Raw genomic sequence first — 110,884 nt, 5'->3', positions numbered from 1 at the left:
GGCACCAACCAGCAGTGGCAGCTCGTGCGCGTCGACGGCGGGGGCAACCCGACCACGCCGCCGCCCACCACGCCGCCGCCGGGCGGCACGTGTGATCTGCCGTCGTCGTACCGGTGGTCGTCGACCGGCGCGTTGGCGCAGCCCAAGTCGGGCTGGGTGTCGCTCAAGGACTTCACCGTCGCCCCGTACAACGGCCGGCAGTTGGTCTACGCGACCACCCACGACTTCGGCTCGTCGTGGGGTTCGATGAACTTCGGCTTGTTCACCAACTGGTCGGACATGGCCTCGGCCAGTCAGAACACGATGAACAGCGGCACCGTCGCGCCGACCCTGTTCTACTTCGCGCCCCGCAACATCTGGGTCCTGGCCTACCAGTGGGGCGGCGCCGCGTTCTCCTACCGCACCTCCACCGACCCGACCAACCCCAACGGCTGGTCCGCGGCGCAGACCCTGTTCACCGGCAGCATCTCCGGCTCGGGCACCGGCCCCATCGACCAGACCCTCATCGCCGACAGCACCACCATGTACCTGTTCTTCGCCGGCGACAACGGCAAGATCTACCGCGCCAGCATGCCGATCGGTAACTTCCCCGGCAACTTCGGCAGCACCTACACCACCATCATGAGCGACTCCACGAACAACCTGTTCGAAGCCGTGCAGGTCTACAAGCTCCAAAACCAGAACCGCTACCTCATGCTCGTCGAGGCCATCGGCTCGCAGGGCCGCTACTTCCGCTCCTTCACCGCCACCAGCCTCGGCGGCACCTGGACCCCCCAGGCCGCCACCGAGAGCAACCCCTTCGCCGGCAAAGCCAACAGCGGCGCCACCTGGACCAACGACATCAGCCACGGCGAGCTGATCCGCACCAGCGCCGACCAGACCTTCACCGTCGACCCCTGCAACCTGCAACTGCTCTACCAGGGCCGATCTCCGTCCTCCAACGGTGTCGACTACGGCCTGCTGCCGTACCGACCGGGCCTGCTCACCCTGCAACGCTGACCCTGCACCACCCCACGACCCGGGGCGGGTTCGGCACCACGCCGAACCCGCCCCGCGTCACGTGCCAGGGCCGTCCGTCCGTGCCAGGGTGGGTCATGCCACTGAACGCACACCATCTGCGAACATCGGTCGCCGTTTCCGACATCGCGCGGGCCGTCGAGTTCTACGAGGGCAAGCTGGGGCTGGTACCGCTGTGGTCCGCGCCCAGCGCCACCATCGCCGACGGTAGCCGCATCTACGCCTCCGGTGGCGGTCCCGCCCTCAACGTGTACCAGTCGGTCACCGCCGGGAAGACCCCTGCGACGCTGGCGACGTGGTACGTCGACGACATCGACGAGATCGTCGACGAGCTGTCCTCGTCCGGCGTCGAGTTCGCCCGCTACGAGCAGATCGAACACGACCGGAAGGGGATCACCGAGCGGGCCGGCGGTGGTCGTATCGCGTGGTTCCAGGACCCGGACGGCAACACCTTCGCCATCGAAGCGGACGTCTGACCGCTGGGTGCCGCCGCGCGGGAACGGGCCCGGCTGAACTCTGACGGGCCGGAACACGGCGAGACTTCTTCAACCGTGCCGCGTTGTCCCGGGGCCGGCCGCTCCGGCCATCTTCCGTGATGGAATTCGGTCCCCGTGTCGATCTCGGCCGCTCGATGTTCGTCGAACCAGTGACAGCACCGGCGGTCGAGTAGGGAGATCGATGGACATGCGCAGCAGCCTGTGGGGCCTGATATCCGCGCGTGCGAGCATCCTCCGCCTCATGCCCAGAGCGGGCTTCGGTCTCCTCGGCGCGCTCCTCCTGCTCAACCTGTTCCTCGCCGCACTGCCGATCGCGTTCGTCGTCACGTCCAGTGTGGTGTTGGGCAAGGTGCCGGGGGCCGTGGACGGCGGTCTCGACTCGACGGCGTGGCGGGAGCTGGTGCCGGTCTTCGCGGCAGCGGCCGGCATCTTCGTGTTGCAGCAGGTGTTGGCGCCGGCCCAGCTCTCGCTGGGTGAGCTGCTGGCGCGGCGGATCGACGGCACCGTGGTGGACGACGTGATGCGGGCGTCGACGCGCAGCACCGGGGTCGGGCCGATGGAGGACCAGTCGGTCCTCGCCGACCTGCGCTACGCCGCCCGCGAGCTGGAGCACGGCCTGCAGATGTGGGGGCCGGGCAGCGCCTGCGCCGGCACTCTCGCCCTGATCGCGCGGTACGGCCAACTGGTCGGTTTTACGGCCATCATCGGCGTCGTCTACTCCTGGTGGGCGGCAGTGGCGGTGGCCGTGACAGTCCTGTGGTTCCGCAACGTGCAGCGCGGCGGGCTGCGGCGCTACGCCCACGCCCGGTTCAGCCTCATGCCCCAGCAGAACAAGGTGGAGTACGTCCGCAACCTGGCCGTGCAGCCGCCGGCGGGCAAGGAGATCCGGGTCTTCGGGCTGGCGAACTGGATGGACGGCGAGATGCGGGCGTCCTACCGCGCATGGTTCGCGCCGCTGTGGGCGGCGCGGCGGCGGGTCTACCTGTGGCCCGGCGTGTGGTCCACCGGGTTCAGCCTGCTCGCCTGCGGGGCGATCTTCGCGACGATCGGCGCCACCGCGATCAACACGCTCACGCTCACCGAGTTCGTCCTGATCATGCAGGCGGCGCTTGGTGCCATCCGGCTGTCGGTGTTCTACCCGGAGGCCGACCTGGAGACCGCGATCGGCACCGAGACCCACCGGGCGGTGCGACGGTTCGCCGACCACATCGACAGGCACACAGTGCTGGAGCCGGCCGGCTCCGGGAGCCCGGCGCCCGAGCCGGTCAGTGAGATCCACTTCGATGACGTGTCGTTCCACTATCCGGGTCAGGACCTGCCAGTGCTCGACGGACTGGACCTGCGAATCCCCGTCGGCAGCTGCACCGCGATCGTCGGGCTCAACGGCGCGGGCAAGACGACGCTGGTGAAGCTGCTTGCACGACTCTACGAGCCCGACCGCGGGGCCGTACGTCTCGACGGCGTCGACATCCGCACGTTCGAGCTGTCGCAGTGGCGGGCCCGGCTGGCCGTGATCTTCCAGGACTACCTGCGCTACGAGTTCTCCGCCGCGGACAACGTGGCGTTCGGCGCGGTGGGCTCGGCTGACGATCGGGACGGCGTCCGGGAGGCCGTGGCGGCGATGGGCCTGACCGAGGTGGTGAACTCGCTGCCCCGCGGCCTGGACACGCCGCTGGCCACACATGTCACCGGCGGGGCCGAGCTGTCGGGCGGTCAGTGGCAGCGGCTGGCGCTGGCGCGGGCCCTGTTCGCGCTGCGGCACGGCGCGTCGGTCGTGGTGCTCGACGAACCGACAGCGAGCCTCGACGTACGCGCCGAGGCGCAGTTCTTCGATCAGTTCGCGGGGCTCACCCAGGGCGCCACCACGCTGCTGATCTCCCATCGTTTCTCGACGGTGCGGCATGCCGACAAGATCGTGGTGCTGCACGACGGCCGGGTCAGCGAGGAGGGCTCGCACGACGAGTTGCTGGCCCGCAACGGGCGCTACGCCGAGCTGTTCAGGTTGCAGGCCAACCGCTTCGCCGACAACAGCGACCCGGACCGGGACGAGGTGCTGCTGTGAGCGAGATGTTCGCAGGCGTCAGCAGGCTGCTGTCCGCGGCGTGGCGGATCGACGCGCGCAAGACGGTGGTCGCCACCTTCCTCATGCTGGCCCTTGCCGCGTCGGCGGCCCTGCTCGCCGTAGCGCTCGGCGCGATGACCGACGCGGTCATCGGCGGGGACGCGACCGAGGCCGCCGTGTGGGGCGGGGTGGTGGCCCTGCTCGCCATCCTGGCGCAGTCCTCCGGCCAGTTCGCCATGGTCGCGTACTTCGAGCTGTCCGAACTCATCGAGCTGGACCTGCACCGGGAGCTGCTGGCGGTCTCCAACGGATCTGCGGGGATCGGCCATCACGAGCGCCCGGAGCAGGCCGACGAGCTCACCGTCCTGGTCCAGGACAGCGGGCAGTTCCGCAGCAGCATGGAGTCGCTGTTCCAGGCGGCGACGATGGTGCTGTCGGTCGTCCTGGGCGCGGCGATCCTGGCGTGGCAGAGCCCGTTGCTGTTGTTGCTCCCGGTGGCCGCTGCCGTGCCGTTGTTCACCGGCCGGCTGGCCGAGAGCGCCCTGGAGCGGGCCAAGACGGCGGTCGCCGAGCCGACCCGTGTCGCGCTCAACCTCTTCCAGGCCACGACCAGCGCCCGCTACGCCGGCGAGCTGCGGGTGTTCGGCGTGGAGAAGGAACTACGGCAGCGGTACGCGAGCTTGTGGCGAACCGCCACCCGTGGTCTCTACGGCGCTCACCTGAAGGCCATGGCGCTACGGGCGGCGGGTCAGGTCGTCTTCGGTCTCGCGTACGTCGGAGCGGTGTTGCTCGTCGTCCGTAACGCGATAGCCGGGCAGCAGAGCGTCGGCGAGGTGGTCCTGGTCATCGTGCTGGCCACCCAGGTCAACCAGCAGGTGACCGGCGCCGTAACGCAGTTGCAGCAACTGCAACGCCTCGCCAACACCTATCTGCGGCTGGATCGGCTGCGCGACGCGGTCGCCGGCGCCGGGTCCCTGGCCGACCAGCCCGTCCCGGACCGGCTGGTCACCGGGATCGCCTTCGAGAACGTGAGCTTCAGCTACCCGAGCGCCGATCGGCCGTCGCTGCGTGACGTCAACCTGACGTTGGCCGCCGGCAGCACGGTGGCGATCGTCGGTGAGAACGGCGCCGGCAAGACGACACTCGTCAAGCTGCTGTGTGGCTTCTACCAGCCCACGGCCGGCCGGATCCTCATCGACGGTGTCGACCTTCGACGGCTGCCCGTCGACAGGTGGCGTGAGCGGATGGCCGCAGGCTTCCAGGACTTCGTGCGGTACGAGATCCGGGCGCTCGAGGCGATAGGTGTCGGTGACGTGGCGCGGGTGTCGGACGAGGCCGCGGTCAACGAGGCGTTGGTGAAGGCCCACTCCACCGACGTCATGCGTGCCCTGCCGGACGGCTTGTCCACCCAGCTCGGCACGTCGTACGCCGAGGGCACCGAGCTGTCCGGCGGCCAGTGGCAGAAGCTCGCCCTGGGTCGGGCGCTCATGCGCGACAACCCGATGCTGCTGCTGCTCGACGAACCCACGTCGGCCCTCGATCCGCAGGCCGAACACGAGCTGTTCGAGCGCTACGCGGAACACGCGAGGCGTACCAGCGCGCAGACCGGCGCCGTCACGGTGTTGATCTCGCACCGCTTCTCCACGGCACGGATGGCAGACAAGATCATCGTGGTCGGCGACGGGCAACTGCTCGAGGTCGGAGACCACGACACCCTGATGCGCGCCGGCGGCTCCTACGCCGAGATGTTCGCCATCCAGGCCAAGGCATACCGCTGACACGACCACGCGAGGAGAGAACCATGGGCCACCGGATCCGGGTATCCGTCATCATCGCGACCTACAACTCGGCCGACCTGCTGGCCGACACACTGCGCTACCTCGTCCGGCAGACCATCCCCACCAACGAGTTCGAGGTGATCGTCGGCGACGACGGGTCGAGCGACAACACCGCCGAGGTGGTGCGGTCCTTCGCCGACAAACTCCAGGTCAAGTACGTCTTCCAGGAGGACCGGGGATTCCGGGCCGCCGCCGCGCGCAACGCCGCGGCCCGGCTCGCCGCCGGCGCGCTGCTCATCACTCTCGACACCGGCTCGATGGTGGGTCCGGATTTCCTCGCCGCGCACCTGGCCGCCCACGAGGGCGGCGAGTCGCGGCGGGCGGTGATCGGCCTCAGCTACGGCTACAACCCCGAGGTGCCGACGGCGCGGGTGGACGAGCTTCTCGCGCAGATGCTCCCGGAGACGGCTGTGGAGCGGTTCCGCGACCTTCCCGAATTCCAGGACGTCCGCCAGTCCTACTTGACCGACTGCGAGATGGACCTGAGCAGGAGGTTGGTGGCCTGGCAGGCCTTCTGGACGTTGAACGCGTCGGTGCGGACCGACGACTTCCGCCGGGTCGGTGGCTTCGAGGAGAAGTTCGAGGGCTGGGGCGGCGAGGACATGGAGCTGGCGCTTCGGCTGCTGCGCGCCGGCCTGACGATCGAGGTCGCGCCGGAGGCATGGGTGGTGGTGGCGCCGCACGAGCGCGACCACAAGGCCAACTTCGACGCGCTCTTCGTGAACATGCGGATGTTCCTGAGCAAGTTCCCGGAGCCGATTGTCGAGATGGGCCTGGGCGTGATGATCGACAAGGGGGAGTTCTGGCACTGGGAGCAGACGTACCGTGAGCTTCTCGACTGGCAGCAGCAGGCCGGCGGCCTGAGCGTCGCCGACGAGATAGCCAAGGCCCTGGCGGACGTGCCGGACGATGAGTCGGTAGCCATCGTCGGATGCGGCGCCGAGCTGCCCGCGACGCTTACCAGCGCGGTCCTCGTCGACTTCGATGACCAGCTCCTCGACCGTGCCGTGCGGTCGGGGGACCACAGCGGCTACCACGCCGTCGGGCTGCACACGCTGCTGGCCGACGACAGCGTCGACACGGTCATCATCACCTCCCGGATGGCCGGCCTCTGGGGCACCTGGAGTGCGGAGATCCTGGCCGAGGCCGACCGGATCGGCAGGCGCACCATCTCGTACGCCGGCCCGGCGACCTCGTGAACACGTAGGCCACTTCGAACGGCTGAACCGACCATGCGAAGGAGAACCATGGGCCACCGGCGGCGGGCATCCGTCATCATCGCGACCTACAACTCAGCTGACCTGCTGTCGGAGACCCTCCGGCAGCTCGCCCGGCAGACGATTCCCACCGACGACTTCGAGGTGATCGTCGGCGATGACGGGTCCACCGATCACACCGCGGAGGTGGTGCGGTCCTACGCCGACCTGTTGCACATCAAGTACTTCCACCAGGAGGACCGGGGGTTCCGGGTCGCGTCCGCCCGGAACGGCGCGGCCCGGATGGCGGTCGGCGCACTGCTGGTCATCCTCGACACCGGCTCGATGGTGGGTCCGGATTTCCTCGCCGCGCACCTGGCCGCCCACGGGGGCGGCGAGTCGCGGCGGGCCGTGGTGGGGCCCAGCTACGGCTACAACCCCGACGTGCCGATGGTGGGGGTGGACGAACTTCTCGCCCAGCTGCCGCCCGAGCTGGTGGTGGAGCGCTACCGCCACCTACCGGAGTTCCAGGACGTCCGTCAGCCCTACTTCGTCGGCTGCGACATGGACCTGAGGAAACGGTCGATTCCCTGGCAGGCCTTCTGGACCGGAAACTGTTCGATCCGGATGGACGACTTCCGCCGGGTCGGCGCGTTCGAGGAACGATTCCAGGGCTGGGGCGGCGAGGACATGGAGCTGGGATTCCGGCTGCACCGCGCCGGCCTGACGATCGAGCTCGCGACGGAGGCGTGGGCGGTCGTCGCGCCGCACGACCGCGACCACAAGGCCAACTTCGACGAGCTGTTCGCCAACATGCGGTTGTTCCTGAGCAAGTTCCCCGAGCCCGCTGTCGAGATGGGTCTGGCCGTGATGGTGGAGAAGGGGGAGTTCTGGCAGTGGGAGCCGATGTACCTGGAGCTCCTCGACTGGCAGCAGCGGGCGCGGGGTCTGAGCGTCTCCGACGAGATCGCCGACGCCCTGATGGACGTGCCCGACGGTGAGGCGGTCACCATCATCGGGTGCGGCGGCGAGCTGCCCGCGTCGCTGACCGGCGCGACAGTCGTCGACTTCGATCACGAACTCCTCGAACGCGCCGTGCGCTCGGGTGACCACAGCGGCTACCACGCTCTCGGGCTGGCGACGACGCTGAGCGACGACAGCGCCGGCACTGTCGTCATCACCTCCCGGATGGCGGGCCTCTGGGCCACCTGGGGCCCAGAGATCCTGGCCGAGGCCGGCCGGATCGGCCGGCGGACGATCTCGTACGCCAGCCCGGTCACCTCGCCCGCACATTCGCCGGAAATCCACTTCGAAGGGAGAGCCGCATGACAACCCTTGTCGTGTCACCGCATCTCGATGACGCGGTGCTGTCCTACGGCGGCCACCTCGTCCAGTTGGCCGACGCCGGCGAACACGTCGTCGTCTACACGGTGTTCGCCGGCAGTCCCACGCCGCCGTACTCACCGATCGCGACCACCTTCCACGACCAGTGGGCGATCGTCGGTGATCCCGTGGCGGCGCGGCGCGACGAGAACGACGCGGCCCTCGCCGCGCTCGGCATTGACCCGCCGTACCTGTGCGGCCCGTTCCTCGACTCGATCTACCGCAGGAACGCGCAGGGCGGATGGGTGATCGACGACGAGAACCCGATGGACCACCACGCCGACGACGAGGACGACCTGGTCGCCGCCGTAGCCGCCGACATCGAGCGGGTGATCGGGGAGTTCTCGGCCGACCGGGTCGTCACGTGCGCGGCCGTCGGCAATCACGTCGACCACCGGCGTACCCGCGACTCCGTCCTCGCCGCGGTGGCCAGGACGGGCTCACCGCTGTCGCTCTGGGACGACTTCCCCTACCTCGCGTGGCCGGGGGTCAACGTGATGCCGCCGCTGCCGGCGGGCGTGCGGGTGGCGGAGCCGGTGGCCGTCGCGGTCAGTGACACCGACTGGGCTCGCAAGCTCCGCGCGGTAGGTGCCTACGCGAGCCAGATCGCGATGCTGGAGAGCGGTGGCCAGACCATGAGCGAGCAGTACGCCGACGACTGCGCGAACCGCCGCGGCCAGTACGGGGTCGACGGATTCTACGAGACCGTCCGAGAGGTGCTGGCGGTCACAGATTCCGCTCCACTTCGGTCAAGCGCTCGCTGAGGAACGCGCGCTCGACGTCGTTGTCGGTGAGGGTCAGCGCCTCCTCGTACGCCGTCCGGGCCTGCGACCACCGCCCCAGTTGGCGGAGGAAGTCGGCCCGGGCGGCACTGAGGTAGCCGTACGTGGCCAGGGCCGGGTCGGCGAGCAGGGGGTTCAGCGCGTCGAGCCCGGCCCGGGGGCCGTCGCGCAGCCCGACCGCGACGGCACGGTTGAGATCGACCACGGGCGAGGGCCAGAGCCGGAACAGGGCGTCGTAGAGCCGCACGATCTGGGCCCAGTCGGTCTCCCTCCAGCTCGGTGCCTCGGCGTGCACTGCGGCTATCGCGGCCTCCAGGGCGTACCGCGTGGGGGGCCGCCGGCGTAGCGCGTCGGCCACCAACGACCGGCCCTCGGCGATGAGCTGCCGGTCCCAGCGCGAGCGATCCTGCTCCGACAGCAGCACCAGGCGCCCGTCCGCGGACATGCGGGTGTCCTGGCGCGAGGCGTTGAGTAGCAGCAGCGCGAGAAGCGCGCTGATCTCGGCGTTGGTCGGCATGAGCAGATGCAGCATGCGGGCCAGGCTGATCGCGCTCTCCACCAGATCCTGCCGAACCAACTGGGCGCCCAGCGGTGCCGTGTGCCCGGTGGTGAAGATCAGGTGGACGACCTCGAGGACGGCGCTGACCCGCTCCTCGAGCTGGTCCGGGCCGGGCACGCGGTATGGAATGCGGGCCGCCGCGATCTTCTTCTTGGCCCGGGTGATCCGGGCTGCCATGGTCGCCGGCTGCACCAGGAACGCGCGCGCCACCTCGGGGGTGGAGAGCCCGCAGACCAGGCGCAGCGTCAGGGCGACCTGCGCCTCCCGGGCCAGGGCGGGGTGCGAGCAGGTGAAGATGAGGCGCAGCCGGTCGTCGACCAGGCCGTCCTCGGGCCCGGGAGTGGTCTCGTCGGCGACGAGCAGCGGCATCTTGCGACGGAACACGGACTCGCGGCGCAGGACGTCGCGGGCCCGGTTGCGCGCGATGGTGGTCAACCAGGCGCCCGGTCGATCGGGGACGCCGGTCTCCGTCCAGGTCTCCAGGGCCTGTGCGAACGCGTCCTGCGTGCACTCCTCGGCGAGGTCGAGGTCGCGGGTCAGATGGGCCGTGGTGCTGAACACCTGGGCCCAGTCGCGGCGGTGCGCCTGGGCGACCGCCGCGACGACCTCGTCTTTCGTCCGTGGATCGGCCACGTCAGCCGTGGTCGACCACCGGGCGGATCTCCACACCACTGTGCGAAGCGTGCACCTCGGGTAGCAGCGTCGCCATCGACAGAACCTCGTCCAGGTCGGTCGCCTCGATCAGGTAGTAGCCGCCGAGTGCTTCCTTGGTCTCCAGGAACGGACCGTCGGTCGTCTGGATCTGACCTGCCGGGTCCGAGCGCAGCGTGGTGGCCGTGGCCGTCAGCTCCAGCTGCTGGCCGTCGATGATCTGCGTGCCGGCCTTGGCGGCGAACGCCTCGTGCGCCGCGTCGTGCGCCTTCCACTGCTCGTCGGTCATCGCGTCCCACTGCTGGGGGTCGCCGTAGATGAGGATCATGTACTTGGCCATGTCTCAGGTCCTGTCGTGTGCCGGCCCCCACGGTGGTGGCCTCTACATTACGACGGGTCGCGCGGGCGGTAGATCGACAGCAGCGCCGAAAATCTGGGTCGCGCCTACCGGGGTTCAGTCCATCGCGTGTGCGAGCAGGCGGTCCAGGGGCTCGAGGTCGAACGGGGTGTCCAGGCCGAGGATGACGTGGGTGGCGCCGGCCTTGAGGTAGGCGTCGACCTCGTCCACCTCAGCCGTCTCGATCATCGTGGTGCGCTCGATCTCGGCGGGGTCGCGGCCCTGCTCGGCGCACCAGCGGTCGAGGACTGCGCTCTTGTGGGCGAAGCGCTCGGCCGAACCGAAGTCGTTCCACATGTCCGCGTACCGGGCCACGATGCGCAGGGTCACCTTCTCGCCGCCACCGCCGATCAGCAGCGGCACCCGTGCCGCCGTCGGGACCAGCGCCGCGAGGCGGGACCGCACGGTCCGCACGCCGTCCTCCAGCGCCCGCAGCCGCTCGCCGGCGCTGCCGAACCGGTAGCCGAACTCGGTGTAGTCCCGCTCGAACCAGCCGGCGCCCAGACCCAGGATCACGCGACCGTCGCTGATCTGGTCGACGGTGCCCGCCATGGCCGCGAGCAGGTCGGGGTTGCGGTAGCTGTTGCACGTCACGAGCGAGCCGAACCGGACGCGCCGGGTGTCGGCGGCGAGCGCGGCCAGCGTGGTCCAGCACTCGTAGTTCGCGCCGTCCGGGTCGCCGTAGAGCGGATAGAAGTGGTCCCAGGTCCAGACGGTGTCCACACCGAGCTCCTCCGCCGCACGCCAACCCTCGCGTAGCTGGGCCATCTCGCAGTGCTGTGGCTTGAAGAGCACCCCGACCTTGAATCGAGCCATGACCGTCTCCTCTGGATTTACGCGTTATCGAGTCGAGGATGCCCGCCACGACCCCGCAAAACCTCTTCAAAATTGCTGTTCCGACGCCATGAAGGCACACGCGGAGTGGATTTCCGCGCTCGGCAATTGAGAAGAAATATGGAGCCGGGGAGGTCATTAGGTTCAGCGGCAGATTCCGCTCTTCGCACCACCGGATTCCTGCCCGGTGCCGTGCACCGAACCATGGAGGCCCGCGATGGGTAAATGCCCGATCATGCTCGATCCTGAGGGACGTGACATTCATGCCGAGGCTGCCCGGATCCGCGCCGAGGGCCCGGTCACCCTCGTCGAGGTTCCCGGCGGCTACCACGCCTGGTGCGTCACGACGTACGACATTGGCAAGAAGCTGCTCGCCGGTGACCAGCTCTCCAAGAACGCGAAGGAGGACTGGCCCCCGTTCGTGCGCGGCGAGGTGCCGCACGACTGGGAGCTCATCACCTGGGTGGCGATGGACAACCTGACCGTCCGGGACGGCGCCGACCACGACCGGCTGCGCAAGCTGGTGTCGCACGCCTTCACGCCGCGCGAGGTCGAGAAGGCCCGCCCCCGCGTCGAGTCGATCGTGCAGCGGCTGCTGGACGACATGGAGGCCAGCACCCGACCGGGTGAGACCGTCGACATCAAGGGCCAGTTCACGTACGCGCTGACCGCCACACTCATCTGCGACCTCTTCGGCGTGCCGGAGGAGGTGCGGGAGGAGGCGCTCAAGGGCACCAAGCAGAACAGCCTGACCAACCACACCGGCGAGATGGCGGCGGCGAACCTCGACCAGTGGCACGACGCCATGTCCAAGCTCGCCGCCCGCCGCCGTCAGGACCCGGGGGACGACCTCACCAGCGTCCTGATCGCCGCCACCGAGGACGGCGAGACGCTCTCCAACGAGGAGCTCATCGGGAGCCTGCACGTCCTGCTCGGCGCGGGCTCGGAGACGTTGAGCAACGTGCTGGCCCACTGCATCATCGACCTGAGCACCCACCGCGACCAGCTGGAGCTGATCCGCACCGGGCAGTACACCTGGATGGACGCCTTCGACGAGGCCGTCCGCAAGGACGCCGCCGTCGCCCAGCTGCCCTTCCGCTACGCGAAGGAGGACATCGACGTCGCCGGCGTCCACATCGCCAAGGGCGACCTGGTCCTGATCGCGTACGCCGGGATCGGCCGGGACCCGGCGCTGCACGGCGACACCGCCAACGACTTCGACATCACCCGGGCGGACAAGACGAACCTGTCCTTCGGGCACGGCGAGCACTACTGCCTGGGACGGCCGCTGGCCACGATGCAGTCGATGGTGGCCCTGCCGGCCCTCTTCGAGCGCTTTCCCGACCTGACCCTGGCCGTGCCGCGCGAGGAACTGCCTCCGCAGGGCTCGTTCATCATGAACGGCTACGACCGGGTGCCGATGTACCTCACCGCCGCGGTCCCCGCGGTCGCCTGAGCCCCGTGCCGACCGTCATGGCGGTGGCCACCACGATGGTGGCCACCGCCATGCGTACGTCTGGTGCTCCGAAGCGGTTTCGCGGGCTCAGGGCAGTCGCGCCAGGCCGGCGCCGGTCAGCAGGTGCACGGTGCCGGACGGGTCCGGGTCGCCGCCGAGCCGCAGGAAGGCCGCACCCGCCGCCTCCGGCGTCAGCACCGGACGCATGGGCTCGACGAACGTCTCGGGCGGGACGCCGGCGCGCTCGGCGTACGCGTCGACAGCCGCCCGACCGAGGCCGGTCTCGGGAGTGAGCTGCGGCAGCACCGTGTGGAACGTGATGCCCAGCCCGGCGCGGGTGGCCTCCTGGGCCGCGTAGTCGGCCAGGAAGCGTACGGTCGCCTTGCCTCCGGCGTAGCCGCCGCTGAGCACGGAGCCCTTCAGCGCGGCGCCGCTGCTGGTCACGATGACCCGGCTGCCGGGCGCCAGGGGCTGGCGCAACACCTGCCGCAGCCAGAGGAACGCGATGCGCACGTCGGTGTTCCAGGGGGTGGAGAACGTCTCCCAGGTCTGCTCGGCCAGCGGCAGCAGCTCGGGTGCGGCGCCGGCCACCAGGGCGAGGACGTCCGGCGGGTTCCGGCGGAGCACGTCGAGACTGGCCGGGTCGGTGGCGTCCGCGTCGACCAGGCTCAGGGCGCCGTGCGCGTCGGCCAGGGCGGCCAGCGGTGCGGTGTCCCGCGACAGGGCGGTCACCGTCGCGCCCGCCCCCAGGAACGCCTCGGTCACCCCGCGGCCGAGGCCACGGCTCGCGCCGACCACGAGCACCTTCCGATCGGACCAGTAACTCATCTCGCCCACCATTCATGATGCCGTCGGTCAATTGGTCACCGTAAAGCTACGATCCTGGTCGAGCCCGATCTTCTTTCAGAATGCGCGGTTCCGCACGACGCTCTGATTTGTCTTTTCCGGCCGGCGCCCAGGGGTTAACGTGACTTCCTGAATTCCCGGCAACGACCTTCAGCGCTTCATGCAGCCGCCCATTTGCGCCATCCGCTTCCCGGCGGGGGTGCGATGGGGCCGTACCAGGAGGAGACCCCGTGCAGACAACCGAGACGTCACACCGAACCGATCTGACGAAGAGGGCGGCCGACATCGTCCCGGTGCTCCGGAAGAATTCGTTGTGGCAGGAGGAGAACCGCCGGCTCGCCGACGAGAGCGTCGAGGCGATGACGGCTGCCGGAATCTTCCGGATGCGTACCGCGGCGCGTTTCGGCGGGTACGAGGCGGACGCCCACACGCTGCTGGACGTCGGCATCGAGTTGGGTCGCGGCGACGGCGCCGCGGCGTTCGACGTCGCCGCCTGGTGGATCACCTCGTGGAACGTCGGCCTGTTCCCGGACGAGGTGCAGGACGAGATCTTCGCGGACCCGGACGCCCGGATCAGTGGGACGCTGGCGCTCAACGGCACCGGCGTCCCCAAGGACGGCGGCATCGTGGTCAACGGTGAGTGGGCGTTCAACAGTGGCGCCGCGCACAGCGGGTGGAAGCTGCTCTCCACTCTGCTCATCCCGTCCGACGGCGAGCCCGAGCCGGTGATGGCCGTGGTGCCGATGAGCGCGTTGCGCATCGTGGACGACTGGCACGTCTCCGCGCTGTCCGGCACCGGCAGCGTCCGGGCCGTCGCGGAGGATGTCTTCGTGCCCGGCGCCAACGTCATGCGGATCGCCGCGTTCACCGCCGGCGAGTACGCGTCCGAGCGCAACCGGGACCTGCCGATGTTCCAGTCGCCGCTGGTCGCGGCGGTAGCGGCGTCGACCTCCGGCAAGATGATCGGCATGGCTCGTGCCGCCCAGGAGCAGTTCTACGCCCGGATCAACGAGCGGCCCATCTCCAACACCAACTACGAGCGTCAGGCGGACGCGCCGATCACGCACCTGCAGGCGGCCGACGCCGCCCTCAAGATCGACGAAGCCGAGGGGCACGCGCGCAGGCTCGCCACGCTGGTGGACGAGCGCGGTCTGACCCGGGAGCCGTGGACGATCCGCGATCGCGCGTACGCCCGCGCCGTGGCCGGTCGTGTGCCGCAGCTGACCGCCGAGGCTGTCGACATCCTGGCCGGCGCCTGTGGCGCGTCGTCCATCTACACGAGCGAGCCGATCCAGCGGATCCGGCGCGACGTCCGCGCGGTCACCCTGCACGCCCTGCATCTGCCGACGACCACCATGGAGCTCTACGGCCGGGTGCTGTGCGGCCTGGAGCCCAACACGTTCTTCATCTGACCGCTCCACCAGCTCGCGGATGTCCACCGATACGTCGGTGGGCATCCGCGCGCCTGTATCCGGGTGCTTCCGGCCTGGCCGCCGGCACTTCTCGGACGTTGCGCCCTGCCGACCCGGCGCACGCTGGAAGACGCCAGGACCGCGTGGAGCCGGCCACGATGGTCATCAGTTGCCATCAATGGACAACCGACGGAAGTGGGTAGCAGATGACCACCAACACGACGGCTCCGGTCCTGGACGGATCGGACCAGGCGGCGATCGGCGCGGTCTCGGCCCGGATGGTGAAGGCCTGGGCGGCACACGACGCCGACGCCTTTGCCGACCTGTTCGTCGAGGACGGCACGCTCATCCTGCCGGGCGTGTACGTCAAGGGCCGCACGGCCATTCGCGACTACATGGCGGACGCCTACCAGGGCGTGTACGCCGGCACGACAGTCACCGGGAAGCCGATCGAGCTCAAGCCCCTCGGGCCCGGCGCGGTCGCGCTGGTGACCGTCGGCGGGGTGATCGCGGCCGGCAGCACCGAACTGGCCGCTGCGGACGCCATCCGGGCCTCGTGGATCCTCGTCAAGCGGGACGACGACTGGGTGCTCTCGGTCTACCAGAACTGCCCGCGTGACCCAGCCTGAGTAGCCAGTTCCGAGGGCCGGCCATCTGGCCGGCCCTCACGCGTCAGCGGCGGCGGCACAGGCACAGTCACTGTGCTCTGCCGCGGCTGACCGCGTCGGGTGATCGGGCGGGCGCCGGCCCCCTCGCGGCCCGTCCCGGTCTGGTCGACCCGTGCGCCTCAGCTTCGGGGTGTCAGGAGCGCTCAACGTCGTCGGCCGTGCCCTGGTTGGCCGGCACGAGGCCGAATCGCCGGGACAGGTGATGCTGCTGCCCGAGCTGGCGCATCGCCGCGAACGCCTGGTGCAGCAGAACGTTGCGGGCGAGGGCCTCGATGCGCGCCGTGCGGTCGTTCTCGATCCGACTTACCTCGTGCCGGGCGAGCCGGTCAGCCGCCTCTCGGTAGACGTCGAGAAAGTCCGGATCGCAGTCGCAGCCCAGGCGCCGCATCGCGGCGAGCGCGAGGGTGAGGTGTGAGCGGGCGGCGGCGTCCGGGTCGATCTCCCAGCCGGACGCCTCGATGATGCGGTTCGCGTCGACCCGGGCGAGCTCGAGGCTCTCGTCCTCCTCGACGGCGGTGTCCTTGCCCGCCATCGACACCTGGTTGAGCACCTCGAACAGCTCGATCGACGACAGGTGCTCCTCCTCGGCGGCGATCAGGAGCCGTCGCACCGACGTGAGGTCGAGTTCACCGATGGAGGTGAATATCTTGATCAGCCGAAGGCGTCGCAGGTGATTCTTGTTGTAAAGTGCCTGGTTGCGCCCCGTGGGTTCGCCGGGTGGGAGCAGGCGCTCGCGCAGGTAGAACTTGATCGTCCCGACCGGCACCCCGGACTGCCGGCTCAGGTCAGATATTCGCATCGTGGCTCCCCGTGATCAACGTTTCAGGCCCATGGATCGCGACGCTCGGCGAGCTGTGGCTGCGCCGCGGAAATAACGCGGTCGTTGCGGCGTCGCTGCCGGCGGAGGTCGTCGTGGCTGTCCTGGGCTGGTGCGGACCGAGAAGCACGGGTGATCCGCTCCTTCCGAGCGTGGTGCCGGATGCGCAATCGAGATGGCTGATGGTCGCGCCGTCCGATAGGAGACTAGGAGACTCGGAGATACTTCGGCAACCCTTAATTGCCACACAAACACTGTTAGTAACCAAAGGCGGCCAGCCAATCACGTCCGTCACAGGCCGTGAACGGATGAGGGCGACCGCGTCCGCGAGCCACGCCCGTTGTCGCGGTTGACTGCACAAATAGAACTGTCCACCATGAAAGCCCTGCCTGCGGCACGTAACTGAGGGTTCATCGGCATGCTGATCACGTTTCCGGCTTGTGTCGTCGGCGGGTATCGTCGGGGAAGTTGACCGATGGCGGCAGGGGCCGGACCGGCCTGCTGGCAGCCGGCCAGCGTCCGTCACCGCCAGCTGCCGAAGACCGACCGCGTGCGCTGCGAGCAGTGCCAATGATGATCAGTTCCAGTCATCCGTCGGCGGATCGCGGCCGGCTGGGCAGGTCTGGGCCGCCTCGGTCGCAGCGTGTGCATGTATCGGCGATAGACGCTATCTATATCCAGTAGCGCCAATATCTGCCGCTTCTTCACGATTGCGTCGCACGCTCACCCAGGGTTGATTGCCGACGTGCTGTCGGTTAGTGTTGCCATAAGTCGAGAGATCATCGGCGTCAATGACCGCACTGTTCCGGCTTTTATATTCAATTGTCAGGTAGGCGCGCAGATATCTGACTGCCACGAGTTGAATAGTTCAGCGGAACAGCACCTGGGGGAGTGTCATGAAAGACGTTTCTGAGCAAGCGGTGCTGCGCGCAGTCGCGGCGATGCACGACCGCATGGGTGAACAGTTAACTGTCGATGACATGGCTCGCGCCGCAATGTTCAGTAAATTCCACTTCACTCGCATCTTCCGGCGGGTGACCGGTGTGTCGCCGGCCCGCTTCCTCTCGGCGCTGCGCCTCCAGCGGGCGAAGGACCTGCTCATCACCACCTCGATGAACGTCGCCGACATCAGCGTCCGCGTGGGGTACAACAGCGTCGGTACGTTCAGTTGGCGGTTCAGCCGTAGCGTCGGTATGTCGCCCACTGCGTTCCGTCGACATGCCGGCTACACGCAGTCTATCCACCCGCACTTTGAGTGGCGCTCCGGGCGATCGCCGAGCGGCCAAGTGTCATGCCAGGTCCGTCTCGCCGAGGAGCATGACCATCCGCTTATTTTCGTCGGTCTGTTCAGCGGCCGTATTCCGGAGGGACGGCCGGCGCGGTGCGCCGTTCTGCAGCAACCCGGCTCGGTCCACTTCGACGCGGTTCCTCTGGGCTCCTGGTACCTGTTGGCCCAGGCGGTGTCCGCCGGTGCGGACGGTGCCGAGCAGCGCGCCGACGTGGCCGATCGTGCCGTGTCGGTGGCGACGTACGGTCCGATCACCGTCCGTGCCGACTCGAAGGTCACCGCGAGCATGGTGCTGCGGCGTAGCAGTGCACTGGATCCGCCGGTGCTGCTCGCCCTGCTCGACGCGCGCAAGTACGCGCTGAGTCAGGCCCAGCACGGCGGTACTGCCGCGGTGCGGGGCCGGGTGGGCGCGGCCGCCTGAGGGCGTCGCCCCGCGGGGCGGGAGGCCACCAGGCTCGGCGGTGGATGCTCCGATGCGCGAGGCGCGCGGGCACCGGCGGGCCGACAGACGGCGAGAGCAATCGGCGAATCTGACGCGGGAGGTTCTGATGGTCGCGAGACGGGTTGCTTCCTCGGTCGCTCAGAAGCACGTCAGATTCCTCACCGTCGTGCCCGCCGCGACGGCGCGCGGACTCGTCGCGGCGGTGTATCGCCAGGTCGCCGAGGAATTCCAGATCGTGGTGCCGCCGGCGTTGTTGCACTCGCCGTCCGACGACGTCCTGGCGGCCTACTGGGCCCTCACCCGGGAGCCGCTGTTGCCGGCCGGCGCGGTGGACCGCGCGGTCAAGGAAGCGGTCGCGGCCACGGTGTCGGTGGCCAACACCTGTCCCTACTGTGCCGATCTGCACGTGGCGGGCCTCTTCGAACTCTCCGACGAGCGCGATGCCGAGGCGATCGCTGCGGATCGGCCGGACGAGATCGCCGACATCCGCGTACGACGCGTCGTGGAGTGGGCGCGCGGCGCACACCGTGCCGACGGTCCGCCGCTGCCATCGGACGTGTCCGAAGTGGAGCGCGCGGAGCTGGTCGGGGTAGTGGTGGGCTTCCACTACCTGAGCCGCGTGGTCAACGTCTTTCTCGCCAACTCGCTGCTGCCACAGGGTCTCGGCCCGCGCGCGCGGCGCCGGCTCAATCAGGGGCTCGGCCGGGTGCTCCGGCCGACCCTGCGAGGACAGCACGTCGCCGGCCGCGCCACCCGCCTGCTCGACGCCGCGCCGCCGACCTCGGACGTCGGCTGGGCCTCGGGCAGCCCGCGCATCGCAGACGCGGTGGCGCGCTCCTACCGGGTCTTCGAGGTCGCCGGGCAGCGCTCGCTCGACCCCGAGGTCCGCAGCCTCGTGCTGACCCGGCTCGACGAGTGGGCCGGGGAGGATGCCGGCCTCAGTACCCGCTGGTGCGAGGAGCTGATCGAGCCGCTGACCGCACCGCAGCGGGCGGCGGCACGCCTCGCGCTGCTGACCGCGTTCGCCTCCTACCGGGTGGGCCCCGAGGTCGTCGAGGACTTCCGCTGCCATCACCCGGCGGACGCCACGCTTGTCGACGTGGCCGCCTGGGCCAGCTTCGCCGCAGCCCGTCGGATCGGTGTCCGGCAGAGCGCACACGAGGAGAAGAACGGCGGGCGTCCCCGGCGTGACAATGGCGCTGTCGTGCCTCACGAGTCGTGAAAGGCGCGGACGAAGAGCCAACGCCGGTGAGAACCAGTGTCGTTTCTCGTTGGCCCCGTGCTGCGGCGATGCGGCGCGTGAATCGAACCCCCCGGAATAGGAGAACCGAATGGCGGTCGCACCGGTTCGCACACTCAACCAGGCCCATCACCGGGCAGCGCTCGGCGGATTCCTGGTGATCACGCTCGCGCACTGGGCCGAGCACCTGGTGCAGGCGTACCAGATCTGGGTGCTCGGTTGGGCCCGTCCCCAGGCCCGCGGCGTGCTCGGGCAGTTCCTCCCGTGGCTGGTGACCTCGGAATGGATGCACTACGGGTACGCGCTGGTCATGTTGGTCGGCCTGTTCCTGCTCCGCCCCGGCTTCGTCGGCCGGGCCCGGACCTGGTGGACTGTCGCCCTGGCGATCCAGTTCTGGCACCACATCGAGCACTTCCTGCTGCTGTTGCAGGCGCAGACGCACCACAACTTCTTCGGCGCGGCGGTGCCGACCAGCGTCCTGCAACTGATCTATCCGCGGGTCGAACTGCACCTGTTCTACAACTCGGTCGTGTTCCTGCCGATGATCATCGGAATGTATCTGCACCTGCGCCCGAACGATCGGGAACTGGAGCAGACGCACTGCAACTGCGTGCAGACGCAGGCGCACCCGAGCGTCGTAGCGGCCTGACGGTGTCCCGTCGGACCCGCCTGCTCATCGCCGCCGTGCTGGTCCTGCTGCCACTGGGTTGGCTCGTCGCGGTCACCTACCGCGCTCCGGCGGTACGCCTCATGGGCAGCTCGCCCGCTGACGCGCAGAGCCTGACGACGGCACCGGGCGAGGCACGACTGAACCTGTCGGCGGCTGCCGACCCCGCGCTGTCACACCTCTCGGTGGTCGACAGCGCGGGGCGGCGGGTGGACTCCGGTGCGGTGACAGCCGGGCCGGGCGACGTCCTGCGCGTGCCCGTCCGGATCCCGGCCAACGGCACCTACACGGTCGTGTACCACGTCATCGGCGTCGCCGGCGGGCAGACCAGCGGCGTCATCCGCTTCGCCGTCGGCACCCAGGCGTCCGGCGCCGCGCCCGCCGACATCCACGCGGCGCACGAGCACGGCGTCGACCCGCTCAGCGCGGTACTTCTTTTGCTCAACTTCGCCACTGTCGTCGTCCTGGCGGTCCTGCTCGTCCGCCGACCAGCGCCGCGCCGCGTACCTCCGCGGTAGCGCCGCCGTCGACGAGCCGCATGGCGAAGGCCCCGGATGCCGAGACATCCGGGGCCTTCGTCGTGCGGTTCAGCTCCGCAGGGTCGCCACGAACGAGCGCAGGTCACCGACCAGCAGGTCCGGCTGCTCCATGGCGGCGAAGTGGCCACCCCGCTCGAACTCGGTCCACTGGACGATGTTCGTGAAGCCCCGCTCGGCGAAGCGCCGGACGGGCTGCCCGGGGTCGCGGGGGAAGATCGCCACGCCCAGGGGCACCGGCAGGGGCGGCGGGGGCGGCGGGGGAGTCTTGGCGATGGGCAGCAGCTCGGCATTGTCGTAGTAGAAGTGGGCAGACGACGCGCCGGCGCCGGTCAGCCAGTACAGCATCACGTTGGTGAGGATCCGGTCGCGGTCGATCGCCTCTTCGGGGGCCTTGGTCGAGTCACTCCACTCGTGCAGCTTCTCGACGATCCAGGCGAGCTGGCCCACCGGCGAGTCGTTCAGGGCGTACGCCAGCGTCTGCGGTCGGGTGGCCTGGATCTTCATGTACCCGGACTGGTCGTCGACGTAGTTCATCAACAGCCCCAGCCGGCCCCCCTCGACCTCGGTCAGCCCGGCCAGGTCGGCGGGGTCGCCCGAGGGCGGCGTCGGCAGGAAGTTCACGTGCGCGCCGATGACGTGCTCGTGGTCGAGGCCCGCCAACACCAGGCTGATCCAGGCGCCGAAGTCGCCGCCCTGGACGACGTACCGCTCGTAGCCCAGGCCGGCCATCAGCTCAGCCCAGGCGGCGGCGACCCGCGGCATGGTCCAGCCCGGACCGCTGGGGGGCCCGGAGAACCCGAAGCCCGGAATGGTGGGAATGACCAGGTGGCAGGCGGTCGCGGGGTCGCCGCCGTGGGCGCGCGGATCGGTGAGCGGCCCGATGATGTCGGTGAACTCGGCGAACGAACCGGGCCATCCGTGCGTGATGATCATGGGAGTGGCGTCCGGCTCGGGGGAGCGCACGTGCAGAAAGTGCACTGTGGTGCCGCCGACCTCGGTGGTGAACTGCGGAAAGGAGTTGAGCCGGGTCTCGGCGGCACGCCAGTCGTAGCCGGTTCGCCAGTACTCCACCAATTCGCGCAGGTAGGTCGCCGGCACGCCCCGGCTCCAGTCCTCGGCGGGCGAGTCGGCAGGCCAGCGCGTGTCGGCGAGACGGCGGCGCAGGTCGTCCACGTCGGCCTGCGGAATGTCGATCCGGAACGGTTTCATGCGGCAATCCTCACTCGATGAGGGAACGGAACGCTATTCCTCGCGACAAGGAACATCGCGGCGGCGTCCGCGGACCATGTTAGCGATGTGAAGGTACGCCGGAAAGGTTTGTGGAATCCCTTTCCGGACTGAGCATTCTGGAAGAAGAAATGATGCATCCGGTCGATACGATAACTGGAAAGAATTGATTCTTATCCCAATCCAGGAGGCTGACGATAATGGGCGTTCCGCCGATTGCGCATGCGGTGGTCCTCGGCGGCAGCGTCGCCGGATCACTGGCGGCCCGGGTCTTGTCCCCGGCCTGCGAGCGGGTCACCGTCGTTGACCGCGACGATCTCTTCGGGCCGGTGGAGCCCCGCCAGGCGGCGCCGCAGGGTCACCACATCCACGCTCTGCTCGCCCGCGGCCAGCAGATCCTGGATGAGCTGTTCCCGGGTTTCACCGACGAACTGGTGGCCGGTGGGGTGCCGATCGGCGACTTCGGCACCAGTCTCAGCTGGTACTTCAACGGCCAGATGATCCGTAAGGCCGAGACCGGGCTGGTCTGTGTCGCGAGTGGACGGCCACTGCTCGAGTCGCGCGTACGCGCCCGGGTCCGGGCCCTGGGCAACGTCACCTATCGGGACCACACCGACATCGTGGGCCTGGTCGCGTCGCCAGACCGGCAGCGGATAGTCGGCGTCCGCGTGCAGGGGCGGGAGCTGGGCGCACCCGAGGAAGTCCTCGACGCGGACCTGGTCGTCGACACCACCGGGCGCGGCTCGCGGACGCCGCTCTGGCTGGAGGAGCTGGGCTACCAGCGGGTGCCGGAAGAGCGGGTCAAGATGGACCTGACATACACCACGATGGACTTTCACGGCCCGCTGTCGTTCGACCCGATCGGCGAGGACATCGCCCTGCTCCCGGTCGCCACCCCGGCGCAGCCGCGCGGCGCGATCTTCGCCCGGATGCCCGACCGGTACGCCATCTCGCTGACCGGCATCCTGGGCGACCGGCCGCCGACCGACCACGAGGGCTTCCTGTCCTATGTGCAGTCCCTGCCCGTACCGGAGATCTACAAGGCGGTCCGCGACGCCGAACCGATGGGACCGGCGGCCACTTTCCGGTTCCCGGCGAGCATCCGCCGACGCTACGAGCGGCTGGCGCGGACGCCGGATGGGCTGATCGTCCTCGGTGACGCCGCGTGCGTCTTCAACCCCGTCTACGGCCAGGGCATGACGGTGGCGGCGATGTCCGCCCGATTGCTCGGTGAACACGTGCTTTCCGGTCCGCCCGCGCCGCGGGCCTTCTTCCGGGACCTGTCCCGGCTCATCGACGCGCCCTGGGACATGTCGGCCGGAGCCGACCTCGGCTTCCCCGGTGTCGTGGGCCGACGGACGGCAAAGGTACGGATGGGCAATCTGTACATCCCCCGCCTGCAGGCGGCAGCGGCTCACGACGGCGTGCTGACGACTGCCTTCCTGCGCTCCGCCGGCCTGGTCGACCCGCCGCAGGCGCTCATGCGCCCCGCAATCATCTCCCGCGTGCTGCGCTCGCGGCGCTGACCCGCTCCAGTCATCGAGACCGCCAACGCCCTGCTGGGCGGACGCCGGCAGGTCGCCCCAGCCGAATCCGCGACAGTTCCCCGGCACTGACCGAGCATCCGGACGCCATCGAACCGAGAGGCAGAACCGTGACCGAACAGCAGATTCCCAAGGTGATCGCCGACCTGACGGCCGACGGCGAGGATCTCGACCGCCTGGTCAGCGACCTCGACGCGGCCGCGTGGGCGCTGCCGACCCCCGCGCCCGGCTGGACCGTCGCCCACCAGGTCGCCCACCTCGCGGCCACCTTCCGCATGGCCGGACTCGCGGCGGCCGACCCCGACCGGTTCGTCGCCATGACCGGGCGGCTGGGCGCCGACTTCAACGCCAACGTGACAGCGGCACTGTCCGGCTACCTCGCCGAGGAGCCCGCCGAGTTGTTGCGGCGGTGGCGGGAGGAGCGGGCGTGGGCCGAGAAGGCGCTGGGCGCCCTGCCGATGAACCAGCTCGTCCCGTGGTTGGTGCGTCCGCTGCCGGCGGCGGTGCTGGCCATGGCCGGGATGATGGAACTCTTCGCCCACGGTCAGGACATCGCCGACGCCCTCGGCGTCCGGCGCACGTTCACCGACCGGATCGGGCAGATCGTGGGGTTCGCGGTCCGGACCTGGGACTTCGGTTACCAGGCGCGCGGGCTCGAAACCCCGGACGTCGAGTTCCGCTTCGAGATCACCGCACCGTCCGGCGCCCTGTGGGAGTTCGGCCCGGCGGAGTCGCCGGAGCGCGTCACCGGGCCCGCGGAGGACTTCTGCCTGCTGGTCACCCGCCGCCGGCACCGCGACGATCTCGCGGTACGTGCGCAGGGGGACATCGCCACGCACTGGTTGGAGATCGCCCAGGCCTATCGGGGCCCCGCCGGCCCGGGCCGGGAGCCGGGTCAGTTCGCGGATCGGGCCAACTGAGCTGAGCGTCGTCGCCGGGTGGACACACCCGGCGACGACGCCGGTCCCATCCCGGGCGTGCGGGACCACGTCGAAAGCCCAGCGCAGGGCCGGAAATCGACCGGGCACGCTCGGAGACGCGCGGCTCACCGAACCCGGTGAGGATGAAATCGCCGCGGTGACCGCCGCCGTGGCCCCGAACGAAGGGTGGCCGGTATGTCCAGAGTGTTGGGTTCGATGCGCCGGATGGTTCTCGCGCCGTCGCTAAAGCAGGTCTCCTTCGCCGCGCTCGGTTTCCCGGTCACCACCTCCGCCACCACGGTCCACCTGGAGGCGATCCCGCAGGCGGTGGTCTGCGGCTTCGAGTGGGCGATCGAGGGTCCGAGCGTCGCCGAGCTGGAACGCCGGCTCGCTCTCGTCGACCCGGAACGTCGTGGCTTCGCCTACGAGGGCGCGACGATGGCCTACACGGTCCTCGACGCGACGGCAGGCGGTTCCCGCACCCGGGAGCTGCTGGAGGGGCCGGGACGCCCGCACTACTTCCTCGCCTGCATCGGTATCGGCTTCGCGATGGCCCGGCTGCCGCGCGTGTTGTGGCGCAAGGTGTTGCCGGACCTCACCGGGATCCCGTACCACCCGACGATGAGCTGGCTGGCCGTCGACGGCTACGGCTTCGACAAGGCGTACTTCGACCAGGCAACCTGGATCACCGGGCAGCGACTGCCGCGGCCGTACCCGTGGCAGGGGCACGCCGACTACTTCGCGCGGGCGTTCGACCAGGGCGTCGGCCGGGCGCTGTGGTTCCGGCACGCGGCCGATCCGGCGGCGGTGGCCGTGACCGTCGACGGCTTCGCGGCCGCGCGCCGCGCGGACCTGTGGAGTGGTGTGGGACTGGCCGCGACGTTCGCCGGCGGATGCGACACCGCGGGCTTCGAGGCGTTGCGGTCGCTGGCCGGCGAGTTCGGCCCGCACCTCGCCCAGGGCTCGGTCTTCGCGGCCAAGGCGCGGACGTGGGCGGGCTACTGCCCGGAGCACACCGACGCGGCGGCGCGGGCGCTGACCGGCCTGTCGTCGCAGGCCGCCGCCGAGCTGGCCGACGCCGCGGCGGTCGACGCCCCCGCCGACGGCCTGGCCTACGAAGAGTGGCGGCGGGTGATCCGGGAGCGGGTCATCCAGCCCGCTGGCGTCAGCGACAGCTAGGACCGCCGCGGACGACGACCAGAGGAGTCTTCGATGACCACCAACAACGCCGATCCGGCGGCGCTGGCGCCCCGTGATCTCGCCATCTTCGTCAAGAGCACCCCGATGCCGGACGTCCGCGCGCTGATGAGCGGGGAACGCCGGGACGCCCTGTTGCGGGAGGTGTTCCGGCGGATGCCTGACGTGTTCCGGGCCGACCGGGCCGCAGGTCTCGACGCCGTCATCCACTGGGTGATCGGTGACCGACCCGACGGCGGTGTCGACCGCTACCAGCTGGAGATCGCCGACGGGGTGTGCCGGGTGTCTCCCGTCGCGGACCGCGAGCCGAAGCTGACGCTGACGATCGGCGGCGCCGACTTCCTGCTCGTGGTGACGGGCAACGCGCATCCGGTCGTGCTGACGATGAAGGGCCGGCTGCGCACCCGGGGTGACCTCGCGCTGATCGCGAAGTTCCCCTCCCTGTTCGACGTGCCGAAGGTCTGACAGCACACCGAAACAGGCCCGGCCGATATCCGGCCGGGCCTGTGGTCGTGCGCCGGTCAGCCGACCGCCTCGTACGCGGTGGCCAGCACGTCGCCGTGCCGGCGTGCCGCGGTCAGGGCGGCCCAGGCCGCCAGGGCGAGCAACGCGACGTCGTCGTGGCCCTCGGCGCGTACCGCGGCAACCGCCGAGTCGGAAACCCGGTACGAGGCGAAGGCGACGAGCATCGCCAGTCGTCCGGTCGCCCGGTCGGCGACGGAGAGCCCCGCCAGCCGCCTGTCGAGCCAGTCCGCCATCCCCGCCAGGTCGCCAGGGGCGGCGTCGTCGACGAGGCACTCGCGTACCAACCGCCGTACGGCGGGAGGCACCGCCCGCTGCCCGGCGTCCTCGATGACCGCCACCGCTCCGGTCATGGCGGCGGCGACGTGTGGCAGCCCCGCAGCCCACCGGAGGTCGTCCGGTAGGCGCCGAACAGTGCCGGCCGTGCCGGGCAGCAGCGGCAGGGACTGCCCGGCCACCGCCTCCCGACCGGCCAGCCGACCCATCAACCGTGCCGCGACGCTCCGGGCGCCACCGAGCAGGGGAGCGGGAACCGCAGCCAGCGGTGATTCCCGCAGGAAGACGTTCACCATGCGGTTGAGGTAGTGGAAGTCGACGGCCACGCCGATCAGCTCCGGCGACAGGACCGTCGGCAGCGGCGGCGGCGAGCTGCCCCGCCGCCCGAGCCCGCGTACGGCTGCCTGGTGGACGTCCACGCAGTAGGGGCAGGCGTTGGCGGCCGACACCGCTGCCGCCACCGCCTCGCGCTCACGACGGCTCGTCGTGCCCGAGACGAGCAGGGTCTCGCGCAGCATGCACCAGGCCGCGGCGAGCAGGCCCGGCGCGCGGGCGTGCAGGGCGATGGGCGGCGCGAGCAGGCCGAAGTCACGTTCGACCTGCTCGTACACCCGGCGGACCGGCACCGGCGCGGCCCCCGGAGGCACCGGGGAGACATATCGCAGGTGCGCGAAGGTGCTCCGCCGGGCCAGCCCGGCGACCGTGAAACTCATGACCGCAGGTGGGCGACCGCACGCCGACCGGCGGTCTCGCCGTCCGGCGACGGCGCACCGTAGGTCACCTCGACACCCCGTTCCCGCGCGGCCCGCACGATGCCCGGCATGGCGCGTTCGGCGAGGGCCGCGATCGTCGAGGCCGGATTGACGGTCAACGCACCGGGCACCGCCGATCCGTCGGTTACGAAGATGCCCGGATGCCCCCGCAGCTCGTGGCGGTCGTCAAGCGCCGACGTCGCCGGGTCGTCGCCGATGCGGCACGAGGCCAGGGGATGCACGGTGTAGGCGCCCACCAGGTCGTTGGTCCACGGCATCACGCGGGACAGCCCGTCGCGCTCAAGGATGTCCTTGACGTCGGCGTCGGCCAGGGACCATCCGCGCCGGGTGTTCGCCGTGGGCTGGTACCGCAGCGGGCCGTGGCCCAGCATCTGCTGCGAGAAGCGGTGGGCGTTGCCGGTCTCCGGCGGCGGGCCGAAGACGCCCTCGTTGTCGTCCTCCGACATGGTGAAGATCGTCAACCACGACTGCCAGCGGCGCAGCATCTCCTTCTTGTCCCGGCCGAACCAGCTGGGGCTCGCGTCGGGCACCTGCGCCAGGATCGTGCCCAGCGCCGGCGGGAAGTAGAGCTGTTCGAGGGAGTACCGCTCGTACTCGGGCAGGGTGCCGTCGAGCCGGTCCCAGCTGGCGACCGTCGGGCCCCGTCCGATCTGGTACGCCTCGTAGGCCCGTCCGTCCGGCCGCGACAGCTTCAGCACCTCGCGGACCCGGTCCTCGTCGAACACTGCCGTGTTGAGGCGCTCACCGTTGCCGGAGAAGTACCGCCCGACCGCGTGCGGCATCCGGCCCAGATGGGGCTCCGACCGTTGCAGGATCACCGGTGTGGCGCCCGCGCCGGCGGCGATCACGACGATCTTCGCGTCGATCGTCCCCTCGCCGTGCAGGATCCGGTAGTCCTCCTCGTCGACCACGCGATAGTGGACCCGGTAGCTGCCGTCGTCGTTCCGGACCAGGTGCTGCACCTCGTGCAGCGGCCGGATCTCGGCGCCGTGCGCCAGGGCGGCCGGCAGGTAGTTGAGCAGCAGCGAGCGTTTGGCGTCGAAGCGGCAGCCGGCCATCATCCAGTTGCAGTTCGTGCACATGTCCACATCGATGGCCGACGGCGCCGGGTTGGCGGTACGTCCGGCGTGGTGGCAGGCGGCGCCGAACAGGCCACCGGCGTACGGAACCCGGTCCCAGGTCTGCTGGGTGATCGGCAGTGCCTCGGCCACCCGGTCGTACCAGGGCTCCAGGGTGTCGCGGCTGATGGCGGCGGGCCACATGCGTCGCCCGATGCTGCCCTGGCGCTCGAAGACGAAGCGTGGCGCCCGCGGCATCGTGGCGAAGTAGACGACGCTGCCGCCGCCCACGCAGTTGCCACCCAGCACGCTCATGCCGTCACCGATGACGAAGTCGAAGACCCGGGTGTACGACGAGCCCAGCTTGAAGTCGTGCTCGAAATCGTCGGCCTTGAGCCACGGACCGCGCTCCAGGACCGTCACCCGGGCGCCGCCGGCGGCGAGGTGGTACGCGGCGATGGCGCCCCCGAAGCCGCTGCCGATGACCAGGACGTCGGTGGACTCGGTGGCCGTCATGCGGGGCTCCCCGTTGCGGTGGTGGACGGATGGGGGTTGGCGAGCTGCCGGCCGTACGAGAACGTGGGGAACCGCCAGAGCCCGTCCGAGTCGGGCGTCTCGTAGCCCATCGCGAGCAGGCCCGGATGCCCGGTGGCCAGCGCCTCCACGGTGTGCAGGTGTGGCGCGCTGTCGAAGGCCATGTTGCAGAAGAGCGCCAACCCCACCCACATCTGCTTGTCCGGGTGGTCGGGGCTGGTCAGCTTCTCGATCAGCGCGGTCCGGGCCTCGAACGGCAGGCCCACGAAGGGCGGCAGGTCCGGGTTCAGGTCGAGGCCCGTGGTGGCGGCGTGCTCCCGGGCGTACTCGTCGAGTTCCACGCAGATCGTGTCGAGCGCCGGCGCCAGCCCTCCGGCGGGGTCTTCGAGCAGTTCGATCGCGCCACCCGCGACGGCACCGCCGCCGACGTCGACGCCGGCGATCGCCGCATCGTCAGGGCCGCGCTTCTCACCCGGGATGATGGTGTCGGCAAATGCCTCCAGAATCATCGTACGCACCCGGTGTTCGGCCGCTTCGTCGGATTCCACGGCACGCTCCTTCGAGGAAGTCCGGATGTCAATTCCGGAGGTGTCGGTCGGATGCCAGTCATCGTGGTATCGGGCCGCCCCCGAGTCCATCTCCTGTGTTGCGCTAACCGCGCCGCAATGGTCATTCCCGCTGTCCACTATCCACTCGGCTGCCGGTAGATGGCCTTGACCTGTGGAAACCTGCCGCCTTCACCGCGTCATCGGCAACCGCCGCAATGTTGGAGAAGTTCCGTCGCGCATAGTCGCGTAACAATGAGGTCTCAGCGGGAAGGCCGGAGCATACGATGAGTTCATTGACCAGACTGCGACGTCGTATTATGACCCCCGACGTGCGGGAGACCAAAGTCAGCACGCGCGGATTCCACCTCAAGGACGAACAGGCCCGCGAGCGCCTCGAAACAGTCGGCAGCTCGTTCCTGCACGGATTCGGGGCCGCCGCGGAGGCGCACGGCCCGGCGGATGCGGCACCCACCGTCGAGGCCACGCCTGCCGCGTACCGGGGCTTCGCCTACGAGGGCGCCGCGATGGCCTTCGCCATCCGCGACGCCCTGCCCGGGCGGTCGCGGCACGTCGCGCGGTTCCTCGCCGACCACGACGAGCACGTCTACATGGCGTACGTCGGAGTGGGCTGGGCGATGGCCCGCCTGCCGCGTCTGCTGTGGCCCCGCCTGTACGCCCCGGACCCGCTGCTGCGCTGGCTCGTCCTCGACGGGTACGGGTTCCACGAGGCGTACTTCAGGACCGACAGGTACGTGCGCCAGCGGTATCGGCCGGCCACCTTCGCGTGGCCTGCCGACGGCCCCCGGGACTACTCGGTACGCGCCATCGACCAGGGCATCGGCCGGGCCTGCTGGTTCGTCGCCGGAACGGACCCGGAGCAGCTCGTCCGCCTCCTCGACGAGTTCCCCGCCGAACGCCGGCGCGACCTGTACGCCGGGGCGGGCCTCGCCGTCTGCTACGCGGGCGGCGCGAGTGAACGGGAACTGACCTGGCTCGCCGAGTGCGCGGGGCCGTACCGGCCGGACCTCGCGCAGGGCGCGTCGTTCGGCGCCGCGGCCCGGCTGCGCGCCGACCTCGTCACGCCGCACAACGAGCTGGCGACCCGTGTCCTCTGTGGCATGACGGTGAGCGACGCGACGCGGGTGACCGACGAGGCGCGGGTCGGGCTGCCCCCGGACGACGTCCTGCCCGCCTACGAGGTGTGGCGCCAGCGCATCAGGAATGCCTTCGACCCGTCGCCAGCGACACGAAAGCCGAGTGAGCAATGACAAGTATCGCCGTGGTGGGGATGGCGTGCCGCTACCCCGACGCCCGTTCACCGCAGGAACTGTGGGAGAACGCGATCGCGGGTCGCCGGGCGTTCCGGCGGCTCCCCGACGTCCGGATGAACGCCGACGACTACTTCGACGCCGACCCGGCCGCCCCGGACCGCTTCTACGCGCGCAACGCCGCGGTCATCGAGGGCTACGAGTTCGACCGGGTCGGCTACAAGGTCGCCGGGAGCACGTACCGGTCGACCGATCTGGCCCACTGGCTGGCCCTGGAGACCGCCGCGACGGCACTGGCCGACGCCGGTTTCCCGGCCGGCGAGGGCCTGCCCCAGGAACGCACGGGCGTCATCGTCGGCAACACGTTGACCGGTGAGTTCTCCCGCGCCAACCAGATGCGGCTGCGCTGGCCGTACGTGCGGCGGACCGTGGCCGCGGCGTTGCGGGCCGAGGGCTGGGACGACGAGAAGCTGTCGGCCTTCCTCGCCACCTACGAGGAGGCGTACAAGAGCCCGTTCCCGCCGGTGAACGAGGACACGCTCGCCGGCGCCCTGGCGAACACGATCGCCGGACGCATCTGCAACCACTTCGACCTCAAGGGCGGCGGCTACACCGTCGACGGCGCCTGCTCGTCGTCGCTGCTGTCCGTGGTGACCGCGAGCCGGGCCCTGCTGGACGGAGAACTGGACGTCGCGATCGCCGGCGGCGTCGACCTGTCCATCGACCCGTTCGAGGTCATCGGCTTCGCGAAGACCGGCGCCCTGGCCAGCGGGGAGATGCGGGTCTACGACCGCGCCTCCAACGGGTTCTGGCCGGGTGAGGGCTGCGGCATGCTGGTCCTGATGCGCGCCGAGGAGGCCGCCGAGGCGGGTCACCGGATCTACGCCTCGGTGGCCGGCTGGGGCGTCTCGTCCGACGGCCGCGGTGGCATCACCCGGCCCGAGGTCGACGGCTACCAGCTCGCCCTGCGCCGCGCGTACGACCGGGCCGGGTTCGGCATCGACACCGTCGGGCTGTTCGAGGGGCACGGCACCGGCACGAAGGTCGGGGACACCACCGAGCTCACGGCGCTGTCCAGCGCCCGCGAGACGGCGAATCCCGACGCGCCGCCGGCCGTCATCGGCTCGGTCAAGGGGATGATCGGTCACACCAAGGCCGCCGCCGGGGTGGCCGGTTTCATCCGCGCCGCGATGGCCGTGCACCACGAGGTGCTTCCCCCGAGCGTCGGCTCCGTCGACCCCCACGAGATCCTCACCGCCGACGGCGCCCGGCTGCGCACCCTGCGCAAGGCCGAGGCGTGGCCGAGCGCGGTCCCGGTGCGGGCCGGCATCACCGCCATGGGCTTCGGCGGCATCAACACGCACGTCGTGCTCGAACGCCACGGCCCGCGCCGGCCCGTGCCGGATCGCCGCGTCCGCAGCCTGGCCGCCTCCGCCCAGGACGCCGAGCTGCTGCTGGTGGACGCGGCCTCGCCCCAGGAACTGGCCGTCCGGCTCGCCGAGCTGAGCGACTTCGTGTCCGCGATCTCGTACGCGGAGCTGGGCGACCTGGCGGCGACGCTCCACCGCGACCTACAGGACCGGCCGTTCCGGGCCGCGATCGTGGCCTCGTCACCCGAGGAGGCGCAGCGGCTGTTGACCGCGGCCCGCGAGGCCGTCGAATCCGGCGAGGCGGCACTGATCCGCCCCGACGGCCGATTCCTGCTCGGGCACGTCAGCGGCCCGGCCCGGATCAGCTTCCTCTTCCCGGGGCAGGGTTCCGGACGCGGCGTCAGCGGTGGCGCCCTGCGGCGGCGGTTCGCCGAGGTCGACGACGTCTACCTGCGCGCCGCGCTGCCCACCGGCAGCGACGTCGTCGCGACCGAGGTCGCCCAGCCGCGCATCGTCGCCGGGTCACTGGCCGGGCAGCACGCCCTGGCACTGCTCGGCATCGAGGCGTCCACCGCGATCGGGCACAGCCTCGGCGAGATCGTGGCCCTGCAGTGGGCCGGTGTCCTCGACGAGGAGGCGCTCCTGCGCGTCGCAGGCGTCCGGGGCCGGACCATGGCCGGGTACAGCCAGGCCGGCACGATGGCCGACATCGGGGCGCCCCCGGAGACGGTCGACGGGATCATCGCGGGGCTGCCGGTGGTGGTGGCCGCCTACAACGGGCCCGAGCACACGGTCGTCTCCGGATCCGTCGACGCGATCGAGGCGGTCTGCCACAAGGCTCGGGCCGCCGGCCTGAGCGCGACGCGGCTGCGGGTCTCGCACGCCTTCCACTCCCCGCTTGTCGCGCCGGCCGCGGACACGTTCGCCGACGCCCTCGCCGGCGAGACCTTCCACCAGGTCGGCGCCCGGGTCGTCTCCACCGTCACCGGTGAGGTGCTGCCCGCCGGCACCGACGTGCGGGGCCTCCTGCGCCGCCAGATCACCGACCCGGTCCTGTTCAACCAGGCCGTCGCGTTCGCCGCCAAGAGCACCGACCTGTTCGTCGAGGTCGGGCCCGGGCGGGTGCTCACGGGACTGGCCACGACTGTCACGGACGTCCCGGCGGTCGCCGTGGACACCGACGACGACTCGCTCACGAGTCTGCTGCGGGTCGCCGGCGCCGCGTACGTCGTCGGCGCGGCCCCGGCCCCGGCGGCGCTGTTCGACGGGCGGTTCGTGCGGCCGTTGGAGGTAGGCGCCGCGTTCTCCTTCCTGACCAGCCCCTGCGAGCAGGCGCCGGAGCTCAGCGCGGCGATCGAGCGTGGGCCCACCACGGCCACGTCCACCACCACCACCGATCCGGTCGAGGTGGGGGAGGAGTCCACCGAGGACCTCATGCGGCGGCTCACCGCCGAGCGCGCCGAGTTGCCGATCGAACTCGTCCGGCCGGACAGCCGCCTGCTCGACGACCTGCACCTGAGTTCGATCACGATCGGCCAGGTGGCCAACCAGCTCGCCCAGCGTCTGGAACTGCCACCGGCGCAGATGCCGCTCAACTTCGCCACCGCCACCGTCCGGGAACTCGCGGCGACGATGGAGACCCTCGCGCGTACGGCCCGGGACAGCGACGCCACCGCCACGCCGGTGGTGGCCGGTGTGGCCGGCTGGGCGCGGCCCTGGCGGCTCGACCTCGACGAGGTGCCGTTGCCGGCGGTTCCCGGCGACGCCACCGCAGCGAACGGTCCGTGGCACGTGCACGCGTCGGCGGACCACCCGTTCGCCGCGGCTCTCGGCGCGGCGCTCGAACAGGCCGGGCTCGGCGGCGGCGTCCTGGTCTGCCTGCCACCGGACTGCACCGAGGAGCAACTGGAGCCGGCCCTGCGGGGAGCGCAGCAGGCCATCTCCACCGGCAGCACCCGCTTCGTCCTGGTCGGGCACGGTCGGGGCGCGGCGGCCATCGCCCGGACGTTGCATCTTGAGGCGCCGTCCGTGCGGGTCACCGTCGTGCACCTGCCGGCCGCCGGCGACCCGGCGGTGGAGCTGGTGGTGCGGGAGGTCGCCGCCACGACCAGCTTCACCGAGGTGCACCACGACGACGGGGTGCGGCGCGTCCCGACGCTGCGCGCGCTGCCGGTACGCCCCGCGGCGGCGGTGGCCCCGCTCGGCCCGGACGACGTGCTGCTGGTGACCGGCGGGGGCAAGGGCATCACTGCCGAGTGCGCCCTCGCCCTGGCCACCGACAGCGGCGCCAGCCTCGCGGTGCTGGGCCGTTCCGACCCCGCCGAGGACGCCGAACTGGCCGCGAACCTGGCCCGGATCGCCACCGCCGGTGTCACCGTGCGGTACGCCCGCGCCGACGTCACCGATGCCGCCGCCGTACGGCAGGCGGTGCAGGACCTCTCCGCCGAACTCGGGACGATCACCGGTGTTCTGCACGGCGCGGGCCGCAACGAACCCGCCGGCCTGACCAGCCTGGACCCGGCCGCGTTCCGACGCACTCTGGCACCGAAGGTCGACGGCCTGCGGGCGGTGCTCGACGCGGTCGAGAAGCCCCGGCTCCGGCTGCTCGTGACGCTCGGCAGCATCATCGGCCGGGCGGGGCTGCGAGGCGAGGCGCACTACGCCACCGCCAACGACTGGCTGGCCGAGGAGACCGTCGCCTTCTCCCGGGCGTACCCCGAGTGCCGCACCCGGTGCCTCGAGTGGTCGGTCTGGTCGGGCGTCGGCATGGGGGAGCGGCTGTCGGTGGTCGAGTCGCTCAGCCGCGAGGGCGTCACGCCCATCACCCCCGACCAGGGCATCGCGATCCTGCGGCGTCTGGTCGCGGACACCACCGCGCCGGTAGTGGTGGTGATCAGCGGCCGCACCGAGGGCATCCACACGGTCCGGTACCACCAGCCGGCGCTGCCGCTGCTGCGCTTCGTCGACCGCGCCCTGGTCCGCTACCACCAGGTCGAACTCGTGGTCGAGACGGAACTCAACGTCGGCACCGACCGCTACCTGGAAGATCATGACCTGGACGGCAACCTGCTGTTCCCCGCGGTCTTCGGGATGGAGGCCATGGCGCAGGTGGCCGCGGCCCTCTCCGGCGCCGACGTCCTCCCGGTCATCGAACGGGCGGAGTTCCTGCGGCCCATCATCGTCGCGCCCCACGGGCACACGAGGATCCGGGTGGCGGCCCTGGTCACCGACGACGACGTCGTCGAGGTCGCGATCCGCAGCGAGGAGACCGGCTTCACCGCCGACCACTTCACCGCCCGGCTGCGCCTCGGCGCCGACACGGTGCCCGACGGCCCTCCGGACCAGGTGCCGGACGGTCTCGCGCCGGCCTCGATCGCCCCGCTCGACGACCTGTACGGAGACACCCTGTTCCAGGGCGGCCGGTTCCAGCGGCTCCGGCAGTACCACCGGGCCGCCGCCCGGCACGTGGACGCGATAGTGGAGGCCGACGACTCGACTGCGTGGTTCGCCCCGTACGTCTCCGCGACGCTGCTGCTGGGCGACCCCGGCGTCCGCGACGCGCTCATGCACGGCAACCAGGTGTGCGTGCCGGACGCCACGCTGCTGCCCGTCGGCGTGGAACGCATCCACCCCGGCGGGGAGAAGCTGTCGTCCGCCCGCGAGCTGCGGTACTGCGCCACCGAACGCGAGCGCGACGGCGACACGTACGTCTACGACATCGCCCTGCGCACCGAGTCCGGAATGACCGTCGAGCGTTGGGAGGGCCTGCGGCTGCGCGCGGTCCGCAAGCAGGACGGCGCCGGCCCCTGGGTGCCACCGCTACTCGGCTCCTACCTGGAGCGTGTGCTCGGCGACCTCGGGCTCACCGGCGTCGCCGTCGCCATCGAGCCCGACGCGGTGTCACCCGAGCCGGGCGAGCACACCGCCACGCGCCGACGCAACAGCGTCCGCGCGGTCGGGCAGGCGCTCGGGCGGCCGGTCGAGATCACCTACCGGCCGGACGGACGGCCCGAGGTCGCCGGGGAGCACACCGTGTCGATCGCGCACGGCGCCGGGGTGACGCTGGCCGTCGCCGGGTCGGGCGTCCTGGGCTGCGACCTGGAGAGCGTGGCGCGGCGCAGCCCCGAGGAGTGGAAGGGCCTGCTCGGCCCCCACGCCGAACTCGCCGAGCAGTTGGCCGGCGACTCGGGCGAGGACGCCGACACCGCCTCCACCCGGGTCTGGACCGCTGTCGAGGCGATGCAGAAGGCCGGCCTGCCGATGCGCGGCCCACTCGTCCTGGGCGGTACGGCACGTCCCGGCTGGGTGCTCTTCGCCGCCGGTGGCGCTCGGGCCGCCTCGTTCGTCACGAGCCTGCGCGGCAGCGACGGACGGGTCGTCATCACTGTTCTGGCCGGTGCGGAGGGATGAGCATGGAGAGCTACTACGAGCTGCGGCACACCGTCGGGTTCGAGGAGACGAACATCGTCGGCAACGTCTACTACGTCAACTACCTGCGGTGGCAGGGCCGCTGCCGGGAGATGTTCCTGAAGGACCGGGCACCGACAGTCCTCGCCGACCTGCAAAACGACCTCAAACTGTTCACGCTCAAGGTCGAGTGCGAGTTCTTCGCCGAGATCACCGCGTTCGACGAGATCGCCGTTCGGATGCGGCTGCTCGAACTGGCCCAGACGCAGCTCGAATTCGGTTTCGACTACGTGCGGACCGGACCGGCCGGCGAGACACTCGTCGCCCGCGGCGCCCAGCGGGTCGCCTGCATGCGCGGCCCGAACAACCGGACCGTTCCCACCCGGGTCCCGGAGGCGCTCGAACGCGCTCTGGAACCGTACGCCGCCGCCGGGGTCCGACGATGACGACCTTCGGGACGGAAGAGTTGACGGACCCGGTGCTGATGCGCCGCGTCTGCGGGACCTTCGCCACAGGTGTCACGGTGGTCAGCGTCGGCGGGGACGAACCGCACGCCATGACCGCGAACTCGTTCAGCGCGGTGTCCCTCGACCCGCCGCTGATCCTGGTGTGCGTCGGGCGGGACGCCCTCATGCACCAGGCGCTCAGCCGGGCCGGCGCGTTCGGCGTCTCCGTCCTGGCCGCCGATCAGGAGGCGGTGGCGCGCTACTACGCCGACCGCCGCCGTCCACTCGGACCGGAACAGTTCGAGTTCACCGAGTGGCGGCCGGGCGCGCGGACGGCGGCGCCGTTGCTCGGCGGCGCCGCCGCCCACATCGAGTGCGAGCTCTGGCGGTCGTACGACGGGGGAGATCACACGATCTTCCTGGGCCGTCCGTGCGGGATGCGCCGGTACGACGACGGCGACGGCGAGGCCCTCGTGTTCCTCGGTGGCCGGTTCCGCCGGCTCGAGCGGGCGCCGTCGGCGGTGGTGGCGTCATGACCGCCGTCACCGGCCCGGCGCCGTCCCTTCCCGGTCCGTCGCGCGCGTCGGCCGTCAGCATGCTCATCACGATGGGCCGCGACCGCCTCGGCATGATGACGTCGGCGGCCGCCCGCTACGGCGACGCCGCGCTGCTGCCGGTCGGTCCGAAGGAGCTCTACTTCTTCAACCACCCCGAGCACGCCAAGCACGTGCTCGCCGACAACGCGGCCAACTACCACAAGGGCATCGGCCTGGTGCACGCCCGCCGGGCACTCGGCGACGGGTTGCTGACCAGCGAGGGTGAGCTGTGGCGCAAGCAGCGCCGGGTGGCGCAGCCGGCGTTCCAGAGCCGGCGCATCGCCCAGCAGGCCGGCATCGTCGCCGAGGAGGCGGCGGCCCTCGTCGGCCGGCTGCGGACGCTCGGCCGCCAGGGTCCGGTGGACGTGCTCCAGGAGATGACGGGTCTGACTCTCGGCGTGCTCGGGCGCACCCTGCTCGACACCGACCTCGGGCGGTTCCCGTCGATCGGGCGCGACTTCGCCGTGGTGCAGGACCAGGCCATGTTCGAGCTGGCGTCGTTGAGCGCCGTGCCGCCCTGGGTGCCGCTGCCGCGGCAGGTGCGGTTCCGGCGGGCCCGCCGCCGTCTCCAGACGATCGTCGACCAGCTCGTCGCCGAGCGCGGGAGCCACACCGGTGACCGCGACGACGTGCTGTCGCGGCTCATCGTGTCGGCCCGGGCCGAGCCCGACCCCCGGGTCGGACGGCAGCGGCTGCGCGACGAGCTCGTGACCCTGCTGCTCGCGGGGCACGAGACCACCGCCAGCACGTTGAGCTGGGCGCTCTACCTGCTCGACAGGCATCCCGAGGTGCGCCACCGGTTGCGGGAAGAGGCGGTCGCGGTGCTTGGCGACCGGCTGCCGACCTTCGACGACCTGGGCCGGCTGCGGTACACCGCGATGGTCATCGACGAGGTGGTACGCCTGTACCCGCCGGTGTGGATCCTGCCCCGCAAGGCGCTCGCCGCCGACATGGTGGGCGGGTACGCGGTGCCGGCGGGCGCCGACGTGCTGATCTGCCCCTACACGCTGCACCGCCACCCGGACTTCTGGGACCAGCCCGAACGCTTCGATCCGGAGCGCTTCGACCCGGCCCGCACCACCGACCGCCCGCGGTACGCCTACATCCCGTTCGGCGCGGGACCGCGGTTCTGCGTCGGGAACCACCTGGGCCTGATGGAGGCCGCCTTCGTCCTCGCCGTACTGGCCCGGGACCTGACGCTCACGACGGTCGCCACGCACACCGTCGTACCCGAGCCGATGCTGTCGCTGCGCATACGCGGCGGCCTGCCGATGAGCGTGCGTCCGGCGGACTGAGGACACCGCCGGGTGACCGCGGACCGCTGTCACCCACTACCGCACCACCCGAACGCCCGACCCGGCCGGGTCGGGCACCACCCGAGGGGGATCGTTGCCACCGAAACCAGTGGGTCCGCTGCGCAGACTCATTCCCGTCGTCTTCGTCCTGGTACTCGTCGCGGGGCTGTTCACGATCTCGCGGCTGCCGACCGCATCCGCGGCCGACCGACGCGCGATGGCGTCACAGTTCGCGTTCACCGAGATGCCCATCGCCCTGCCGCCGGGTCTGCCGCAGCGCACGATCCGGACGGTGAACCCGAAGTACGAGCACATCCGGTCCTGGATCTCGTCGGTGGGCGCCGGAGTGGCGGTCAACGACCTCGACGGGAAGGGCGGCGCCAACGACCTCTGCCTCGTCGACCCCCGCAGCGACAGCGCCATCGTGACGCCGGCGCCCGGCGGCGGCGCCCGCTACGCGCCGTTCGTGCTGGACCCGGCGCCGCTGCCGATGGGACCGGCGATCGCCCCGATGGGCTGCACACCCGGCGACTTCAACGTCGACGGCCGGACCGATCTGCTCGTCGTCTACTGGGGACGCACGCCTGTCGTGTTCCTGCAGACCGGAGACGCGGCGGACCTGAGCCTCGCGTCGTACCACCCGGTCGAGCTGATCCCGCAGCAGCAGACCGCCGACGGCCGCTACCACGGGCCACTGTGGAACACCAACGCGACGGCTGTCGCGGACTTCGACGGTGACGGCCGGCCCGACATCGGGATCTTCAACTACTTCCCGGACTCCCAGGTGCTCGACGCACAGGGCCTGCCGAACGTGCAGATGAACCACTCCATGTCCCGCGCGCAGAACGCCGGCGGGGCGCACATCCTGCGCTGGACCGCGGCCACCACCGGCGCCGAGCCGAGCGTCACCTACGAGCAGCAGAGCGCGATCGACCCCCGGTACGCCACCGGATGGACGCTCGCCTCGGCCTCCGCCGACCTCGACGGGGATCTGCTGCCCGAGCTGTACCTCGCCAACGACTTCGGCAACGACCGCTTCTTCCACAACGTGTCGGCTCCCGGCCGGATCAGGTTCGCCCTGGCCGAGGGACGCCGCGGCCCGCTGGACCCCAAGTCGCTGGTCGTGGGGCACGACTCGTTCAAGGGGATGGCCGTCGACTTCGCCGATCTGCGCGGCACCGGCCGGTTCGACGCCTTCGTCAGCAACATCACCGAGTCGTGGGGGCTGGAGGAGAGCAACTTCGTCTGGCAGAACACCGCCGCCAACCCGCAGGAGGCGCGGGAACGGCTCTCCAAGGGCATCGCTCCCTTCGAGAACAAGGCTTCGGCCAAGAACCTCGCCTGGGTCGGCTGGGGCTGGGACGTCAAGATGGCCGACTTCGACAACAGCGGACGCCTCGTCGTGGTCCAGTCCTGCGGCTTCGTCAAGGGCACTGTCAACCGGTTCAACTGGCTCCAGGAGTTGGCCGCCAGCAACGACCTGATGCTGCGCGAGCCGGACATGTGGCCCAACGCGCAGCCGGGCGACGACATCGCCGGCTCGAACGCGCTGGCGTTCTGGGCACCGGAGGACAACGGCCGCTACGTCGACCTGAGTCCGCAGCTCGGACTCGACGACCGGACCCCGACCCGCGGTATCGCCGTGGGTGACACCGACGGCGACGGCCGCCAGGACTTCGCGGTGGCACGCCAGTGGGGACCGCCCGCCTACTACCACAACACCAAGGCGCAGGTCGGCGACTTCCTCGGGCTGCGGCTGCACCGGCCCGCACTCGGCGCCGCCACGGGCAACGACGCCCGCACCCCGGCCTACGGCGCGCAGGCTCGGGTGACCACTGCCGACGGCCGCACCCAGCTCGCCCAGCTCGACGGCGGCGGCGGGCACTCCGGCAAGCGCAGCTTCGACCTGTTCTTCGGACTCGGTGACCAGGGCGGCACGCCCGTCACCGTCGAACTGAGCTGGCGCGACCTCGACGGTGTCCAGCATCAGCAGACCCTGCCCCTCTCCGCCGGATGGCACGACCTCACGCTCACCGACCGAGCCCAGGAGCTGACCACACCATGACGGACGTCAAACGCGCCCCGGTGGGCGTGACCACCACGGCCGAGGTCGCCGACGCGACCCGCAACGGCAGCGGACCCGACCGGGCACCGGCCGGCGTCGACAGGCGACCGCCCGTACCCCGGGTGGACAAGCGCGACCCCCGCTACCTGGCCCTGCGGAACTTCGCCATCTCCATGTCCATCCTCAACATCCTCGGCTACACGATCCTCGGGTTCGAGCAGCCCTGGACCTGGCCGCTGTTCGCCCTGGCGATCGGGTACACGGTCGAGATCGCGATCGAGGCGGTCGCCGCCCGCTCCCTGGGCCGCCGACCGGCCTACAGCGGCAACGGCGCGTGGGGCGTCTACACGTTCCTGCTGCCGACCCACATCACCGCGCTCGCCGCGAACATGCTGCTGTACGCCAACGACATGTTCTGGCCGATCGCCTTCGCCGTGGTCGTGGCCGTCGGGCAGAAGGCCGTGCTGCAGGCCCCGATCGCCGGACGCATGCGGCACTTCATGAACCCGTCGAACTTCGGCATCACCATCACGCTGCTCGCGTTCTCCTGGGTCAACGTGGCCCCGCCGTACCACTTCACGGAGAACGTGCCCGACGTCTTCCGGATGTTCATCCCGATGGTCGTGCTCACCGCGGGCACGATCCTCAACGCGATGCTCACGAAGAAGGTCGCGCTGATCGTCGGCTGGGTCGGCGGCTTCGTCATCCAGGCCCTGATCCGGCACTACGTCTGGGACGTCCAGCTCTGGTCGGCGCTGAGCATCATGACCGGGGTGGCGTTCGTGCTGTTCACCAACTACATGATCACCGACCCGGGCACCACGCCCTCCAAGCCCCGCTGGCAGTTCATGTTCGGCTCCTCCGTGGCCATGGTGTACGGCGTCCTGATGCTGTTCAACGTCGTCTACACCCTGTTCTTCGCGGTCACGATCGTGTGCCTGGCCCGGGGTCTGTTCTGGTGGGGCAGGTGGCTCGCCGAACGGCGTGGCGCCCGCACCCCCGTGCAGCCGGTGCCGCCGCCGGCGGCGGTGGAGCTGCCGATCGCCCGCTGACCCCGTCGGTCGCCCCGGACCGGCCGGCCGTCCTCCGCACGCGGGAAACCGCAAGCAGGAAGACGACCGGCCGGTCCGCGGCGCGAAGAATCAGTCAGTGCATCCCGCCGTCACAGATTCGGAAAGAGGCTGCCATGACCGCCACGCAGAGACCGGCCGTGCAGACCCCGCCCTCCCCGACGCCGGCACGCTCGGACCGGCGCGGCGCGCTGATCGTCGGCAGTGTGCTCGCGGGAATCGCGTTGTCCCTGCTCTGGTCATACCAGTTCGTCGACCAGACGATCGGCGACAACGTCGCCAACACCCTGCTGGGCCACGACGCGAAGGCGACAGCGATCGGCGGCACCGCGGCGGGCCTGCTGTTCGCGTTCGTCTCCGGCCTGGCGGGCACGTTCACTGCCTGCAACATCGCGATGGCCGCCTCGGTCGGGCCGATGACACACGCCGGCGCCGGCGGCACACCGGCGGCGGGGCTGCGCTTCATGCTCCGGCCGGTGGGCCTGCTGGCGCTGGGCATGGTCGTCGTCTCCGCCACGTACGGCTTCATCGGAGTCCTGCTCGGCGACTCGCTGCCGCAGCTGTCGACGGAGACGACTGCCGGCGGCATGCCCGTCCGACTCGTGCAGTCGGTGGTGGTCTTCGGCGTGATCGGTCTCGCGTTCATCTATCTCGGTCTCGCGGCGCTCGACAAGGTCCCCGATCCCTTCGCGCGTCGCCCGTTCGCCCGCGTCTTCGTGCTCGGCATGCTGGTCGGCGCCTTCCTGATCGGGCGGCCCTACCCGCTGTTCCACAAGCTGTTCCAGTGGGCCGCCGACAACGGCAACCCCCTCTACGGCTCGGCCGCCTTCGTGCTGCAGTCGCTGGGCAACATCGCGATCGTGGGCATCCTGTTCGCACTCGTCGTCCTCGCCACCCGGGGAGGGCTGATCCGCTGGTTGTCCGCGCGACCGGCACGCACCCTCGCGGTCACCGGCTCGCTGCTGCTCGCGCTGGGCGTCTTCACCCTCGTCTACTGGACCGTCCGGGTGCCCGCGATGTTCGGCTACGGCTGGTTCCCGACGATGCCCTACAACTGAGCGCGGCCGTCGGCGTCGTTCGGCGGTGGCAGGATCTCGACGTACCCGTCGGTGCCGTGCACGCGGATCCGCTGCCCGTCGCGGATCAGCCTGGTCGCGTCCGCCACCCCGACGACGGCCGGCAGGCCGTACTCCCGGGCGATGACCGCCCCGTGGGTCATGAGGCCGCCCACCTCCGTCACCAGGCCCTGGACCGCGACGAACACTGGTGACCAGCTCGGGTCCGTGTAGGAGGTGACCAGGATGTCGCCGGGTTCCAGCTCGGCCTCGGCGATGTCCAGCAGGACGCGGGCGCGGCCCTCGACGACCCCGCCGGAGACTCCGAGGCCGGCCAGCGCTCCGGCCGGCACGTTGTCGCGCCGGTACGCCCCGGCGATGGCCTCGCCCTCGGAGGTGAGCACCCGGGGTGGCGTCAGCGTCCGGTGCCACCGGAAGGTGTCCCTGCGCTGGTCGATGAGGTGGTCGTCGACCTGGTGCGTCCGCACGGCGTCGTGCAGCTCGGCGAAGGTGAGATAGAAGATGTCGTCCCTGTCGCGGAGCACGCCGGCCCGCGCGAGGCGCTCCGCCTCGGAAAGCAGGGCCTGCTTGTAGACGAAGTAGCGGCTGATGATGGCGTACTTCGGATACTCCCGGTACCCGATGAAGGTGCGGACCCGGTCGATCATGCGCGTGGTCTCGTCGGCCTTGGTGTCCCCGTCCGGCAGGGCCCGCAGCCGTTCCAGCAGTTCCTCGCGTTTCTGCTGCGCCGCCTGACGCCCCTGCTCGAAGCGCCGCCCGGCGGCGCCCGGTTCGAGGAGCCTGATGTTGTCGAGGATCAGGGGCACGAGGGTGCTGGGGCGTTCGCTCCAGCGCGGTCTCGTGATGTCGATCTCGCCGACGCAGCGCATGCCGTACCGGTCGAGGTAGGCCGAGATGGCGTCGCGCGCCTCGGCTCCGCCCGCGAGCCTCGGCAGTTCGTCGAGGAAGCCGTCGTCGTCGACCTCCTGCAGGAAGGCCATCACCTCCGGATGCGGTCGGATCACGTCCGCGACGTCGAGCAGCGCCAGGCCCATCTCCGACGTGATGTTGCCCGGAGCGGACAGCGTGAGGGTGTCGGCGGCGTTCTTCTCGCCCAGCCATTCGGACAGCTGCTCGTTGAGCCACCAGGTGGCCTGCATGCCCGCCATGATCGCCTGCATGCTCAGGGGGTCACTGAGGAGCTGCTTGTGCTCCTCGAACGCCTTGTGCAGGAAGTCGAACAGCGCCGGGCCCGTCACCGTCGCGATGTCGCGCCGCAGGGCGGCGAGTGACGCCTCGCTGCGCTCGATCAGCTCGGTGACGATCGCCGGATCGTTCTCGATCGTGGTCGGCTTGCCGCTGATCCGCGGGATGTCGGGACCGTCTGCAAGCGCCGGTACGAAGTCGGGGCGGCCGAGGATGGTCTCCAGCGCGTCCCGCGTCAACGGGTCGGACCGTCCCGCCATGTCGAGGAAGCCGGCGCGGCTCGCCGGCGCTGCCAGGATCCCGGTGGCGTCGACGAAGAGCCTCCCGCCGGCCTCGTGCATCGGCGCCATGGCCGTCAGCTGCCACATGGAGAACCCCAACGGCTTCATGGCGTCGGTCATCATCTGCTGGTGGCCGACCGAGAGGTAGACGTGGTTCTCGCTGTCCCGGGCCGTGGGGACGGGGAACAGCGTCGTGATCGGCCGGCTCTGCACGATCTGGACGTCACCGTCGACCAGGCACCATTCGATGTCCTGCGGGTGGCCGGCGTGCGCCTCGATCCGCCGGCCCACGTCCACCAGCCGCAGGACCTGCGCGTCCGTCAGCGCCGGCTGCTCCTGTCGCTCCGGGCTGATCGCCTGTTTCGTGGTCCCGCCGGCCGGCAGCGCCTCGATGGCGAGACGCTTGCTGGCGATCGTCCGCTCGATGATCGCGCCGTCGCGCACCCGGTAGGAGTCCGGATTCACCAGCCCGGAGACCAGGGCCTCGCCGAGGCCGAAGCTGGCCTCCACCGAGGCGACCTTCCGGTTGGACGTGACGGGGTCGGCCGTGAACAGGACGCCGGCCGCCTGCGGAAACACCATCGTCTGCACGACGACGGCCAGGTGGACCGCGCGGTGGTCGATGCCGTTGCGCTGACGGTAGGTGACCGCACGCTCGGTGAAGAGCGAGGCCCAGCACCGACTGACGTGCGTGCGGATCGCCGCCGGACCCCGCACGTTCAGGTACGTGTCCTGCTGGCCCGCGAAGGAGGCCGTCGCCAGGTCCTCCGCCGTGGCGCTGGACCGGACGGCGTAGGCAGCCTTCTCGCCGTGCCGGGTGAGCGCCCGGGTGATGGCCGCCGCCACGTCGTCGGGCAGGGCGACCCCTTCGATGGCCCGGCGGATCTGGGCGCTGAGGTCGCGGATCCCCTCCCGGTCGTCCGGCTTCAGGCGCGACAGCTGATCGAGCTGATCGTCGATCGAGGGCACCTCGGCGATGACCCGTCGGAAGGCGTCGGTCGTCACGCAGAAGCCAGCCGGCACGCGGATGCCCTCGATCCGCGACAACGTCCCCAGACGGGCGCCCTTGCCGCCGACGATCGCGACCTGAGTCTCGTCGACCTCGTCCAGATCTCGCACGTACTTGTCGATCATCGAGCCCCGTTTCTTCGTCCGTTCCGGTGTCCGGCGGACGATTCTGCGGCAAGACGGGGGTCTTGCGGCAAGGCCCCCGGTGCGATATACGTTAAAGTGGGAGCGGATACCAGTGGTGTTTTTCCCCGCTGTGCAGGAAATCGTTCCGCTGATCCCCCCTTGTTGATCCCCCGCCTGTCGATCCCTGCGGCTCGCCCCGCCGTCGGCGCTTGATGCCGCTTCGACGCAGTATGCGAGAGGGGATCGTCATGGCAGCGACCACGCAGGTCCTGTTCATTCAGGGCGCTGGCGCCGGCACGCACGACGAGTGGGACAACAGGTTGTCCGACAGCCTGCGGCGCGGGCTCGGGGACGGGTACGAGGTTCGGTACCCGCGGATGCCCGACGAGGGCAACCCGAGCTACGTCACCTGGAGCGCCGCCATCCGGCGGGAGATCGCGGCACTTGACGACGGGGCCGTCGTCGTGGGCCATTCGGTGGGCGGCGCGATCCTCGTCCACGCGCTCGCCGAGCGGCCACCCGAGCGGGACCTCGCGATGATCGTGCTGGTCGCCGCCCCGTTCGTCGGTGCGGGCGGCTGGCCCGGCGACGAGTTCGAGCTGCCACCGGACCTCGGCGTCCGACTGCCGCGGGGCGTACCGGTGCGGGTCTTTCACGGGCTCGGGGACGAGACGGCGCCGCCGTCGCACGCGGACCTGTACGCGGGCGTCATCGGCCAGGCGCGGGTGTACCGGCTGCCCGGGCGCGATCATCAGCTCAACGACGACCTCGGTGACGTGGCGGCGGTGATCAGGCTTGACACTCTTGGCTAACCGTATTAGCTTAAAGCTAACGCAATTAGCCGAGCACGGAGGATTCCATGACCGAGTATCTGACCGTCGACGGCGGCACCCTGGCGTACGAGGTGACCGGCGCCTCCGGGCCGCTCGTCGTTCTCGCCCACGGCATGGGCGACAGCCGCGAGGCGTACCGCTTCGTCGTGCCGCGCCTGGTGGCCGCCGGCTACCGGGTGGCCGCCGTCGACCTGCGGGGTTGCGGCGAGTCGAGCGCACAGTGGCAGTCCTACAGCCGCACCGACATCGCGGGTGATCTGCTCGCGGTGATCCGCCACCTCGGCGGTCCGGCCGTGCTGGTCGGCCACTCGATCTCCGGCGGGGCCGCCACCATCGCCGCCGCCCGGGCACCCGAGCTGATCACCGGCATCGTCGAACTGGCCCCCTTCACCCGCAAGCAGTCGATCAAGCTGGGCGACCTGCGGGTCGCCCGCTACCGCACGGGCATGGCCCGGCTGCTCGGCACCGGCCTGCTGGGCAGCGTGCCGCTCTGGCGCAGCTACCTCGACATCGCCTACCCGGGAAGGAAGCCGGCCGACTGGGCCGCCCGCACGGCCCGGATCGACGCCATGATGCGCGAGCCCGGCCGGATGGCGGCGATGCGCAAGATGGGCCAGTCGGCGCCGGTCGACGCCGGGGCGCAGCTGGGCAACGTCCGCTGCCCGGCCCTGATCGTCGAGGGGTCGCTCGACCCGGACTGGGCCGACCCGCGGGCCGAGGGGGAGGCGATCGTGGCCGCGCTGCCGGCCGGGTTGGGCCGGCTCGAAGTCATCGAGGGCGCGGGTCACTACCCGCACGTGCAGTACCCCGACGAGACGGCCGACCTGCTGCTCGCCTTCCTGAGCGCGAACGCCCGCGCCTGAGATCCCGGGTCCGCCGTCAGGCCAGCAACTGTTCGCGCATCCGCGCGCCCAGGTTGATCCGTCCCACCGCGCGCGGGCCGGCCGGATCGTGCACGTCCACCGTGTTGTTGCGACGCATCAGCGCACGGACCGCAGGTGGCAGCCGGGGTGGGTCGTCCATCGCGGCGAGGATCTGCGCCGCGCTCGTGATCAGTCGATCGACGAACGCGGCGGCGTCGGTGTCCACCCGCACCCGGCCGTACTCCCAGCCGGCGGTGGTGAGGTCGAGCACCTCGAACACGTGGGTCACCAGCGGGGTCGGATCGGTCACCCGATCGAGCCGGGCCGCCCGGCCGCCGACCACCGCGACGGCGGCGGCCACCTGGGCGTACGGGTGGAAGCCGCACGGCAACGCGAACAGCGGCCACCGCAGCCCGGGACCGGCCTCCATCCACAGCGGCCGGTAGTTCCGCCGGTGCACCAGCAGCCGCCGGCCCGTGCGCCGGTGGATGTCCTGCGCCTGCGCCAGCAGATCCGCGTGTGCCTCGTCGGCGACCTGGTTCAGAATCCGGGCCGCCACCACCAGGCCGTCGTCGCCGCCCAGCATCCCGGTCGCCGCTTCGACCTGCGCGGGAAACGGAACCCGCGCCTGCGTGCCGTATCCGTGCTGGAGGTCTCGCAGCAGCGCCTGCTGCCGCCCCGGGTCGAGCTGGACCCGCCCGCCGCCCAGCAGCCGCTGGAGCCAACGCATGTCGCCTCGTTTCAGCAGAGCCGTCCCGAACCGTGGCAATGCTATGCGTCGGACGTTGCCCGGGTGCCGCAGGGGTGAGCATGGCGCGGCGCGCGCCGGCCGGGCGACACGCGGGTCGGTGCCCGCGACCGCGCCCGGCCGGCCCCGCCTGTCGGGGCGGGTCGCTCAGCTGCGGCTCCACCGCTGGCTGGCCGCGCCGTTGCAGTCCCAGATCTGGGTGCGTGTGCCATTCGCCGTACCGTTGCCCACCAGGTCCAGGCAGCGGCCCGAGGCGACCGCCGTGATCGAGCCGTCGGCGTTGAAGCGCCACTGTTGGTTCGCCTGGCCGTGACAGTCCCAGATGATCACCGACGTCCCGTTGGCGGTGCCGGCGTTGTTGACGTCGAGGCACTTTCCTCCGTAGACCCGCAGCTCCTGGGCGCTCGTCGAGGTCCAGGACTGATTGGCCTGGCCGTGGCAGTCCCAGATGATGGCCGTGGCGCCGTTGGTCTGGGACGCGCCGTTGACGTCCAGGCACCGGCCGGCGGACGTGCTGCGGATCGTCGACGTCGAGCCCGGCGGGGGAGTGCTCGGCGGAGGCGTGGTCGGTGGAGGTGTGGTCGGCGGGGGCGTGCCACCGCCGGTGACCAGGAGCATGGCGGCGCCGTGCGCCGGCACCGACGCGCTGATCGTGCCGGTAGACGTCGAGGTGGTGTGGGACCACAGGTCCCGCACCGCGTACGAGCCGGCGCTGCCGAGGCCGAGCGCGCTGGCCGTCGTGGAGATCGTGGTCGTGCCGCTGCCCCGGTTGAGCAGGACGGTGGCCACCCCGCCGGTGGACATCGGCTTGCGCCAGACCTCCAGGTCACCGGAGTCACTGATCTTGCGGCCCTGCTGGCCGCCCCAGTCCTGGTTGACGGCGATCACGTCGGTGTTGGTCAGGATCGTGCGGGTGGCCGCCGACATGGTGCGGATGTCGTTGCCCGCCAGCAGCGGGGCGTTCAGCAGCGCCCACAGGCTGAAGTGGGCCCGGGACTCGGTGTCGGTGGGGCCGTTGCCGACCTCCAGCATGTCCGGGTCGTTCCACGCGCCCGGCCGGGCGTACGACTCCTTGCCGACCTGCTGGTCGAGGATGCTCATGATGGAGTTCCAGTTCCCACCGATGTCGCCTGTGGTACGCCAGGAGTTGCCCACCCCCGCACCCCAGGTCCAGACGCTGTCCTGTCCCCAGCTGCACAGGCTGTAGAGGATCGGCCGGTTGGTTGCCGCGAGCGCGTCCCGCATCGCGGTGTAGCGCTGCTGCGCGCTCCGACCGAGGTGGTCGCCGCAGTTGTCGTACTTGAGGTAGTCGATCCCCCAGGACGCCCAGAGGTTGGCGTCGCGCTGCTCGTAGTTGATGCTGGCCGGGTACCCGGCGCAGGTGAGGGTCCCGGCCGAGGAGTAGATGCCCAGCTTGAGGCCCTTGCCGTGGACGTAGTCGGCGAGAGCCTTGATGCCGCTCGGGAACTTCTGCGGATCGGCGACCAGGTCGCCGCTGGCGTTGCGCTGCTTGGTGGACCAGCAGTCGTCGATGTTGACGTAGCGGTATCCGGCCGCGGCCATCCCGCTGGAGACCAGCGCGTCGGCCGTCTGCCGAATGAGCGTCTCGTTGACGTTGCAACCGAACGCGTTCCAGTCGTTCCAGCCCATCTGTGGCGTGCGGGCCAGCCCGTTCTCCAACGCCTGCGCGGGTTGCGTGGTGGTGAGCACGACCGCGCCGCTGACCACAGCGGTGCCGAGGGCGGCTGCGAGGAGCGCGGGGAGCAGGAGGGCCATTCTTCGTCTGAGCACGTGCACTCCTTGCGGGTGGTTGGCGGCGAGGGCCCGCTGCCGGTCCACAGGGAGCCAACGACATAGATCGCTGCCAATTTAACTCGTACGACATATGACGTCAACGTCGCCGACGTCCGGCGCGGACGCCGGGGGTCGGAGCCTGCCGCGCAGCCCTCCTGACCCACACTGTGGGACGGCATTTAGTGAGGGCCATCTATATTGACGCCACTCGGTGGGCGGCGACAGGATCTCGGCACCACCATCGCCACCGCGATCTCCCCTGGGAGGCGTCATGCCCCGTCCCCGCCTGCCGCTCCTGCGGGCAGCCACCCGACTCGCCGCGCTCGCCGCGGCCACCGCCGGTGTGCTGTTCGCCGTCGCCACACCCGCCAGCGCCGCGGTCCCCACCGGCCGCTACGTCGCGCTCGGCGACTCGTACACCGCCGGTCCGCTGATCCCCACCCAGGTCGACCTCAACTGTCTCCGGTCGAACCGCAACTACCCCTCCCTGGTGGCCGCGTCCGCCGGCTCGACGTCGTTCGCCGACGTGAGCTGCTCCGGCGCCACCACCGACGACATCCTCTATGGCGGCAGCGGCCAACTGGGCATCAACCTGCCACCGCAGCTCAACGCGGTCACGTCGAGCACGGCGCTGGTGACGGTGCAGATCGGCGGCAACGACATCGGCTTCGCCGACATCATCGGCGAATGCGCGGAGGCGAGCCTCAGCAGCCCCCTCGGCTCGCCGTGCAAGAACCGGTACACCGCAGGCGGCACCGACCAGCTACAGGCCCGGATCGCGGCCACCGTGCCGAAGGTGACGACCACGCTGCAGGCGATCCGTCGGGCCGCGCCGAGCGCGCGGATCGTGGTGCTCGGATACCCGGCGATCCTGCCCGACAGCGGCTATGGCTGCTGGCCCGTCGTCCCGATCGCCTACCAGGACGTGCCCTACCTGCGCGGCATCGAGAAGTCGCTCAACGCCATGCTGGCCAGCGCCGCGGGGGCGAACGGCGCCACCTACGCCGACGTCTACACGCCGTCGATCGGTAAGGACGCGTGCAAGAGCAGCAGCACCCGTTGGGTCGAGGGGCTGGTGCCGCAGAACGCGGCCGCGCCCTTCCACCCGAACGCGCGCGGTGAGCAGGGCATGAGCACCGCGCTGCTCGCCACTCTGAACCGCTGACCGAGCAGGATCGCTCGTGCCGGCCCCGTCACGCGACGACGGCGGGGCCGGCGGTCGAAGCCGGTCCGGATGACAGGTGCTCTGCGTCGTTGCCGTCGTCGACCGGCGCGTTGCCCGCGTCGGTCGGACGCCGTCACCGCTGTCGGCGGGCGTTGAGCCGGGCGGCCTGGCGCGTCAGGTGGTCGCGCTCGGCGAGGTTGGGGGCCTGGTGGGCCGCCTCGACGTACAGGCGTGCCGCCGTCGCGAGGTCGCCGTCGCGCTCGTGCAGGTACGCCGCCACCGCCGTGTGACGGGGCAGCGAGTCGTCAAGCGCCGCGAGCGCCGCCAGGCCGGCCCGGGCGCCGTCGGCCTCGCCGACGGCCACCGCCCGGTTGAGCCGGACGACCGGGCTGTCGGTCAGGCGTGCCAGCTCGTCGTACCACTCGACGATCTGCACCCAGTCGGTCTCCTCGGCGGTGGGCGCGTCGGCGTGCAGCGCCGCGATGGCGGCCTGGGCCTGAAACTCGCCCAGCCGGTCGCGGGCGAGAGCCGCCTGGAGGATGTCGACACCCTCGGCGATGAGGGCGGTGTCCCACCGGCCGCGGTCCTGCTCGGCGAGCGACACCAGGCTGCCGTCGGACGCGGTCCGGCTGGCCCGTCGGGCGTGGTGCAGCAGCATGAGGGCGAGCAGCCCCGCCACCTCAGGATGGTCGATGGCGGCCGCGAGCTGCCGGGTGAGCCGGATGGCCTCGGCGGCGAGGTCGACGTCGCCGGTGTAGCCCTCGTTGAAGACCAGGTAGAGGACGCGCAGCACGGTCGCGACGTCGCCGGGCTGGTCGAACCGCACGGTGGAGACGGTGCGTTTGGCCCGGCTGATGCGTTGCGCCATGGTCGCCTCGGGCACCAGGTAGGCGTCGGCGATCTGCCGGGTGGTCAGCCCGCCCACGGCCCGTAGCGTGAGCGCGACGGCGGACGACGGCGTCAGCGACGGGTGGGCGCAGAGAAAGTAGAGCTGGAGGTTGTCGTCCACCGCCGGCGCCGGGCCCGGCGCCGGCTCGGCGTCGACGAGGTCCTCACGACGGCGACGGGCGGCGTCCGCCCTCGTGGTGTCGAGGAACCGGCGCCAGGCCACGGTGATCAGCCAGCCCCTCGGGTCCCGCGGCGGGTCGGCCGGCCAGACGCGGATGGCCTCGACCAGCGCGTCCTGTACGGCGTCCTCGGCCGCCGCGAAGTCAGCTCCGCGGCGGACGAGGATGCCGAGCACGCCCGGCGTGAGGCTCCGGAGCAGTGCGTCGTTCATCGCCGAGGTCACTCGGCGATGGTGGGGGGCTCGGTCAGGAAGGGGCGCACCTCGAGCCACTCGTGGATCGGCTTCCCGCCCGCCCCCGGAGCGGCCGACAGTTCGCCGGCCAGCTCGACGGCGCGTTCGTACGTGTCGACGTCGATCACCATCCAGCCGGCGATGAGGTCCTTGGTCTCGGCGAACGGGCCGTCGGTGACCGGGGGGCGTCCCGGGCCGTCGTAGCGGACCCACGCTCCCTCGGGGGCGAGCGCCTGACCGTCGATGAACTCACCGGTCTTCTCCAGTCGGGACGCGAAATCGTTCATGTACTGCATGTGCGCCGAGATCTCCTCCGGCGTCCACCGGTCCATCGGCACGTCGTTGACCCCGGCCGGGGCGCCGCGGTAGTGCTTCAGCAGCAGGTACTTCGCCATCGTCGTGTTCCTCCTCGCTGGTGTGACCCGTTCCGGTCACGTTCACCTCGGGGACGGAGCCGCGCGCCGTTTCTCGACATGGCCGCCAAGAAATTTCTGGCTCACGGGCGGAGGGTGGCCTCCGACAACCGCGAACCGGGCGGCCCGGTGCTGGCACGCACGACCAGCGCGGTGCCGAGCTCGTACCGCTCCTGGGCCAGCGCATGGCCGTCGGTCAGCGCCAACGCGAGCCGGGCGGCGGTGGCCCCGATCTCGCTGAACGGCTGTCGCACCGTAGTGAGAGGTGGCGTGGTCCAGGCCGCCTGGTCCACGTCGTCGAAGCCGACGACGCTGAGGTCGTCGGGGATTCGCAGACCGGCCTCGTAGGCCGCCGTGTAGACGCCGAGCGCCTGCAGGTCGTTGCCGCATACGACGGCGGTGGGGGGTTCGGCCAGGGTCAGCAACTCGCGGCCGAGGTCACGGCCGTCCTCGAAGCTGAAGACTCCGCGCCGTTCGAGGCTGCTGTCGAACGGAACGCCGGCATGGTCCAGCGCGGCTCGGAAGCCGTCCAGGCGAGCCCGCGCCGACAGATCCTGCTCCGGCCCGGTGACCACGCCGATCCGTCGGTGGCCGAGGTCCAGCAGATGCCGGGTGGCGGTCAGGGCGCCGCTCCAGTTGTTCGACCCGACGGCGGGCGTGGGGAACAGCTCGCCGACCGGGTCGATCGCCACGAGCGGGATGCCCATGGCGGTGAGCTGTCTGCCGTGCTCGGCGGTGACCAGGGAGCAGACCGCGATGACGGCGGTGGGCTGTCGCAGCAGCAGCGGCTCCATCCAGGGCAGCCCCGCCGCCACCCGATGGCGGATGTCGATGAAGCCGACCGTGCAGTCCCGGGAGCCGGCGACCTCCTGGATCCCCCGCAGGATCTCCAGGGCGATCGAGGGCAGCATCCGGTGAAAGAGCACCTCGATGCAGAGCGTCCTCGCGGCGGTCTCCGGCCGGCGGTAGCCATGGTCACGCAGCAGTGCCTCCACCCGCTGCCGGGTCTGCTCGCCCACCCCGGCGCGACCGTTGAGAACCTTCGACACCGTGGGAGGGGACACCCCGGCGAGCTCGGCGATCGTGGCGATGGGCAGGTCACCGCGCCGGGGCTTGCGCGCGTGATGCCGCCGGCTCTCCTCGATCACACGGGGAGTCTACGGTGATCCCTCGATGGCGAGCCGGTCCGCGCTCAGTCGGTAGGCCGCGCTGCCGGCCGGTAGTCGAACCAGTCGAAGGCGGCGCTGTCCCCGGTCACGTACATGCCGATGACCCGGCCGGTGAAGCCGCCGGCGACCTCGGTGGACAGGTAGCGCCCGTCGAGTTCGGCCAACAGGACGCGGCCCTCGGAGGTCTCCACCTCGAACGCGATCATGTCGGAGGTGGCGGGGCGTACGCCGAAGGGTTCGTCAGCGGCCGCCAGCCCCGCGGCCGAGGTCACGGTCGGCGGGTAGAGGCAGTGGGTCCGGGTGGCGATCGTCAGAACCAGCGGGCCGGCGGGTACGTCGAGGGACGCGAAGACCTGCCGGAACGGCCCGACCCGGCCGACGACGCGGACGCTGCCGCCGCCGACCTCCAGGTCGTAGTGGTGCGCCTCGTCGATGCGGATGGTGAGCCCGGTCGTGCCGCTGCCCGGATCGACCCGCGTGCTGGCCCGGCAGTCATGGTGGCGCTGGCGCGTCGCCACCATCGTCGCGCCGGCGCGGTCCAGCGTCGTACCGGTGGCGTGCAGGGTGAGCCATCCGGGCCGCTCGGTCAGCGACCAGGCCGCGTCGGGGCGGGAGCGGGGCGAGATCCAGCCGGGCGCGAGGGTTGTCGCGTCGAAGTCGTCGTGGTGGGCGACCGGGCCGGGCGGGGCCGCGAGGGCCGGTGCGCTGCCGGCGGGCGCCGCGGTGACCTCCCGGACGACGTCCACGACGGGCCACCCGCCGTCCCAGCGAACCGGCGCGAGGAACGTCTCGCGGCCGAGCACGTGAAAGGGCGGCCACTGGCCCTTCGCCCGGATGCCCAGAAGGACCATCCACCAGCTGCCGTCGGTGGCCTGCACCAGATCGGCGTGCCCGGCGGCCTGCACCGGCAGGTTGGTGCTGCGGTGCGTGAGGACGGGGTTGCTCGGCGCGGGCTCGAAGGGCCCCCGGGGGCTGCGTGCGCGGGCGACCGACACGGCGTGGCCGGTGTGCGTGCCACCCTCGGAGAGCAGCAGGTACCACCAGTCGCCGATCCGGTAGAGGTGCGGCGCCTCCGGGTACTGGCCGCCGGTGCCGGACCAGAGCGGGATCGGCCCCTCCAGCACCTGACCCCGGTCCGGGTCGATCCGGTAGGCGTCCACCCCCGAGGTCGTCAGCCAGCAGGTGCCGTCGTCGTCCCAGGCCAGGGACGGGTCGACGTGGGGGAGGTCGAGGTACACCGGCTCGGACCACGGGCCGGCGGGGTCCCGAGCGGTGACGATGAGGTGGCGGCCCAGGCTGACGTTGGTGGTGATCATCCAGAACCGGCCGTCGTGGTGGCGGATGGTCGGCGCGAAGATGCCTCGGGACGCGTCGGCGTCCGGCGGGATCTCCAGCTGGCTGGGACGGTCGAGGATGTTGCCGATCTGTCGCCAGTTCACCAGGTCCCGACTGTGCAGCAGCGGTACGCCCGGAAAGTACTCGAAGCTGGAGCAGGCCAGGTAGTAGTCCTCGCCGACCCGGCAGACACTCGGATCGGGATAGAAGCCGGGCACGACCGGATTGCGGTAGCCCGAGACGGCCGCCGTGCCTGCGAACACTGGGTGCACCTCCCCGCGCGGTCCCTGCCCGATGCCACAGAATGTTCGCGATAACATCGTGTGTCCTGGATGCTACGAAGATGCCGTCGGGATGGCAACCCGGTGCGCGCGTCGGGGCGGGGGCCAGCCACGCGACCTCGCGGAGACGCTGGCGGGAAACATGGCCGACATCTCTTGACGAGCGGCACTGCCATCTACGAAGGTCTATAGAGGGTGAGTTGACGCGCCGCCGGGAGCTCGGGGCGTCGGTCCCCGGCTGTGTACGTTGCTGCAGGGTGCGAACGGGCGGCACTTGTTAGCGCTAACAGCAGGCGCCTCACCACACGTCCAACGACAGCGGCCGTACGTCTCGCACGGGACCTCGAACGGCGCGCTGGCCGTCGGCACGTCCCCGACATTCGACTTCCTCCGCGGTGGCCCGGCAGGGGCGCCGTTCTTCACCCTCCTGCGCCGCTAGCTGCGCTGATTGGAGAGACCATGCCTGACGTGACACGAAGGAACATGCTGAGGGCCGGTGTGGCGGGCGCCGGAGCCGCGCTGCTGCCGGTCGCGTGGTCCGCCGTCGCCCGCGCCGGCTCGGTGGCGCCGTCGCAGGTGCTCGCCGCCGGCGACATGGCCCTCTGGTACGACGAACCCGCGGGCACCGACTGGCTACGGGCGCTGCCGATCGGCAACGGCCGGCTCGGCGCGATGGTGTTCGGCAACGTCGACACCGAACGGCTGCAGCTCAACGAGGACACCATCTGGGCCGGCGGCCCGTACGACTCCGCCAACACCCGGGGAGCGGCAAACCTGGCCGAGATCCGGCGACGTGTCTTCGCGGACCAGTGGACCCAGGCGCAGGACCTCATCAACCAGACGATGATGGGAACCCCGGGCGGCCAGCTCGCCTACCAGCCGGTGGGCAACCTCCGGCTGGCCTTCTCCTCGGCCAGCGCGTCGCAGTACAACCGGACGCTGGACCTCACCACCGCCACCGTCACCACGACGTACGTGCTCAACGGTGTCCGGTACCAGCGTGAGGCGTTCGCCAGCGCTCCCGACGGGGTGATCGTGCTCCGGCTGACCGCCGACCGCGCCAACTCGATCACGTTCAACGCCACCTTCGACAGTCCGCAGCGGACGACCACGTCGAGCCCGGACGCCGCCACGATCGCCGTCGACGGCATCTCCGGCGCCATGGAAGGCGTCAACGGGTCGGTGCGCTTCCTCGCCCTGGCCCAGGCGGTCGCGACCGGCGGCACGGTCAGCAGTTCCGGAGGCACCCTGCGCGTCTCCGGCGCCACGAGCGTGACCGTACTGATCTCGATCGGCTCCAGCTACGTCAACTACCGCATCGTCAACGGCGACTACCAGGGCATCGCGCGCAGCCGCCTCACCGCCGCCCGGGGCGTGGGCTTCGATCAGCTGCGCAGTCGGCACCTCGCCGACTACCAGGCCCTGTTCAACCGGGTGAGCATCGACCTGGGTCGTACGGCCGCCGCCGATCAGCCGACCGACGTGCGGATCGCCCAGCACGCGAGCACCAACGACCCGCAGTTCTCCGCCCTGCTGTTCCAGTACGGCCGCTACCTGCTGATCTCCTCGTCGCGGCCGGGCACCCAGCCGGCGAACCTCCAGGGCATCTGGAACGACTCCATGACGCCGCCCTGGGACTCGAAGTACACCATCAACGCCAACCTGCCGATGAACTACTGGCCCGCCGACACGACGAACCTCGCCGAGTGCTTCCTGCCGGTCTTCGACATGATCAAGGACCTCACGGTGACCGGTGCGCGCGTCGCCCAGGCGCAGTACGGCGCCGGCGGCTGGGTCACCCACCACAACACGGACGGGTGGCGCGGCGCCTCGGTCGTCGACGGGGCACTGTGGGGCATGTGGCAGACCGGCGGCGCCTGGTTGTCCACCCTCATCTGGGAGCACTACCTGTTCACCGGCGACGTCGGCTTCCTGTCGGCCAACTACCCGGCCCTCAAGGGCGCCGCCCAGTTCTTCCTCGACACGCTGGTGGCCCACCCGACGCTCGGCTACCTGGTCACGAACCCGTCGAACTCGCCCGAGCTGCCGCACCACTCGAACGCCAGTGTCTGCGCGGGCCCCACCATGGACAACCAGATCCTGCGGGACCTGTTCGACGCGGTCGCCCGCGCCAGCGAGGTGCTCGGCGTCGACACGACGTTCCGCTCCCAGGTGCGAACGGCCCGGGACCGGCTGGCGCCCACGAAGGTCGGCTCGCGCGGCAACGTCCAGGAGTGGCTCGCCGACTGGGTCGAGACCGAGCGGAACCACAGGCACGTCTCGCACCTGTACGGCCTGCATCCCAGCAACCAGATCACCAGGCGGGGCACCCCGCAGCTGTACGAGGCCGCGCGCCGGACGTTGGAGCTGCGCGGCGACGACGGCACCGGCTGGTCCCTCGCGTGGAAGATCAACTACTGGGCCCGGCTGGAGGACGGCACCCGCGCCCACAAGCTCCTGAAGGACCTCGTGCGCACCGACCGGCTCGCGCCGAACATGTTCGACCTGCACCCACCGTTCCAGATCGACGGCAACTTCGGCGCGACCTCCGGCATCGCCGAGATGGTCCTGCACAGCCACACCGGCGAGCTGCACCTGCTGCCGGCGCTGCCGAGCGCCTGGCCCACCGGCCAGGTCGCGGGGCTCCGCGCTCGCGGCGGATACACCGTCGGCGTGGCCTGGACCAGCGGGCAGGCCGACGAGATCAGCGTCCGCGCCGACCGGGACGGCACCCTACGACTCCGCTGCCGGCTCTTCACCGGTTCCTTCACCCTCGTCGACGTCACCGACGACAGCACGCCCACCACCACCCGACCCGAGACGGACGTCGTCCAACTCGCCGTCCGCGCCGGGCACACCTACCGCGCCGCGCGGCCCGGTGTGACACCGTCACCGACGCTGACCAGCACGCCCTCGCCCACCGTCTCGCCGACGCCGAGTCCGACCGACACACCGAGCCCGATCCCGACGCCGACGCCGACCGTGTCCAGCACGCCCTCGCCGTCCGGCGCGCGGGCCACGTACACGGTGACGAACTCGTGGTCGGGCGGCTTCCAGGGCTCGGTCACGGTGACCGCCGGCGCGACGGCGATCCGGGGCTGGACGGTCTCCTGGACGTTCCCCAACGGGCAGGCGATCACCCAGATCTGGGGTGGCACGCACACCCAGAGCGGTGCGAACGTGCGGGTGACGAACGTCGACTACAACGGGTCGCTGCCGGCCGGTGGCTCCACCACGTTCGGCTTCCTCGCCTCCGCGACGGGAACCAACAACCCGCCGACCGACATCACCTGCACGACCACCTGAGCTGGCGCGTTCCCGCCCGCCGCCGGCCCCGCGTCGGCGGCGGGCCGGGCGCGCTGCCCACCCGCTGACTACTACGTCGCGTCGCCACCGGTCCCTCGGGGCCGCCTGCGCCACCGCTGGTGCCGCCAGACGGCGACCACGCAGGCCACCGCGATGAGCAGGGCCGCGGCGCCCTTCCAGGCGCGCTCCCACCACGGTCGGTCGGTGCCGAACGCCGCCTCGCCGCTCGCCATGACCCACACGCCCACCCACGCCCACTCCCAGCCGCGCGGCCAGGAGAACTCCTCCGGCGGGTCGGTGAACGCGCCGACCGCGATGACCGCAGCGCCGACGACGAGGACCAGCGGTACTCCGACGTCCGTGACGAACTCCCAGAACGACACCTGGCGATCATCGTCGTCGCGCGCAAGGGGCGCCAGAGCCGTGGCTCAGGAGACCGCCGCGCGCACCAGCTCGACGACCCTCTTCTCCACCTCGGGGCTCCAGGTCCGCAGCGCGTACGACACCGGCCAGAGGTCACCGTCGTCGAGGTTGGCCGTGTCCTGGAAGCCCAGGGTCGAGTAGCGGTAGTTGAACTTGCCGGAGTCCTGGAAGAAGACGACGATCTTGTCGGCCGCGTTCGCGTAGGCGGGCATGCCGTACCAGGTCTTCGGCGTCAGGTCGGGGGCGGCGGCGGTCACCGCCACGTGCACGCGCTCGGCGAGCGCGCGGTCGTCGGGCGCCATCTGCGCGATGCGGTCGAGGACCGCCTGCAACCCGTCGGCCCGCTTGGCGCCCTTCTTGCCCTCGGCGCGCAGTTCGGCCGCACGCTCCTTCATCGCGGCGCGCTCCTCGGCGCTGAAGCCGTCGGACTCGGTCGTGGAGGTCTTCGCGGACATGTTGGGCTCCCTCTCGATGTTCTCCGGCCCGGCGTAAGGCCGGCTACCTGGGAAAAGGCTAGGCCGGGGTGCCGGCCGGGCGCTTCTTGATTCCTGACCGGGTCGCCTCGGGCGCAACGGGCGGGTCGACCCGGTCGGGCAGGCCGAACGGGCCGGGCGGGGCGTCCGGGCGTCGGCGCGAAGCGCCTATGCTCGGATCCGGAGCTGGGCGCGTCCCCGTCGGGGCAGGAATCGATTCGAGGGCGGCGTATGAACATCGGGGAGATCGCCCGGCGGGCGGGGGTGTCCCGCAGCACCGTGTCGTACGTGCTGAGCGGCAAGCGGACCGTCTCGGAGGCGACCCGGCAGCGGATCCAGGCGGTCATCGACGAGCTGGACTACCGGCCGAACGCCAGCGCCCGCGCCCTGAAGGAAGGGCGTACGCGCACCCTCGGGCTGGTGATCCCACCGGCGAGCCAGCGGTTGACCGACATGCAGCTGGGCTTCGTCGCCAGCGTCGTCGAGGCCGCCGCCCGCCACGACCTGGATGTGCTGCTGTCCCCGTCCGGTGGCGACCACGACAGGTCGTTCGAGCGGATCGTCAGCGGGCGTCGGGTGGACGGCGTGGTCCTCATGGAGATCCGCTTGGAGGACGACCGGGTCACGCGCCTGGCCAGAACGGGTCTGCCGTTCGTCACTATCGGTCGGACGGCGCAGGCGCACGGCATGAGCTGGGTCGACATCGACTACGCCGGGCTGATCGCGCGCTGTGTGCACCACCTGGCCGATCTGGGGCATCGGCACGTGGCGCTGGTCAACCGCTCCGCCGAGTTGGTGGCGGCGGGTTACGGGCCCAGCCACCGCGCCCTGGCCGGTTTCCAGGCGGCGGTGGCGGAACGGGGTCTGGTCGGCGTGGACGTCTGCTGCGGTGATGACACGGCCTCCGGTGAGGCGTGCGTCGAGCAGTTGCTCGGGACGCACCCGGACGTCACGGCGGTGGCCACCATCAACGAGGCGGCGTTGCCGGGCATGCAGCGGGCGCTGACCAGCGCCGGGTTGTCCGTTCCGGCCGACTTCTCCGTCACCGGGGTCGCCGCCCAGCACTGGGCGGAGGACTTCCGCCCACCGCTGACCGCCGCGGACGTGCCCATGCGGGACATGGGCGCCGAGGCGGTGGCACTGCTGCTGGAGATCATCGCGGCCCCCGGCAGCGTGCCGCGGCACCGCCTCTACAGCCCACCCATCTCGCTGCGGTCCAGCACCGGCCCGGTCCGGACCGACTGATCCTCCACCGGGCGCGCGGGCCCCGCCGATCGGGGCCCGCGCCGTCCGACTACCGTCGTGCGGCCCGGCGTTCCTCCTGGGCGGCCGCGAGGATGAGGTAGCTGCTGGCCGTCCAGGTGTACGCGCGATCCCGCAGTCCGGCGCCGGTCTCGGCGTCGAAGTTCTCCGCGAAACCGGACTTCTCGCACAGCGCGAGGAAGCGCTGGCTGATGTCGTCGGCGATCCCGGTGTGCCCGGCCCGCCGCAGACCGTCCTCGACCAGCACCGTGGAGGGCGCCCAGATCGGGCCCCGCCAGTAGCCGTCGGCCAGGTAGTGGGCCGAGTCCGTCGGTTCGGTGGCCAGCCCGTGCGTGGTGAGGTGGGTTTCGACGCCCCGGGCCAGCGCGTCGGCGATCGGGGCGGGCAGGTCGGCGCCGAGAGCGACGGGCATCAGATCGAGCAGGCTGCGGCTGGTCCGCCGCTGCCCGGTGTGCGGGCTGCGGGCGGTGAAGCGCTCACCGTCCCACAGCTGCCCGATCATTGCCGCGCGGATCCGGTCGGCCTCCCGGGACCACCGGTCGGCGGGTTCGCCCAGCTCGGTGGCGAGGTCGGCCAGGCACCGCAGCTGGGAGACCAGGAACGCGGCCAGGTCGGCGGTCTGCACGACCCGGCCGTCGTCGAACGTGGTGGCGTTGTCCCAGCCGCTGTCGTTGCCGTGCTGGTAATGCGGCAGGTCGTGGCCGGGCGCGCGGCGCGCGTCGAGCCAGAACCCGGTCCAGCGGGCCAACCGGTCGTACGTCTGCGCGAGCGCCGCCCGGTCCGGTGGCTCAGGGAGGCGTCGGCGCAGGTGGCGCAGCGCCCAGCCGTGGATGGGCGGCTTGACGTAGTTGTGCAGGACCTCCGAGTGGGTGACCGAGTCGGGCAGGGCGCCCGCGCCGTCCTGGTGGTCGAAGGGCAGGTGGAACTGGTGCCAGGCGAGCTCCGGCTCACCGGCCGCGAGCGCGATCGCGTTGAAGCAGTGGTCCCAGCTCCACACCTTGTCCATCCAGTGCTTGGACATCAGGACGGCGGGTCGGGTCACGAAGCCCGCCGGGGCGACGGTGGCGGACCACAGCACGTACGCGGCCAGTTCGGCGGCGGGCGTGTCCGCGCCGCGCCACGGCGCGATGGCGTCGACGAACGCGGCGAACTCGGCGCTGCGGTCGCGGCACACCTGGTCGAAGGGGACGGTGGTGGCGTACGGCCGGCGGGCGGTGGCGTACTCCTCGATGGCGATCTCCCAGGGCTCGTCGCCGGGGAGGTCCAGGCAGCGGTCGGCGGTGCCGAGCGCCTCGACGCCGTCGGCGCGGCGCAGCGCGCCGGAGAGCACCGTGACGCGGTAGCGTCGCCCGGTCTCGTACGAGGTGAAGACGTGTGCGCCGTCGACCGGGTCGAGGTAGAGGTAGGTGCCGCTGAACGGGGTGAGGGTGCCGGCGGCCGCGGCGATCCGCAGCCCGAGGTGCCGGCCCCGGATCCGCAGGGTGTCGGGTGTGTCGTAGACGGCCTCGATGTGACCGGAACCGGCACGCCAGGTCAGCAGCGCGGGCGTGGCCACGACAGTGGAGCCCGCGGCCGTGGGGGAGAGGCGCAGCACCGGGTGCAGCCCGGTCTGGTGCGACACCAGGTGCAGGTCGTCGGCGTACGTCTTCTCGGCTACCACCGGGGAGATGTTGAACCAGGATCCGCGGTAGCTGAACGGGATGTCCTGGATTCCGAACTCCGGACCGGACGGGGCGACGGTCATGGGTGGCGGGTGCCTTTCTGTGGTGCGGGTGGTCAGTCCTCGACCGCCGCGGATGGTCAGTCCTTGACGGCGCCGGCGGTCACGCCCATCGAGACGTACCGCTGCGCCAGGATCAGCAGCACGGCGGCGGGGATCGAGGCGACGACGGCGGTGGCCATGATGGCGTTCCACTGCTGGTTGTTGTTGCCGATGTAGTGGTAGATGCCGAGGGTGATCGGCTGGTGGTCGCCGCCGCCGGCCAGGGTCGAGGCGAAGATGAAGTCCGACCAGGACCACAGGAACGCGAAGAGCGACACCGTGACGATCGAGTTGCGGCTGACCGGCAGCACTATCGACCAGAAGGTGCGCAGCCGTCCCGCGCCGTCGACCACGGCGGCCTGGAGCAGTTCGTCGGGGATGCCGGACATGAAGGCCGTGAAGATCAGTACGGCGAACGGCACCGCGAGTGTCGTGTCGGCCAGGATCAGGCCCGGCAGCGTGTTGAGGACGCCGAGGGTGAGGTAGATGGCGTAGAAGCCCATCGCCATGATGATTCCCGGGATCATCTGGGCGATCAGCAGCAGGAAGCTCAGCGCCGGGCCGCCGGGTGGCCGCAGCTTCGCCAGCGCGTATCCGGCGGGGGCGGCGAGCGCCACGGTCAGTGCCACAGTGCCGAGCCCGACGAGAAAGCTGGTGCCGAGGTACGGCAGTTGCTGGTCGAGGACGGCCCGGTAGCCGTCCAGCGTGCCGTTGGTCGGGAACAGGTGCGGGGGACTGGCGCGCATGTCCTGGTCCCGGGTGAACGACACGTTGATCATCCAGTACACGGGGAAGAGCATCAGCCCGGTCAGCACCAGACCGACTGCGGTCTTCCACCAGACGCGACGCGGTGACGTGGTCATCGTAGGTGCTGCCTCCGTTGGGACCTGATGTAGACGAGCCCGGCGACCAGGGCCATCACGATGAGCAGGTTGCCGACGGCCGCGCCCGGACCGAACTCGGGCAGCAGGTTGCCGAAGCCGAGACGGTACGACCAGGTGGCGAGCGTGGCGGAGGAACCGGTCGGGCCGCCCCTGGTCATGATCCAGATGATGTCGAAGACCTTCAGCGTGTAGATCAGCCCCAGCAGCAGCGTGATCGCGGAGACCGGGCGCAACAGCGGGAACGTGATCGACCAGAACCGTTGCCAGCCGGTCGCGCCGTCGAGCGCGGACGCCTCGTAGACCTCGACCGGGATCGCTTGGAGCCCGCTGTAGAGCACCACCAGGTTGAACGGGATGCCGATCCAGATGTTCGCGATGATCACCGAGGTGAGCGACCAGGTCGGCGAGGTGAGCCAGTTGACCGGGTCGATCCCGACGACGCCCAGTGCGGCGTTGACCAACCCCGAGTCGCTGTTGAGCAACCACGACCAGGTCGAGGCCGACACGATCAGCGGCAGCAGCCACGGTACGAGGATCAGCGCCCGCAGGGTGCCCGACAGCGGGAAGTGCTGGCGGAAGAAGAGGGCCAGGGCCATGCCGATGCTGAACTGGAAGACGAGCGACGCGCCGGTGAAGATCAGCGTGTGTGCCAACGTCGGCCAGAACGCCGGGTCGGCCAGGACGGTGCGGTAGTTGTCCAGGCCGGCGAAGGGTGCGCCGCCCTGCACGAACGAGCGGACGGTGTACTCGCGCAGGCTCAGCTCGACGTTGCGGTAGAGCGGGTAGGCGTAGAAGGCCAGCAGGTAGACGACCGTCGGCGCCAGGAAGCCCCACGCCAGCCATCGTCCGGGCCGGCGGGTGCGAGGCGCGGGGGGCCCGGGTGGGGCGGCCTCAGCCGCCCCACCGTGGCCTCGCGTGGTGGTGGAGATACGCGTCGTGGGGGTCATCGTGTCGGTTCGACGCGCTTACTTGCTCGTGGCCGAGGCCTGCGCGGCGGTCAGCGCCTCCTGCGGCGACTTGCCGCCGCTCAGGGCTGCCTGCACGGCTGTCCACAGGGGTTCGGAGATCTTCGGGTACTTCGTGCCGAGGTTGTCACCGGTGCGACCCTTGGCCGCCCGGACGGCCTCCACCCAGACCTTGAGCTTGGGGTTCTCGGTAGCCTGCCGGTCCTGCACGGCGGCGACGGGCGCCACGTAGGAGAGCGTGGTGTCGGTGGTGAGGAGATTGTCGGCGCTGGTCAGGCAGGTGACGAGCTTCTGCGACGTCGCGTACCGGCCGGTCTTCTTCTGAACCGGGATGGAGACGAACTCGCCGCCGGTCGGCGCCGGGGCCGGCCCGCCCGCGCTGGCCGGGATCGCGATGGTGCCGTACGAGAAGCCGAGCTTCTCGGCGTTGGCCAGCTGCCAGGTGCCGTTCTCCGCGAACGCGAAGTCGCCGGTGGCGAACTCCTGCCAACTCGTGGTCTGGGTGTTGTTGATGACCGAGTTCGGGGCGTAGCCCTGCCCCAGCCAGTCCGTCCAGAGGCTCAGCGCGGACACCGCCTGCGGCGAGTCCAGGCTGGTCAGCTGGGCGCCCGATCCCCAGAACCAGGGCAGGAACTGGAAGCTGCCCTCCTCGGTGCCGATCGCGGAGAAGGTGATGCCCTTCTTGCCCTTGGCCTTGACCTTCGTCAGCGCCGCGGTCAGTGACGTCCAGTCCTTGACCGAGGCCGGGTCGACGCCGGCGGCGGTGAGCAGGTCCTTGTTGTAGTAGAGCGCGAGGGTGTTGGCCCCGATGGGCACCCCGTACGTCTTGCCCGCGCTCTGGCCGGCGCCGAGCAGGTTCGCCGCCATGCTCGACACGTCCAGCTTGTTCTCTTCGGTGGTGGTGAGCGCGCCGGCCTCGGCCAGTGTCGAGATGACCGGGTTGTCGACGATCAGCACGTCCGGCGAGTTGCTCTGCTGGGCGGCGAGCAGCGCCTTGTTGGTGAGGTCGGTGGTGTCGTAGCCGGTCCGCTCGACTGTCACGCCCGCCGAGGTGCCGCACTTCTTGAGCAGGGCGACCCAGTCGGAGTCGTCGGCGAACTGCGGATACGGGTCCCAGACGAGGTACGCGCCGCCACCGCCGTCGTCGGAGTCGCCGGACGACGACGAGCAGGCGCTGGCCGTCACCGCGGCGAGCGCTAGCACGGCAACGGCGGCCAGGCGCCGCCGTCGGTTGAGTCGTGTCATGTGCTGCCTCACTTCAAGTCGATCGTCAGGTGGGGTGTCGTGGGTTGACCGTCGCGGGCCGGACCACGTCCGACCATGAGGCGAACCGATTCGACGAAACGGTTCGCACGAAGATAGGACCGCCCATGCACGGTGGTCAAGGGTTGGCGAGCGTCCAGGGAGGCGCTGCTGGGAAACACCGGCTTCACGCGATCGTCGCTTCATTGACACAGGTGAGTCCCCGACCTACGATCCGTGCGAATCGATTCGCAAGCGCAGCCCTCCGGAGAGCGTCCCCCGCGCCCCACCAAGGAGCCGCCCGTGAAAACCCCGTCCCGCAGCAGGTCGGGGCGAGCCCACGCGCTCGTCGCCCGACTCGTCGTCGGCCTGCTCGCCGCAACCACCGCCGTCACCGTCGCCGCGTCCCCGGCCCAGGCCGCCGACGAGTCGATAAGCGTCAACTTCTCCACGACGACCGGCACGCCCACCTACCGCGCGTCCGGCTGGATCTACGGCATGACCGAGAACGCCAGTGGGCCGCCGGACCACTTCTACCGCGACGTCAACTTCCGCTACATGCGCGCCGGTGGTGCGCAGTTGCCCGGCAGTGGCTGGGTCGGCGGAAACTACGACCGCCGCTGGAACGCCACAGTCGCCCAGGCCCGTCGGACCGTCGCCCTCGGCGGGCAGTTCATCCTGTTGCCGCACGACCTGTGGGGCGCCGACGGCGCCGGCATCTCCCGCTTCCCGGGCGACAACGGCAACTGGACCGACTACGACAACTTCCTGACCCGGGTCATCAACGACGTCCGGGCGTCCGGCCTGTCGGTGCAGTGGGACATCTGGAACGAACCCAACATCACCATCTTCTGGAACCGGCCGATCACCCAGTACCTCGAACTCTGGCGGCGCACGTACCAGCGCCTCCGGACGGAGTTCCCCAACCAGCTCATCGTCGGGCCGAGCTGCGCCTGCGTGCCGTCGACCAACCACGCGTTCTGGAACCAGTACCTGGACTTCGTGCGCTCGACCAACACGGTGCCGGACATCATCAGCTGGCACTCGCTGCCCGGCGACCCGGTCGCCAACGTCGCCGCCGCCAACGCCACCCTCGACCCGCGCGGCATCCCGCATCCCCGCCCGTACCAGATCAACGAGTACGGGGCGTCCAACGAGCAAAACCCGGCCGACGGTGCCTGGTACATCGCGCGCCTGGAGCGGGCCGGCGCGGACGGTCTGCGGGCCAACTGGGCCAGCGCCGGCAACCTGCACAACGACCTCGGCAACCTGCTGATCCGCAACTCGGCCGGCCAGCACCAGCCCAAGGGCGAGTGGTGGGTCTACCGCTACTACGCCTCCCAGGCCGGCCAGATCGTCTCGGTGACCGGCAGTCAGTCCTACGACGCGTACGCCACGAAGGCGAGCGGCGTGGCGAAGGTGCTGGTCGGTGGCGGTCGTACGACCGGGAACCTGGCCGTCAACCTGCAACGCCTCGACACGACGAGTGGCGTGGTGCAGAACAACCAGGTGCGGGTGCTCACGCAGCGCATCCCGTACAACAACGGTGGCGCGGTGCAGGGGCCGGTCACGGTCTCGAACAGCGTCGTCACCGTGTCCAACAACAACGCCACGGTGACCCTGCCGTACGGCAACCAGAACGACACGTACACGGTGACCCTGCTGCCGCCCTCGGAAGCGGGCTTCCAGTCGGTGGCGGTGGCCCAGCACTCCCAGCAGTGCCTGGACAACACCGGCCTGAGCACCGCCGACGGCAACGTCCAGCAGCAGTTCTACTGCGAGGGCGGTGACCAGCAGCTCTGGAACTTCCGGCCGGTCGCCGGCGTGGCCGACACGTACACGGTGGTCAACCAGCAGAGCGGCAAGTGCCTGGACGTCAGCGGCGTCTCCACCGCCAACGGCGCCGCCGTGCACCAGTGGACCTGCCAGAACGGGCTCAACCAGCAGTTCACCCTCCGGAAGGTGACCTACTCCGGTAACGACTCGCACGACTACCAGCTCGTCGCCCGGCACAGCGGCAAGTGTGTCGACGTCAACGGGGTCTCCACGGCGGCCCGCGCGACGGTCCTGCAGTGGACCTGCAACCCGGTCGGCCAGGGCAGTCCGCTGAACCAGACCTGGCGGCTCTGGGGGCGGTAGGCGTCGCGGAAGAGGTCCGGCGGTGGCCGTCGGCACGGACGGCCACCGCCGGACTCCCGCCGAGCGGGCTTACATTGACACTCATCGAAAATTGATCCTACGATTGCCGCGAATCGATTCGGCTGCCCCCGCCACCACCACCTGCGGCGTCGGCACTTCCACGCTGTCACGACTCCGAGGAGCCACCTCGTGCGAACCCCGTCCCCCGCCGGGCCCGGCATGGCCCACGATCCCATTCCGAGACGTCGCCTCCCGCGCCTGGCCGTCCTGGCCAGCGCACTGGCCGGCGTCCTCGTCCTCGTCACCGTCGGTGCGGCGGCCGGTGCCGGATCCTCCTCCGCCGAGGCCGCCGCCGCGCCGCTGGCCGCCGCCATCGCACCCGGGCAGAGCACCACCATCGTCGGCGTCCCGTCCGGTCGATGCGTCGAGGTCCCCAACTCCGGCACCACCAACGGCACCCAGACCCAACTGTGGGACTGCAACGGCGCGGCGGGGCAGACCTGGACCTGGACGTCGAGCAAGCAGCTCACGGTGTACGGCAACAAGTGCCTGGACGCCTCCGGCCGCGGCACCACCAACGGCACGCAGGCGATCATCTGGGACTGCAACGGCCAGACCAACCAGCAGTGGAACGTCAACAGCAACGGCACCATCACCGGTGTGCAGTCCGGGCTGTGCCTGGACGCCAACGGCGCGGCCACCGCGAACGGCACCAAACTGATCCTCTGGGCCTGCAACGGCGGCGCCAACCAACAGTGGACCTCGCCGAGCACCCCGCCCACCACCACCCCGCCGACCACCACCCCGCCGCCGAGCGGCGCGCGCCCGTGCGACATCTACGCCTCCGGCGGCACGCCGTGCGTGGCGGCCCACAGCACGACGCGAGCTCTCTACGCGACGTACGCCGGCAACCTCTACCAGGTCCGGCGCTCGTCGGACAACACCACCCGCAACATCGGCCTGACCGGCACGGGCGGCACCGCCAACGCGGCGACGCAGGATTCGTTCTGCTCCGGCACGACCTGCGTGATCACCGTCGTCTTCGACCAGTCCGGGCGCGGAAACGACCTCTGGTACCAGGGCTCCAGCGTGGTTCCGGGCTCGCCGCAGAGCAAGCCGGCGACCGCGACCACGGAGTCCCTGACCGTCGGCGGCGCCAAGGCGTACTCGCTCTACATCAACCCCGGCAACAGCTACTGGCGCGACGGGCACCTGACCGGCGTGCCGACCGGCTCGGCGCCCGAGGGCATGTACATGGTGACCAGCGGGACCCACGTCAACAGCGGCTGCTGCTTCGACTACGGCAACAGCGAGACGACGCGCAAGGCCGACGCCGCCGGCGCGATGGACGCCATCAACTTCGGCAAGCAGTGCTGGTTCGGCGGTTGCTCCGGCAGCGGTCCCTGGGTGCAGGCCGACCTGGAGTGGGGCCTGTTCCCCGGTGGCAGCAGCTCGTGGAACCCGAACCAGCGGGCGTTCACCAGCAAGTTCGTCACGGCGACGCTCAAGAACAACGGCACGTCCCGCTTCGCCATGAAGGGCAGCGACGCCCAGTCCGGCAGCCTCTACACGCTGTGGGACGGCTCGCTCCCGTCGGGATACAGCCCCATGAAGAAGCAGGGCGCGATCATCCTGGGCAGTGGCGGTGACTGCTGCAAGCCGGACGGGGGCGCGAACCTGAGCGCCGGCACCTTCTACGAGGGCGCGATGGTGGCGGGTTATCCGTCCGACGCGACCGAGAACGCGGTGCAGGCCAACGTGGTGACCGCCGGGTACCGCTGACCCGTCGACGGCGGGCCTCGTCCGCCGGCCACCACCGCCGCAAGCGGTGGCGGCCGGCGCGACGGGGCCCGCCGTCGTTGCGCCGCGGGGCGCGCAGGGCGGCGGTCGGTGCGCGTGGCGTCAGGTCGTCGAGTCGTCCGCCGGTGCGGCGGCGGTCGGGGGAGCGACCTCGGCGAGCGCGGTTCGAACGATCTCCAGCAGATCGTGGCCGGGATGGTCGATCCAGTGCTGGATGGCGACGCGCAGGGCGGCCAGGAACGTCGCGGTCAGCAGACGGGAGCGCAGCTCCACCGCCGTGCCGCTGAGCCGGTGTGCGAGCTCCGCCGCCAGCTCGCGCTCGACCGCCGTGTACGCCGCCACCTGGTATGCCGCCAGGCCGGGGTGCCCGCGCAGCTGCCGGCGTCGGGTCAGCCAGCCGCCGTCGCGATCATCTGATGATTCCCTGGTGACGTTCTCGGCCGCCCGGCTCAGCGCGGTCCACGGCGGCTCGGTGTTCGGCCGCTCGCACACCAGCTGCAACAGCCGCCGCAGGCGTACCGTGTCGCCGTGAAAGAGCGCCTCCTCCTTGCTGGAGAAGTAGTTCGAGAACGTCCGTCGGGAGACGTTCGCGGCGTCGGCGATCGCCTCGATGGTCACGCAGTCGGGGCCCTGCTCGGCCGCGAGGCGCAGGGCTGACTCGTGCAGGGCGAGGCGGGTGGCCGCCTTCTTGCGCTCCCGTAGGCCGGTGATCTCGTCCATCGCGCTCAGCGTACGTCGAGTGACCGGCTTCTCAATGTGCAAACTTGCCGACTAGGCAAGATCGGTAGATGCTTGCGTGAGGCAACCAAGTCAGGTGCGCAAATGTCGGGTTCGTGAGCCCGCGCAGCCCTGTTCGGCGTCGCCCTCGTCACCCACGACAAGCTGGAGGCCGCGCGATGAGCGCACCCACCACCACGGCCGGCACCGAGCCGATGACCCATCGGCAGACGCTCGAGGCGCTCAGCGGTCTGCTGCTGGTGCTCTTCGTCGCGATGTTGAGCAGCACGGTCGTCTCGACCGCGCTTCCCAAGATCATCGGGTCGTTGAACGGCTCCCAGAACCAGTACACCTGGGTGGTCACCGCGACCCTGCTCACCGCGACCGCCACGACCCCGATCTGGGGCAAGCTGGCTGACCTGTTCAACAAGAAGCTCCTCATCCAGGTCGCCATCGTGGTCTTCCTGCTGGGCTCGGTCATCGCCGGCTTCTCGCAGAGCGCGGGACAGCTCATCGCGGCCCGCGCGTTCCAGGGCATCGGGGTCGGCGGCCTGCAGGCCCTCGTCCAGGTGGCGATCGCCGCCATGATCCCGCCGCGTGAGCGGGGCCGCTACAACGGCTATCTGGGCGGCGTCATGGCTGTCGCGACCGTCGGCGGCCCGCTGCTCGGCGGCCTCATCGTCGACACGTCCTGGCTGGGCTGGCGCTGGTGCTTCTTCGTGGGCGTGCCGGTCGCCGTCATCGCGCTGATCCTGCTCCAGGCGACCCTGCACCTGCCGACGCTGCGGCGGGAGAATGTCAAGATCGACTACCTGGGCGCCACCCTGATCGCCGCCGGCGTGAGCGTGCTGCTGATCTGGATCTCCTTCGTCGACGGCTCGTTCGCGTGGGTCTCCTGGCAGACCGGGGTCATGGTGGGCGGCGCAGTCCTCCTGCTGGCCCTCGCGGTCTGGGTGGAGTCGCGGGCGGCCGAGCCGGTGGTCCCGCTCGGCATCGTGCGCCAGCACACCACCGCGCTGGCCATCCTCGGCAGCCTCGCGGTCGGCATGGCCATGTTCGGCGGCGCGGTCTTCCTCGGCCAGTACTTCCAGATCGGCCGCGGCTACAGCCCCACCGAGGCCGGTCTGCTCACCATCCCGATGATGGCCGGTGTCCTCGGCTCCTCGATCGTCGCCGGTCGGCTGATCACCAAGACCGGACGGATCAAGCCGTACATCGTCGCCGGTTCGATCATCCTGGTCGCCGGGTTCGCGCTGCTCGGCACCATCGACCACGAGACGTCGCTCGTCCTGGTCGGCGTCGCCATGTTCATCGTCGGCACCGGCGTCGGCATGACCATGCAGAACCTCGTCCTCGCCGTCCAGAACACGGTGGCCCTCAAGGACATCGGCGCGGCCAGCTCCAGCGTCGCGTTCTTCCGGTCGCTCGGCGGCACCATCGGTGTCTCGGTGCTCGGCGCCGTCCTGGCCCACCGGGTCACCGACCAGATCACGCGTGACCTGACCGCCGCCGGGATCCCCGCCTCCGGCGCCGGCGGCGACAGCAACCTCAACATCACCGCGTTGCCCGACGGGATCCAGCACATCGTGCGGGCCGCGTACGGCGACGCCACCGGGCACATCTTCCTCATCTCGGCAGCCATCGGGGTGGTCGGCGTCATCGCCGCGCTCCTGCTCCGGCCGGTGACCCTGCGGACCAGCCTCGACCTGCCGGACGCCGCCACGACGACGGCGCTCGGCGCCGACGCGGTCGACGGGGCGCCCGCGTTCGACCAGGTCTCCGTCGACCCCGCGCCGAAGGGGGCGCCCGACCGGCGCTGACGTCCGACCCGCAGCGGGCCGCCACCGTCTCCAGACGGTGGCGGCCCCATTTCACCCGGCGACAGTGACTGAATCGAGGCGCCTGTGGATATCGCCGAACTGGTGGTGCCGCAGCCGGTGGCACCCGGCCGGCGGGCCGCTCCGGCACGCCGCGCGGCGCGCGAGCTGCTGCTGGTCGCCACGCTGTTCCTGCTCTACAAGCTGGCGCGGATGGCGGTGGCCGGTCGGGTGTCGACCGCGCTGGCCAACGGCGAGTCGATCTGGCACCTCGAGCGGCTGTTCCACCTGCCCGACGAGGCTGCCGTCCAGCATCCGCTGCTCGCGAACGACCTGGTGGCACACCTGGCCAACGGCTACTACGCGTACGTGCACTTCCCCGCCACGGTGATCACCCTCATCTGGCTGTACCTCCGACACCCGGCGCACTACCTGTGGACGCGTCGCGTGCTCGCCTGTCTCACCGCGGCGGCTCTGGCCCTGCACCTCCTGGTCCCGCTCGCGCCGCCCCGGCTGACCGCGCTCACGGGCCTGGTGGACACCGGCCGCCGGTTCGGGCCCACCGTCTACGGTCCACCCGACACCGACACCCTCAGCAACCAGTACGCGGCCATGCCGTCCCTGCACGTCGGGTGGGCGCTGGCCGTGGCCGTGGCCCTCGTCGCGGTGACCCGCGGACGCCTGCGGTGGCTGTGGCTGGCCCACCCGCTCGTCACTCTGCTTGTCGTCGTGGCCACCGGCAACCACTACTGGCTCGACGGTGTGGTGGCGGCACTGATGCTCTGGGTCGTCCACCTGGTGCTGCCCGCGCCCGTCGAGCGATCCGAGTCTCTGCCCAACCTGGAACCACATCTGTAGCTGACGTTGACGATCATCGCCGGCGCCCGGCCCCGGCAGCGCCCGGCCGGCCCGATGACAACGGAAACGAGATCTCAGCCCACCGGTACGCCGTACTCGCGCTCGGTGAACAGGTCGACGTCACGCGGGCCCAGTTTGGCGACCCGGCGGGCGTGCAGGGCGAGCTGCCGACGTGCCTCGCCGAGGCGGCGGCTGGCGATCGTCATCTCGTCGGACGCCTCGAACGGCTCCGTTCCGCTGGCCCGCAGCGCGGCGGCCAGCACCGCGTTGAACGCGGTCATGAGCCCGTTGGCCAGCGCGATACCGTCCTGGTCCGCGCGGGTCCAGATCTCCGACCAGGCGGCCTCCACAGTGACCATGTCCCGGGCCAGCCAGTCGTGCAGCCCCATCGGCCCCAGCGGCTTGTGCCCTCCGAGCAGCTCGTTACCCGCCTCCGGAAGGCCCGATCGCCAGTACCTGGTCTGCCGCAACGCCTCGGCCTTGTGGGCGAGGCGTAGGGCGCCGGACAGAACCAGGACGTACGCCCGCTGAAGCTCGGCGCGCTCCCGCTGCCGCCGCTTGATCCGGCTGTGCACCCACACCACGGACAGCGATGCGAAGGCGGTGATGGCGGAGCCGAGCAGGGCGGCCAGGGTTGAGTTCACGCCGACATGATGCCTGCCGTCGCTCGGCGTCGCCGCGCGGGCTCACCCCGGCCGGAGCACCGCCCGGGGACCGATCGGTCGACCGTTGCGCCCCGCACGGCACCACCGACAACGTCCTCAACATCTCGCAGGGCCGCACGCTGCGCGACACCCTCGCCCGCGACAACGGCGGTACGGCGCAGAGCCCGCGCGAGCCGGCCCCGGGCGTACCCGATCCGGTCGGTCGTGACGGATGGGCGCGTGCGCGACGCGCGGCCTGAACCCACGCGTGGCCCGATTCGGGAGCTTCCCCGAGTCGGGCCACGCGGCGTAGCGCGCCTGGCCGCGGCCGCCGCGCCCGCCGAGGCGAGGGTGGCGGCCGCGGGATCTCAGCGGTAGCCGGCGGCGGTGATGTTCGCCTGCACCGCGTTCTCGCTCGCGTCGGACGGGTAGCCGGCGACCATCGCCCCCTCGTAGAAGGTGCCGACGCTCTGGTTGGTGTTGTCGATGCAGCAGTCCCCACCGCTGCCGAGGATGATCGCGCCCTGCTTCCTCATCGGGCTGTACCCGCGTGGCAGCGACCCGTCATAGAGGGTGTAGAGGCCGCCGGACTGGGCGTTGCTGCCCTTGATGGCAAAGCGTGAGGTGCCGTTGTTCTTCAGGGTGGCGGTGACGAACTTGCTGGTGAAGGCCCGCTGGTTGCTGTTCCAGGAGCTGCTGCCGCCGGGGTAGAGGCCGTACTCCAGGTCGGCCTGCACCCAGGGGCCGGAGCCGGAGCAGCCACCGAACCAGCAACTGGTGCCGAAGTAGATCGCGTCCATCGCGCCCGCGCCGTCGGCCCGGCGGGTGGTCTCGCTGTTGCCGTAGTCGAAGCAGCAGCCGCTGTTGACGTGGGTGCCACTGGTGACCATGTACATGCCCTCGGGGGCGGCGCCGGTCGGCACCCCGGTCAGGTGACCGTCGCGCCAGTAGCTGCTCCTGCCGGGGATGTAGAGCGAGTAGACCTTGTCGCCGCCGACCGTCACCGACTCCTTGTTCGCGACCGCCGGCTGGACGGCGCCACCGACGCCGCCGGCACCCTGGTAACCGAGATTGTTGCCGCGTCCGGACTGGTCGTAGATGATCGTGATGACGCAGGTGGTGTTCGCGCAGAAGCTGTCCTGGCTGGCGGCGTTGGCCCGCCCACCGGCTGACAGCACGCCGATGTTGCGGGTGCTGTTGTCCGAGGATCGGCGTACCTGGTAGAGCGAGCCGTTGTAGGAGGCGTACAGGGCGCGGGTGGTGCTGTGCGCCGCGACGCAGGGTGTGCCACCGGCCGTGTAGATGTCACAGGGCAGCGTCGTGCTCGGCGGCGGAGTGGTCGGCGGTGGGGTGGTGGGCGGCGGGGTCGTGGGCGGTGGCGTCGTGGGCGGCGGCGTCGTGGGTGGTGGCGTGGTGGGCGGCGGGGTCGTCGGGCTCACCCCTCCCGTGCAGGTGGTGCCGTTCAGGGCGAAGGACGCCGGCTCGGGGTTGCTGCCGGTCCAACTGCCGTTGAAGCCGAAGCTCGTGCTGCCGTTGGTGGGAATGCTGGCGTTGTAGGGGGCATTGGTGACGGTGACCTCGCTGCCCGCCTGCGTGTAGCTGCCGTTCCACAGTTGGGTGACGGCCTGGCCGGCGGCGAAGGTCCAGGTCAGTCGCCATCCGTTGACGGCGTCGCCCAGGTTGGTGATGGTGACGTTGGCGCCGAAGCCACCCTGCCACTGGGAGCTGACCGAGTAGGTGACCTGGCATCCGGCGGCGGCCGCCGAGGCGCCGGTCTGGGTGAGGGCGGCGCCGACGAGCACGAGTGTGGCGGCGGCGGCGATGAGCGCAGGCCGCCGGTGTTGGGGTTGTCTGAGTCGCACGTGCTCTCCTCATCGGTGAGAGATTGACGATGTGCGGGGGCCGGCCCGTTCCCCCTGCTCGGGCCCGGACTCTGAGCAGGGGGACGGCGGGCGTGGCCCGGTCTGCGGCCGCGTACGACGACACCGGGGCCGTGCTGCGCCGGGAGAGCCGTCACGACGGCGCGGTCGGCGGGACAGGCGGTTCGGTACGTGGCGATACGGTTGCCGGCCACCGCCCGCGGCCCTGCCCGGGGACGCGGCGGTGATCGATGAAGTGGCCGTGGCCTGGAATCGTCCGGCCCTCGGCGCGAGTCGCCCGGTGGTGATCTCGGGCCGTCCCGTGCCGGCCACGCTCCACCCGCCCACGCCGCGAACGATGTCGACCGCACAGCCGGGACCTGCGATAACAGGCCCTTCGTGACGGTCGGATTACGCTCAGATATCGACGGTCGTCGGCTACGTTAGCGTTAACAGGATGGCATGTCCATAGACGACCGTTCGTATCTTGCCCGGCTGCTCCTGGTCGGCGGGGTCCACATTCCGCCGCGCGCACGGTCGGACCGACGGTGTTGGCGCTAACAGCAGCGTGACTCACCCAGGGGTTCGCCGAGGACCTGCGGACCCTCCCGGGAGTGCGCGTCGCACCCGCCACCGGGCCCGCTCACGGCCCGGGAAAGTCTCCACCGGTCAGAGCGGCCAGTGCTGAGAGACGATGTCGATGGCGGCCCGGACCGCCTCGGCCAGCGTGCCGCCGACCGTGGCCAGCGCGGCAAGTGTCTCCAACGACGTCAGCACCGGCTTCGGATCCCGCTGCCGTTGCTCGCGGGCGACCTCGATCGCGGCCACCTCGTGGCCGGCGCGATCCGGGTCCTTGAAGTCGCTGACATGCTCCTTCAGGGTGCGCAGCAGCGCGTCGAACCGCTCGGCGAGGTCGTTGGGCCCGTTGTGCTGGACCATCGTGAAATGGTCGCTGCCGATCGCCTGCATACCACCATGGATCGTGTTGTGGAACACGATCGACCGGGCTGGCTGATCCGGGTCCGCCATCGAGGGCCTCCTAGTTGTGCTGTTCGAATGTCACATTGGAGCTGTCGAACGCCTGCTGCCCGCCGAAGATGGTGTTGACGTTGCCGAAGATGTTCTGGACCTCGGACGCGCGCTGCACCAGATTGCCGGTGTCCAGGCCACGCTCGCTCAGGAACGACACGACCGCCTCCAACACGGCCCGCTCCAGGAGCTTGGTGTACTTCCACTCGTCGAGCAGTTGCAGGTGCTTGACCGCGTTCCGCTCGGCGACGAGCTGACGCACACTGACCCGGGCACCGTAGTCGTGCGTCCGGAACTGCTCGCTCGCGGCGAACGCGTCGTCCATCCGGGTCTTCATGCCTCGATCGTGCCGCAGCCGCTTGACGAGGCGCCAGCCGCTGAGCACCGAGTCGGTCACCATGTTGGCCAGCACGTCACGCACGATCCGGACCATCGACTGCTCGGGTTGCAGCCGATCGACAAGCGCGTACCGGCCCTTGATGGGTGGCATCACCGTGGTGACGAACTCGACGTAGAGCAACCCACCCTCGACGGCGACGTGCACGAACGCGGAGATGTCGATGCCGAGGCTCTGCTCGGGCAGCACGAGTCGTCCGTCCGCGGTGTGCAGGGGCTTGCCGGCGCCGCTGACGACGATCCGGTCGTAGTAGCGCAGGCCACCCTGTGGATGCCGGACGATCACGTCGATCACCTCTTCCGAGGCGCGGCTGCGCGGCATCCCGGTCGCCGGGTCGAGCAGCGGGTCACCCTGCCGGCGTACCCCGTCGGCGACGATGTGCGGCACCAGGGAGAGCCCCGGCACCCGGACGGCGCGGGGGAGTGGATCCTCCCGCATCCGCCGGACCGCCGCCCGGACGTGCGCGGTCAGCGCGGGCCCCAGCTCCGCCTGGTCGATCGGTGGGGCCTCCGGGCCGCCGTCGTGGCCGGCGGCCCGGCCGGGGGCGGGCCGCACCGGGATGGCGTACGACCAGCCGTGCTCGGCCGCACCGCAGCCCAGAAAGGGATCCCGCTCCTGGACGGTGATGTTGCCGTACTGGGCGCGGGCCACCAGGTCGAGTCGGCGGGCCACCCGTTCGTTGGGCAGGGTCGGCAGGACCGGTGGCCTGCCGGGGCCCAGCTCGCCGGTCAGGATCCGGTGGGTGGTGCGCTCGAACCGGACGAGGACGACGAGCGTGGCGACACCGAGCAGGAGGGGCAGCCAGGCCAGGAAGCCGAAGACGCCGGCTGCCGCCCTGAGCTGGAGCGTCTCGACCAGTGAGTCGACACTGAGGTCGGAGCCGGTGCCCAGCAGGGAGCCGATGAAGATCTGAAGGCCGGTGGACACACTCAGCAGGGGCAGCACGAGCGACAGGCCGCCGGTGCACAGCACGATGGTGATCAGCGTGCCGAACAACAGGAAGCGGACCGGCAGGGACAGCTCGCGCAACTCCCGGGACCGGGCCAGCAGCACGATGAGCCCGAGCACCACCCAGCCCACCGTGGCGGTGATCGAGGTCAGCACACCGATGACGAGCAGCCCGAACAGGAGGCTGTCGCGGACCAGGTAGCGGCGCTGTGCCCGGAAGCAGTGTCGGACGACCGCGTTGAGATCGAAGCCGAACGAGGGCGCGACGGCACGCCGCTCGTCCTCGATCACCTCTCTGATCACCGTCTCGGCGTAGTCCTGGTCGAGGTAGGCCGCGCCGCACAGGTGCCGCGTGGTGTCGGACAGCCGCGGTGGCATCTGGTACGACGGGAAATCGAAGTGGTCGGTCTGTGCCGCCTCGGTCACCGTCACGTCGTCATCTCCGGGCTCCCTAGATTTCCTTGCTGGTGCGGGTGGGCAGCCCGCAGGAGACGGCGATCGGGTTCCACCGGCGCAGAAACTCGTTCTTGGCCTTCTGGGACTGCTCGGAGAGCTGGTTGCCCCGTCGCCAATTGGCGTCGAGCGAGCAGCCGGAGTTGATGGAGCGCCGCGTCCAGGCGGCGTAGGCCGCGTCCGCGTCCCCGGCGTACGTGAAGGCGGAGACGAGGTGGGAGCGCATCGCCGGGCCGTCGGTGAGCGCGTCGACGGTCAGTGCCCCGGCCTGGTCGCGCTGGGCGCGGCGTTGGCGTGTCACGCCGTCCAACAGGCCGAGCGAGCGGTTCAGGTCGCGGCACTCACCCACTGCCGCGATGGCGGTGGCCAGGTCGCCGCGCGAGGCGATCGACTCCGACAGCAGCGCGTCCACCGCCTCCGCCTGCGTACGCCGTCGGGCGTCCGGATCGTCGCTCACCGTCGGTGTCGGTGTCTCCGGGCCGAACGTCGTCGGGACCGGGTCGGGCGTCGGCGGCGTCCCGGTGGGCACCTCGTCCTCGGCGGTCGGGGTCACCGAGGTGGACGTCGCCTCGGAGACGGCGTCGGGCAGCGGCACTGTCAGGCCCGCGACGAGCGCCACCGCGACTGTCACCACGAGCGTGGGCACCAGAAGCTGGAGCCCTCGCCGCAGGTCACCGTCACGCCCGTCACCACGGGCCGCGCGCGCCCACAGGTGCCCAGGTGACTCGGGTACGCCCCGGACGGCCGTCAACAGGTAGATGGCGACGGCGAGGGCGGCGAGCACGTAGTGCCACAGGGCCAGTCGACCCGGCACCTCGGACGGGTCCTCGGCGCCCCTGGCGAGCGCGATGAGCAGGAGCACCAGCACCCAGCCGGCGAACAGTACCGCGCACACGAGCAGATCCCACAGCGGGGGCGACACGGCAGCCCCCGACAGCGCGCCCGAGGCACCGCCGACGACTGGCGACGCTCCCCACGACGAGGCCTCGACCGGTGTCGCGTTGGAGGACTCGGCCTCAACGGGTGTCGCGTTGGGAGGTTCGTCCGCGACGGGTGTCGCGTTGGGAGGTTCGGTCGCGACGGAGTACGCGTGAGGCGGAGGCTCCGGCGGCGGCGCGGCGGCGCCGGGCAGGGCCGAACCGCACCGTTGGCAGGTGGGGAGCGCCGCATCGGTGTCGGCCCCACAGGTGACGCAACGCATCGATCACCGCCTTCCCCGGCAGGCGCTTGTCACGGTGGACCTTAGTGACGAGATCGATGTGCGACATCCTCCGCCCGGGCCGGCGTTGGCGATCGCGGATATCCGACAGTCCCCAGTGGAGCAACCGGCCCGGGTCGGGCGAGGAGAGCCGAGCGGATCCGGCGGGAGTGGCCCCGGCCGGCGTCGGCAGGCGGTCAATGGGCCTCGGGTACGGCCATCTCGCCGAGCAGCGACCAGTCCTGCTGCGGGACCGTGGCGTTGACGATGCGCGGCGTCTCGGCCAGGTGCGGCGGCAGCGTCTCCTGCGCGGCCCGGAAGTGGGCCGACTGGACGTGCGCCGCGCCTGCCTCGTCGTCGCGGAAGGCCTCGACCAGGACTACTCGGTCGGGTCGTCCAGGCTGCGGGACCAGTCGAACCACAGGCAGCCCGGCTCGGCGCGGGTCGCGTCGGTGAACGCGGCGGCGATCTGCGGCCACTGGTCGGCATGCTCGGGCCGCACCCGGAACTTGGCGGTAATGAAGATCATGGCCTGAAGGCTACGACTCGAAGCGCTGCTCCGCACCGATCTGGCACAGGGTGCGGGGGGAACCAGGTGAGCAGGATGGATCGGTTGGTCGTCAGGCGATCGCGGATATCGGACTGGACGCAGACCGGTCGAACCACGGGCGGCTGCCCAGTGGTCGTCGACCGAGCGCTCAGGACGCCTCGCGGACGCGCAGGTCGGCCAGCCACACCTCGGCCAGGTCGCTGAGTGCGACGCCGAGGACCTCGCTGAGGCAGACCACTGTGCCGAACGCGGGCGCCGGGAGCCGGCCCACCTCGATCTTGCGCAGCGTCTCCGGTGAGATGCCGGCCGCCAGGGCCACCTCGACGAGGCTGCGGCTGCCCCGTGCGACCCGGAGAGCCGCTCCGAGGCGTTGCCCCGCGGCGATCTGTTCCGGGGTGAGGGGTGGGCGGACCATGTGAGCAGGATAGATGCGCCCGCACGGACCGGCAATGTCGACCCGCCGGCAGCCCCGGCCAGCATGGTATAAATATACCGCACCAGAGAGGGAAGGGTTGATCGTGATCGAGCTGAAAACCGCAGCGGAAGTCGATCGAATGGCGGTGACCGGCCAGTTCGTCGGCGAGCTGCTGGCCGAGTTGCGCGCCGTGGCCGCGACAGGGGTCAACCTGCTGGACCTGGAGCACCACGCGCGCCGCCGGATCAGGGAGCGGGGCGCCGACTCCTGCTACTGGGACTACACGCCGTCGTTCGGTCGCGGCCCGTTCCGCAACGTCCTGTGCCTCTCGGTCAACGACGCCGTGCTGCACGGTCTGCCGCACGACTACGTCCTGCGCGACGGTGACCTGCTGAGCATCGACATGGCGGTCGGGATCGACGGCTGGGCTGCCGACTCCGCGCTGTCCTTCGTCGTCGGCACCCCCGACCCGGAGGATTTGAAGCTGATCGAGGCCACCGAGGTCGCGCTGGCGGCCGGCGTCGACGCCGCGCGGCCGGGCAACCAGCTCGGCGACATCTCCGCCGCCATCGGCCAGGTAGCCCACCGCTACGGCTACCAGGTCAACGACGAGTTCGGTGGGCACGGCATCGGCCGCACCATGCACGAGGCCCCGCACGTGCCCAACAACGGGCGACCCGGGCGGGGCATGAAGCTCAAACCCGGCCTGACGCTCGCGATCGAGCCGTGGTTCTGCCGCAGCACCGGCAAGATCAAATTTGATCAGGACGGCTGGACGATCCGCTCCGCGGACGGCTCGCGCTCGGCCCACTCCGAGCACACCGTCGCGGTCACCGAGGCCGGCCCCCGGGTGCTGACCGACCGCCCGGGCCAGGGCGTACGGCCGGACAGCCGCAGCGGGCAGTCGACCGCGACGTCCTGAGGCGTACCGCTGTCAGCCCGGCTCGATCGGGATCGTGACGGTGACCCGGGTCGGGCCGCCGACCGGGCTGTCCACCGACAGGCGGGCGTCGATGGCGTCGAGGCGACCCACGATGCCGCGCAGGCCGGTGCCGCGGCCCGGGTCCGCGCCACCGGAACCGTCGTCGTCGACGTGGATCCGTAGCATGTCGCCGGCCCGGTCGAAGGTCACCGTCGCCGCGGTGGCGGCGCTGTGTTTCGCCACGTTGGCAAGGGCTTCGGCGACCGCGAAGTACGCCGCGGTCTGCACCGCCGGCGGGAGCTGCGCGGGTGGGTCGCCGGTGACGGTGACGGGCACGGCGAGGTCGAGCGCGAGGGCACGGACGGCGTCACCGAGGCCACGGTCGGCGAGCACCGCCGGATGGATGCTCTGGGTGACGGTGCGAAGGTCGTCGAGGGCGGCGGTCGCCGTGGCGCGGGCCTCTGCCAGCAGCTGCGCGGCGCCGTCGACGTCGCGGCGCAGCAGGTCCCCGGCCAGGCCGAGGGCCAGCGACAGGGACACCAGACGGGCCTGGGCCCCGTCGTGCAGGTCGCGCTCGATCCGCTTCAGCTCGGCGGCCTGCTGGTCCACGGCGCTGCGGCGGGAACGGGTCAGGGTGGCGACCCGCTCGGTGAGCTCCCGCTCGCGGGCGCCGGGAGGGCGACTGACCACCCAGGCGTGCAGCCCGACGATCGTCACCAGGCCGAGCAGTGTCCAGGCCGGCCAGAAGTAGCCGCCGCCGGTGAGCACCCAGACGCTGAGGTCGGCGCACCCGATCAGGGTGCAGGCGGCGGCGTCGAGGGCGAGCCAGAGACGCCGACCCGGCGGCACCTGCAGTGCCCGCCGCAGCAGGAGCCGGCCGAGCAGGATCATGCCGACCCCGAAGTACACCCATCGGGGCCAGAACACGCCCCGGCCGGTGACCAGCCAGGCGACCGTGGCCGCGACGCAGAGCGCCCCGGCCACGGTCCTGCGGATGGTGGCGGTCATCGGCGGGTGGTGCGGTAGGTGATCCGTCGCAGCAGCGTCTCCGCCGGCCCCCGGCGACCGGTGACGCTCAGAGCCCAGGCGGCGGCCAGCGAGACCAGCCAGGTGACGACCGCCACGCCGGCGGCGGCGTACGTGCCCTCCAGGTGCATCGCCCACGGCGCGAACACCGCCAGCCACACCGCGGACTGCAACAGGTATCCGCTCAGCGACCGTTGCCCGAGCGCGATCACCGGGGCGAGCAGGGCAGGGCCGCGGCGGGCGCGGTCGAGTCGCAGCGCCAGCAGGCCGAACAACGCCACGTAGCCGGGCCCGCCGTACTCGCCGCTCACGGCGTGGACGAGTGCCATGGCCTCGACCGTAGCGGCGTCGACGTGCACGGCACCAGCGGCGATGAGCGCGTACGGGAGCGCGCCGACGACGGAGATGCCGAGGCAGCCGACGGCGACGCGGCGCAGCAGCACGCGGTGCGCGGCGGGGTTCTCCAGGATGCGGTGCCGGGCCGCCCAGATGCCCAGCCACACGATGACGATGAACGGGAGCACGGTGGCGGTGTGGACGGGCCACTCGGCGAGACGGTCGAGGATGGACTGCCCGTACGACGAGGCGGCCAGCGACGGGTTCGGCGTGTTGGCCAGGACGGCGTCGCCGCCGCGCGCGCCGACGAGCGCGGTCACCGCCAGGACCACTGCGTACGCGGTCTGGATGCCCCAGAGCCACAGCACGACGCGGTGGAACCGGTCGCCGCGGCGCAGCAACAACAGGGTGGCGACGATACCGACGATGCCGTACGCGCCGAGGAAGTCCCCGAAGTACAGCAGCGTCGCGTGACAGAGGCCGAAGACGATCAGGGCGGCGTTGCGCCGCAGCAGGATCCGCCGTCCGTTCGCGCCCTGTCGTCGGGCGATCTGCACGAGGCCGTACCCGAACATGACGGCGAAGACCGGGTAGGCGCGGCTGTCGACGAACATCGCCAGCACGGCGTTGACGACGCGTTGCGCGCCGTGCGGCGTGCCGTCCAGGCCGGGCTGGCCGGCGAACGCGGCGTTCGCGGCGTTCGCGAGCGCGATGAACAGCAGCATGGCCCCGCGGGCGAGGTCGGGGGCGAGGGCGCGGTCGGAGCGGGGGACGGGGCCCGGTTGAAGGGCCGTCGTGCCAATGGTTGCGGTCATGGTCTCAGGCTCGCCGCTGGCGCGACGCCTTTCGAGGAGCCTGGAACCCCTCCCGTGGTGGTACCAGTACCCCTATGCGTCGAGGTAGGCGAGGACGGCCAGGACGCGCCGGTTGTCGTCCTCGGACGACTGCAACCCGAGCTTGGCGAAGATGCTGTTGGTGTGCTTGGCGACGGCCTTCTCCGTGATGAACAGGGCGGCGCCGATGGCGGCGTTGGACCGGCCCTGCGCCATCTGGCCGAGCACCTCCCGCTCGCGGGGGGTCAACCGGTCCAGGGGCAGCACCCGCGCCCGGCTGTCGAGCAGCTTCGCCACCACTGTGGGGTCGAGCGCGGTGCCGCCCGCGGCGACCCGGCGGACCGCGGCGACGAACTCGTCGAGGTCGGACACCCGGTCCTTGAGCAGGTAGCCGATCCCGCCGTGGCCGTCGGCGAGCAGTTCCCGCGCGTACAGCCGCTCCACGTAGGCCGAGAGCACCAGCACCGGCAGTCCCGGCACCTCGGCCCGCGCCGCGAGCGCGGCCCGCAGACCCTCATCGGTGTACGACGGTGGCAGCCGCACGTCGACGACTGCCACGTCGGGGCGCCGCGTGACGAGTTCGGTCAGCAGATCCGGCCCGGTGCCCACGGCGGCGACCACCTCGAAGCCGTGGGCCTCCAACAGCCGGATCAGCCCGTCCCGCAACAACATCAGGTCTTCCGCCACCACCACCCGCACCCGGCAACGGTAGCGGGCCCCGCCGCCGGGTGTGGGTACGCGTCAGCGCAGGCCGGCGAAGAGGTCGTCCTCGGGCACCGGCGCGTCGGTGGTGTCCCGTACCCGGACGAAGGTCTCGGTGCCCATCAGCTCGGTGAACCGCTCCTGGCCCAGTTGGAGGAAGAAGATGTTCTCGGTCTGGCTGGCGTGCGCGGCCAGGGCCTCGAACTTCTGCGCGCCGTAGCTCCGGGTGTCGACCCAGGTGGTGATCTCGTCGTCGGGCAGCCCCAGCTCAGGCTGACCCGACGACGGGTCCGGGTCGTCCCACTCGATGCCGAGATCCTTCATGATCCGGCCGAACTCCGCGAACGCCGTCCGCGGCACGGTGGTCCAGTAGACCTTCGCGGGGACGTCGGTCTGCGCGACGGCGGCCATGGTGATGCGGTGCGCCTGGATGTGGTCCGGGTGGCCGTAGAAGCCGTTCTCGTCGTAGGTCACGATGACGTCCGGCTGGTAGCGGCGGATCAGGTCGGCGAGCCGCTCCGCGGCCTCGGCCACCGGCGTCGTCCAGAAGGAGCCGGGCTGGTCGTTCGTCGTCCAGCCCATCATCCCGGAGTCGGCGTAGCCGAGCGTCTCCAGGTGCGTGACCTTCAACGTGGCCGCGCTGGCCTCCAGTTCGGCCTGACGCATCGCCACGACGGCGGCCGGGTCGTGGCCGGGCTCACCGGGTTTGACCCCGCCGGGGCCGTCGCCGCATCGCCCGTCGGTGCAGGTCACGAGGACCGTGGTGACACCTTCGGCCGCGTACCGGGCGAGGACGCCACCGGTGCTCGTCGCCTCGTCGTCGGGGTGCGCGTGCACCGCCATCAGGGTCAGGGATCGCTCAGCCATGGCACCACCCTACGACCAGCGTGGCGACCACACGGAGCGTGTCGTGTTCGCGCACGCATTCTAGTGATCCGCGCGCCGGCCCTGCCGTTCTTGCGCAACTCGCTGTCGGTCGGCTCGCGGATTCCTACGATTTCGGGGCTGGGCCGCTGGTCCGGAGCCGCGTTTCGACAGCGGGAATCAGCCGAGGAAGGGGACCGGTTCCATGGCCCTGTTCGATGACGTGCGACAGGTCGACGCCGGGGTCCTGAACGTCGGATACGTGGACGCCGGCCCGGCCGACGGGGCCCCGGTGATCCTCCTGCACGGCTGGCCGTACGACATCCACAGCTTCGTCGACGTCGTACCGCTGCTCACCGACGCCGGCCACCGGGTCGTCGTGCCGTACCTGCGGGGTTACGGCACCACACGCTTCCGATCCGACGACGCCGTCCGCAACGGCGAGCCGGCCGCGATGGGGCTCGACCTCATCGCCCTCATGGACGCCCTGGGCATCGACAGCGCGAAGCTGGCCGGGTTCGACTGGGGCGCGCGTACGGCAGATGTCGTGGCCGCGTTGTGGCCGGAGCGCTGCTCCGGTCTGGTGTCGGTCAGCGGCTACCTGATCGACGGCCAGGAGTCGGGCCGGACGCCGCTGCCGCCCAGGGCCGAGTTCTCCTGGTGGTACCAGTACTACTTCGCCACCGAGCGCGGCCGGCAGGGGTACGACCGCAACCGCCGCGACTTCGCCCGGCTGATCTGGCAGACGGCATCGCCAAGGTGGACGTTCGACGACGCGACCTTCGAGCGCAGCGCCGCCGCGTTCGACAACCCCGACCACGTCGACGTCGTGATCCACAACTACCGGTGGCGGCTGGCGCTGGCCGACGGCGAACCGCAGTACGACGAGGTCGAGAAGCGCCTGGCCGGCAAGCCGAAGATCACGGTGCCCAGCATCACGCTGGAGGGTGACGCCAACGGCGCTCCCCATCTGGACCCGGGTGTCTACGGCAAGCAGTTCACCGGCCGGTACGAGCACCGGACCGTCGGCGGCGGGATCGGGCACAACCTGCCCCAGGAGGCGCCCCGGGCCTTCGCCGACGCGGTCCTGGAGGTCTGATCCGCCGGCCTACGGGCGTTCGACGCGGGTCGGGTCGCCCCGCACGAGGTCGTCGTGGATGCGCCAACGTGCGGTCGTGACCGCGCGGCGGGCCGCCTCGTCGCCGCGCTCGACGCGCTGGCGCAGCAGGTCGAGGGCGATGCGCCGGTTCAGACTGAACTGCCGTTCGTCGTCCACCACCACGACCAGGCCCGAGGGTCGGTGGGTGGCGCGTACCGCGGTGCTGGCCTTGTTCCGGTGCTGGCCGCCGGGACCGCCGGTGCGGCACCCGACGATGTCGACGTCGGCCTCGGTGAACGTCGTCGTCGGCGCGTCGCTCGGCGGCGGTTGGGCTGTCACGTACCAGTTCTTGCGACCCGCGCCGCTCCGGTAGGGGCTGGGCGCCTGCCAGCACAGCGTCCCCGTCCAGGAGGCGGCGAACGCCTCGACGTCGGCGCCGGACAGCCGGATCAGCACCGACCGGTAGGTGCCGGGCCGGTCACCGGACACGGCGTCGACCCGCTGGACCGTCACGCCCCGCCGGGTGGCCTCACCCTCCAGGCGGCGCAACAAATGGGCCAGCGCCCACGCGCACTCCCGCGGCCCACGGCCGGCGGACAGCAGCAGGTGCGCGCTCACGACCGACCCCGCCCGCGACGCTTGTCGCGCCGGTCCGACCTCGGCCCGGCCCCGACATCCGGCGTCTTGTAGGTGACCAGGGGAATCGTGGTGGCCACCGGGGTGGCGAGCCGGCGCTCGACGAGATCGCCGATCACCTGCTCGATCCGCTTGTACGCCGTGGGCGCCTCCTCGAAGAGCAACTGGCGGTCGCCACACACCACAAGCGAACCCACCGGGGTACGCCGTAGCTCCTCGACCGTGTGCTTGGCCCGGCCCCGGCGCAGCGCGTCGGCGCGGGACATCTTCCGACCCGCGCCGTGCGCCACCGAGTGGTTGGCGTCCGCCCCGGCGTGGGCGGCCACCAGGTACGACGCGGTGCCACGCGTACCGGCGACGAGCACGTCGCGGCCGTCACCGGGCGCCGCTCCCTTGCGGTGCAGGTAGACGCCGTCGCGCACCTCGACCAGGTTGTGGCACTGGTCGACGACTGGCTCGGTCGGCTCGGCGCCCAGGGCGTACGCCACCCGGGCGGCCAGCAGCCGCCGGTTGAGCGAGCCCCAGCGCACCGCCTCGTCGTGTCGGGCCAGGTACGCGGCCGGGTCGGGTGCGGGGCCGGCCCCGTGCGTCTCGGTGTGCGTGCGCAGGATCCGCTCACCCAGGCCCCGCGAGCCGCTGTGCACGACGAGGACGAGGTCACCGGTGGCCAGCCCGAGACGGTGCGCGTGCTCGGGTGCGAAGACGGTGTCGACGCGAGCCAGCTCGACGAAGTGGTTACCGCGATCGACCGTGCCGAGACCGTCCCGGTGACCGGCGGGAACCTCGCCCCCGACGACGGCCCAGGCCGGGTCGTCGGCGTCCCGGTCGGGGTCCAGCGCGTGGTCGAGGTCGGGGAACCGGGCGGCCAGTCGCTCGGGTACGACGCGTCGGAGTCGAATGGGGAACACCGCGATGCCGCAACCGATGTCCGAGCCCACCAGGAACGGGTACAGGACTGTCGACGCCATGGCCGCGCCGATGGGGGCGCCCTTGCCCGGGTGCAGGTCCGGCATGCCCGCGACGTGGACCATGCCGTCGAGGGCGGCCACCTGCCGGCACTGGTCGAGCGCGGCGGACTCGATCCAACTCGCGGGCGACGCGAACACGGTGACGGTGGCCGGGGCGGACGGGGACGAAGACTCCCGAGGGGAGTGGTGCTCAGACAACGACGCTCACTTCTCGCTGAATCGCAAGGGGACGGACGGCGGTACGGCACCGGGCGGCGCAAAGCGGCCTCGGCGCGGTGCTCGGGTGGTGTCCGTCAGTACGTCATGGGCACCACTCTGGCGGCGCCCCGCCGACTGCGGCAAGCGATTATCGGCGGGCCCTGCTGGCCAGACGGGCCGGCCCGTCTCGCCAGCATCTGGTGAAGCCCGCTGGACACCGCCGCGTACGCTGCCGCGATGACCGCACCGCGTCGCATCCTGATCTACGGGGTGTACGGCGCGGGCAAGTCCACTCTCGCCGCCCGGTTGGCGCAGCGTCTCGGGGTGCCGTGGTATCCGGTGGACGACCTGCTGTGGCTGCCGGGGTGGGTCGAGGTGCCCGTCGCCCAGCAGCGCAGCCGGATCGAGGAGATCTGCCGTCGGGACAGCTGGATCCTCGACGGGGCGTACCACGGATGGCGGGACGTGCCGCTGGCGCGCGCCGACCTGGTGGTGGCCCTGGACTATCCCCGGTGGCGCTCGTTCGGGCGGTTGCTGCGCCGTACGCTGCGCCGCCTGGGCACGGGCGAGGTGATCTGCAACGGGAACCGCGAATCTCTCGGCAGTGTGCTGTCCCGCGACTCGATCCTGCTCTGGCACGTCGGCGCGTTCGGCCGGGCGCGGCGGCGGATGCGGGCCTGGCAGGCCGATCCGACCGGGCCGCCGGTGCTGCTGTTCGCGAGCCCGGCGGCCCTGGACGACTGGCTGGCTTCCCTGCCACCTCGATGAGCGCCGGTCGGTGTGAAGCCCCAGGCGGGCCGGCTGGACGGACCACGGCTCCGGGTCGACGAGGGCGCCGGACGTGGCGGCCGGGCGCCCTGGCGCGGAGCTACCGACGCCGATCGAGGCCCGGCCGGCAGGTCACACCGGCCGGGCCCGTCGATCAGGATTCGTGCAGTCGTCGGCGGCTGGCGAGGAAGAACGCCAGCACGCCCAGGCTGACCAGGACGCCTCCGACGCCCGTCAGGGCAGGCACCACGCCGCTGCCGGTGACCGGCAGGATGTTTTCGCCAGGGCTGCCCGGTGCGCCGGGGCTGCCAGGTGCGCCGGGTGCTCCAGGGCTGCCGGGTGCTCCAGGTGCTCCGGGGCTGCCAGGTGCTCCGGGACTACCGGGTGCACCAGGTGCTCCAGGGGCTCCGGGACTGCCGGGTGCTCCAGGTGCCCCGGGGCTGCCGGGTGCGCCGGGGGCTCCGGGGCTGCCCGGTGCGCCGGGGCTGCCAGGTGCGCCGGGGCTGCCAGGTGCTCCCGGACTGCCGGGTGCTCCCGGACTGCCGGGGGCTCCGGGACTGCCGGGTGGGCCGGAGGGACCGGCCGGGCCGGTGGGCCCGGCGGGGCCGGTCGGTCCGGGAGGTCCGGTCGGCCCCGGAGGTCCGGTCGGCCCGGCGCAGACCGGAGCGGTGATGGTGTTGGTGTCGAGGGTGACGGCGGCGGTCCGCGCCAACGCGCGGCCCTGCAGCGTCGCGCCTGTGGCCATCGTGATCGACGCCTGGGCCATGATGGTGCCCACGAAGGTCGTGCCCGTGCCGATCGTCGCCGAGCTGCCGATCTGCCAGAACACGTTGCAGGCCGACGCTCCGTTGATGAGGACGACGCTGCTGTTCGACGCCGTCGTCAGAGACGAGTCGACCTGGAAGATGAACACGGCCGCCGGATCGGCCTGACCATTGAGGGTCAGCGCCCCGGTCAGCTGCGCGGCCCCGATCCGATAGACGCCCGGATTGAGAGTGTTGCCGCCGAGTTCCGCGGGCAGGTTGGTGAACGGCGTCCGGCCGGCGGCGTCGTTGTAGGCGATGGTCAGGTCGCTCTGGGCCTGCAGCGCCACCGCGTCGCCAAGGTGGACCTCGCCACCGATTGTCGCGGTCCCGAAGCCCGATGCGGTGTTGCCGGGGAACCTGCCGAGGCTCTGGGCGAGGAAGCTCGGGCCGGTGTTTGTCGGTTCGGCTCCCGCCAGGACGGAGAAGTTTCCGGCCGTACCCAACCCCACCGGCGCATCCGCCGCGTTGGCGGCGGTCGAGCTGAAGAGAAGCAGGCTGGCGGCGACGGCGACGGCCGCGGAAGCCCCGAGGGCCGGCAGGACCGCCCATCGCCACCGACGAATGGGTTGTGCTGTCAAGATCAACCTCCGTGCAGAAAACTCGCAGGAGGCGTCGCGCGTCCTGCTCGATCCGGCCGGCTGGAACAGGCCGAGTGCGCTGACCACCACATCATGCGATCGGGATGTTTGCCCACCAAATGGGGCAATAAGGAAGAAAGGTGGGGTAACGGGAGGTCGACTTCACATCAGGTCAGGCGGTCCTCGACCCGCCGTGCAGCCCGGCTTACGGCCGGATCGCCCCGCCCAGAACGCACGGCGAGGAAGGGCCGGAACTGCCGGCCGGGAACCGGAAGCGAACCAGTTCCTCGATGGTGAACCCGGCCGCCTCGATGGCGGCCGTGGTGTCGCGACCGGTGTGGCAGCCGGCGAACAGTTTCGGCCAGAGCGTGGCGTCGGAGAATCGCTGGGCCCGACGGAGGCGACCGGACTCCTCGGCGGCGACGTGCTCGAAGAAGCGCAGCTGCCCGGCGGGGCGCAGCACGCGGTGGATCTCGGCGAGCGCGGCGGCCTGGTCGGGAACGGTGCACAGCACCAACGCGACAACCACCGCGTCGAATTCGCCGTCGGCGGCGGGCAACGCCTCGGCCACGCCGTCCACGACCGTGATCGGCACGGGCGCGGCCGGGGCGGCCCGGACGGCGGCGGCACGCAGGCGGCGTTCCGGCTCGACCGCGACGACCTCGGTCACGGTCGGGGGGTAGTGGGTGAACATGCGGCCGTTGCCGGCGCCGACCTCGAGCACCCGGCCGGTCAGGCCGGCCACCAGGTCGCGGCGGAACTCGGCGGTGCCGGCGCGGTCCATGGCGACGCTGAGCCGCTCGTAGACCCGGGCGAACACCGGGTGGGACACAGCGGCCACGTCTACCTCCGGGATCCGCGGGCAGCGACCACAATCATGCGCGGCGATGTCAACAGCGCCGGTGAGGCGCGCTCCGTAGGCTGATTCCGTCCTGCGATTCCGCACGTCGCCCCAGACGGGAAGTGGTCCGATCATGAAGATCGTCGTCATCGGCGGGAGTGGCCTGATCGGCTCCAAGGTCGTCCGGAACCTCGCTGGGCAGGGCCACGAGGCGGTGGCCGCGTCACCGAAGACCGGCGTGAACACGCTGACCGGCGAGGGGGTGGCCGGGGCGCTCGACGGCGCCGACGTCGTCGTCGACGTGTCGAACTCCCCGTCGTTCGAGGACACCGCCGTGCGGGAGTTCTTCGAGACCTCGACGCGCAACCTCCTCGCCGCCGCCGCGACGGCCGGGGTGCGGCACTACGTCGTGCTCTCCATCGTGGGCTCCGACCGGCTCCCCGAGGGTGGGTACATGCGGGCGAAGGTCGCACAGGAGAAGCTGGTCGCCGCGTCCGGGCTGCCGTACTCGGTGATCCACGCGACCCAGTTCTTCGAGTTCGTCCAGGGCATCGTCGACGCCGCCACGGACGGTGACACGGTACGGCTGGCGCCGGTGCTCATCCAGCCGATGGCAGCGGACGACGTCGCGACGGAGGTGACCGCTGTCGCGGTCGGCGCACCGCTGAACGGCACTGTCGAGATCGCCGGCCCCGAGCAGTTCCGCCTCGACGAGCTGGGCCGGTCGGTCCTCGCCGCCCGCCACGACTCCCGCACCGTGGTGAGCGACCCCGCAGCCCGGTACTTCGGCGCGACGCTCAGCGAGCGCTCACTCGTCCCCGCCGACGGCGCCCGCATTCCCGGGACACGCCTGGACGACTGGCGTGCCCAGGCGGCGCGATAACCAGCCCTCTGGTGGCGCGGTGACGGCTCGTGTCACTCGCGCGGCGCGTGCCGCAGGCGCTGCGCCAACTCCCGTACCGCCTCGACGTACCGCTCGTCGGCCTCGGACGGCCAGTGCCCCTTGATCGGTGGCGGAACGCTGTCGCCCGGCGGGGTCACCACGTCGCTGGGATCGCGCTCCCGCCGGTCCACCGCGGCGGCCGGGTCACCCTCGGACGCCGGGAACCCCCGGTCGGGGAAGACGCGCCCGCCGATCGGGTCGGTGTCGCGCCACAGGTTCACCCACCGCCAGCCGACCCGGTTGCCGATCTCGCGCAGCACCGCGTCGTCGATGTACGCGGGAAAGAGCCGCGCGTACAGCCGGCGCAGCGGTGACCCGTACGTGAGCAGCGCGATCCGGTTGCCGATCCCGGGCGGCAACTGGAGGACTGCCGCGGCGAGCAGGACCGAGCCGTGGCTGTGCCCGGCGAGCAGCACGGCGTTGCCGCGCTCGACCAGGTAGGTGATGCGTCGGGTCAGCTCCGGCACGGCCCGCTCGGCATAGCAGGGCGGCGCGAACGGGTGGGCGGCCCGGGGCCAGAAGGTCCCGAGGTCCCAGATGACGCCGACGTGCCGCCGGAACCCCGCGGTGCGGTAGGCGAAGACTCCGCCGAGGATCAGCCCGACGATGGCCGCCGCCTTCGCCCAGCTGGCGAACGCGATGCCGAAGGTGATCGCGTCGGACGGCAACCGCGCGTACCGCTCGACGACGTCGCCCGGAAACAGCCCCAGCAGATCGAGGGTCGTGGTGGCGGAGCCGATCCCGGCGAGACACCCGAAGACCACGGCCAGCAGCACCAGGCGTTCGGTGAGTCTGGCTCGGGCGAGCGCGTCGCGGACCTGGCGCAGCCGCGGCCCGGCCTCCGCCGGCGCGTCCGGGTAGTCGCGCGCGACGATCGCCGCCGCCGCGCGGCGGCGGCCGGGGCGGGAGACCAGGACGACCAGGCCGGCGACGAGCGCCGTGACCACCACGGTGCGGAGAAAACCGAAGGTCGCCCAGGTGTACGCCCGAGGTGGGCCGGTCGCGATGCCCTCCCCGGTCGGCAGGTCGCGGTCGAGGTAGTCCGCCACCCGGTAGACGAGCTCGGCGGAGTACGCCACCGCCGCGCTGATCGCCGTGGCCGCGATGACCAGCGCTCCCAGGCCGAACAGGGGGCTGCCCCGGCGCCGCCAGAGCAGGACGACACCGAGCGCGGCCAGCAGTGCCGTCTGGGCGGAGAACAGCCAGATCAGGGTGGCGTCGTAGCCGGGCAGGGCATCCACCTCGCTCCAGGCGGCGGGGCTGGTCAGCGCATGGGCCACGACCACGACGGTCAGGATGATCGCGGTCGTCCGGAGGGTGGTGGTGATCGCGTCGAGCCGCCGGTCGGTGGGGGACCTGTCGATCACCTGTGGCGTGCAGAGCAGCACCACGCAGGCCGCCAGGAGCACGCCGGTGGTCACCGCCAACGCGACGGTGGCGATCGACGCGCCTTGTGCGGCGCGGGCGGCGAGCAGGACCAGGCTCAGCGTCCCGAACGCGGCGGCGACGTGAATGGACCGGAGCCGTCCGACCAGCGGTTCGGACGCCCACGTGCCGACCGTGCTGAGCCGATGCCCGGAGAACTCCTCGTCGGGCCCGCGAAACGCCTCGAACGACCGCCCGGGACGGTTGCTGAGACGCCAGACCACTGCGATCGCGACGGCCGGCACCAGCGCGAACACCGCCAGGCGTCGCCCGACGGGCTGGCCGCTGGACCAGGACAACCAGCTGCGACCGGCCAGGCAGCGGGGCGAGTTCAGGCAGTGCCACGCGACGAGGTCGAGGGCGACGCCGGCGATGGCGAGCACGTACAACGCGGTGAGCGTCAGCGCCAGCACCCGGCACAGGGACTTGACCATCGCCTCCGAGCGGGGGTTCGCCGGGCGCATCCAGATCGCCACGTTGACCAGCAGGAACGGCAGCAGGAGCACCAGCGCCAGGGAGCGGGCCACCGTCCCGGAGGGCAGGTCGCCCCAGCGATACGCCTCCAGCGTCACCCCTCGCGCCTCGGGCGTCGACCAGTGGGGGCGGACGCGGACGAAGCCGCCCATGCGGTCGCCGGCGACCTGCACCGTCCGCTCCAGGCCGAGAACCTGCTCGGTGCTCGCGCCGGAGACGCCGTGCACACGCAGTTCCACGATGTCGCCGAAGGTGTCGGGCTCGCTCACCCGCGCTGATCCATCCGCCATCGCCCCCCGAGGCGTCCGGCCGCCCGGTGCCGGCGATCCAGCCGCGGGCGGGCCCCACCACCCGCGTGGCAGACCGGGGTCTACCCCGCCCGGACGCGCCCAATCGCACCGGCGACATCCGCGGTGCGTGGGCCGCTCGCGGCGCTGTCGGGTCGCCTACCCGGTCGGGCTGCTCCCGGCCATCTGCCTGCGGTAGGTCCGTGGCGAGACGCCGGTGACACGCTTGAAGGCCACGCTGAGGGCGCTCTCCGAGCCGTACCCGACGGCCAGGGCGATGGCGGCGACGGTGTCCGAGCCGCGGCGGATCCGGTCCGCCGCGAGTTCGATCCGCCAGCGCGTGAGGTACTCCAACGGGCCGACGCCGACGACCTGCCGGAAGCGGGCGGCGAGCGTGGAGCGGGAGACGGCGGCGACGCGGGCGATCTCGTCCACCGTCCACGACTGCGCGGGTCGCCCGTGCATCGCCCGCAGCGCGGGGGCGACCACCGGGTCGGCGAGCCCGGCCAGCCAGCCGGACGTGTGCTGCGGATCGCGGGCCAGGTGCAGCCGCAGGACCTGGATCAGCAGGACGAGCGCCAGGTGTTCGGCGACGAGCCGCGACCCGAGCCGAGGCTGCCGCAACTCGCTGTCGATCTCGTCGAGCGCCCACCTGATGGTGGCCGCCGCGGGGGTGTCGGCGGGCACGTGGATGATCGGCGGAAGGCTGTCCAGCAGGAGACTTCGACCCCGGTCGCCCAGGGAGAACGCGCCGCCGATGAGGAACATGTCGTCGCCGTCGCCCGCGTGCGCCACGCCGTCGCCAGCGGCTGCGAAGATCGGGTACGCCGGCTGGACCGGTGCGTCGGGGTCACTGAAGAGCGTGTAGGCCACCGGCCGGGTCAGCAGGTAGCAGTCGCCCTCGGCGAGGCCGATCGGCTCCGGCTGGCCGTCGACGAGCAGGAAGCAGTGGCCGCGCCGGACGGCGTTGAACTTGGCGCCGGCCGGTGGGTCGAACCGGACCGCCCAGCGCCCTCCGGCGACGAGGCCGGCGGAGACGTGGCTTGTCGCACCGAGCAACGCCAGTACGTCCTCAAGGGGATCCATCAGCACCGTCCTGGACGATCACTAAAGTATCGCGGATCCTAGACTATAGGCAGTCCAATGCCAGGTTCCTAGTCTGGCTGACATGACAGCGAACCCACGCCTCACCACGTCGTTCACCGCCCGTACCACCGCCGCCGAGATCCTCGACGGCGTGGACCTCACCGGGCGCCGGATGATCGTCACCGGCGGCGCATCCGGCCTCGGTGTCGAGACGGTTCGCGCCCTGGCCGGCGCCGGCGCCGAGGTCACCGTCGCGGTCCGTGACCCGCGGCGGGCCGCCGGGCTCGTCGAGGAGTTCGCCACCGACGCCACCCGGGGCGTCGTCCGGTCGGCAGCGCTCGACCTCGCCGATCTGGCGTCGGTCGACGCCTTCGTCGCGGCCTGGCGGGGCCCGCTCGACGCGCTGGTAGCCAACGCCGGAATCATGGCGCTCGCGACCCGGCAGCTCTCCGCGCAGGGTTGGGAACTCCAGCTCGCGACCAACTACCTGGGTCACTTCGCGCTCGCGGTCGGTCTGCACGACAACCTGCGTGCCGCAGGGGCGGCCCGGGTCGTGGTGGTCAGCTCCGGTGCGCACCTGGGCGCCCCGTTCGACGTCGAGGACCCCCAGTTCGAGCGGCGCCCGTACGACCCGTGGTCGGCGTACGGGCAGTCGAAGACCGCGGACGTCCTGCTCGCGGTCGGCATCACCCGCCGGTGGGCCAAGGACGGGATCACGGCCAACGCCCTCAACCCCGGGTACATCCACACCAACCTGCAACGTCACCTGGACGACGACATGATGCGCGCGCTCGGCGCGATGGACGAGGCGGGCAACCTCGTCGTGCCGGACTACTACAAGACGCCCGCCCAGGGAGCGGCGACCACAGTCCTGCTCGCCGCCTCACCCCTGCTGGACGGCATCGGCGGCCGGTACTTCGTCGACAACCAGGAGGTGGAGGTGGTGCCCGGTGGCCCGGACGCCACCGGAGGGGTCGCGGACCACGCGGTCGACCCGGACGCCGCGGACCGGCTCTGGGCGTACGCCGAGAAGGTGCTCTGCTCGCGCTGAGCGCGACCGCCGTCGGGCGCGGCGCGCTCGCGCGTTACCGCGCCCGACGGCCAGGATTGATCGGGGTGCGGCGGGGTAGCCGCCGCCATGGTCGCTGCCGGCCCGCCCGCCGCGGACAGGGGTGCCGCGGCGCGTTCCGGCGCGCAAGCGGACGCCGCTGCGGCGACGACCGTCGCCCGGCTCCGCGCCCGTCTCTGGGGCACGCTGCGGGAGCGCTCGCGGCGGGTTCGGGGCATCGGCGGCCTCGCTCTGCAGGCCGGTCTGGCCGCGGCGCTGTCCTGGGTGGTGGCGCATCAGGTGCTGCACGTCTCGCAGCCGGTGTTCGCGCCGATCTCGGCGGTCTCGACCCTTGCCGCGTCGGTCGGGCAACGGCTGCGTCGCACCGTCGAATTGATCATCGGCGTCACCGTGGGGGTGCTGGTCGGCGACCTGCTGCTCACGGTCACCGGCACCGGGTGGTGGCAACTCGCCCTGATCGTCGTGCTCGCGATCCTCGTCGCGTTGTTCCTCGCCGGGAGCGCGGCGGTGGTGATCCAGGCCGGGGCGACGGCGGTGCTCATCGCCACGTTGAGCCCGTCCGTGCGGGACCTGGAGATTCCCCGCTTCGTGGACGCTCTCGTCGGGGGAGCGGTGGCGCTGCTGGTCACCGCCGTTCTTTTGCCGTTGAGCCCGCTGCGGGTGCTCAACCGTGCCGCGCGCCCGGCGTTGGACCTGCTCAGTGCCCAGCTCGACGCCACCGCCGGCGCGCTGGCCGACCGCGACATCGCCCGTGCGCTGGCCGCCCGCACGAAGCTGCGGGAGAACAAGGACGAGCTGCGGGCGCTCATCGAGGCGACCCAGGGTGCCCGGGAGGCCAGCACCCTGTCGCCGGCGCACTGGCATGAGCGGCACGGGCCGGTGGGCCGGTACGCCCAGGCGGCCGAACCGATCGACCGGGCGATGCGCAACGCCGGCACGCTGATCCGCCGCGCGGTGACCGTGATCGACGACGGCGAGCCGATCCCGGGAGCGCTGCCGGAGGCCGTCGCCGACCTCGCCGAGGCGGTACGCGTGCTCAAGCGGCAGTTCGCCGCCGGTGAGGAACCCACCCAGGCGCGGGAGCGGGCCCTGTGGGCGGTCTGCGTCGCCGGTGACGCCTACCGGGAGGGCGTTGGTTTCTCCGGTGCCGTCGTGGTGGCGCAGGTCCGGACGACCGTCAGCGACCTGCTGGTCGCCACCGGGCTGACGCAGGAGGTCGCGAACCGGCTGGTCCGGCGTGCGTTCGGGGGGTCGGAGCGTCTCGCCGGCGATCGACGATGACCCTCGTGGCAGCAATCTGAGCCATCGCTGTTGCATCCTGAGCCAAAGTGGTGCCATGATGGTGCCATGGACCTGAGGCCGTACGTCGAGAACCTGCGCAACGAGTTCGCTGTGGCCGCCGAGGGCGTCGACCCGGAGGGTCGGATGCTGGCCGAGCGGCTCTTCACTCAACTGGAGGCGGCGACCCACCTCACGCTGCTCGAGGCGCTGTCCGACGCGGCCGACGAGATCACCCGCGATCTCGCCCCCGGGTCGGTGCACGTCCGGCTGCGGGGGCGGGAGCCCAATTTCGTGGTGACGCCAGCGAGCCCGCCGGCGGACAGCGCGGATGCCGTCAGCGAACCGTCCCCGGCGCCGGCGCCGCTGCTCCCGCCCGAGGGCGACGAGGGCGGCACGTCCCGGATCAACCTCCGCCTCCCCGACCATCTCAAGGCCAGCGTCGACGGGGCCGCCAGCCGGGCCGGGCTGTCCGTCAACGCCTGGCTGGTGCGCGCCGTCGCCGCCGCCGTCGCGGCCGGCGGCACGGATCGCCAGCCACCGCGCCGGTTGGAACCACCCCGGCCCGGCCAGCACGTCACCGGCTGGGCGCGCTGACCGCCGCGCCCCCTCTCTGCTTCCGCTCGCCTTCGCCACGCACCTCTCGGGAGACCACCATGCCTGTTTTCGAGACACCAGAACCGATTTCCGTCCAGGTCGAGCTGCCCGTCGGGGACGCCTGGATCGCCGCGACCGACCGCACCGACACGGTGGTGCAGGTGCGCCCCCGCGACCCGTCGAGCAAGGCCGACGTGAGCGCCGCGGAGCAGACCACCGTCGAGTACGCCGCCGGGCTCCTGCGGATCAGGGTGCCGAAGAGCTGGCGCCGGTACGGCTTCGGCTCCGGGCCCTCGGTCGACGTCCTCATCGAGGTGCCGAGCGGGTCACGGCTGCATGCCGAGTCGGCGTGGGCCGCGTTTCGCGGGGAGGGGCGGCTCGGCGAGTGCCGCATCAAGACCGGCAGCGGCATCCGACTCGAGGAGACCGGGCCGCTGGAGATCGACAGCAGCCACGGCGAGGTCGCGGTGGAGCGGGTCACCGGTTCCGCCCGGGTGAAGGCCTCCTCCGGAAAGGTGCGCCTCGGCGCGGTCGACGGCACCGCGGAGATCAAGAACTCCTCCGGCGACTGCTGGATCGGCCGCAGCGGCGGTGACGTCCGCGTCAACACCGCGTACGGCGACATCGCCGTGGACGCGTCGACGGCCTCGGTGACGGCACGCACCGCGTACGGCAACGTCCGGCTCGGCGAGGTCGTCCGCGGGTCGATCGAGTCCCACACCTCGTACGGCGCGATCGAGGTCGGTGTCCGGAGGGGCACCGCCGCCTGGCTCGACGTCAGCTCCCGGCACGGGCGCGTGCACAACGCGCTCGAGTCGACCGACAGCCCGGCCGAGACCGACGAGACGGTCGAGATCCGCGCGAACACCTCCTACGGCGACATCACGATCCGCCGTGCCTGATCCTCCGCGACCCCCACCACAAATGAGGAGACCATGACCAGCAGCAGGAAACCCGCGATCGTCACCACCGAACTCCGGAAGTCCTACGGTGACAAGGTCGTGCTCGACGGCATCGACCTGATGATCACCGAGGGAACGATCTACGCGCTGCTCGGCCCGAACGGCGCCGGCAAGACCACCACCGTGCAGATCCTCTCCACCCTGCTGCGGGCGGACGGCGGCCACGCCCGCGTCCTCGGCCACGACGTGACCCGGGAGCCCGACGCGGTCCGTGAGCTGATCGGCGTGACCGGCCAGTTTTCCGCAGTGGACAACCTGCTCACCGGTCGGGAGAACCTGAACCTGATGGCCGACCTGTGCCACCTGGACCGGGCAGAGGGGCGCCGGCGGATCGCCGACCTGCTCGCGCGGTTCGATCTGGCCGAGGTGGCCGACAAGCCGGCCTCGACGTACTCCGGTGGTATGCGGCGTCGGCTCGACCTCGCGATGACCCTGGTCGGCGACCCCCGCGTCATCTTCCTCGACGAGCCGACGACCGGCCTCGACCCGCGCAGCCGCCGCGCCATGTGGCACATCATCCGGGCCCTCGCCGCCGAGGGCGTCACCATCCTGTTGACGACCCAGTACCTGGAGGAGGCCGATCAGCTCGCCGACCGCGTCGCGTTCCTCGACCACGGCCGGCTGATCGCCGAGGGCACCCCGCACGAACTCAAGCGGCTCATCCCGGGCGGTCACGTCGTGTTGTCCTTCGCCGACCAGGAAGGGCTCGACTCGGCGGCCCGTACGTTCGCGACGGGCACCCGGGACGACGCCGCGCTCACCCTCCAGGTGCCGAGCGACGGCGGGGTCGGCTCGTTGCGGTCGGTCCTCGACCACCTCGACCGCGACGCGATCACCGTGGCCGGCCTCTCCGTGCACACCCCCGACCTCGACGACGTCTTCCTCGCCCTCACCGGCCGACCCGACACCCGGGCCGGGCGGTCCGGCCACGAAAGGGCTTCCGCGCGATGAGCACCCTCAACCTCGCCCTGCGCGACTCGAACACCATGCTGCGGCGCAACCTCCTGCACATGCGGCGCTACCCGTCGCTGACCCTCATGCTCATCGGTCTACCCGTCATCCTCCTGCTGCTCTTCGTCTACGTCTTCGGCGGCACGCTCGGCGCCGGCCTCGGGCCCTTGGGCGGCCGCGCCGACTACGCCAACTACGTCACCCCGGGCATCCTGCTCATCACGGTGGCCAGCGCGGCGCAGGGCACCGCCATCTCCGTCGCCATGGACATGGCCGAGGGCATCATCGCCCGCTTCCGTACGATGGCGATCTTCCGACCGTCGGTCCTCACCGGCCACGTCGTGGGCAGCGTGCTCCAGACGATGCTCAGCCTCGCGGCCGTCACCGGTGTCGCGTTGCTCGTCGGGTTCCGTCCCACCGCCGGTGCCGTCGAGTGGCTCGCCGCGATCGGCGTCCTCACCATGATCACTTTCGCGGTCACCTGGCTGACGGTCGCCCTCGGACTGGCGACGAAGAGCGTCGAGGCGGCCAGCAACGTGCCCATGCCGCTGATGCTCCTGCCGTTCCTCGGCAGCGGGTTCGTCCCCACCGACTCGATGCCGACGGCGGTGCGCCTCTTCGCCGACTACCAACCCTTCACGCCGGTCATGGAGACGCTTCGGGGCCTCCTGCTCGGCAGCGGAATCGGCAGCAACGGGATCCTCGCGGTCGCCTGGTGCGCAGTCATCACGGTGGCCTCCTTCCTCTGGGCCAAGGCGCTCTACAACCGCGGCCGGACCGCCTGACCCGACGGGCCCGCGCGCCCGATCCGCCCGACCCGCCCCGGTCCGGCCCTGCGGGGCCGGACCGGGGCGCATGATCGACCTCGGTTCGACGATGTCGCGGTGTCCGGCCGACCGGATACCGCGACATCGCCGACTCCGGAGCTGGGTCGAGATCGTGCGGGCGGCGGTCGCGAAACGTCGAATGTTATCGATAACACGAGTCCGGGGCCGGGCGCGGGAGGTGCACGTCGGCGACCGGATCGCGCGCTCAGGGGCTCGGCGGCGGCTGCGGCGCGGATCATAGATCTGATCATGCGAGGGCGGCGGCCGCCGCGATGTTATCGCTGACATCGCCGATGGTCCCGCCACCGTCGCGATCGGAGCGTCCCGCCGGGGCGCGGTGGTAAGGGGCGTCGCTGTCGTCCTGGCGGGTGGGGGAGGCGCCGGGCCGACTGTCGGCCGATGCGGCGTCGGGTCGCGGTGCGGGCGAGGAGGTTTCGGCCGGCTGTCGTCCAGACGTCGCTCTTGCAGGGCTGCGCCAACCGGCCTGGAGACGCAATCGCGGCCTTTGCACCAATCCGGTAGCTACCCGCCCGACTGGGCGCGGCCTCCGCGTTCCGTTACGGAGCTGTTGCAGCTAGATGTCTTGACGGCGCTGGATGTGAGCGTTAACACTATCCCCGTTAACGGTGGAGGTGAACATGGAGCGTGTGGACGGAGCTGCCGAAAGCTACGTCGTGGGTGTCGATTTCGGCACTCTCTCCGGGCGGGCCCTCGTGGTCCGGGTTTCTGACGGTGCCGAGTTGGGGACCGCGGTGCACGAGTACGGCGACGCGGTCATCAGCGAGACGCTGCCCGGAGGTCGACAACTGCCCCCGGACTGGGCGCTGCAGAACCCGGACGACTACCGCGACGTGCTGCGCTACGCCGTCCCGGCGGCGGTGTCCGCCGCAGGGGTGGACCCCGCAGCGGTGGTGGGTATCGGCATCGACTTCACCGCCTGCACCGTGCTGCCGACCGACGCCCACGGCACCCCGCTCTGCGAGGTTCCCGAGCTGCGCGACCGGCCGCACTCCTGGGTCAAGCTGTGGAAGCACCACGCGGCGCAGCCGCACGCCGACCGGATCAACGCGCTGGCCCACGAGCGGGCCGAGCCGTGGATCGGCAGGTACGGCGGCAAGATCTCCGCCGAGTGGCAGTACGCCAAGGGTCTGCAGATCCTGGAGGAGGATCCGGAGATCTACCACCGGGCCGAGCGGTTCATCGAGGCCGCCGACTGGATCGTCTGGCAGCTCAGCGGCACCGAGACCCGTAACGTCTGCACCGCTGGTTACAAGGGCATCCTGCAGGACGGGCAGTACCCGTCCGAGAGCTTCCTGACCGCGCTCAACCCCGACTTCGGCGACTTCGTGGCCAAGCTCGACGGCCCGCTGCTGCCGCTCGGCGCCCGCGCCGGCACGCTCACCGCCCGCGCCTCGGCCTGGACCGGTCTGCCGGAGGGGATCGCGGTGGCCGTCGGCAACGTCGACGCGCACGTCACCGCGGCGTCCGCGCAGGCCGTGGAGCCAGGTCGGCTGGTCGCCATCATGGGCACCTCGACCTGCCACGTCGTCAACGGCGCGGAGGTCGCCGAGGTGGCCGGCATGTGCGGTGTCGTGGACGGTGGCATCAGCCCCGGCGCCTGGGGCTACGAGGCCGGGCAGAGCGGCGTCGGCGACATCTTCGGCTGGTTCGTCGAGCACGGCGCCCCCGCCGGCCTCGACTCGCACGAACGCCTCACCGAGCTTGCCGCCAGCCAGCCGGTCGGCGCACACGGCCTGGTCGCGCTGGACTGGTGGAACGGCAACCGCTCGCTGCTGGTCAACCACGACCTCAGCGGGATGATCGTCGGGATGACCCTGGCCACCCGGCCGCAGGACATCTACCGGGCGCTGCTGGAGTCCACCGCGTACGGCACCCGAATGATCATCGACGCGTTCGTCGAGGCCGGAGTCCCGGTGAACGACCTGGTGATCGCCGGCGGTCTCACCAACAACAAGCTCCTGATGCAGATCTACGCCGACGTGACCAAGCGACCGCTGAACATCATCGCGTCCGCGCAGGGGCCGGCGCTCGGGTCGGCGATCCACGCCGCCGTCGCGGCCGGGGCGTACCCGTCGATCCACGAGGCGTCGCAGGCGATGGGACGCGTGCACGAGGCCGTCTACACGCCGGATCCCGACCGGGCGCGCGCCTACGACGCCCTGTACGCCGAGTACCGGGCCCTGCACGACCACTTCGGCCGGGGTGGCAACGACGTCATGCTCCGCCTGCGGGCGATCCGCAACGCGGCGGTCGAGGCCGTCGCGGCCACGCACGAGGCGCCGCTGGAGGTCGTCGCATGAACGCAGAGGTGAGTCGGCAGATCGGCGAGCTGCGCGAGGTCGTCGCCCGTCTGCACAGCGAGCTGACGCGCTACAACCTGGTCGCCTGGACGTCCGGCAACGTCTCGGCACGGGTTCCCGGCCAGGACCTCATGGTGATCAAGCCGAGCGGGGTGGGCTACGACGACCTCACGGCCGACACCATGGTGGTCTGCGACCTCGACGGTGTCCTCGTCGAGGGGGACCTCGCCCCGTCCAGCGACACGGCCGCCCACGCCTACGTCTACCGCGCCATGCCCGAGGTCGGCGGGGTCGTGCACACGCACAGCTCGTACGCCAGCGCCTGGGCCGCCTGCGGCGAGGCGATCCCCTGCCACCTCACGGCGCAGGCCGACGAGTTCGGCGGGGAGATCCCGCTGGGCCCGTTCGCGCTGATCGGTGGCGACGACATCGGCAAGGGCATCGTCGCCACCCTCGCCGGGCACCGCTCTCCCGCGGTGCTGATGCGCAACCACGGCGTCTTCTCCATCGGGCGGGACGCCCGCGCCGCGGTCAAGGCCGCGGTCATGTGCGAGGACGTGGCCCGCACCGCGTACCTGGCGCGGACCCTCGGGCAGCCGGTGCCGATCGCGCAGGCCGACATCGACGCTCTCTACCACCGCTACCAGAACGTCTACGGCCAACAACCAGTCGCACCGGCAGGTCCCTGACCGTCTCCATCGGCCACCCGGGCCCGCCGGTCTGCTCCACCGACGCACCAGCACGCACCACCCGCGTACGCCACCCTCTGCTCCTCGGCGGCTCACGCGGTCCCACCACACCCAGCCAAGGAGAACTGATGAGAAAGATGCGAACGCAGCGCGCTATCGCGGTCCTCGCCAGCGTGCTGCTCGTCGGCGGCGTGGCGGCCTGCGGCAACAGCGACACCGGCGGCGGCGGGTCCAAGGACGACGGCAAGATCACGATGGGCTTCTCCCAGGTCGGTGCGGAGAGCGGGTGGCGTACCGCGAACACCACCTCGATCAAGGAGTCCGCCGCCGCGGCCGGCATCGAGCTGAAGTTCGACGACGCGCAGCAGAAGCAGGAAAACCAGATCAAGGCGATCCGCAACTACATCCAGCAGAAGGTCGACGTCATCGCCTTCTCGCCGGTTGTGGAGTCCGGGTGGGACACCGTGCTCAAGGAGGCCAAGGACGCCGGCATTCCGGTCATCCTGACCGACCGCTCGGTCGACTCGGCCGACAAGAGCCTGTACAAGACGTTCCTCGGCTCGGACTTCGTCAAGGAGGGCCGGCTCGCCGGTGAGTGGCTGGTCGAGCAGAAGAAGGGCGCGACCGGCCCGGTGAACATCGTCGAGCTGCAGGGCAACACCGGTGCCGCTCCGGCCAACGACCGCAAGAAGGGCTTCGGCGAGGCGATCGCCGCCAACCCGAACCTGAAGATCATCGCTTCCCAGCCGGGTGACTTCACCCGGGCGGGCGGCAAGCAGGTCATGGAGCAGTTCCTCAAGGCCAACCCGAAGATCGACGTGCTGTTCGCGCACAACGACGACATGGGTCTGGGCGCGCTCGAGGCCATCACCGCGGCCGGCAAGGTGCCCGGCAAGGACATCACCATCATCACTGTCGACGCCGTCAAGGACGGCATGCAGGCCCTCGCCGACGGGAAGTTCAACTTCATCGCGGAGTGCAGCCCGCTGCTCGGCCCACAGCTGATGGACCTGGCCAAGAAGGTCAAGGCGGGCGAGACGGTGCCGCCTCGGATCGAGACCGAGGAGACCACCTTCACGCAGGAGCAGGCCAAGGAGGCTCTGCCCACCCGCAAGTACTGATCGACGCGAGGGGGTCGCCGCGCTCGCGTGGCGGCCCCGCCGCGTCACCTTTACCGACCCGAACGGACCGGGCATGACCCGCGATGACCCGCGCCACGCCCGCCCGAGCCTCCCGCAGGGGCGGCCGGGCGGGCGCGGTGGGAGCGCAGCGGCCCTTCCGCGTCGACAACCCCCAGAAGAGGTCTGATGGGATGACGGATAGCCGTCCGGTCCTGACGATGACCGGGATCAGCAAGTCCTTTCCCGGGGTGCGCGCACTCCACGACGTCAACTTCCGGCTCTTCCCCGGCGAGGTGCACGCCCTGATGGGCGAGAACGGCGCCGGCAAGTCGACCCTCATCAAGGTGCTGACCGGCGTCTACGACACCGACGAGGGCGCGATCACCCTCCACGGTGAGCCGGTGTCCTTCACCGGCCCGATGCAGGCGACGGCGGCCGGCGTGAGCACCGTCTACCAGGAGGTCAATCTCTGCACCAACCTCTCGGTGGCGGAGAACATCTTCATCGGCCGCGAGCCGCGGCTTCTCGGCGCCGTCCGCTGGGGTGAGGTCCGCCGACGCGCCCGCGCGCTCCTGGCCCGCCTCGACCTCGACCTCGACGTCAGCGCGCCGCTGGGCTCGTACTCCCTCGCGATCCAGCAGATGGTCGCGATCGCCCGTGCGATCGACATCCAGGCCCGGGTGCTGATCCTGGACGAGCCGACGTCCAGCCTCGACGCGGGTGAGGTCGCGCAACTGTTCCGCATCATGCGGCAACTGCGCGACGAGGGCATCGCGATCCTGTTCGTGACCCACTTCCTCGACCAGGTCTACGAGATCGCCGACCGCATCACCGTGCTGCGCAACGGCGGCCTCGTCGGCGAGTACCCGACCGCCGAGCTGCCCCAGCTCAGCCTCGTCGAGAAGATGATCGGCAAGGAACTCGACGTCCTCGAAGGCATCGAGGAGCACTCCCGGCGGGACCTGGCCGCGCTGGAGGAGGGCACCCCGCTGGTGGCGGTGTCGAACCTCGGCCGGGCGGGCGCGGTCGCGCCGTTCAGCCTGACCATCCACGCCGGCGAGGTGGTGGGCCTGGCCGGTCTGCTGGGCTCCGGGCGTACCGAGGTGGCGCGGCTGTTCTTCGGCGCCGACCGGGCCGACGGCGGGCAGGTCGCGATCGACGGCACGTCGAGCAGCCTGCGTACCCCCGCGCAGGCCATCGACCAGGGCGTCGGCTTCTGTTCGGAGAACCGCCGAGCCGAGGGCATCGTTCCCGAGCTGTCGGTCCGCGAGAACATCATCCTCGCCATGCAGGCCGCCCGTGGCTGGCTGCGGCCCATCCCGCGCCGCCGGCAGGACGAGCTGGTCGACAAGTACGTCAAGGCCCTCAACATCCGTCCGGCGGACCCGGAGGTGCCGGTCCGCAACCTCTCCGGCGGCAACCAGCAGAAGGTGCTCCTGGCCCGGTGGCTGATCACCGAGCCACGGCTGCTGATCCTGGACGAGCCGACCCGGGGCATCGACATCGGCGCGAAGACCGAGATCCAGCGGCTCGTGACGCAGTTGTCCGACGGCGGAATGGCGGTGCTGTTCATCTCCGCCGAGCTGGAGGAGGTGCTGCGCCTCAGCCACAAGGTGGCGGTCATGCGTGACCGGCAGATGGTCGCGCAGCTCGCCAACGACGAGGGCCTCGACGCCGAGCGCATCATGCAGACGATCGCGAGTGGATCTCACCGGGAGGAGGTGGACCGATGAACGACACCATGGGCCGCTATCGGACGATGATCGGTCACCGGCTGTTCTGGCCCATCGCCGTGCTGGTCGTCATGCTCGCCGCGAACACGATCTACCGGCCCGGGTTCCTGTCCATCGAGCTCAAGGACGGGCACCTGTACGGCTCGCCGATCGACATCCTGCGGTTGAGCGCCCCGCTGATCCTCGTCGCGCTGGGCATGACCCTGGTCATCTCGACCGGCGGCATCGACCTGTCGGTCGGCTCGGTGTGCGCGATCAGCGGCGCGATGGCCTGCATGTACATCAGCAAGCAGCCCGACCAGAACAGTCTCACAGTGGTGCTGACCGCCCTCGCGATGGCGTTGGGGGTCGCGCTCGTGCTCGGCGTCTGGAACGGGGTGCTGGTGGCCGTGATCGGGATCCAACCGATCATCGCCACCCTGATCCTGATGGTGGCCGGCCGGGGCCTTGCCCAGCTGATCACCCAGGGGCAGATCATCACCATCAACTCGGGGCCGTTCCGGGGGATCGGGCTGGGTCACCTGCTGACCCTGCCGCTGGCCATCTTCATCGCCCTCGCCGCGGCGCTGCTCGTCGCCGCGTTCACCCGCCGTACCGCACTCGGCATGATCATCGAGTCGGTGGGCGGCAACGCGGAGGCGAGCCGACTCGCCGGTATCCGCTCCGGCCGGGTCATCTTCCTCGCGTACGTCGTCAGCGCCGTCTGCGCGGCGATCGCCGGCTTCATGATGACGGCAAACGTCTCCAGCGCCGACGGCAACGCCGTCGGCCTCTGGGTGGAGTTGGACGCCATCCTCGCGGTCGTCATCGGTGGCACGTCCCTCGCCGGCGGCCGGTTCTTCCTGAGCGGCACGATCCTCGGGGCGCTGATCATCCAGACCCTGACCACCACGGTGTACGCCATGAACATCTCGCCGCAGACGTCGCTGCTGTTCAAAGCGGTGGTCGTCATCGCCGTCTGCCTGATCCAGGCGCCGGCGTTCCGTGCCAAGTTCAGCCGGCGCAGAAGAAGCGCCCCGCCGCCGCGCCCCGTCGCCGACAAGCCGAAGGAGCAGGTGCCGGCATGACCACCGGATCGCTCACCGTCCCCCGCCGTACCCGGTTCCGGCTGCCTCGGCGGCAGGTGCCGGTGCTGGCCACGCTCGCCCTGCTCCTGGTGATGTACGGCATCGGCGTGTCCCAGTACACGGCGTTCTCGAACGTGCAGGTCATCTTCAACGTCTTCATCGACAACGGCTTCCTGCTCGTCGTCGCGGTGGGGATGACCTTCGTGATCCTCACCGGTGGCATCGACCTGTCGGTGGGCTCCGTCGTCGCCATGACGGCGATGGTGTCGGCGGACCTGTTGCAAAAGGGCCTGCCCGCGGCGCTCGTGCTCGTCATCGCCCTGCTCATCGGCCCGACGCTCGGCCTGTTGATGGGGTGCGCCATCCACTTCTTCGACATCCAGCCGTTCATCGTCACGCTCGCCGGGATGTTCTTCGCCCGCGGCATGTGCACGTTCATCTCCGGCTCGTCCATCCCGATCACCGACGGGTTCTGGACCAGGATGTCGCAGGAGCGGATCGGGGATCCTCGGGGCAACTTCGTCTCGATCAGCGTGTTGATCGCCTTCGCCGTGGTGCTCGTCGCCGCGTACGTGCTGGCCTACACCCGGTTGGGGCGCAACGTGTACGCGATCGGCGGTAACCCGCAGTCGGCGCTGCTGATGGGCCTGCCGTTGGGGCGGACCCGGATCGCCGTCTACACGATCAGCGGCCTGTGCTCCGCGATCGGCGGCATCCTGCTGTCCTTCTACACCCTCTCGGGCGCCCCGCTGATCGCCGTCGGCATGGAGTTGGACGTCATCGCCGCCGTCGTGATCGGAGGCACCGTGCTCACCGGTGGCTCGGGTTACGTCTTCGGCACGGTGCTGGGCGTGCTGGTGCTGGGTGTGATCCAGACCCTCATCACGTTCGACGGGAGTCTCAACTCCTGGTGGACCAAGATCGTGATCGGCGGTCTGCTCTTCGCGTTCATCCTCCTGCAGCGCCTCATCGGAATCCGTTACAAGTGACAGTTCCTCTCGTGGAAGGCAACCCCATGGCACCACAAACCCAACCCGAGATCTGGTTCCTCACCGGCAGCCAAGGCATGTACGGCGAGGAGACGCTCCGGCAGGTCGCCGAGCAGTCTCGCCAGATCGCGGCCGCGCTCGACGACTCGCCGCAGATTCCCGCCCGGGTGGTCTGGAAGCCCGTCCTGACCAACAGCGGTGAGATCCTGCGGGTCTGCCGGGACGCCGCCGCCCAGGGGGCCATCGGGGTCATCGCGTGGATGCACACGTTCTCACCGGCGAAGATGTGGATCTCCGGTCTGGACGCCCTGCAGACGCCGCTGCTGCACCTGCACACCCAGGCGAACGTCCTGCTGCCGTGGGACGACATCGACATGGACTTCATGAACCTGAACCAGGCCGCCCACGGCGACCGTGAGTTCGGGTACATCCAGACCCGGCTCGGGGTGGCCCGCAAGACCGTCGCCGGGCACGTGAGCGACCCGCGGGTGACCAGCCGGGTCGGGGCCTGGGCCCGCGCGGCGCTCGGCTGGTCGGCGATGCGGTCGCTGCGGCTGGCCCGCTTCGGCGACAACATGCGCGACGTCGCGGTGACCGAGGGCGACAAGGTCGAGGCGGAGCTGCGCTTCGGGGTGTCGGTCAACACCTACGGCGTCAACGACCTGGTCCAGGTGGTCGGTGAGGTCGCCGACGCCGACGTCGACGAGCTGGTCAAGGAGTACGGCGACAGCTACCGCGTCGGCGCCGAGCTGCTTCCCGGGGGTGAGCGGCACGACTCGCTGCGCTACGCGGCCCGTCTGGAACTCGGCATGCGCGCGTTCCTGGACGCCGGCGGGTTCCGGGCGTTCACCACGAACTTCGAGGACCTCGGTGGTCTGCGTCAGCTGCCCGGCATCGCCGTGCAGCGGCTGATGGCCGACGGCTACGGCTTCGGCGGCGAGGGCGACTGGAAGACGTCAGTCCTGCTGCACACCCTCAAGGCGATGTCGGTGGGGGTCGAGGGCGGCACGTCCTTCATGGAGGACTACACCTACGACCTGACTCCGGGTCGGGAGCTGGTGCTGGGCGCCCACATGCTCGAGGTCTGCCCCACCATCGCGTCCGACGTGCCCGACGTGGAGATCCACCCGCTGAGCATCGGCGGGCGGGAGGACCCGGTGCGGCTCGTGTTCGACGCCGCGCCCGGCCCGGCGGTGGTGCTGGGGCTGGCCGACATGGGGGAGCGGTTCCGGCTCGTGGCCAACGAGATCGACGTCGTGACGCCGCCGCAGCCGCTGCGCCGGCTGCCGGTCGCCCGCGCCGTCTGGCGGCCGCGACCGGACCTGCCGGTCTCGGCCGAGGCGTGGATCACCGCCGGCGCCCCCCACCACACCGTGCTGTCGCAGGCGGTGGGCACCGAGGAGCTGCACGACCTGGCCGAGATGAGCCGGACCGAGCTCGTCGTCATCGACGCCGACACCGAGCCGCGCCGCTTCGCCGACGAGATCCGCTGGAACCAGGCCTACTACCGGCTGGCCCGCGGCTTCTGATCCGCGCCCTCGGAGCGCCCTGACAACGGGTGGTCCATTCCTGCCTGCGGGCGGGGGTGGGCCACCCGTTCGCGTGTGCACCGGCGGGCACGAGGCGGCTGTGTTACGGCTTGACTAACAGCATGTTATCGCTCACAGTCTATAGCCAAGATGGTCGATGTCGTTGGCTGGTCCGGCCGCGCGCGCGTCCTACCCCGCGGTTTCGGCACCTCGTCGCCGCGACGGTCGGACGATCGGTGTTAGCGATCACATGGCCGGGCGTGGTCAGCTCGGTGCCCCGCCCGGTGCCGCGGACGCCGACCCAGACCGCACGGTTCGCGTCAGCAGAGGAGGATCATGCTTTCCATCGGTCGGGTTCCCCGGGGTGCGCCAGGTCGGCGCGGGTGGCTGTCGAGACTCGCCGTCGCTGCGATGACACTTGTGGTCGGTGGCGCAGCCGCGGCGGTGGCCGCCGCGCCCGCGTCAGCGGCGACTGTCGACACCAGCGCGTGGTACGTGTTGGTGAACCGCAACAGCGGCAAGGCTGTGGACGT

General features: G+C 71.0%; 91 protein-coding genes and 1 pseudogene. 52 read left to right on the top strand and 40 right to left on the bottom strand.

The genetic code is table 11. From position 1 onward, the window contains the following. The 7 genes from ACLQ27_RS31640 to ACLQ27_RS31610 all read left to right on the top strand — a co-directional run. Positions 1 to 999, top strand: a 999-nt coding sequence (locus ACLQ27_RS31640) for a non-reducing end alpha-L-arabinofuranosidase family hydrolase (protein ID WP_425870179.1), incomplete at its 5' end; no start/stop codon positions are given. Positions 1,000 to 1,094: 95 nt separating this feature from the next. Beyond that, complete coding sequence (locus ACLQ27_RS31635) at positions 1,095 to 1,493, top strand: VOC family protein (protein WP_357495393.1); 399 nt, start codon at positions 1,095 to 1,097, stop codon at positions 1,491 to 1,493. Between the two features lie 262 nt (positions 1,494 to 1,755). Then, positions 1,756 to 3,576, top strand: a complete 1,821-nt coding sequence (locus ACLQ27_RS31630) for an ABC transporter ATP-binding protein (RefSeq protein ID WP_425870177.1) — start codon at positions 1,756 to 1,758, stop codon at positions 3,574 to 3,576. A 5-nt stretch (positions 3,577 to 3,581) separates the two neighbouring features. Beyond that, positions 3,582 to 5,354 carry an ABC transporter ATP-binding protein gene (locus tag ACLQ27_RS31625; RefSeq protein WP_425870187.1) on the top strand — a complete coding sequence of 591 codons (1,773 nt, stop codon included), beginning with the start codon at positions 3,582 to 3,584 and terminating at the stop codon, positions 5,352 to 5,354. 23 nt (positions 5,355 to 5,377) lie between these two features. Continuing rightward, positions 5,378 to 6,613 carry a glycosyltransferase gene (locus tag ACLQ27_RS31620; RefSeq protein ID WP_357495389.1) on the top strand — a complete coding sequence of 412 codons (1,236 nt, stop codon included), beginning with the start codon at positions 5,378 to 5,380 and terminating at the stop codon, positions 6,611 to 6,613. A gap of 48 nt (positions 6,614 to 6,661) precedes the next feature. Then, positions 6,662 to 7,939, top strand: coding sequence for a glycosyltransferase (locus ACLQ27_RS31615; protein WP_425870175.1), 1,278 nt, complete (start codon positions 6,662 to 6,664; stop codon positions 7,937 to 7,939). Continuing rightward, entirely contained in the window at positions 7,936 to 8,757 is an 822-nt protein-coding gene (locus ACLQ27_RS31610) for a PIG-L deacetylase family protein (protein WP_425870173.1), read from the top strand. Before ACLQ27_RS31615 ends, ACLQ27_RS31610 begins: the two co-directional genes overlap by 4 nt. On the opposite strand, the gene ACLQ27_RS31605 is transcribed toward ACLQ27_RS31610, so the two are convergent. The 3 genes from ACLQ27_RS31605 to ACLQ27_RS31595 all read right to left on the bottom strand — a co-directional run bounded on the left by ACLQ27_RS31605 (position 8,720) and on the right by ACLQ27_RS31595 (position 11,198). After that, the gene (locus ACLQ27_RS31605) at positions 8,720 to 9,967 is read right to left on the bottom strand and encodes an RNA polymerase sigma factor (protein ID WP_234582946.1); all 1,248 of its coding nucleotides are present in this window, start codon (positions 9,965 to 9,967) and stop codon (positions 8,720 to 8,722) included. The two genes, ACLQ27_RS31610 and ACLQ27_RS31605, sit on opposite strands and share 38 nt — an antisense overlap. 1 nt (position 9,968) lies before the next feature. Further along, positions 9,969 to 10,325, bottom strand: coding sequence for a YciI family protein (locus ACLQ27_RS31600; RefSeq protein ID WP_234582944.1), 357 nt, complete (start codon positions 10,323 to 10,325; stop codon positions 9,969 to 9,971). Positions 10,326 to 10,439: 114 nt separating this feature from the next. After that, positions 10,440 to 11,198 (bottom strand): LLM class F420-dependent oxidoreductase, encoded by a 759-nt coding sequence (locus tag ACLQ27_RS31595; protein WP_234582943.1) that lies wholly within the window; start codon positions 11,196 to 11,198, stop codon positions 10,440 to 10,442. A gap of 235 nt (positions 11,199 to 11,433) precedes the next feature. Here ACLQ27_RS31595 and ACLQ27_RS31590 point away from each other — a divergent pair, with 235 nt between their 5' ends. After that, the gene (locus ACLQ27_RS31590; RefSeq protein ID WP_357495382.1) at positions 11,434 to 12,672 is read left to right on the top strand and encodes a cytochrome P450 family protein; all 1,239 of its coding nucleotides are present in this window, start codon (positions 11,434 to 11,436) and stop codon (positions 12,670 to 12,672) included. An 87-nt stretch (positions 12,673 to 12,759) separates the two neighbouring features. Here ACLQ27_RS31590 and ACLQ27_RS31585 read toward each other — a convergent pair whose 3' ends face one another. Continuing rightward, the gene (locus ACLQ27_RS31585; protein WP_425870170.1) at positions 12,760 to 13,500 is read right to left on the bottom strand and encodes an SDR family oxidoreductase; all 741 of its coding nucleotides are present in this window, start codon (positions 13,498 to 13,500) and stop codon (positions 12,760 to 12,762) included. 248 nt (positions 13,501 to 13,748) lie between these two features. Here ACLQ27_RS31585 and ACLQ27_RS31580 point away from each other — a divergent pair, with 248 nt between their 5' ends. Beyond that, a complete protein-coding gene (locus ACLQ27_RS31580; RefSeq protein ID WP_234582939.1) occupies positions 13,749 to 14,930 on the top strand; it encodes an acyl-CoA dehydrogenase in 1,182 nt (393 codons plus the stop codon). Between the two features lie 206 nt (positions 14,931 to 15,136). After that, positions 15,137 to 15,559: an SgcJ/EcaC family oxidoreductase gene (locus ACLQ27_RS31575; protein WP_425870168.1), complete on the top strand. Its 423-nt coding sequence runs from the start codon at positions 15,137 to 15,139 to the stop codon at positions 15,557 to 15,559. A 172-nt stretch (positions 15,560 to 15,731) separates the two neighbouring features. Here ACLQ27_RS31575 and ACLQ27_RS31570 read toward each other — a convergent pair whose 3' ends face one another. Then, complete coding sequence (locus ACLQ27_RS31570; protein WP_234582936.1) at positions 15,732 to 16,397, bottom strand: MerR family transcriptional regulator; 666 nt, start codon at positions 16,395 to 16,397, stop codon at positions 15,732 to 15,734. Positions 16,398 to 17,311: 914 nt separating this feature from the next. On the opposite strand from ACLQ27_RS31570, the gene ACLQ27_RS31565 reads away from it, so the two are divergent. The 4 genes from ACLQ27_RS31565 (at position 17,312) to ACLQ27_RS31550 (ending at position 20,570) form a co-directional block, all read left to right on the top strand. Further along, entirely contained in the window at positions 17,312 to 18,124 is an 813-nt protein-coding gene (locus tag ACLQ27_RS31565; RefSeq protein ID WP_425870166.1) for a helix-turn-helix domain-containing protein, read from the top strand. A gap of 127 nt (positions 18,125 to 18,251) precedes the next feature. After that, entirely contained in the window at positions 18,252 to 19,367 is a 1,116-nt protein-coding gene (locus ACLQ27_RS31560) for a carboxymuconolactone decarboxylase family protein (protein WP_425870164.1), read from the top strand. A gap of 109 nt (positions 19,368 to 19,476) precedes the next feature. Next, positions 19,477 to 20,034 (top strand): hypothetical protein, encoded by a 558-nt coding sequence (locus ACLQ27_RS31555; protein WP_234582933.1) that lies wholly within the window; start codon positions 19,477 to 19,479, stop codon positions 20,032 to 20,034. A 2-nt stretch (positions 20,035 to 20,036) separates the two neighbouring features. Further along, positions 20,037 to 20,570, top strand: coding sequence for a copper resistance CopC family protein (locus tag ACLQ27_RS31550; protein WP_357495371.1), 534 nt, complete (start codon positions 20,037 to 20,039; stop codon positions 20,568 to 20,570). Positions 20,571 to 20,639: 69 nt separating this feature from the next. Here ACLQ27_RS31550 and ACLQ27_RS31545 read toward each other — a convergent pair whose 3' ends face one another. After that, positions 20,640 to 21,800 carry an epoxide hydrolase family protein gene (locus ACLQ27_RS31545; RefSeq protein ID WP_357495369.1) on the bottom strand — a complete coding sequence of 387 codons (1,161 nt, stop codon included), beginning with the start codon at positions 21,798 to 21,800 and terminating at the stop codon, positions 20,640 to 20,642. Positions 21,801 to 22,018: 218 nt separating this feature from the next. Here ACLQ27_RS31545 and ACLQ27_RS31540 point away from each other — a divergent pair, with 218 nt between their 5' ends. The 4 genes from ACLQ27_RS31540 to ACLQ27_RS31525 all read left to right on the top strand — a co-directional run bounded on the left by ACLQ27_RS31540 (position 22,019) and on the right by ACLQ27_RS31525 (position 25,944). Next, entirely contained in the window at positions 22,019 to 23,344 is a 1,326-nt protein-coding gene (locus ACLQ27_RS31540; RefSeq protein ID WP_357495367.1) for an FAD-dependent oxidoreductase, read from the top strand. Between the two features lie 128 nt (positions 23,345 to 23,472). After that, positions 23,473 to 24,282, top strand: a complete 810-nt coding sequence (locus ACLQ27_RS31535) for a TIGR03084 family metal-binding protein (protein ID WP_357495365.1) — start codon at positions 23,473 to 23,475, stop codon at positions 24,280 to 24,282. A 195-nt stretch (positions 24,283 to 24,477) separates the two neighbouring features. Then, positions 24,478 to 25,461 (top strand): DUF1702 family protein, encoded by a 984-nt coding sequence (locus ACLQ27_RS31530; RefSeq protein ID WP_425870161.1) that lies wholly within the window; start codon positions 24,478 to 24,480, stop codon positions 25,459 to 25,461. Positions 25,462 to 25,494: 33 nt separating this feature from the next. Further along, positions 25,495 to 25,944 (top strand): SCP2 sterol-binding domain-containing protein, encoded by a 450-nt coding sequence (locus ACLQ27_RS31525; protein WP_234582925.1) that lies wholly within the window; start codon positions 25,495 to 25,497, stop codon positions 25,942 to 25,944. Between the two features lie 56 nt (positions 25,945 to 26,000). On the opposite strand, the gene ACLQ27_RS31520 is transcribed toward ACLQ27_RS31525, so the two are convergent. Genes ACLQ27_RS31520 through ACLQ27_RS31510 form a run of 3 tightly spaced genes read right to left on the bottom strand, consistent with a single transcriptional unit; the run spans position 26,001 to position 29,190 of the window. Next, complete coding sequence (locus ACLQ27_RS31520) at positions 26,001 to 26,990, bottom strand: carboxymuconolactone decarboxylase family protein (protein ID WP_357495361.1); 990 nt, start codon at positions 26,988 to 26,990, stop codon at positions 26,001 to 26,003. Beyond that, positions 26,987 to 28,624 carry a GMC family oxidoreductase gene (locus tag ACLQ27_RS31515; RefSeq protein ID WP_357574507.1) on the bottom strand — a complete coding sequence of 546 codons (1,638 nt, stop codon included), beginning with the start codon at positions 28,622 to 28,624 and terminating at the stop codon, positions 26,987 to 26,989. The genes ACLQ27_RS31520 and ACLQ27_RS31515 overlap by 4 nt, the downstream gene beginning before the upstream one ends. Then, the gene (locus tag ACLQ27_RS31510; RefSeq protein WP_425870158.1) at positions 28,621 to 29,190 is read right to left on the bottom strand and encodes a DUF5987 family protein; all 570 of its coding nucleotides are present in this window, start codon (positions 29,188 to 29,190) and stop codon (positions 28,621 to 28,623) included. Before ACLQ27_RS31510 ends, ACLQ27_RS31515 begins: the two co-directional genes overlap by 4 nt. A 284-nt stretch (positions 29,191 to 29,474) precedes the next feature. Here ACLQ27_RS31510 and ACLQ27_RS31505 point away from each other — a divergent pair, with 284 nt between their 5' ends. The 8 genes from ACLQ27_RS31505 to ACLQ27_RS31470 all read left to right on the top strand — a co-directional run bounded on the left by ACLQ27_RS31505 (position 29,475) and on the right by ACLQ27_RS31470 (position 42,765). After that, positions 29,475 to 30,458, top strand: coding sequence for a DUF1702 family protein (locus ACLQ27_RS31505; protein ID WP_425870156.1), 984 nt, complete (start codon positions 29,475 to 29,477; stop codon positions 30,456 to 30,458). Then, entirely contained in the window at positions 30,455 to 36,238 is a 5,784-nt protein-coding gene (locus ACLQ27_RS31500; protein ID WP_425870154.1) for an SDR family NAD(P)-dependent oxidoreductase, read from the top strand. The genes ACLQ27_RS31505 and ACLQ27_RS31500 overlap by 4 nt, the downstream gene beginning before the upstream one ends. Positions 36,239 to 36,240: 2 nt before the next feature. Further along, positions 36,241 to 36,681 (top strand): acyl-CoA thioesterase, encoded by a 441-nt coding sequence (locus tag ACLQ27_RS31495; RefSeq protein WP_234582956.1) that lies wholly within the window; start codon positions 36,241 to 36,243, stop codon positions 36,679 to 36,681. Then, positions 36,678 to 37,217 (top strand): flavin reductase family protein, encoded by a 540-nt coding sequence (locus tag ACLQ27_RS31490; RefSeq protein WP_234582918.1) that lies wholly within the window; start codon positions 36,678 to 36,680, stop codon positions 37,215 to 37,217. Before ACLQ27_RS31495 ends, ACLQ27_RS31490 begins: the two co-directional genes overlap by 4 nt. Continuing rightward, positions 37,214 to 38,572: a cytochrome P450 gene (locus ACLQ27_RS31485; protein ID WP_425870152.1), complete on the top strand. Its 1,359-nt coding sequence runs from the start codon at positions 37,214 to 37,216 to the stop codon at positions 38,570 to 38,572. The genes ACLQ27_RS31490 and ACLQ27_RS31485 overlap by 4 nt, the downstream gene beginning before the upstream one ends. A 94-nt stretch (positions 38,573 to 38,666) precedes the next feature. Further along, positions 38,667 to 40,637 (top strand): CRTAC1 family protein, encoded by a 1,971-nt coding sequence (locus ACLQ27_RS31480; RefSeq protein WP_357574504.1) that lies wholly within the window; start codon positions 38,667 to 38,669, stop codon positions 40,635 to 40,637. Beyond that, positions 40,634 to 41,689: an enediyne biosynthesis protein gene (locus ACLQ27_RS31475; protein WP_357495349.1), complete on the top strand. Its 1,056-nt coding sequence runs from the start codon at positions 40,634 to 40,636 to the stop codon at positions 41,687 to 41,689. The genes ACLQ27_RS31480 and ACLQ27_RS31475 overlap by 4 nt, the downstream gene beginning before the upstream one ends. A gap of 134 nt (positions 41,690 to 41,823) precedes the next feature. Further along, on the top strand, positions 41,824 to 42,765 hold the full coding sequence (locus ACLQ27_RS31470; protein WP_357574503.1) for a hypothetical protein: 942 nt from the start codon (positions 41,824 to 41,826) through the stop codon (positions 42,763 to 42,765). On the opposite strand, the gene rph is transcribed toward ACLQ27_RS31470, so the two are convergent. Beyond that, positions 42,756 to 45,383, bottom strand: a complete 2,628-nt coding sequence (gene rph / locus ACLQ27_RS31465) for a rifamycin-inactivating phosphotransferase (RefSeq protein ID WP_425870149.1) — start codon at positions 45,381 to 45,383, stop codon at positions 42,756 to 42,758. The genes ACLQ27_RS31470 and rph overlap by 10 nt on opposite strands. 248 nt (positions 45,384 to 45,631) lie before the next feature. Between rph and ACLQ27_RS31460 the strand changes: the two genes are divergently transcribed. Both ACLQ27_RS31460 and ACLQ27_RS31455 read left to right on the top strand, forming a co-directional pair. Next, complete coding sequence (locus ACLQ27_RS31460; protein WP_425870147.1) at positions 45,632 to 46,195, top strand: alpha/beta fold hydrolase; 564 nt, start codon at positions 45,632 to 45,634, stop codon at positions 46,193 to 46,195. Between the two features lie 47 nt (positions 46,196 to 46,242). Further along, complete coding sequence (locus ACLQ27_RS31455; RefSeq protein ID WP_425870145.1) at positions 46,243 to 47,079, top strand: alpha/beta fold hydrolase; 837 nt, start codon at positions 46,243 to 46,245, stop codon at positions 47,077 to 47,079. A 16-nt stretch (positions 47,080 to 47,095) separates the two neighbouring features. Here ACLQ27_RS31455 and ACLQ27_RS31450 read toward each other — a convergent pair whose 3' ends face one another. Together ACLQ27_RS31450 and ACLQ27_RS31445 are read right to left on the bottom strand one after the other, a co-directional pair. Then, positions 47,096 to 47,809 carry a hypothetical protein gene (locus tag ACLQ27_RS31450; protein ID WP_234582908.1) on the bottom strand — a complete coding sequence of 238 codons (714 nt, stop codon included), beginning with the start codon at positions 47,807 to 47,809 and terminating at the stop codon, positions 47,096 to 47,098. A gap of 165 nt (positions 47,810 to 47,974) precedes the next feature. Further along, positions 47,975 to 49,603, bottom strand: a complete 1,629-nt coding sequence (locus tag ACLQ27_RS31445) for a glycoside hydrolase family 27 protein (RefSeq protein ID WP_425870185.1) — start codon at positions 49,601 to 49,603, stop codon at positions 47,975 to 47,977. Positions 49,604 to 49,892: 289 nt separating this feature from the next. Here ACLQ27_RS31445 and ACLQ27_RS31440 point away from each other — a divergent pair, with 289 nt between their 5' ends. After that, positions 49,893 to 50,786: an SGNH/GDSL hydrolase family protein gene (locus ACLQ27_RS31440; protein WP_425870143.1), complete on the top strand. Its 894-nt coding sequence runs from the start codon at positions 49,893 to 49,895 to the stop codon at positions 50,784 to 50,786. A 133-nt stretch (positions 50,787 to 50,919) separates the two neighbouring features. Here ACLQ27_RS31440 and ACLQ27_RS31435 read toward each other — a convergent pair whose 3' ends face one another. The 4 genes from ACLQ27_RS31435 to ACLQ27_RS31420 all read right to left on the bottom strand — a co-directional run bounded on the left by ACLQ27_RS31435 (position 50,920) and on the right by ACLQ27_RS31420 (position 55,266). After that, positions 50,920 to 52,065: an RNA polymerase sigma factor gene (locus tag ACLQ27_RS31435; protein WP_425870183.1), complete on the bottom strand. Its 1,146-nt coding sequence runs from the start codon at positions 52,063 to 52,065 to the stop codon at positions 50,920 to 50,922. An 8-nt stretch (positions 52,066 to 52,073) separates the two neighbouring features. After that, positions 52,074 to 52,481, bottom strand: coding sequence for a YciI family protein (locus tag ACLQ27_RS31430; protein WP_357495335.1), 408 nt, complete (start codon positions 52,479 to 52,481; stop codon positions 52,074 to 52,076). Between the two features lie 101 nt (positions 52,482 to 52,582). Continuing rightward, positions 52,583 to 53,647, bottom strand: a complete 1,065-nt coding sequence (locus ACLQ27_RS31425; RefSeq protein ID WP_357495333.1) for a LacI family DNA-binding transcriptional regulator — start codon at positions 53,645 to 53,647, stop codon at positions 52,583 to 52,585. A 44-nt stretch (positions 53,648 to 53,691) separates the two neighbouring features. Beyond that, entirely contained in the window at positions 53,692 to 55,266 is a 1,575-nt protein-coding gene (locus ACLQ27_RS31420) for a glycoside hydrolase family 43 protein (protein WP_357495331.1), read from the bottom strand. Between the two features lie 477 nt (positions 55,267 to 55,743). Between ACLQ27_RS31420 and ACLQ27_RS31415 the strand changes: the two genes are divergently transcribed. Continuing rightward, positions 55,744 to 58,590 carry a glycosyl hydrolase family 95 catalytic domain-containing protein gene (locus ACLQ27_RS31415; protein ID WP_425870140.1) on the top strand — a complete coding sequence of 949 codons (2,847 nt, stop codon included), beginning with the start codon at positions 55,744 to 55,746 and terminating at the stop codon, positions 58,588 to 58,590. 71 nt (positions 58,591 to 58,661) lie between these two features. On the opposite strand, the gene ACLQ27_RS31410 is transcribed toward ACLQ27_RS31415, so the two are convergent. Beyond that, positions 58,662 to 58,973: a hypothetical protein gene (locus tag ACLQ27_RS31410; RefSeq protein ID WP_357574496.1), complete on the bottom strand. Its 312-nt coding sequence runs from the start codon at positions 58,971 to 58,973 to the stop codon at positions 58,662 to 58,664. 45 nt (positions 58,974 to 59,018) lie between these two features. Then, the gene (locus tag ACLQ27_RS31405) at positions 59,019 to 59,468 is read right to left on the bottom strand and encodes an iron chaperone (protein ID WP_357495325.1); all 450 of its coding nucleotides are present in this window, start codon (positions 59,466 to 59,468) and stop codon (positions 59,019 to 59,021) included. A 249-nt stretch (positions 59,469 to 59,717) separates the two neighbouring features. On the opposite strand from ACLQ27_RS31405, the gene ACLQ27_RS31400 reads away from it, so the two are divergent. Further along, complete coding sequence (locus ACLQ27_RS31400; protein WP_234582897.1) at positions 59,718 to 60,731, top strand: LacI family DNA-binding transcriptional regulator; 1,014 nt, start codon at positions 59,718 to 59,720, stop codon at positions 60,729 to 60,731. Between the two features lie 49 nt (positions 60,732 to 60,780). On the opposite strand, the gene ACLQ27_RS31395 is transcribed toward ACLQ27_RS31400, so the two are convergent. From ACLQ27_RS31395 to ACLQ27_RS31380, 4 genes are read right to left on the bottom strand one after another with little or no spacing between them, the layout of a single operon-like run. Next, a complete protein-coding gene (locus ACLQ27_RS31395; protein WP_357495322.1) occupies positions 60,781 to 62,493 on the bottom strand; it encodes an amylo-alpha-1,6-glucosidase in 1,713 nt (570 codons plus the stop codon). A 56-nt stretch (positions 62,494 to 62,549) separates the two neighbouring features. Further along, positions 62,550 to 63,374, bottom strand: a complete 825-nt coding sequence (locus ACLQ27_RS31390; RefSeq protein WP_234582895.1) for a carbohydrate ABC transporter permease — start codon at positions 63,372 to 63,374, stop codon at positions 62,550 to 62,552. Beyond that, complete coding sequence (locus ACLQ27_RS31385) at positions 63,371 to 64,342, bottom strand: carbohydrate ABC transporter permease (protein ID WP_234582894.1); 972 nt, start codon at positions 64,340 to 64,342, stop codon at positions 63,371 to 63,373. The genes ACLQ27_RS31390 and ACLQ27_RS31385 overlap by 4 nt, the downstream gene beginning before the upstream one ends. An 18-nt stretch (positions 64,343 to 64,360) precedes the next feature. Next, complete coding sequence (locus ACLQ27_RS31380; protein ID WP_357495320.1) at positions 64,361 to 65,605, bottom strand: sugar ABC transporter substrate-binding protein; 1,245 nt, start codon at positions 65,603 to 65,605, stop codon at positions 64,361 to 64,363. A 300-nt stretch (positions 65,606 to 65,905) separates the two neighbouring features. Here ACLQ27_RS31380 and ACLQ27_RS31375 point away from each other — a divergent pair, with 300 nt between their 5' ends. After that, positions 65,906 to 67,741 carry an RICIN domain-containing protein gene (locus tag ACLQ27_RS31375; RefSeq protein ID WP_425870136.1) on the top strand — a complete coding sequence of 612 codons (1,836 nt, stop codon included), beginning with the start codon at positions 65,906 to 65,908 and terminating at the stop codon, positions 67,739 to 67,741. Between the two features lie 219 nt (positions 67,742 to 67,960). Then, the gene (locus ACLQ27_RS31370) at positions 67,961 to 69,523 is read left to right on the top strand and encodes an arabinofuranosidase catalytic domain-containing protein (RefSeq protein ID WP_425870181.1); all 1,563 of its coding nucleotides are present in this window, start codon (positions 67,961 to 67,963) and stop codon (positions 69,521 to 69,523) included. 120 nt (positions 69,524 to 69,643) lie between these two features. On the opposite strand, the gene ACLQ27_RS31365 is transcribed toward ACLQ27_RS31370, so the two are convergent. Continuing rightward, positions 69,644 to 70,261, bottom strand: coding sequence for a TetR/AcrR family transcriptional regulator (locus ACLQ27_RS31365; RefSeq protein WP_357495314.1), 618 nt, complete (start codon positions 70,259 to 70,261; stop codon positions 69,644 to 69,646). 176 nt (positions 70,262 to 70,437) lie between these two features. Between ACLQ27_RS31365 and ACLQ27_RS31360 the strand changes: the two genes are divergently transcribed. Beyond that, a complete protein-coding gene (locus ACLQ27_RS31360; RefSeq protein ID WP_425870134.1) occupies positions 70,438 to 72,078 on the top strand; it encodes an MDR family MFS transporter in 1,641 nt (546 codons plus the stop codon). An 84-nt stretch (positions 72,079 to 72,162) separates the two neighbouring features. Beyond that, positions 72,163 to 72,933 carry a phosphatase PAP2 family protein gene (locus ACLQ27_RS31355; RefSeq protein ID WP_425870132.1) on the top strand — a complete coding sequence of 257 codons (771 nt, stop codon included), beginning with the start codon at positions 72,163 to 72,165 and terminating at the stop codon, positions 72,931 to 72,933. A gap of 74 nt (positions 72,934 to 73,007) precedes the next feature. Here the strand turns inward: ACLQ27_RS31355 and ACLQ27_RS31350 are convergent, their stop codons facing one another. The 7 genes and pseudogenes from ACLQ27_RS31350 to ACLQ27_RS31320 all read right to left on the bottom strand — a co-directional run bounded on the left by ACLQ27_RS31350 (position 73,008) and on the right by ACLQ27_RS31320 (position 80,426). Beyond that, positions 73,008 to 73,577 (bottom strand): hypothetical protein, encoded by a 570-nt coding sequence (locus tag ACLQ27_RS31350; RefSeq protein WP_234582886.1) that lies wholly within the window; start codon positions 73,575 to 73,577, stop codon positions 73,008 to 73,010. A 368-nt stretch (positions 73,578 to 73,945) separates the two neighbouring features. Further along, a complete protein-coding gene (locus ACLQ27_RS31345) occupies positions 73,946 to 75,439 on the bottom strand; it encodes an arabinofuranosidase catalytic domain-containing protein (protein WP_425870130.1) in 1,494 nt (497 codons plus the stop codon). A gap of 666 nt (positions 75,440 to 76,105) precedes the next feature. After that, complete coding sequence (locus ACLQ27_RS31340; RefSeq protein ID WP_357495306.1) at positions 76,106 to 76,465, bottom strand: hypothetical protein; 360 nt, start codon at positions 76,463 to 76,465, stop codon at positions 76,106 to 76,108. Between the two features lie 10 nt (positions 76,466 to 76,475). Continuing rightward, positions 76,476 to 78,242: a hypothetical protein gene (locus ACLQ27_RS31335; RefSeq protein ID WP_425870128.1), complete on the bottom strand. Its 1,767-nt coding sequence runs from the start codon at positions 78,240 to 78,242 to the stop codon at positions 76,476 to 76,478. A 19-nt stretch (positions 78,243 to 78,261) separates the two neighbouring features. Further along, positions 78,262 to 79,158, bottom strand: a complete 897-nt coding sequence (locus ACLQ27_RS31330) for a hypothetical protein (RefSeq protein WP_425870126.1) — start codon at positions 79,156 to 79,158, stop codon at positions 78,262 to 78,264. A 500-nt stretch (positions 79,159 to 79,658) separates the two neighbouring features. Further along, positions 79,659 to 79,990, bottom strand: a pseudogene (locus ACLQ27_RS31325) (putative quinol monooxygenase). A gap of 169 nt (positions 79,991 to 80,159) precedes the next feature. After that, entirely contained in the window at positions 80,160 to 80,426 is a 267-nt protein-coding gene (locus ACLQ27_RS31320; RefSeq protein WP_234582878.1) for a helix-turn-helix domain-containing protein, read from the bottom strand. A 103-nt stretch (positions 80,427 to 80,529) separates the two neighbouring features. On the opposite strand from ACLQ27_RS31320, the gene map reads away from it, so the two are divergent. After that, on the top strand, positions 80,530 to 81,348 hold the full coding sequence (map, locus tag ACLQ27_RS31315) for a type I methionyl aminopeptidase (protein WP_425870124.1): 819 nt from the start codon (positions 80,530 to 80,532) through the stop codon (positions 81,346 to 81,348). A gap of 12 nt (positions 81,349 to 81,360) precedes the next feature. Here map and ACLQ27_RS31310 read toward each other — a convergent pair whose 3' ends face one another. The 4 genes from ACLQ27_RS31310 to ACLQ27_RS31295 form a co-directional block, all read right to left on the bottom strand. Continuing rightward, entirely contained in the window at positions 81,361 to 82,356 is a 996-nt protein-coding gene (locus tag ACLQ27_RS31310) for a sensor histidine kinase (RefSeq protein WP_425870123.1), read from the bottom strand. Next, positions 82,353 to 83,525, bottom strand: a complete 1,173-nt coding sequence (locus ACLQ27_RS31305; protein WP_357495295.1) for a DUF418 domain-containing protein — start codon at positions 83,523 to 83,525, stop codon at positions 82,353 to 82,355. The genes ACLQ27_RS31310 and ACLQ27_RS31305 overlap by 4 nt, the downstream gene beginning before the upstream one ends. Before the next feature lie 72 nt (positions 83,526 to 83,597). Beyond that, entirely contained in the window at positions 83,598 to 84,242 is a 645-nt protein-coding gene (locus ACLQ27_RS31300; RefSeq protein WP_357495293.1) for a response regulator transcription factor, read from the bottom strand. A gap of 42 nt (positions 84,243 to 84,284) precedes the next feature. Beyond that, positions 84,285 to 85,112, bottom strand: a complete 828-nt coding sequence (locus ACLQ27_RS31295) for a PIG-L family deacetylase (RefSeq protein ID WP_357495291.1) — start codon at positions 85,110 to 85,112, stop codon at positions 84,285 to 84,287. A 202-nt stretch (positions 85,113 to 85,314) separates the two neighbouring features. Between ACLQ27_RS31295 and ACLQ27_RS31290 the strand changes: the two genes are divergently transcribed. After that, positions 85,315 to 86,208 carry an alpha/beta fold hydrolase gene (locus tag ACLQ27_RS31290; RefSeq protein ID WP_234582869.1) on the top strand — a complete coding sequence of 298 codons (894 nt, stop codon included), beginning with the start codon at positions 85,315 to 85,317 and terminating at the stop codon, positions 86,206 to 86,208. A gap of 9 nt (positions 86,209 to 86,217) precedes the next feature. Here the strand turns inward: ACLQ27_RS31290 and prfH are convergent, their stop codons facing one another. Beyond that, a complete protein-coding gene (gene prfH / locus ACLQ27_RS31285; RefSeq protein WP_234582868.1) occupies positions 86,218 to 86,826 on the bottom strand; it encodes a peptide chain release factor H in 609 nt (202 codons plus the stop codon). Continuing rightward, a complete protein-coding gene (locus ACLQ27_RS31280) occupies positions 86,823 to 88,010 on the bottom strand; it encodes an RNA ligase RtcB family protein (RefSeq protein ID WP_425870120.1) in 1,188 nt (395 codons plus the stop codon). The genes prfH and ACLQ27_RS31280 overlap by 4 nt, the downstream gene beginning before the upstream one ends. A gap of 237 nt (positions 88,011 to 88,247) precedes the next feature. Here ACLQ27_RS31280 and ACLQ27_RS31275 point away from each other — a divergent pair, with 237 nt between their 5' ends. Beyond that, entirely contained in the window at positions 88,248 to 88,778 is a 531-nt protein-coding gene (locus ACLQ27_RS31275) for an adenylate kinase (RefSeq protein ID WP_357495284.1), read from the top strand. 154 nt (positions 88,779 to 88,932) lie between these two features. Here ACLQ27_RS31275 and ACLQ27_RS31270 read toward each other — a convergent pair whose 3' ends face one another. Both ACLQ27_RS31270 and ACLQ27_RS31265 read right to left on the bottom strand, forming a co-directional pair. After that, the gene (locus ACLQ27_RS31270) at positions 88,933 to 90,162 is read right to left on the bottom strand and encodes an ice-binding family protein (RefSeq protein ID WP_357574486.1); all 1,230 of its coding nucleotides are present in this window, start codon (positions 90,160 to 90,162) and stop codon (positions 88,933 to 88,935) included. Positions 90,163 to 90,367: 205 nt separating this feature from the next. Then, a complete protein-coding gene (locus ACLQ27_RS31265; protein WP_425870118.1) occupies positions 90,368 to 91,003 on the bottom strand; it encodes a class I SAM-dependent methyltransferase in 636 nt (211 codons plus the stop codon). A gap of 133 nt (positions 91,004 to 91,136) precedes the next feature. Here ACLQ27_RS31265 and ACLQ27_RS31260 point away from each other — a divergent pair, with 133 nt between their 5' ends. Beyond that, a complete protein-coding gene (locus ACLQ27_RS31260; protein ID WP_425870116.1) occupies positions 91,137 to 91,886 on the top strand; it encodes an SDR family oxidoreductase in 750 nt (249 codons plus the stop codon). Between the two features lie 32 nt (positions 91,887 to 91,918). On the opposite strand, the gene ACLQ27_RS31255 is transcribed toward ACLQ27_RS31260, so the two are convergent. Together ACLQ27_RS31255 and ACLQ27_RS31250 are read right to left on the bottom strand one after the other, a co-directional pair. Continuing rightward, positions 91,919 to 94,114: a hypothetical protein gene (locus ACLQ27_RS31255; protein ID WP_357574484.1), complete on the bottom strand. Its 2,196-nt coding sequence runs from the start codon at positions 94,112 to 94,114 to the stop codon at positions 91,919 to 91,921. A 177-nt stretch (positions 94,115 to 94,291) separates the two neighbouring features. Continuing rightward, positions 94,292 to 95,218, bottom strand: coding sequence for an AraC family transcriptional regulator (locus ACLQ27_RS31250; RefSeq protein WP_357495274.1), 927 nt, complete (start codon positions 95,216 to 95,218; stop codon positions 94,292 to 94,294). Between the two features lie 82 nt (positions 95,219 to 95,300). On the opposite strand from ACLQ27_RS31250, the gene ACLQ27_RS31245 reads away from it, so the two are divergent. From ACLQ27_RS31245 to araA, 13 genes are all read left to right on the top strand, one after another. Further along, positions 95,301 to 96,269, top strand: a complete 969-nt coding sequence (locus ACLQ27_RS31245; protein WP_357495272.1) for an SDR family NAD(P)-dependent oxidoreductase — start codon at positions 95,301 to 95,303, stop codon at positions 96,267 to 96,269. 87 nt (positions 96,270 to 96,356) lie between these two features. Then, the gene (locus ACLQ27_RS31240) at positions 96,357 to 97,568 is read left to right on the top strand and encodes an FUSC family protein (protein WP_357495270.1); all 1,212 of its coding nucleotides are present in this window, start codon (positions 96,357 to 96,359) and stop codon (positions 97,566 to 97,568) included. A 66-nt stretch (positions 97,569 to 97,634) separates the two neighbouring features. Next, positions 97,635 to 98,162, top strand: a complete 528-nt coding sequence (locus ACLQ27_RS31235; protein ID WP_234582859.1) for a hypothetical protein — start codon at positions 97,635 to 97,637, stop codon at positions 98,160 to 98,162. Positions 98,163 to 98,221: 59 nt separating this feature from the next. Then, positions 98,222 to 99,064 (top strand): DUF4097 family beta strand repeat-containing protein, encoded by an 843-nt coding sequence (locus tag ACLQ27_RS31230; protein WP_234582857.1) that lies wholly within the window; start codon positions 98,222 to 98,224, stop codon positions 99,062 to 99,064. Positions 99,065 to 99,097: 33 nt separating this feature from the next. Then, a complete protein-coding gene (locus ACLQ27_RS31225) occupies positions 99,098 to 100,075 on the top strand; it encodes an ATP-binding cassette domain-containing protein (RefSeq protein WP_357574483.1) in 978 nt (325 codons plus the stop codon). Then, the gene (locus ACLQ27_RS31220) at positions 100,072 to 100,860 is read left to right on the top strand and encodes an ABC transporter permease (protein WP_234582854.1); all 789 of its coding nucleotides are present in this window, start codon (positions 100,072 to 100,074) and stop codon (positions 100,858 to 100,860) included. Before ACLQ27_RS31225 ends, ACLQ27_RS31220 begins: the two co-directional genes overlap by 4 nt. Before the next feature lie 680 nt (positions 100,861 to 101,540). Then, positions 101,541 to 103,223: a ribulokinase gene (gene araB / locus ACLQ27_RS31215; protein ID WP_357495265.1), complete on the top strand. Its 1,683-nt coding sequence runs from the start codon at positions 101,541 to 101,543 to the stop codon at positions 103,221 to 103,223. Further along, positions 103,220 to 103,912, top strand: coding sequence for an L-ribulose-5-phosphate 4-epimerase (locus ACLQ27_RS31210; protein ID WP_234582851.1), 693 nt, complete (start codon positions 103,220 to 103,222; stop codon positions 103,910 to 103,912). The genes araB and ACLQ27_RS31210 overlap by 4 nt, the downstream gene beginning before the upstream one ends. A 128-nt stretch (positions 103,913 to 104,040) precedes the next feature. After that, positions 104,041 to 105,033, top strand: coding sequence for an ABC transporter substrate-binding protein (locus ACLQ27_RS31205; RefSeq protein ID WP_234582850.1), 993 nt, complete (start codon positions 104,041 to 104,043; stop codon positions 105,031 to 105,033). 191 nt (positions 105,034 to 105,224) lie between these two features. Then, positions 105,225 to 106,766: a sugar ABC transporter ATP-binding protein gene (locus ACLQ27_RS31200; protein WP_357495262.1), complete on the top strand. Its 1,542-nt coding sequence runs from the start codon at positions 105,225 to 105,227 to the stop codon at positions 106,764 to 106,766. Continuing rightward, the gene (locus ACLQ27_RS31195; protein WP_234582848.1) at positions 106,763 to 107,833 is read left to right on the top strand and encodes an ABC transporter permease; all 1,071 of its coding nucleotides are present in this window, start codon (positions 106,763 to 106,765) and stop codon (positions 107,831 to 107,833) included. Before ACLQ27_RS31200 ends, ACLQ27_RS31195 begins: the two co-directional genes overlap by 4 nt. Beyond that, positions 107,830 to 108,822: a galactofuranose ABC transporter, permease protein YjfF gene (yjfF, locus tag ACLQ27_RS31190; protein WP_234582847.1), complete on the top strand. Its 993-nt coding sequence runs from the start codon at positions 107,830 to 107,832 to the stop codon at positions 108,820 to 108,822. Before ACLQ27_RS31195 ends, yjfF begins: the two co-directional genes overlap by 4 nt. Before the next feature lie 26 nt (positions 108,823 to 108,848). Continuing rightward, a complete protein-coding gene (araA, locus tag ACLQ27_RS31185; protein WP_234582846.1) occupies positions 108,849 to 110,351 on the top strand; it encodes an L-arabinose isomerase in 1,503 nt (500 codons plus the stop codon). Positions 110,352 to 110,884 lie beyond the last annotated feature (533 nt).

Origin of the sequence: Micromonospora sp. DT63, assembly GCF_049841615.1 — a bacterium.
Lineage (GTDB): Bacteria > Actinomycetota > Actinomycetes > Mycobacteriales > Micromonosporaceae > Micromonospora.
The sequence above is the reverse complement of the archived record's forward strand: the minus strand, read 5'-3'. Positions and strand labels throughout refer to the sequence as shown.

Bases quoted from the DNA above. Each gene is read 5' to 3' on its own strand.
- ACLQ27_RS31635 (WP_357495393.1), top strand. From the start codon at position 1,095: ATGCCACTGAACGCACACCATCTGCGAACATCGGTCGCCGTTTCCGAC.
- ACLQ27_RS31630 (WP_425870177.1), top strand. From the start codon at position 1,756: ATGCCCAGAGCGGGCTTCGGTCTCCTCGGCGCGCTCCTCCTGCTCAAC.
- ACLQ27_RS31625 (WP_425870187.1), top strand. From the start codon at position 3,582: ATGTTCGCAGGCGTCAGCAGGCTGCTGTCCGCGGCGTGGCGGATCGAC.
- ACLQ27_RS31620 (WP_357495389.1), top strand. From the start codon at position 5,378: ATGGGCCACCGGATCCGGGTATCCGTCATCATCGCGACCTACAACTCG.
- ACLQ27_RS31615 (WP_425870175.1), top strand. From the start codon at position 6,662: ATGGGCCACCGGCGGCGGGCATCCGTCATCATCGCGACCTACAACTCA.
- ACLQ27_RS31610 (WP_425870173.1), top strand. From the start codon at position 7,936: ATGACAACCCTTGTCGTGTCACCGCATCTCGATGACGCGGTGCTGTCC.
- ACLQ27_RS31600 (WP_234582944.1), bottom strand. From the start codon at position 10,325: ATGGCCAAGTACATGATCCTCATCTACGGCGACCCCCAGCAGTGGGAC.
- ACLQ27_RS31595 (WP_234582943.1), bottom strand. From the start codon at position 11,198: ATGGCTCGATTCAAGGTCGGGGTGCTCTTCAAGCCACAGCACTGCGAG.
- ACLQ27_RS31590 (WP_357495382.1), top strand. From the start codon at position 11,434: ATGGGTAAATGCCCGATCATGCTCGATCCTGAGGGACGTGACATTCAT.
- ACLQ27_RS31585 (WP_425870170.1), bottom strand. From the start codon at position 13,500: ATGAGTTACTGGTCCGATCGGAAGGTGCTCGTGGTCGGCGCGAGCCGT.
- ACLQ27_RS31575 (WP_425870168.1), top strand. From the start codon at position 15,137: ATGACCACCAACACGACGGCTCCGGTCCTGGACGGATCGGACCAGGCG.
- ACLQ27_RS31570 (WP_234582936.1), bottom strand. From the start codon at position 16,397: ATGCGAATATCTGACCTGAGCCGGCAGTCCGGGGTGCCGGTCGGGACG.
- ACLQ27_RS31565 (WP_425870166.1), top strand. From the start codon at position 17,312: ATGAAAGACGTTTCTGAGCAAGCGGTGCTGCGCGCAGTCGCGGCGATG.
- ACLQ27_RS31560 (WP_425870164.1), top strand. From the start codon at position 18,252: ATGGTCGCGAGACGGGTTGCTTCCTCGGTCGCTCAGAAGCACGTCAGA.
- ACLQ27_RS31555 (WP_234582933.1), top strand. From the start codon at position 19,477: ATGGCGGTCGCACCGGTTCGCACACTCAACCAGGCCCATCACCGGGCA.
- ACLQ27_RS31545 (WP_357495369.1), bottom strand. From the start codon at position 21,800: ATGAAACCGTTCCGGATCGACATTCCGCAGGCCGACGTGGACGACCTG.
- ACLQ27_RS31540 (WP_357495367.1), top strand. From the start codon at position 22,019: ATGGGCGTTCCGCCGATTGCGCATGCGGTGGTCCTCGGCGGCAGCGTC.
- ACLQ27_RS31530 (WP_425870161.1), top strand. From the start codon at position 24,478: ATGTCCAGAGTGTTGGGTTCGATGCGCCGGATGGTTCTCGCGCCGTCG.
- ACLQ27_RS31525 (WP_234582925.1), top strand. From the start codon at position 25,495: ATGACCACCAACAACGCCGATCCGGCGGCGCTGGCGCCCCGTGATCTC.
- ACLQ27_RS31520 (WP_357495361.1), bottom strand. From the start codon at position 26,990: ATGAGTTTCACGGTCGCCGGGCTGGCCCGGCGGAGCACCTTCGCGCAC.
- ACLQ27_RS31515 (WP_357574507.1), bottom strand. From the start codon at position 28,624: ATGACGGCCACCGAGTCCACCGACGTCCTGGTCATCGGCAGCGGCTTC.
- ACLQ27_RS31505 (WP_425870156.1), top strand. From the start codon at position 29,475: ATGAGTTCATTGACCAGACTGCGACGTCGTATTATGACCCCCGACGTG.
- ACLQ27_RS31500 (WP_425870154.1), top strand. From the start codon at position 30,455: ATGACAAGTATCGCCGTGGTGGGGATGGCGTGCCGCTACCCCGACGCC.
- ACLQ27_RS31495 (WP_234582956.1), top strand. From the start codon at position 36,241: ATGGAGAGCTACTACGAGCTGCGGCACACCGTCGGGTTCGAGGAGACG.
- ACLQ27_RS31490 (WP_234582918.1), top strand. From the start codon at position 36,678: ATGACGACCTTCGGGACGGAAGAGTTGACGGACCCGGTGCTGATGCGC.
- ACLQ27_RS31485 (WP_425870152.1), top strand. From the start codon at position 37,214: ATGACCGCCGTCACCGGCCCGGCGCCGTCCCTTCCCGGTCCGTCGCGC.
- ACLQ27_RS31475 (WP_357495349.1), top strand. From the start codon at position 40,634: ATGACGGACGTCAAACGCGCCCCGGTGGGCGTGACCACCACGGCCGAG.
- ACLQ27_RS31470 (WP_357574503.1), top strand. From the start codon at position 41,824: ATGACCGCCACGCAGAGACCGGCCGTGCAGACCCCGCCCTCCCCGACG.
- rph (WP_425870149.1), bottom strand. From the start codon at position 45,383: ATGATCGACAAGTACGTGCGAGATCTGGACGAGGTCGACGAGACTCAG.
- ACLQ27_RS31460 (WP_425870147.1), top strand. From the start codon at position 45,632: ATGGCAGCGACCACGCAGGTCCTGTTCATTCAGGGCGCTGGCGCCGGC.
- ACLQ27_RS31455 (WP_425870145.1), top strand. From the start codon at position 46,243: ATGACCGAGTATCTGACCGTCGACGGCGGCACCCTGGCGTACGAGGTG.
- ACLQ27_RS31450 (WP_234582908.1), bottom strand. From the start codon at position 47,809: ATGCGTTGGCTCCAGCGGCTGCTGGGCGGCGGGCGGGTCCAGCTCGAC.
- ACLQ27_RS31445 (WP_425870185.1), bottom strand. From the start codon at position 49,603: ATGGCCCTCCTGCTCCCCGCGCTCCTCGCAGCCGCCCTCGGCACCGCT.
- ACLQ27_RS31440 (WP_425870143.1), top strand. From the start codon at position 49,893: ATGCCCCGTCCCCGCCTGCCGCTCCTGCGGGCAGCCACCCGACTCGCC.
- ACLQ27_RS31435 (WP_425870183.1), bottom strand. From the start codon at position 52,065: ATGAACGACGCACTGCTCCGGAGCCTCACGCCGGGCGTGCTCGGCATC.
- ACLQ27_RS31430 (WP_357495335.1), bottom strand. From the start codon at position 52,481: ATGGCGAAGTACCTGCTGCTGAAGCACTACCGCGGCGCCCCGGCCGGG.
- ACLQ27_RS31415 (WP_425870140.1), top strand. From the start codon at position 55,744: ATGCCTGACGTGACACGAAGGAACATGCTGAGGGCCGGTGTGGCGGGC.
- ACLQ27_RS31405 (WP_357495325.1), bottom strand. From the start codon at position 59,468: ATGTCCGCGAAGACCTCCACGACCGAGTCCGACGGCTTCAGCGCCGAG.
- ACLQ27_RS31400 (WP_234582897.1), top strand. From the start codon at position 59,718: ATGAACATCGGGGAGATCGCCCGGCGGGCGGGGGTGTCCCGCAGCACC.
- ACLQ27_RS31395 (WP_357495322.1), bottom strand. From the start codon at position 62,493: ATGACCGTCGCCCCGTCCGGTCCGGAGTTCGGAATCCAGGACATCCCG.
- ACLQ27_RS31390 (WP_234582895.1), bottom strand. From the start codon at position 63,374: ATGACCACGTCACCGCGTCGCGTCTGGTGGAAGACCGCAGTCGGTCTG.
- ACLQ27_RS31385 (WP_234582894.1), bottom strand. From the start codon at position 64,342: ATGACCCCCACGACGCGTATCTCCACCACCACGCGAGGCCACGGTGGG.
- ACLQ27_RS31380 (WP_357495320.1), bottom strand. From the start codon at position 65,605: ATGACACGACTCAACCGACGGCGGCGCCTGGCCGCCGTTGCCGTGCTA.
- ACLQ27_RS31370 (WP_425870181.1), top strand. From the start codon at position 67,961: ATGGCCCACGATCCCATTCCGAGACGTCGCCTCCCGCGCCTGGCCGTC.
- ACLQ27_RS31365 (WP_357495314.1), bottom strand. From the start codon at position 70,261: ATGGACGAGATCACCGGCCTACGGGAGCGCAAGAAGGCGGCCACCCGC.
- ACLQ27_RS31360 (WP_425870134.1), top strand. From the start codon at position 70,438: ATGAGCGCACCCACCACCACGGCCGGCACCGAGCCGATGACCCATCGG.
- ACLQ27_RS31340 (WP_357495306.1), bottom strand. From the start codon at position 76,465: ATGGCGGACCCGGATCAGCCAGCCCGGTCGATCGTGTTCCACAACACG.
- ACLQ27_RS31320 (WP_234582878.1), bottom strand. From the start codon at position 80,426: ATGGTCCGCCCACCCCTCACCCCGGAACAGATCGCCGCGGGGCAACGC.
- ACLQ27_RS31310 (WP_425870123.1), bottom strand. From the start codon at position 82,356: ATGACCGCCACCATCCGCAGGACCGTGGCCGGGGCGCTCTGCGTCGCG.
- ACLQ27_RS31305 (WP_357495295.1), bottom strand. From the start codon at position 83,525: ATGACCGCAACCATTGGCACGACGGCCCTTCAACCGGGCCCCGTCCCC.
- ACLQ27_RS31295 (WP_357495291.1), bottom strand. From the start codon at position 85,112: ATGGCTGAGCGATCCCTGACCCTGATGGCGGTGCACGCGCACCCCGAC.
- ACLQ27_RS31290 (WP_234582869.1), top strand. From the start codon at position 85,315: ATGGCCCTGTTCGATGACGTGCGACAGGTCGACGCCGGGGTCCTGAAC.
- ACLQ27_RS31275 (WP_357495284.1), top strand. From the start codon at position 88,248: ATGACCGCACCGCGTCGCATCCTGATCTACGGGGTGTACGGCGCGGGC.
- ACLQ27_RS31260 (WP_425870116.1), top strand. From the start codon at position 91,137: ATGAAGATCGTCGTCATCGGCGGGAGTGGCCTGATCGGCTCCAAGGTC.
- ACLQ27_RS31250 (WP_357495274.1), bottom strand. From the start codon at position 95,218: ATGGATCCCCTTGAGGACGTACTGGCGTTGCTCGGTGCGACAAGCCAC.
- ACLQ27_RS31245 (WP_357495272.1), top strand. From the start codon at position 95,301: ATGACAGCGAACCCACGCCTCACCACGTCGTTCACCGCCCGTACCACC.
- ACLQ27_RS31240 (WP_357495270.1), top strand. From the start codon at position 96,357: ATGGTCGCTGCCGGCCCGCCCGCCGCGGACAGGGGTGCCGCGGCGCGT.
- ACLQ27_RS31235 (WP_234582859.1), top strand. From the start codon at position 97,635: ATGGACCTGAGGCCGTACGTCGAGAACCTGCGCAACGAGTTCGCTGTG.
- ACLQ27_RS31230 (WP_234582857.1), top strand. From the start codon at position 98,222: ATGCCTGTTTTCGAGACACCAGAACCGATTTCCGTCCAGGTCGAGCTG.
- ACLQ27_RS31225 (WP_357574483.1), top strand. From the start codon at position 99,098: ATGACCAGCAGCAGGAAACCCGCGATCGTCACCACCGAACTCCGGAAG.
- ACLQ27_RS31220 (WP_234582854.1), top strand. From the start codon at position 100,072: ATGAGCACCCTCAACCTCGCCCTGCGCGACTCGAACACCATGCTGCGG.
- araB (WP_357495265.1), top strand. From the start codon at position 101,541: ATGGAGCGTGTGGACGGAGCTGCCGAAAGCTACGTCGTGGGTGTCGAT.
- ACLQ27_RS31210 (WP_234582851.1), top strand. From the start codon at position 103,220: ATGAACGCAGAGGTGAGTCGGCAGATCGGCGAGCTGCGCGAGGTCGTC.
- ACLQ27_RS31205 (WP_234582850.1), top strand. From the start codon at position 104,041: ATGAGAAAGATGCGAACGCAGCGCGCTATCGCGGTCCTCGCCAGCGTG.
- ACLQ27_RS31200 (WP_357495262.1), top strand. From the start codon at position 105,225: ATGACGGATAGCCGTCCGGTCCTGACGATGACCGGGATCAGCAAGTCC.
- ACLQ27_RS31195 (WP_234582848.1), top strand. From the start codon at position 106,763: ATGAACGACACCATGGGCCGCTATCGGACGATGATCGGTCACCGGCTG.
- yjfF (WP_234582847.1), top strand. From the start codon at position 107,830: ATGACCACCGGATCGCTCACCGTCCCCCGCCGTACCCGGTTCCGGCTG.
- araA (WP_234582846.1), top strand. From the start codon at position 108,849: ATGGCACCACAAACCCAACCCGAGATCTGGTTCCTCACCGGCAGCCAA.